At 58.3% G+C, this 115,343-nt stretch carries 101 protein-coding genes and 1 pseudogene (2 of these 102 cut by a window edge); 44 read left to right on the forward strand and 58 right to left on the reverse strand.

Annotated elements, in window-relative coordinates; genetic code table 11:
• A protein-coding gene (locus tag WNZ14_RS00235) for a pyridoxal phosphate-dependent aminotransferase (RefSeq protein WP_342866611.1) crosses the window boundary here: on the forward strand, positions 1-60 show its end. Its footprint begins 1,119 nt before the window's first position; the window shows 60 of its 1,179 coding nt (coding positions 1,120-1,179); its start codon lies off the left edge, out of view; it ends in the stop codon at positions 58-60.
• A gap of 217 nt (positions 61-277) precedes the next feature.
• Here WNZ14_RS00235 and WNZ14_RS00240 read toward each other — a convergent pair whose 3' ends face one another.
• From WNZ14_RS00240 to WNZ14_RS00275, 8 genes and pseudogenes are all read right to left on the reverse strand, one after another.
• On the reverse strand, positions 278-955 hold the full coding sequence (locus WNZ14_RS00240; RefSeq protein WP_342866612.1) for a LysE family translocator: 678 nt from the start codon (positions 953-955) through the stop codon (positions 278-280).
• A gap of 145 nt (positions 956-1,100) precedes the next feature.
• Complete coding sequence (locus tag WNZ14_RS00245; protein WP_342866613.1) at positions 1,101-2,717, reverse strand: TRAP transporter large permease; 1,617 nt, start codon at positions 2,715-2,717, stop codon at positions 1,101-1,103.
• Positions 2,718-2,723: 6 nt separating this feature from the next.
• Positions 2,724-3,404, reverse strand: a complete 681-nt coding sequence (locus tag WNZ14_RS00250) for a TRAP transporter small permease (protein ID WP_342866614.1) — start codon at positions 3,402-3,404, stop codon at positions 2,724-2,726.
• An 88-nt stretch (positions 3,405-3,492) separates the two neighbouring features.
• Positions 3,493-4,497, reverse strand: a complete 1,005-nt coding sequence (locus WNZ14_RS00255; protein ID WP_342866615.1) for a DctP family TRAP transporter solute-binding subunit — start codon at positions 4,495-4,497, stop codon at positions 3,493-3,495.
• A gap of 288 nt (positions 4,498-4,785) precedes the next feature.
• Positions 4,786-6,147 carry a sigma-54 dependent transcriptional regulator gene (locus WNZ14_RS00260; RefSeq protein ID WP_342866616.1) on the reverse strand — a complete coding sequence of 454 codons (1,362 nt, stop codon included), beginning with the start codon at positions 6,145-6,147 and terminating at the stop codon, positions 4,786-4,788.
• 66 nt (positions 6,148-6,213) lie between these two features.
• Positions 6,214-7,959 carry an ATP-binding protein gene (locus WNZ14_RS00265; protein WP_342866617.1) on the reverse strand — a complete coding sequence of 582 codons (1,746 nt, stop codon included), beginning with the start codon at positions 7,957-7,959 and terminating at the stop codon, positions 6,214-6,216.
• Between the two features lie 66 nt (positions 7,960-8,025).
• Positions 8,026-8,725: pseudogene (locus WNZ14_RS00270) on the reverse strand (tellurite resistance TerB family protein).
• Positions 8,726-8,900: 175 nt separating this feature from the next.
• Positions 8,901-9,539: a 2-dehydro-3-deoxy-phosphogluconate aldolase gene (locus WNZ14_RS00275; protein WP_342866618.1), complete on the reverse strand. Its 639-nt coding sequence runs from the start codon at positions 9,537-9,539 to the stop codon at positions 8,901-8,903.
• A 134-nt stretch (positions 9,540-9,673) separates the two neighbouring features.
• Between WNZ14_RS00275 and WNZ14_RS00280 the strand changes: the two genes are divergently transcribed.
• From WNZ14_RS00280 to WNZ14_RS00290, 3 genes are read left to right on the forward strand one after another with little or no spacing between them, the layout of a single operon-like run.
• Positions 9,674-10,615, forward strand: coding sequence for a rhodanese-related sulfurtransferase (locus WNZ14_RS00280; protein ID WP_342868469.1), 942 nt, complete (start codon positions 9,674-9,676; stop codon positions 10,613-10,615).
• Positions 10,612-11,856 (forward strand): FAD-dependent oxidoreductase, encoded by a 1,245-nt coding sequence (locus WNZ14_RS00285; protein WP_342866619.1) that lies wholly within the window; start codon positions 10,612-10,614, stop codon positions 11,854-11,856. The genes WNZ14_RS00280 and WNZ14_RS00285 overlap by 4 nt, the downstream gene beginning before the upstream one ends.
• Before the next feature lie 21 nt (positions 11,857-11,877).
• A complete protein-coding gene (locus WNZ14_RS00290) occupies positions 11,878-12,882 on the forward strand; it encodes a 4-hydroxyproline epimerase (protein ID WP_342866620.1) in 1,005 nt (334 codons plus the stop codon).
• Positions 12,883-12,908: 26 nt separating this feature from the next.
• On the opposite strand, the gene WNZ14_RS00295 is transcribed toward WNZ14_RS00290, so the two are convergent.
• The 6 genes from WNZ14_RS00295 to WNZ14_RS00320 all read right to left on the reverse strand — a co-directional run bounded on the left by WNZ14_RS00295 (position 12,909) and on the right by WNZ14_RS00320 (position 19,878).
• Positions 12,909-13,622 carry a YetF domain-containing protein gene (locus WNZ14_RS00295; RefSeq protein ID WP_342866621.1) on the reverse strand — a complete coding sequence of 238 codons (714 nt, stop codon included), beginning with the start codon at positions 13,620-13,622 and terminating at the stop codon, positions 12,909-12,911.
• An 83-nt stretch (positions 13,623-13,705) separates the two neighbouring features.
• Positions 13,706-15,067 (reverse strand): GH1 family beta-glucosidase, encoded by a 1,362-nt coding sequence (locus WNZ14_RS00300; protein ID WP_342866622.1) that lies wholly within the window; start codon positions 15,065-15,067, stop codon positions 13,706-13,708.
• 40 nt (positions 15,068-15,107) lie between these two features.
• Positions 15,108-15,905, reverse strand: coding sequence for a 3-oxoadipate enol-lactonase (gene pcaD / locus WNZ14_RS00305; protein ID WP_342866623.1), 798 nt, complete (start codon positions 15,903-15,905; stop codon positions 15,108-15,110).
• Positions 15,906-16,042: 137 nt separating this feature from the next.
• Positions 16,043-17,356, reverse strand: coding sequence for a xylose isomerase (gene xylA / locus WNZ14_RS00310; protein WP_342866624.1), 1,314 nt, complete (start codon positions 17,354-17,356; stop codon positions 16,043-16,045).
• Positions 17,353-18,807 carry a xylulokinase gene (gene xylB / locus WNZ14_RS00315; protein WP_342866625.1) on the reverse strand — a complete coding sequence of 485 codons (1,455 nt, stop codon included), beginning with the start codon at positions 18,805-18,807 and terminating at the stop codon, positions 17,353-17,355. The genes xylA and xylB overlap by 4 nt, the downstream gene beginning before the upstream one ends.
• 48 nt (positions 18,808-18,855) lie before the next feature.
• Positions 18,856-19,878 (reverse strand): LacI family DNA-binding transcriptional regulator, encoded by a 1,023-nt coding sequence (locus WNZ14_RS00320; RefSeq protein ID WP_342866626.1) that lies wholly within the window; start codon positions 19,876-19,878, stop codon positions 18,856-18,858.
• Positions 19,879-20,151: 273 nt separating this feature from the next.
• Here WNZ14_RS00320 and gltX point away from each other — a divergent pair, with 273 nt between their 5' ends.
• Complete coding sequence (gene gltX, locus WNZ14_RS00325; protein WP_342866627.1) at positions 20,152-21,624, forward strand: glutamate--tRNA ligase; 1,473 nt, start codon at positions 20,152-20,154, stop codon at positions 21,622-21,624.
• 4 nt (positions 21,625-21,628) lie between these two features.
• Entirely contained in the window at positions 21,629-23,125 is a 1,497-nt protein-coding gene (gene lysS, locus WNZ14_RS00330; protein WP_342866628.1) for a lysine--tRNA ligase, read from the forward strand.
• A gap of 25 nt (positions 23,126-23,150) precedes the next feature.
• Here lysS and WNZ14_RS00335 read toward each other — a convergent pair whose 3' ends face one another.
• From WNZ14_RS00335 to WNZ14_RS00360, 6 genes are all read right to left on the reverse strand, one after another.
• Positions 23,151-23,663 carry a hypothetical protein gene (locus WNZ14_RS00335; RefSeq protein ID WP_342866629.1) on the reverse strand — a complete coding sequence of 171 codons (513 nt, stop codon included), beginning with the start codon at positions 23,661-23,663 and terminating at the stop codon, positions 23,151-23,153.
• Between the two features lie 244 nt (positions 23,664-23,907).
• On the reverse strand, positions 23,908-25,197 hold the full coding sequence (locus tag WNZ14_RS00340) for an amidohydrolase family protein (protein ID WP_342866630.1): 1,290 nt from the start codon (positions 25,195-25,197) through the stop codon (positions 23,908-23,910).
• Positions 25,194-26,138, reverse strand: a complete 945-nt coding sequence (locus tag WNZ14_RS00345) for an ABC transporter permease (protein ID WP_342866631.1) — start codon at positions 26,136-26,138, stop codon at positions 25,194-25,196. Before WNZ14_RS00345 ends, WNZ14_RS00340 begins: the two co-directional genes overlap by 4 nt.
• Before the next feature lies 1 nt (position 26,139).
• Positions 26,140-27,189, reverse strand: coding sequence for an ABC transporter permease (locus WNZ14_RS00350; RefSeq protein ID WP_342866632.1), 1,050 nt, complete (start codon positions 27,187-27,189; stop codon positions 26,140-26,142).
• The gene (locus tag WNZ14_RS00355; protein ID WP_342866633.1) at positions 27,179-28,729 is read right to left on the reverse strand and encodes an ABC transporter ATP-binding protein; all 1,551 of its coding nucleotides are present in this window, start codon (positions 28,727-28,729) and stop codon (positions 27,179-27,181) included. Before WNZ14_RS00355 ends, WNZ14_RS00350 begins: the two co-directional genes overlap by 11 nt.
• Positions 28,729-29,766: a BMP family protein gene (locus WNZ14_RS00360; RefSeq protein ID WP_342866634.1), complete on the reverse strand. Its 1,038-nt coding sequence runs from the start codon at positions 29,764-29,766 to the stop codon at positions 28,729-28,731. The genes WNZ14_RS00355 and WNZ14_RS00360 overlap by 1 nt, the downstream gene beginning before the upstream one ends.
• Before the next feature lie 275 nt (positions 29,767-30,041).
• Between WNZ14_RS00360 and WNZ14_RS00365 the strand changes: the two genes are divergently transcribed.
• On the forward strand, positions 30,042-31,202 hold the full coding sequence (locus tag WNZ14_RS00365) for an acetate/propionate family kinase (protein ID WP_342866635.1): 1,161 nt from the start codon (positions 30,042-30,044) through the stop codon (positions 31,200-31,202).
• 6 nt (positions 31,203-31,208) lie between these two features.
• Here the strand turns inward: WNZ14_RS00365 and WNZ14_RS00370 are convergent, their stop codons facing one another.
• Genes WNZ14_RS00370 through WNZ14_RS00410 form a run of 9 tightly spaced genes read right to left on the reverse strand, consistent with a single transcriptional unit; the run spans position 31,209 to position 38,085 of the window.
• Entirely contained in the window at positions 31,209-31,607 is a 399-nt protein-coding gene (locus WNZ14_RS00370; RefSeq protein ID WP_342866636.1) for a CBS domain-containing protein, read from the reverse strand.
• A complete protein-coding gene (locus tag WNZ14_RS00375) occupies positions 31,600-31,764 on the reverse strand; it encodes a hypothetical protein (RefSeq protein ID WP_342866637.1) in 165 nt (54 codons plus the stop codon). Before WNZ14_RS00375 ends, WNZ14_RS00370 begins: the two co-directional genes overlap by 8 nt.
• A gap of 12 nt (positions 31,765-31,776) precedes the next feature.
• A complete protein-coding gene (locus WNZ14_RS00380) occupies positions 31,777-32,742 on the reverse strand; it encodes an FAD:protein FMN transferase (protein ID WP_342866638.1) in 966 nt (321 codons plus the stop codon).
• Between the two features lie 4 nt (positions 32,743-32,746).
• Positions 32,747-33,967 carry an NADH:ubiquinone reductase (Na(+)-transporting) subunit F gene (gene nqrF, locus WNZ14_RS00385; protein WP_342866639.1) on the reverse strand — a complete coding sequence of 407 codons (1,221 nt, stop codon included), beginning with the start codon at positions 33,965-33,967 and terminating at the stop codon, positions 32,747-32,749.
• A complete protein-coding gene (nqrE, locus tag WNZ14_RS00390) occupies positions 33,964-34,563 on the reverse strand; it encodes an NADH:ubiquinone reductase (Na(+)-transporting) subunit E (protein ID WP_342866640.1) in 600 nt (199 codons plus the stop codon). Before nqrE ends, nqrF begins: the two co-directional genes overlap by 4 nt.
• Positions 34,560-35,213, reverse strand: coding sequence for an NADH:ubiquinone reductase (Na(+)-transporting) subunit D (locus tag WNZ14_RS00395; protein WP_342866641.1), 654 nt, complete (start codon positions 35,211-35,213; stop codon positions 34,560-34,562). The genes nqrE and WNZ14_RS00395 overlap by 4 nt, the downstream gene beginning before the upstream one ends.
• A gap of 1 nt (position 35,214) precedes the next feature.
• Positions 35,215-36,015 carry an NADH:ubiquinone reductase (Na(+)-transporting) subunit C gene (gene nqrC, locus WNZ14_RS00400; protein ID WP_342866642.1) on the reverse strand — a complete coding sequence of 267 codons (801 nt, stop codon included), beginning with the start codon at positions 36,013-36,015 and terminating at the stop codon, positions 35,215-35,217.
• Positions 36,008-36,826: an RnfABCDGE type electron transport complex subunit D gene (locus WNZ14_RS00405; protein ID WP_342866643.1), complete on the reverse strand. Its 819-nt coding sequence runs from the start codon at positions 36,824-36,826 to the stop codon at positions 36,008-36,010. The genes nqrC and WNZ14_RS00405 overlap by 8 nt, the downstream gene beginning before the upstream one ends.
• Entirely contained in the window at positions 36,823-38,085 is a 1,263-nt protein-coding gene (locus WNZ14_RS00410; protein ID WP_342866644.1) for a hypothetical protein, read from the reverse strand. The genes WNZ14_RS00405 and WNZ14_RS00410 overlap by 4 nt, the downstream gene beginning before the upstream one ends.
• Before the next feature lie 223 nt (positions 38,086-38,308).
• Between WNZ14_RS00410 and WNZ14_RS00415 the strand changes: the two genes are divergently transcribed.
• The 9 genes from WNZ14_RS00415 to WNZ14_RS00455 all read left to right on the forward strand — a co-directional run bounded on the left by WNZ14_RS00415 (position 38,309) and on the right by WNZ14_RS00455 (position 47,803).
• Positions 38,309-39,394: a polyheme membrane-associated cytochrome C gene (locus WNZ14_RS00415; RefSeq protein ID WP_342866645.1), complete on the forward strand. Its 1,086-nt coding sequence runs from the start codon at positions 38,309-38,311 to the stop codon at positions 39,392-39,394.
• Between the two features lie 103 nt (positions 39,395-39,497).
• Entirely contained in the window at positions 39,498-40,658 is a 1,161-nt protein-coding gene (locus WNZ14_RS00420; protein WP_342866646.1) for a cation:proton antiporter, read from the forward strand.
• A gap of 216 nt (positions 40,659-40,874) precedes the next feature.
• Positions 40,875-41,975, forward strand: a complete 1,101-nt coding sequence (locus tag WNZ14_RS00425; RefSeq protein WP_342866647.1) for a TRAP transporter substrate-binding protein — start codon at positions 40,875-40,877, stop codon at positions 41,973-41,975.
• A gap of 68 nt (positions 41,976-42,043) precedes the next feature.
• The gene (locus tag WNZ14_RS00430) at positions 42,044-42,616 is read left to right on the forward strand and encodes a TRAP transporter small permease subunit (RefSeq protein ID WP_342866648.1); all 573 of its coding nucleotides are present in this window, start codon (positions 42,044-42,046) and stop codon (positions 42,614-42,616) included.
• Between the two features lie 27 nt (positions 42,617-42,643).
• On the forward strand, positions 42,644-44,011 hold the full coding sequence (locus WNZ14_RS00435; protein ID WP_342866649.1) for a TRAP transporter large permease subunit: 1,368 nt from the start codon (positions 42,644-42,646) through the stop codon (positions 44,009-44,011).
• Positions 44,008-45,354 (forward strand): amidase, encoded by a 1,347-nt coding sequence (locus WNZ14_RS00440; RefSeq protein WP_342866650.1) that lies wholly within the window; start codon positions 44,008-44,010, stop codon positions 45,352-45,354. The genes WNZ14_RS00435 and WNZ14_RS00440 overlap by 4 nt, the downstream gene beginning before the upstream one ends.
• A gap of 11 nt (positions 45,355-45,365) precedes the next feature.
• A complete protein-coding gene (locus WNZ14_RS00445) occupies positions 45,366-45,566 on the forward strand; it encodes a hypothetical protein (RefSeq protein ID WP_342866651.1) in 201 nt (66 codons plus the stop codon).
• Positions 45,563-46,525, forward strand: coding sequence for a D-glycerate dehydrogenase (locus WNZ14_RS00450; RefSeq protein WP_342866652.1), 963 nt, complete (start codon positions 45,563-45,565; stop codon positions 46,523-46,525). The genes WNZ14_RS00445 and WNZ14_RS00450 overlap by 4 nt, the downstream gene beginning before the upstream one ends.
• Before the next feature lie 102 nt (positions 46,526-46,627).
• Positions 46,628-47,803, forward strand: coding sequence for a carboxylate-amine ligase (locus WNZ14_RS00455; RefSeq protein WP_342866653.1), 1,176 nt, complete (start codon positions 46,628-46,630; stop codon positions 47,801-47,803).
• 19 nt (positions 47,804-47,822) lie between these two features.
• On the opposite strand, the gene WNZ14_RS00460 is transcribed toward WNZ14_RS00455, so the two are convergent.
• Genes WNZ14_RS00460 through WNZ14_RS00470 form a run of 3 tightly spaced genes read right to left on the reverse strand, consistent with a single transcriptional unit; the run spans position 47,823 to position 53,025 of the window.
• Entirely contained in the window at positions 47,823-50,912 is a 3,090-nt protein-coding gene (locus WNZ14_RS00460) for an efflux RND transporter permease subunit (RefSeq protein WP_342866654.1), read from the reverse strand.
• Complete coding sequence (locus WNZ14_RS00465) at positions 50,909-51,967, reverse strand: efflux RND transporter periplasmic adaptor subunit (protein ID WP_342866655.1); 1,059 nt, start codon at positions 51,965-51,967, stop codon at positions 50,909-50,911. The genes WNZ14_RS00460 and WNZ14_RS00465 overlap by 4 nt, the downstream gene beginning before the upstream one ends.
• The gene (locus WNZ14_RS00470) at positions 51,964-53,025 is read right to left on the reverse strand and encodes an efflux RND transporter periplasmic adaptor subunit (RefSeq protein ID WP_342866656.1); all 1,062 of its coding nucleotides are present in this window, start codon (positions 53,023-53,025) and stop codon (positions 51,964-51,966) included. Before WNZ14_RS00470 ends, WNZ14_RS00465 begins: the two co-directional genes overlap by 4 nt.
• Before the next feature lie 344 nt (positions 53,026-53,369).
• Between WNZ14_RS00470 and WNZ14_RS00475 the strand changes: the two genes are divergently transcribed.
• The 6 genes from WNZ14_RS00475 to WNZ14_RS00500 all read left to right on the forward strand — a co-directional run bounded on the left by WNZ14_RS00475 (position 53,370) and on the right by WNZ14_RS00500 (position 60,982).
• Positions 53,370-54,023, forward strand: coding sequence for a DUF1194 domain-containing protein (locus tag WNZ14_RS00475; protein WP_342866657.1), 654 nt, complete (start codon positions 53,370-53,372; stop codon positions 54,021-54,023).
• 404 nt (positions 54,024-54,427) lie between these two features.
• Positions 54,428-55,528, forward strand: coding sequence for an ABC transporter ATP-binding protein (locus tag WNZ14_RS00480; RefSeq protein WP_342866658.1), 1,101 nt, complete (start codon positions 54,428-54,430; stop codon positions 55,526-55,528).
• A 79-nt stretch (positions 55,529-55,607) separates the two neighbouring features.
• A complete protein-coding gene (locus WNZ14_RS00485) occupies positions 55,608-56,717 on the forward strand; it encodes an extracellular solute-binding protein (RefSeq protein WP_342866659.1) in 1,110 nt (369 codons plus the stop codon).
• A 95-nt stretch (positions 56,718-56,812) separates the two neighbouring features.
• Positions 56,813-58,396 (forward strand): ABC transporter permease, encoded by a 1,584-nt coding sequence (locus WNZ14_RS00490; protein ID WP_342866660.1) that lies wholly within the window; start codon positions 56,813-56,815, stop codon positions 58,394-58,396.
• Between the two features lie 400 nt (positions 58,397-58,796).
• Positions 58,797-59,579, forward strand: coding sequence for an ABC transporter permease (locus tag WNZ14_RS00495; protein WP_342868470.1), 783 nt, complete (start codon positions 58,797-58,799; stop codon positions 59,577-59,579).
• A 170-nt stretch (positions 59,580-59,749) separates the two neighbouring features.
• Complete coding sequence (locus tag WNZ14_RS00500) at positions 59,750-60,982, forward strand: M24 family metallopeptidase (RefSeq protein WP_342866661.1); 1,233 nt, start codon at positions 59,750-59,752, stop codon at positions 60,980-60,982.
• Between the two features lie 42 nt (positions 60,983-61,024).
• On the opposite strand, the gene WNZ14_RS00505 is transcribed toward WNZ14_RS00500, so the two are convergent.
• Entirely contained in the window at positions 61,025-61,819 is a 795-nt protein-coding gene (locus WNZ14_RS00505; RefSeq protein ID WP_342866662.1) for a DeoR/GlpR family DNA-binding transcription regulator, read from the reverse strand.
• 240 nt (positions 61,820-62,059) lie between these two features.
• On the opposite strand from WNZ14_RS00505, the gene WNZ14_RS00510 reads away from it, so the two are divergent.
• The 5 genes from WNZ14_RS00510 to WNZ14_RS00530 all read left to right on the forward strand — a co-directional run bounded on the left by WNZ14_RS00510 (position 62,060) and on the right by WNZ14_RS00530 (position 69,585).
• Positions 62,060-63,046, forward strand: coding sequence for an ABC transporter substrate-binding protein (locus WNZ14_RS00510; protein ID WP_342866663.1), 987 nt, complete (start codon positions 62,060-62,062; stop codon positions 63,044-63,046).
• 154 nt (positions 63,047-63,200) lie between these two features.
• The gene (locus WNZ14_RS00515) at positions 63,201-64,220 is read left to right on the forward strand and encodes a betaine/proline/choline family ABC transporter ATP-binding protein (protein ID WP_342866664.1); all 1,020 of its coding nucleotides are present in this window, start codon (positions 63,201-63,203) and stop codon (positions 64,218-64,220) included.
• Between the two features lie 23 nt (positions 64,221-64,243).
• Entirely contained in the window at positions 64,244-66,247 is a 2,004-nt protein-coding gene (locus tag WNZ14_RS00520) for an ABC transporter permease subunit (protein WP_342868471.1), read from the forward strand.
• Positions 66,248-66,250: 3 nt separating this feature from the next.
• Complete coding sequence (locus WNZ14_RS00525) at positions 66,251-67,147, forward strand: choline/ethanolamine kinase family protein (RefSeq protein ID WP_342866665.1); 897 nt, start codon at positions 66,251-66,253, stop codon at positions 67,145-67,147.
• Entirely contained in the window at positions 67,144-69,585 is a 2,442-nt protein-coding gene (locus WNZ14_RS00530; protein ID WP_342866666.1) for an FAD-dependent oxidoreductase, read from the forward strand. Before WNZ14_RS00525 ends, WNZ14_RS00530 begins: the two co-directional genes overlap by 4 nt.
• A 23-nt stretch (positions 69,586-69,608) precedes the next feature.
• Here the strand turns inward: WNZ14_RS00530 and WNZ14_RS00535 are convergent, their stop codons facing one another.
• The gene (locus WNZ14_RS00535) at positions 69,609-70,235 is read right to left on the reverse strand and encodes a class I SAM-dependent methyltransferase (RefSeq protein ID WP_342866667.1); all 627 of its coding nucleotides are present in this window, start codon (positions 70,233-70,235) and stop codon (positions 69,609-69,611) included.
• 108 nt (positions 70,236-70,343) lie between these two features.
• Here WNZ14_RS00535 and WNZ14_RS00540 point away from each other — a divergent pair, with 108 nt between their 5' ends.
• The 3 genes from WNZ14_RS00540 to WNZ14_RS00550 all read left to right on the forward strand — a co-directional run bounded on the left by WNZ14_RS00540 (position 70,344) and on the right by WNZ14_RS00550 (position 72,848).
• Positions 70,344-71,255: a choline/ethanolamine kinase family protein gene (locus tag WNZ14_RS00540; RefSeq protein ID WP_342866668.1), complete on the forward strand. Its 912-nt coding sequence runs from the start codon at positions 70,344-70,346 to the stop codon at positions 71,253-71,255.
• A gap of 69 nt (positions 71,256-71,324) precedes the next feature.
• Entirely contained in the window at positions 71,325-72,029 is a 705-nt protein-coding gene (locus WNZ14_RS00545; protein ID WP_342866669.1) for a type 1 glutamine amidotransferase, read from the forward strand.
• Positions 72,030-72,236: 207 nt separating this feature from the next.
• On the forward strand, positions 72,237-72,848 hold the full coding sequence (locus tag WNZ14_RS00550; protein ID WP_342866670.1) for a hypothetical protein: 612 nt from the start codon (positions 72,237-72,239) through the stop codon (positions 72,846-72,848).
• A 96-nt stretch (positions 72,849-72,944) separates the two neighbouring features.
• Here the strand turns inward: WNZ14_RS00550 and WNZ14_RS00555 are convergent, their stop codons facing one another.
• The 5 genes from WNZ14_RS00555 to WNZ14_RS00575 form a co-directional block, all read right to left on the reverse strand.
• Positions 72,945-74,171 carry an ABC transporter substrate-binding protein gene (locus WNZ14_RS00555; RefSeq protein WP_342868472.1) on the reverse strand — a complete coding sequence of 409 codons (1,227 nt, stop codon included), beginning with the start codon at positions 74,169-74,171 and terminating at the stop codon, positions 72,945-72,947.
• Between the two features lie 70 nt (positions 74,172-74,241).
• Positions 74,242-74,646, reverse strand: coding sequence for a hypothetical protein (locus WNZ14_RS00560; RefSeq protein ID WP_342866671.1), 405 nt, complete (start codon positions 74,644-74,646; stop codon positions 74,242-74,244).
• Between the two features lie 3 nt (positions 74,647-74,649).
• Positions 74,650-75,699: an aldo/keto reductase gene (locus tag WNZ14_RS00565; protein ID WP_342866672.1), complete on the reverse strand. Its 1,050-nt coding sequence runs from the start codon at positions 75,697-75,699 to the stop codon at positions 74,650-74,652.
• Positions 75,686-76,042 carry a TIGR04076 family protein gene (locus tag WNZ14_RS00570; RefSeq protein WP_342866673.1) on the reverse strand — a complete coding sequence of 119 codons (357 nt, stop codon included), beginning with the start codon at positions 76,040-76,042 and terminating at the stop codon, positions 75,686-75,688. Before WNZ14_RS00570 ends, WNZ14_RS00565 begins: the two co-directional genes overlap by 14 nt.
• A complete protein-coding gene (locus tag WNZ14_RS00575) occupies positions 76,039-76,764 on the reverse strand; it encodes a GntR family transcriptional regulator (protein WP_342866674.1) in 726 nt (241 codons plus the stop codon). The genes WNZ14_RS00570 and WNZ14_RS00575 overlap by 4 nt, the downstream gene beginning before the upstream one ends.
• Before the next feature lie 97 nt (positions 76,765-76,861).
• Between WNZ14_RS00575 and WNZ14_RS00580 the strand changes: the two genes are divergently transcribed.
• Genes WNZ14_RS00580 through WNZ14_RS00600 form a run of 5 tightly spaced genes read left to right on the forward strand, consistent with a single transcriptional unit; the run spans position 76,862 to position 81,712 of the window.
• Positions 76,862-77,644, forward strand: a complete 783-nt coding sequence (locus WNZ14_RS00580; protein WP_342866675.1) for an ABC transporter ATP-binding protein — start codon at positions 76,862-76,864, stop codon at positions 77,642-77,644.
• Positions 77,641-78,372 (forward strand): ABC transporter ATP-binding protein, encoded by a 732-nt coding sequence (locus WNZ14_RS00585; RefSeq protein WP_342866676.1) that lies wholly within the window; start codon positions 77,641-77,643, stop codon positions 78,370-78,372. Before WNZ14_RS00580 ends, WNZ14_RS00585 begins: the two co-directional genes overlap by 4 nt.
• Positions 78,369-79,283: a branched-chain amino acid ABC transporter permease gene (locus tag WNZ14_RS00590; RefSeq protein ID WP_342866677.1), complete on the forward strand. Its 915-nt coding sequence runs from the start codon at positions 78,369-78,371 to the stop codon at positions 79,281-79,283. The genes WNZ14_RS00585 and WNZ14_RS00590 overlap by 4 nt, the downstream gene beginning before the upstream one ends.
• Positions 79,284-80,249 (forward strand): branched-chain amino acid ABC transporter permease, encoded by a 966-nt coding sequence (locus WNZ14_RS00595; protein WP_342866678.1) that lies wholly within the window; start codon positions 79,284-79,286, stop codon positions 80,247-80,249. It begins immediately after the preceding gene.
• Positions 80,246-81,712 (forward strand): aldo/keto reductase, encoded by a 1,467-nt coding sequence (locus WNZ14_RS00600; protein WP_342866679.1) that lies wholly within the window; start codon positions 80,246-80,248, stop codon positions 81,710-81,712. Before WNZ14_RS00595 ends, WNZ14_RS00600 begins: the two co-directional genes overlap by 4 nt.
• A gap of 12 nt (positions 81,713-81,724) precedes the next feature.
• On the opposite strand, the gene WNZ14_RS00605 is transcribed toward WNZ14_RS00600, so the two are convergent.
• From WNZ14_RS00605 to WNZ14_RS00635, 7 genes are all read right to left on the reverse strand, one after another.
• Positions 81,725-83,029, reverse strand: a complete 1,305-nt coding sequence (locus WNZ14_RS00605; protein ID WP_342866680.1) for an FAD-binding oxidoreductase — start codon at positions 83,027-83,029, stop codon at positions 81,725-81,727.
• 1 nt (position 83,030) lies between these two features.
• Positions 83,031-84,653 (reverse strand): GMC family oxidoreductase N-terminal domain-containing protein, encoded by a 1,623-nt coding sequence (locus tag WNZ14_RS00610; protein ID WP_342866681.1) that lies wholly within the window; start codon positions 84,651-84,653, stop codon positions 83,031-83,033.
• 29 nt (positions 84,654-84,682) lie between these two features.
• Positions 84,683-85,540: an ABC transporter permease gene (locus WNZ14_RS00615; protein WP_342866682.1), complete on the reverse strand. Its 858-nt coding sequence runs from the start codon at positions 85,538-85,540 to the stop codon at positions 84,683-84,685.
• On the reverse strand, positions 85,540-86,409 hold the full coding sequence (locus tag WNZ14_RS00620) for an ABC transporter permease (protein WP_342866683.1): 870 nt from the start codon (positions 86,407-86,409) through the stop codon (positions 85,540-85,542). The genes WNZ14_RS00615 and WNZ14_RS00620 overlap by 1 nt, the downstream gene beginning before the upstream one ends.
• Before the next feature lie 10 nt (positions 86,410-86,419).
• Positions 86,420-87,532, reverse strand: a complete 1,113-nt coding sequence (locus WNZ14_RS00625) for an ABC transporter ATP-binding protein (RefSeq protein ID WP_342866684.1) — start codon at positions 87,530-87,532, stop codon at positions 86,420-86,422.
• 112 nt (positions 87,533-87,644) lie between these two features.
• Positions 87,645-88,721, reverse strand: coding sequence for an extracellular solute-binding protein (locus WNZ14_RS00630; protein WP_342866685.1), 1,077 nt, complete (start codon positions 88,719-88,721; stop codon positions 87,645-87,647).
• A gap of 214 nt (positions 88,722-88,935) precedes the next feature.
• Complete coding sequence (locus WNZ14_RS00635) at positions 88,936-90,408, reverse strand: PLP-dependent aminotransferase family protein (protein ID WP_342866686.1); 1,473 nt, start codon at positions 90,406-90,408, stop codon at positions 88,936-88,938.
• Between the two features lie 115 nt (positions 90,409-90,523).
• On the opposite strand from WNZ14_RS00635, the gene WNZ14_RS00640 reads away from it, so the two are divergent.
• Positions 90,524-91,630 (forward strand): mandelate racemase/muconate lactonizing enzyme family protein, encoded by a 1,107-nt coding sequence (locus WNZ14_RS00640; RefSeq protein WP_342866687.1) that lies wholly within the window; start codon positions 90,524-90,526, stop codon positions 91,628-91,630.
• A gap of 3 nt (positions 91,631-91,633) precedes the next feature.
• Positions 91,634-93,124, forward strand: coding sequence for an aldehyde dehydrogenase family protein (locus WNZ14_RS00645; RefSeq protein ID WP_342866688.1), 1,491 nt, complete (start codon positions 91,634-91,636; stop codon positions 93,122-93,124).
• A gap of 114 nt (positions 93,125-93,238) precedes the next feature.
• On the opposite strand, the gene doeB is transcribed toward WNZ14_RS00645, so the two are convergent.
• From doeB to WNZ14_RS00695, 10 genes are all read right to left on the reverse strand, one after another.
• Positions 93,239-94,234: a N(2)-acetyl-L-2,4-diaminobutanoate deacetylase DoeB gene (doeB, locus tag WNZ14_RS00650; RefSeq protein WP_342866689.1), complete on the reverse strand. Its 996-nt coding sequence runs from the start codon at positions 94,232-94,234 to the stop codon at positions 93,239-93,241.
• 6 nt (positions 94,235-94,240) lie between these two features.
• Positions 94,241-95,428 (reverse strand): ectoine hydrolase DoeA, encoded by a 1,188-nt coding sequence (doeA, locus tag WNZ14_RS00655; RefSeq protein WP_342866690.1) that lies wholly within the window; start codon positions 95,426-95,428, stop codon positions 94,241-94,243.
• 28 nt (positions 95,429-95,456) lie between these two features.
• A complete protein-coding gene (gene eutC, locus WNZ14_RS00660; protein WP_342866691.1) occupies positions 95,457-96,449 on the reverse strand; it encodes an ectoine utilization protein EutC in 993 nt (330 codons plus the stop codon).
• A 1-nt stretch (position 96,450) separates the two neighbouring features.
• Positions 96,451-97,455 carry a hydroxyectoine utilization dehydratase EutB gene (eutB, locus tag WNZ14_RS00665; RefSeq protein WP_342866692.1) on the reverse strand — a complete coding sequence of 335 codons (1,005 nt, stop codon included), beginning with the start codon at positions 97,453-97,455 and terminating at the stop codon, positions 96,451-96,453.
• The gene (locus WNZ14_RS00670) at positions 97,452-98,249 is read right to left on the reverse strand and encodes an aspartate/glutamate racemase family protein (protein WP_342866693.1); all 798 of its coding nucleotides are present in this window, start codon (positions 98,247-98,249) and stop codon (positions 97,452-97,454) included. Before WNZ14_RS00670 ends, eutB begins: the two co-directional genes overlap by 4 nt.
• Before the next feature lie 55 nt (positions 98,250-98,304).
• On the reverse strand, positions 98,305-98,742 hold the full coding sequence (locus WNZ14_RS00675) for a universal stress protein (protein WP_342866694.1): 438 nt from the start codon (positions 98,740-98,742) through the stop codon (positions 98,305-98,307).
• Positions 98,743-98,754: 12 nt separating this feature from the next.
• The gene (locus tag WNZ14_RS00680; protein ID WP_342866695.1) at positions 98,755-100,038 is read right to left on the reverse strand and encodes a TRAP transporter large permease; all 1,284 of its coding nucleotides are present in this window, start codon (positions 100,036-100,038) and stop codon (positions 98,755-98,757) included.
• Between the two features lie 13 nt (positions 100,039-100,051).
• On the reverse strand, positions 100,052-100,630 hold the full coding sequence (locus WNZ14_RS00685; RefSeq protein WP_342866696.1) for a TRAP transporter small permease: 579 nt from the start codon (positions 100,628-100,630) through the stop codon (positions 100,052-100,054).
• 87 nt (positions 100,631-100,717) lie between these two features.
• Positions 100,718-101,737 carry a TRAP transporter substrate-binding protein DctP gene (gene dctP / locus WNZ14_RS00690; RefSeq protein ID WP_342866697.1) on the reverse strand — a complete coding sequence of 340 codons (1,020 nt, stop codon included), beginning with the start codon at positions 101,735-101,737 and terminating at the stop codon, positions 100,718-100,720.
• A gap of 308 nt (positions 101,738-102,045) precedes the next feature.
• Complete coding sequence (locus WNZ14_RS00695; protein WP_342866698.1) at positions 102,046-103,434, reverse strand: PLP-dependent aminotransferase family protein; 1,389 nt, start codon at positions 103,432-103,434, stop codon at positions 102,046-102,048.
• A gap of 65 nt (positions 103,435-103,499) precedes the next feature.
• On the opposite strand from WNZ14_RS00695, the gene WNZ14_RS00700 reads away from it, so the two are divergent.
• From WNZ14_RS00700 to WNZ14_RS00715, 4 genes are all read left to right on the forward strand, one after another.
• Positions 103,500-104,000: an Lrp/AsnC family transcriptional regulator gene (locus WNZ14_RS00700; RefSeq protein WP_342866699.1), complete on the forward strand. Its 501-nt coding sequence runs from the start codon at positions 103,500-103,502 to the stop codon at positions 103,998-104,000.
• An 89-nt stretch (positions 104,001-104,089) separates the two neighbouring features.
• On the forward strand, positions 104,090-105,601 hold the full coding sequence (locus tag WNZ14_RS00705) for an NAD-dependent succinate-semialdehyde dehydrogenase (protein ID WP_342866700.1): 1,512 nt from the start codon (positions 104,090-104,092) through the stop codon (positions 105,599-105,601).
• Positions 105,602-105,623: 22 nt separating this feature from the next.
• On the forward strand, positions 105,624-106,994 hold the full coding sequence (locus tag WNZ14_RS00710; RefSeq protein ID WP_342866701.1) for an aspartate aminotransferase family protein: 1,371 nt from the start codon (positions 105,624-105,626) through the stop codon (positions 106,992-106,994).
• 192 nt (positions 106,995-107,186) lie between these two features.
• Positions 107,187-108,146: an aldo/keto reductase gene (locus tag WNZ14_RS00715; RefSeq protein WP_342866702.1), complete on the forward strand. Its 960-nt coding sequence runs from the start codon at positions 107,187-107,189 to the stop codon at positions 108,144-108,146.
• A gap of 9 nt (positions 108,147-108,155) precedes the next feature.
• On the opposite strand, the gene WNZ14_RS00720 is transcribed toward WNZ14_RS00715, so the two are convergent.
• Positions 108,156-109,649, reverse strand: a complete 1,494-nt coding sequence (locus tag WNZ14_RS00720; protein ID WP_342866703.1) for an alpha/beta fold hydrolase — start codon at positions 109,647-109,649, stop codon at positions 108,156-108,158.
• Positions 109,650-109,957: 308 nt separating this feature from the next.
• On the opposite strand from WNZ14_RS00720, the gene WNZ14_RS00725 reads away from it, so the two are divergent.
• Genes WNZ14_RS00725 through WNZ14_RS00735 form a run of 3 tightly spaced genes read left to right on the forward strand, consistent with a single transcriptional unit; the run spans position 109,958 to position 113,691 of the window.
• Positions 109,958-111,652, forward strand: coding sequence for a sugar phosphorylase (locus WNZ14_RS00725; protein WP_342866704.1), 1,695 nt, complete (start codon positions 109,958-109,960; stop codon positions 111,650-111,652).
• Positions 111,653-112,459, forward strand: a complete 807-nt coding sequence (locus WNZ14_RS00730; RefSeq protein WP_342866705.1) for an HAD-IIB family hydrolase — start codon at positions 111,653-111,655, stop codon at positions 112,457-112,459.
• 8 nt (positions 112,460-112,467) lie between these two features.
• Positions 112,468-113,691 (forward strand): glycosyl transferase, encoded by a 1,224-nt coding sequence (locus WNZ14_RS00735; RefSeq protein WP_342866706.1) that lies wholly within the window; start codon positions 112,468-112,470, stop codon positions 113,689-113,691.
• Between the two features lie 86 nt (positions 113,692-113,777).
• Here WNZ14_RS00735 and katG read toward each other — a convergent pair whose 3' ends face one another.
• Positions 113,778-115,343, reverse strand: the 3' portion of a protein-coding gene (gene katG, locus WNZ14_RS00740) for a catalase/peroxidase HPI (RefSeq protein ID WP_342866707.1). 639 nt of this gene lie beyond the right edge of the window; the window shows 1,566 of its 2,205 coding nt (coding positions 640-2,205); its start codon lies off the right edge, out of view — the gene reads right to left on this strand; it ends in the stop codon at positions 113,778-113,780.

The following is a 115,343-nucleotide window of genomic DNA, read 5'->3' on the forward strand; positions in this document are numbered from 1 at the left end:
GATAACATCGAAAAAGCAATGTCGAGGGTGGGTGAATTCTTGAAAACCCATAAGGCCTGATCAGACCCGTAGACAGATAAAGGGCGGCTTTCGCCGCCCTCATCCGTCATGCCGTTCTTGGGAGGAGTGAAGTGGCATGTCTGATGATCAGGGTGCGCTCCAAACGTTAACGACATGTAAATACGAAATGGCGTGATTTGACCCGCAAATGCACAACTACCCTTGGGAATCGGGCAGTTTTCATCGCCAGACATGCCAAGGACAGGACGTTTTGCGGTCAGAGCCGCCTGGTCAGAAGCGTTAGCCCGGCAAGACCGAAGGCCAGTGCGAACACCCCCTCGAACCACCGTCTGAGACGAAGATATATGGCAACAACCCGCCCTTTGGAAAAGAGCAAAGCATAGGTCATAAAGACAAAGAGGCTCTGCAACCCGACCACACCAACCACTGATGCAATCTCCAGAGGCGAAGCGGAAACAGGAACGCCGACCGAAAAAAGCGCCCCGAAAAACAGGATGGCTTTCGGGTTGGTCAAATGCATCGCAAGACCCTTGCCATAGGCACCGCGATAGCTTCCTGCCGAAACCGAACGAAGCTTTGCTTCGCCGGGCGAGACGGCGCTGCGAGCGCTTTTGTAAGCGAGGAACAACAAATACCCGGCACCAAAGTACCGCAGGACCTCAAAAACCCATGCATTGGCCTGCATGACCGCGCCAAGACCAAGCGCTGCTGCCACCGACCAGCTCCAGGAGCCGCAGATAATTCCAGCCACCAAAGCGAGAGCCTGACTGCGTCCGTGAGCCATCGCAGTCCCTGCAATCGCAAGCGTCGACGGCCCTGGGCTTGCGGTCGCAAGAAACGCGGCAGTCAGTATCAATGGATAGTTGATATCACTCATCATGGCGACCAGCATGCCATCAGGCAGCGTGGCGCACAACGGAACGACCGATGACATTTTCTGCAGCAAAGCATCACATGAAGTGATCAAAGAGCTGCCAACCTAGGCTGCAAACGCCTTTGGCAAACCATATAAAAAACGGGGCGTTTGCGCGCCCCGTTCAGTTTGAATTTGGGTTTAGTGTTCTAAGGCACCCAAATACCTATCTGGTGACGATTTCCGGCCCCATCAGGCTGTAGGGTAACCAGGTCGACAAGGCAGGCACATAGGTCACGAGGATCAGGAACAGGAACAGCACCGCAACAAACGGCATCGCCGCGCGCACCACCTGGACCAGGCTCATCCCCGTAATCCCGGAAGTGACGAACAGATTGAGCCCGATTGGCGGGGTGATCATGCCGATCTCCATGTTGACCACCATGATGATGCCCAGATGAACAGGATCGACGCCAAGCTCCATGGCGATCGGGAACACCACCGGTGCCACGATCAAGAGGAGACCCGAGGGTTCCATGAACTGACCGCCGATCAGCAGCAGGATGTTGACCGCAATCAGGAAGGTGAACCATGTGAAACCGTAGCCCAGCATCAGCTCGGTGATTGCGTCGGGGATCCGCTCGGACGTCAGCACATGGGCAAACAGCAACGCGTTGACGATGATGAACATCAGCATGATGGTCGTCTTCGACGCATCCACCATCACCTTGCGGGTATCTTCGTTGAAAAACGCCCTACCGAAGTTGCGGCCCATCAGCGAGAGATTTCGACCCCAGACCGGTAGCCCTGCCAGCAGCGCACCTGGCACGCCGGTAAGCCCCTTGTCACCACGCCAGGCAGTGTAAGCCACCAGGATGACAAGCGAGATGACGAGACCAAGATTTGACCGGCCGGCAAAGGTGATCGTTTCTGAATCGTTCGTGGCGAAGAAAGACAGAATCATCCAGACGAAATAGAAAGCAACCGCATAGACCACGCCTGAAAACCCGGCGCGGGCGCTGCGGGAATCCGTGTCGTTTATCCAGGCGATACCCGCCATCGGCCCCATATCGCGATAGATGAAGATTGCGATGAAGAAGGAATAGATCGCGGCAACGGCAGCAGCTTCGGTCGGCGTGAAGACCCCGCCATAGATGCCACCGATGATGATGATGATCAGGAACAGGCCCCAGCCGGCATCCTTGCCGCCGGCGACGATCTCGCCAAATCCGCGCCAGGGTTCAGACGGAAGCCCCTTGACCCGCGCGACGATGTAAATCGCGATCATCAGCATGAGGCCGGCGACTATCCCGGGGATCACGCCCGCCAGGAACATCCGGCCGACGGAGACGTCGGTTGCCGCCGCATAGACCACCATGACGATGGAGGGGGGAATGAGAATGCCCAGCGTGCCGGCGTTGGCGATGATGCCGGCTGCGAACTCCTTGGAGTAGCCCACCTGTCGCATACCGGCGATGGCGATGGTACCAATGGCGACCACAGTGGCGGGCGATGAGCCCGACAAGGCCGCAAACAGCATGCAGGCGAGAACACTCGCCATGGCAAGACCGCCGCGGAAATGGCCCACCGTTGCAATGGCAAAGCGAATGATGCGCTTGGCGACGCCGCCGGTCGACATGAAGGCGGACGCCAGCACAAAGAACGGGATCGCCAGCAATGTGTAGTTCTGCGCAGCCGTGAACAGCTGGATGGCGACTGACGACATCGAATCTGTCGAGAAGAACGCGATCAGGATGATCGACGAAAGCCCGAGCGACACTGCCACCGGCACGCCTACAAACAACAGCCCGAGAACGAGCACAAACAGGATTGCGGTTTCCATGACGGATCAGTCCTTCAACACGTTGCGGTTTTCGGCAACGAGGTCTTCCGCCTCATGTCCGGCAATGATCAATTCCCGATCGCCGCACCAGATCGCGACCATCGCCTGCAGCGCACGAAAGCCGAACAGCCCCAGTCCTATGGGGAGGATGAGGTAGGCAATCCAGCGCTGCACGCGTTCCTTCAATCCGAAAGTATCCTGCATCCATTCCGGATAGCGCAGATCATCAAGCCCGATACCGATCTGATACATTTTCGACCAGTAGACCATTGCGCCGCCATTGGTGTCAGCACCGAAGATGCCAAGCCAGGCCGAGTTGATCAGGATCGCCGCATAGAGAAAAGCGCAGAGAGCACCAAAGATTGCGAAGAAGCGAAACACCGGCTTGGGGAAAAGGCGCAAAAGCGCATCAACGCCCAGATGCATGCCCTGCTTGAGACCGTAGCTCATGCCGAAAAGGATCATCCAGGCAAAAAGAATACGCGTGAGCTCCAGCGCACCCGTCCAGCCGCTGTTGAAGCCATAGCGGGCGACAACCTGCGCAAAAGAGACGAGCGTGATCAGCGCCAAAATGACAGCGAGCACATTCTCCTCAAACCGCGTCACCGAGGCCGGGTTGCGGCGCTCCGCAAGCCAGAACAGCGCGATCACCGCGCCCATGATGAGATAAGGCAAGTAAGTGTTCATGGCGTCCCCCGATTGCCTGCTGCCCGCCAGCAATTAAATGCATGGGTCCGGGAGATACCCCCCGGACCCACTTTGCAAAACAAACGGCTTAGCTTGCGCTGTTTGAAGCAACCGCAGCTTCGATCAGATCAGTACCGATATCGCCTTCAAACTTGGACCAGACCGGCTTCATGGCGTCGACCCATGCCTGGCGCTGTTCAGGAGTAAGTTCGCGGATTGTACCACCGGCATCGAGAATGTTCTGGCGGTTCTTGGCTTCCGTTGCAGCGACCGAAGCGTTGGCTTCGATTGTCACTTCATCAACGATCTTGATGAACTGGTCGCGGAACTCGGGCTCAAGGCTGTTGAGCCATTCCGTTGATGTGACCAGCAGGTAGGCCAGCAGCTGATGGTTGGTTTCAGTGACGCCATCCTGCACTTCGAAGAACTTCTGGGTGTAGGTGTTCGACCAAGAGTTTTCCTGACCGTCAACAACGCCGGTCTGAAGCGCGCCATAGACTTCCTTGAACGCAAGCTTCTGAGCCGAACCGCCCATTGCTTCGATCATCGCAACGGCAACGTCCGAAGTCTGAACCCGGAACTTCAGGCCATTGGCGTCAGTTGGCAGCAGAAGCGGCTTGTTGGCCGAAAACTGCTTGAGGCCCGACGACCAGTACCCGAGCCCGGTGTAACCGACATCTTCCATCACGGTCAGCAGGCCTTTGCCGGAATCCGACTGCACGAAGCTGTCAACGGCCTTGAGGCTCGCAAAAAGGAACGGCAGATCGAACAGACGATACTTCAGCGTGTAGGCTTCAAACTTCGAAAGCGAAGGTGCAGCAAGCTGAACGTCGCCGAGAAGCAGGGCTTCAAGAACCTTGTCGTCATCGAACAGGGTCGAGTTGGCAAACACTTCCATGCAGGCCTTGCCGTTCATTTCCGAGTTGACCCTTTCGGCCAACATCGTTGCGGCGTCACCCTTGGGGTGACCGGTCGCAGCCACCACATGGCTGAACTTGATGACCATCTCGCCATCGTCGCAATTGGCCGAAGCAGCATTTGCGGTGAAAAGAAGAGCGGCGGCGGAAACGGCGCCGAGAAGAAGCTTTTTCATGAGGTATCCTCCACTGGGGCAATATGCCCGGAACTTGTCAATCGAAGCGGAGACCGGAGGACACTTAGAAAGGCCGGGCCAATAACCCGGCATCCTCCCTGCGATGTCCTCCCGTCCATCGCGTTCGACTGAAAAGCTTTGCAATCCCCGTGCCAACTTGGCAAAGGCGGAGCAAAATGGCGAAATCGGCTGAAAAACTCTCGAGAACGAGGGTGCGAGAAAAAACTGAGGCTGATTAGGCAACAAGGCGGGCATCAAATGACCCATCAGACCGCGCCGATGGGCAATCTACGACCCAGACTCATCCTCGTTGGAGGAAACCCCCAGTCTTCGCATCTTTTCATACAATCCCTTGCGCGAGACGCCGAGCCGCTCATAGGTCGGTTTCAGCGCGCCACCATTGCGCTTGATCTCCGCCACTATCACTGCCCGTTCAAAGGCGTCCACCCGCTCCGACAGATTGCCTGTCTCTAGCCCGACGTCCGATTCCGATCCGAAGCCCGCCCACATGCCCAGCACAAATCGGTCGGCGACGTTTCGCAATTCGCGCACATTGCCCGGCCAGTCGTGCGCCAGTAGCCCTGCTTCGATCTGTGGCGTCACGTCAGGAATCTCTCGGCGATAGCGTGCACGAGCTTCACGCGCCAGATGAAAGAACAGCAGCGGAATATCGTCCCTGCGCGCCCTGAGGGCCGGGATTTCCAAAGTGATCACATTGAGACGATAATACAGGTCCGTTCGGACCGCTGGATTGTTGTTCAAATCAGCCTTGGTCGCCGCCACGAAGCGCACGTCAAGCGCCACCTGCCTGTTCGATCCAAGCCGCTCTATCGAACGCTCCTCGATGGCACGCAGCAGCTTGGCCTGCAGATCGAGCGGCATAGATTCAATCTCGTCAAGGAACACGGTGCCACCATTGGCGTGTTCCAGTTTGCCGATCCGTAGTTTCTGCGCCCCAGTGAAAGCGCCAGCTTCATGACCGAAAAGCTCGGATTCGAAAATATCAGCCGGCAAGGCCGCACAATTGATGGCAACAAAATTGCCTTTGCTCCGCGGTCCGAAATCATGAAGTGCCCTGGCAACAACTTCCTTGCCCGTTCCCGTTTCACCGGTGATCAGAACGTCCGCATCCGTGTCGGCAACGGCGGAGATCTGGGCACGTAAACGCTGAATTCCTGGGTTGCGGCCAACAAGCCGCGACGAGAGGTCGTCACTGCCTTCCAGCGCGGTTCGCAAAGACCTGTTTTCCAGCACAAGCCGGCGCTTCTCAAGCGCGCGCTCGACCACTGAGAACAAGCGGTTGGCGGCAAATGGTTTCTCGATGAAATCGTAAGCGCCAGCCCGCATCGCCTCCACCGCCATCTGCACGTCGCCGTGCCCGGTGATAAGCACCACGGGCATGGTTGGATCGATCCCCAGAATCTGGCGCATGAGCGCGAAACCATCCATACCCGGCATCCGGATGTCGGACACAACAACACCATAGAGACTGCGAAGCGGCAAATCACCGACATCTTCCGCGCTGCTGTGGCAAGTCACACTCAGCCCTTCAAGCTCCAGCGATTGTTTGAGCGCGTGCCGCAGATCGGCGTCATCATCAACCAGATGAACGATCCTGTCCTGTGGCTTCAGCACGGAACTGTCTTCCAAAAGCAGGCTCCTCTCTTTGGCTTCGATGAAAAGCCTGAAATCATGAAGCCCCCATCTTGTCCAGCATCATACGACTGCACGACTGGAAGTCAGGATCGATTCACCATCGGCCACACCATTCTCGGGATCAGCAGCCCGCAAATTGATCGTAAAGCAAGCGCCGCCCTCCGGCCTGTTTGTGACCATGATGGTGCCGCCAAAATCGCGAATGATATTGTCAACGATGGAGAGACCAATGCCGATCCCTTCACCGACCTCCTTGGTGGTGAAAAACGGCTCGAACACTTTTGGCAGTTGGTCGGGCTCTATCCCCGGACCATTGTCGATGACGGTGACGACAATGCGCTCGCCTTCCCGCCTCGCATCGATTTCAACCACTGCATCGCTCTGTCCGGACAATGCATCGATAGCATTGTTGATCAGGTTGACAAATACCTGCCCCAGCCTGATCCGGCCACCCACGACATACAGGCCAGACACCCCCTCGCCCACCGCAATAGTGGCAACACCCGCGGCACGCGCCCGAGGCCGCGCCAACAGCAGCGCCTCGTCGACAATCGTGCCAAGCGGCACCGGCCCGATAGTGGCCCCGGGTTTGCGCGAGAACGACAGCAAGGTCCTCGACAGCTCTGCCATCCGTTCAACCAACCCGTTTATGCGCGACAGATTCCCCGATACTTCGGGTATTGCGCCCCGTTCGAGGAACCGAAGTGCATTGTCCGCATAAGACCGGATCGCCGCCAACGGTTGATTATACTCGTGGCTTAACGCGGTCGACATCTGCCCAAGCGCGGCAAGCTTGGCGGTTTGAACCAATTCGTCCTGCGTCTTGCGCAACCGCTCTTCGGCTTCGCGGCGAACCTCGACTTCCTGGCTGAGTGACTGGTTGGTGATCGACAGCGCCCGCGTCCGGTCCCTCACAACCCGTTCGAGGCGGAGTGCTATGGCCCGGTCGGTGCGGGCCTTGATGATTGCCTCTTCGTTGCGGCGGAGCACGACCAGAGCAATCATGCCCACAAGCAGGCCAACAAGCGTTGCAATCGATGCAGCACTGAGCCGCGCCGCAGCAACCGGAGCCGGATCAGCCAGCACATGCAGATCCCATTCAAGCACAGGCAAGCGCCGTACAAGGTCGAGCCTGTCTTCGAAGCGACCATCGATCAGATAACGGCCCACCCCGCCGGTCTGACGCAATTGGGAGATTGGCTTAAGTCGCCAGTCCGCATCGTTGGCGAGAAACACGGTACCAGCTTGATCGGTCACGAATATGCGGCGCGCCGACAACGCCCAGGCAGCCTCGACACGGTAGAAATCAACATAAACGATGACGACCCCAACGAATTTACCTTCACGGCGTACCCCGGACGAAAAGGCATAGGTCCGCTCGCCCCGGCTGTTTGACAATGCTGCCCGCCCAAGCCGCCCTTGCTCGGCGACCCTGATCAGCTCCGGCAATCCTTCGTCGCGCTCGACGAAAGACTCCCGTGCGTTTGCCAGAATCTCCCCGTCTGGAAAGACAAACGCCACATCTCTGGCCGCCGACATGCCGCTTATTGCCTCTGCCGCACGGCGTGCATCAATGGTCTGTGCATTTCCCTCGGCATCACGCACGAAGAGCGCCCGGATGGATGACTGTTGTGACAAGAGCGGGGGTAGCAAGCGGTATTTATCGAGAACCCCGGACAGGATCTCCGTCTGCACCGACAGCGTTTCGCCGGCTTTCTGCATGACATCGGAAAGCGCACGCTGTTTGGCGGAGCTGACTGACCACGCAACGGCAATCGCCGTCAGGATCGCCCATACAACAAACAAACCAACTCTGGTCAGGCGAAATTGTTTCTCGATGGCGGCGCGCGATTGCATCGCCAGACTTTAGGTTCAGACCTTCGCAGCCGCAACTGTTGCTTCGATGTGGTCAACCAAAGGATCTGGAAGCCCGAGGCGTCCCGCAAGCAGATCAAGAAAACCACGCTCGGCGCGGCTATCGGGTTCGATGGCAAGGCGGGCTGCAGTGAACATTTCGACTTTTTGCGCCTCACTTGAGGCAGTCGCAATGATCCCGTCCATATCGACCGGTTTGGACAGTTCTTCGTCAAGGAAGGTGATGGCTTCCTTACCCAGACCCGACAAGGCCAGCTTGTCGTGGATGCGCGCACGCTCTGCATCATCCACATGACCGTCAGCGCGTGCGGCGGCAATCATGATCCTGATGAGTGACAGCGCGAAATCGCCGTTTACCGCTGCAGGTGCAGCCGAGAAATCAGAATCCGAAGGAGGCGCCAGCATATCAGGCTGCGGGGCGGGCTCGCCGTCGCCCGGGGCCTTGCCTGCCTGATAGTTCTTCCAGGCCTGGTAGCCAAGGCCTGCAATGGCCGCCATTCCACCCAGTTTCAACGCCGATCCACCGATCGCACGTCCTGTGCCTGTTCCCAGAAGCACCGCGACAATGGCACCCGTCGCAAGCGGATTTTGCTTGGCAAGCTGCGTGGCCTGATTTGGCCTTGTCCCGCACGGTACCTTCAGTGCCCGGCACGTTGGAGCCGAGAAACTGGTCAAGCAGGGCTTTGGGATCGAACATCGCGATGGGTCCTTGTCTTTCTGAATGTGGCGGCACCGTCCGGCCGCCTCCAATCTCAGATAGGAATGCAAGCACCCGCTTTCAAACGGTTTCCACACCAGATGCCTGCGACCAAATGATCAAGCTCAACAGCTCGAACACCAACGGCCCAACAACAGCTGTAAGAGAACGCAAACTAGGCTGACAACCATGAAGCCTCTGTGGCCAGACGTGTGATCCCGTCCCAATCTCCCGCTTCGACCAGAGCGTTGGGCGCAACCCACGAACCGCCGACACAAACCACATTTGGCAGGGACAGGTAGTCGCGCGCATTGTCCGGCGTAATACCGCCGGTCGGGCAAAACAGCATTCCGGCCAGTGGTGACGACAGCGACTTTAGGTAGGCAGCACCTCCCGCCTGTTCGGCAGGGAAGAACTTGAGCACCTCGTAGCCCTCTTCCCTCAGCGCCATCACTTCGCTCGGCGTTGCAGCACCGGGCAGCATCGGCACCGGCGATTTGCGCGCAACATCCAGAAGCTCAAGCGTGGTGCCGGGCGAAACGATAAACTGCGATCCCGCCTCGACCGCCTGGTGATACTGCTTTGCGTTCAGGACGGTACCGGCGCCCGGAACAGCACCCTCGACCTCATCAGCCACGGCGCGAATGGCCTGCAGCGCGACCGGCGTCCTCATCGTGATTTCGATTGCCTTCAGACCGCCCGCGACCAATGCCCGTGCCAGTGGCACTGCGTGGGCCAGATCCTTGATGACAAGCACGGGCACAACCGGCTGCAATTTCAGAATTGAAATGAGGGCTTGGGTTTTATCGCCCATGGCGCTTGTCCTTTCGCGTCATCAAGTTGAGCGAACCGGAATAGCCTTTCGTCCGGGGATTGTCCATGCTGCCGGCCCATGCGGGCACCACAGACCGATTGCCTGAAGTGCACGAACGCGCTATTCCCGCTGATATGAAGACACCTGCAAAAACACCTGTTCCGAACCAGCCGGTGGTTGTCGCCGCGCTCTACCATTTTGCACGCCTTGCCGAGCATGAAGCGCTGCAGCCGCCTCTGGCTGAACTGTGCACGGAACAGGGCGTCAAAGGCACATTGTTGCTGGCGCGCGAAGGCGTCAACGGGACCATTGCCGGCTCGCGGTCCGCAATAGATGCGGTGCTGGCCCATCTACGCGCTATTCCAGGTCTTGAAGCGCTGGAACACAAGGAAAGCGGCGCACACAAAATGCCGTTCCGGCGCATGAAAGTGCGCTTGAAAAATGAGATCGTCACCATGGGCGTTCCCGACATTGATCCGCTTGAGGGCGTTGGCGCCTATGTCGATCCGAAAGATTGGAACAAGCTGATTTCAGATCCAGACACGATCGTGATCGATACACGCAACGATTATGAAGTGGGAATCGGCACCTTCAAGGGTGCGATAAATCCGGAGACCAGCACGTTCCGGCAATTCCCGGGCTGGGTCGAAAAGGCCGGGCTGGAAGACAAGACCAAGCCTGTCGCAATGTTCTGCACAGGCGGCATTCGCTGCGAAAAGGCAACCGCCTTCATGCGCGCCCAGGGCTATGAGAATGTCTACCATCTCAAGGGTGGCATTCTGAAATACCTGGAGAATGTTCCTGAAGAGGAAAGCCTTTGGCAGGGCTCCTGCTTTGTCTTCGATGAACGCGTCGCCGTTACCCACGGCCTGCGCGAAAGCGATGAAATCCTCTGCCGCGCCTGCCGCAATCCTGTCACCCCGGAGGAGCAGGCGTCGCCGCTTTATGAAGACGGCGTCTCCTGTCCGCATTGCTATGAAAGCCGCAGCGAGGGGGACCGGGCTCGGTTCCGGATGCGTCAGCAGCAAATGCTGGCCGAACGCGCGGCTGCGCTCGGCGACGCTGAAGACGCATGAGCACTCACAAGATCATCATTGTTGGCGGCGGGATCGTCGGCATTGCGACGGCAGCACTGCTTGCAGAAGCCGGTCATGCGGTCACCGTGATCGACCGCTCTGGCCTGGCGCAGGAAACCAGCAAGGGAAATGCCGCAGCGCTGGCATTCTCCGACATCATGCCGCTCGCCTCGCCCAAGATACTACTCAAGGCGCCTAAATGGCTGCTTGACCCGCTCGGCCCGTTGTCGATCCGCCCCTCCTATCTGCCAAAGCTGGCGCCCTGGCTCTGGCAGTTCTGGAAAGCCAGCCTGCCTGCGCGCCACCAGTCTTCCATCGGCACCCAGACAGCACTCATGCGGCTTGCCGAAACCGAGATGATGGCGCTGGTCGACCGTGCCGGAATTTCCGGCATGGTGCGCCATGACGGATCGCTGGAGCTTTACGAAAGCGACGCCGAATTCAACGCTACCGCCGGCGGATGGCAGCAACGCGAGCAGGCAGGCATCACCTTCGAGCATGTGCGCGGCGCCCGACTGGCCGAGCTCCAACCCGGTCTTTCGCCACGCTTTGTCGCCGGCACCTTTGTACCCGGCTGGAAAACCGTGTCCGAGCCGCAGCATTTCGCACTGGCGCTCTGGGCTCACGCGGAACGCAGCGGTGCCATTTTCAAGAAGGCCGAAATTGTCGACCTTGAACGCTCTGAAAATGGCCCCTCTGTGCGGCTTGAGGATGGAACAACACGAGAAGCCGACCGCGTTGTCGTTTGCGCCGGCGCCTGGTCAACGCGGCTTATAAATCGGGTTACCCGGCTGCGCATTCCGCTTGAAACCGAACGTGGCTACAACACGACGCTTCCCGTCGGCGCGTTTGATCTCAAGCGGCAGCTGATCTTTGGCAATCATGGATTTGTCATAACGCCGCTTTCGACCGGAGTGCGGGTTGGTGGCGCGGTCGAACTCGGCGGGCTCGATCTTTCACCGAATTATGCCCGCTCGAAATCCATGCTCGAGAAAGCGGCGACCTTCCTCCCCGGACTGAAAACCACCGGCGGTGTCGAGTGGATGGGATTCCGGCCATCGTTGCCCGACAGCCTGCCGGTGATCGGCGCCCTCCCCGAGGACCCGTCGATTCTGCTCGGCTTCGGCAATGGCCATCTGGGATTGACCCAATCGGCAGCCATGGGACGGCTGATCGCCGACCTGGTCAGCAACAAGACTCCGAGTATTGACATCGCGGCCTGCCGGCCGGACCGTTTCTGAAAACCCAACAAAGAGCAAGCCATGGCGCGCAATCGTTTTTTCTGTATCGACGGCCACACCTGCGGCAATCCTGTCCGCGTCGTCACCGGCGGAGGTCCGCAGCTTGATGGCGCAACCATGCTCGAACGCCGCGCCCATTTTCTTGCCGAGTATGACTGGATCCGCACCGGCCTGATGTTCGAACCGCGGGGCCACGACATGATGTCGGGAACCATTCTCTATCCACCGACACGGGACGATTGCGACATCGCCTTCCTGTTCATCGAGACGTCGGGATGCCTGCCAATGTGCGGTCACGGCACCATCGGCACTGTGACAATGGCTATCGAAAACGGGCTGGTCAGCCCGCGCGAACCCGGTGTTCTGGCAATCGACACCCCTGCCGGACGTATCGTCGCCCGCTATCAGCAGACCGGCCGCAAGGTCACCGAAGTGCGGCTGACAAACGTGCCGGCCTTCCTGCATTCAACCGGAATCAAGACCTGGTGCGAGGGCCTGGGCGACATCACGGTCGACGTCGCCTATGGTGGCAATTTCTACGCCATCGTCGATGCTCAGGAAAACTTCGCCGACATGGCGAACTTCACCGCAGCCGATCTGGTCCGTATGAGCCCGGCCCTGCGGGAACGCATCAACAGCGAGCACGAATTCATCCATCCGGAAAAACCAGATATCCGCGGATTGAGCCACATCCTCTGGACCGGTGCGCCGACCAGACCCGAAGCTCACGCGCGCAATGCCGTTTTCTATGGCGACAAGGCCATCGACCGCTCACCCTGCGGCACAGGAACATCGGCGCGCATGGCGCAATGGGCCGCCAAGGGCAAGCTCAAGCCAGGCGATGATTTTGTCCATGAAAGCATCATCGGCTCGCTGTTTCATGGGCGGGTCGAGGCCTCTGCCGAAGTGGCCGGCAAACCCGCTATCATTCCGTCAGTCGCTGGCTGGGCTGTAGAAACAGGTCTCAACACTATAACCATAGACGATGAGGAAGATCCCTTCGCCCATGGATTTGTTGTCCGCTGAATGGGCGTCGGTTTCTGGCGTGGAGATCAGTCCGAACCTGTGTTTGAGGTTTTGGCCGGCGTCCAAAACTTGCCCTCGCAATGTCGGCAAATGGTCTCTTGATAGATACGTAGAGTACCGCAGGCGAAGCAGCACAGGCTCGACGAGCCTTCCGTAGCCCCAGAAGACAGATCGAGTTGCGGCACTGGGCAAATCTCATGAGGCGGCACGATCGGCATTCCCGCTATCGGGGTTTTGGCGCGGAACACGCTGAGATCGCCATTGGCTTCCAGGAAAGCGTTCTCCACTTCTCCCAGATTGGCTATTCCTTCTAGCCTGAGCAGCGCCAGCACTTCTGATTTGCCCATGCCCCGGTCTGATGTTTGATCAATATTGAGCCTGCCTTCCCGCACGATCCAGTTCGGAACTCCGTCGATCACTGTTTGCGCCTTGTCCGAACGCAGGATCAGGAAATCGAGTCCCTTGTTGATCAGAACGATAACGGTGATCACCAGCATGGCATGCAGCAGCGGCACATCGGGGTAGAAAAGCGAATCCCCGACCGCCGAGCCGAGCGCGATCACCAGCAGGAACTCCACCATCGAGAGCTGCGAGATGCTACGTCCACCGATCCAGCGGATCAGGCCAAATGTGTAGATATAGATCACCACCGTACGAAACAGGATTTCGAGAAGAAACGACGGTGGCGGGTCGCCAAGCAGCATGCGCGCCCAGTCAAAAGGAATAACGGTCTGGTCCATGGCGACGGCTCCGGCTGGTTGTCAGCCTCACAACGTCGTGCAGCAACCCTGGTTCCGTTGCTGCCTGACCGAAATCCTGTTCGTCAGACGCCGCTATGCGCTGCAATCAGATCGCGGTACCAGTGTCCCGATTGCTTGATCGTGCGCTTTTGCGTGGCGTAATCGACATGCACGATGCCAAACCGCTGCGAATAGCCTTCGGCCCATTCGAAATTATCCATCAGGCTCCAGGCGAAATAACCCTTTAACGGATAGTTCGCGGCAACCAGATCGGCAGCGACCGAAAGATGGGTTGCAAGATAATCAAGCCGCATCGTGTCGCTGACGGCTCCGTTCTCGACTTCCGTGTTGTCAGCAGCGCCATTCTCGGTGATGTAAAAGTCCGGGAGTGTGTATCGGCCATAGAGATCCTTGACCACATGCGACAGGCCCCGGGGCTCTATCTCCCAGCCGATATCGGTCTTCTCCGGATTGACCGCCGGCGCTGTGGCCACATGCGGAAATGCCGTTGACGCATCATCGCTGACACGCATCGGCGTGTAGTAGTTCAGCCCCCAGAAATCGAGCGGCTGATTGATCACTTCCAGATCGCCAGCTTTGATATTTCTCGCCAGATCCGGACATCCCTCGAGTACGGAGTGCGGATAAGCGCCTTCAAACAGCGGGCCGAAAAAGACCCCGTTGTGGAAATCATTAGCACGCTCTGCCGCCTTGCGGTCTGCATCGCCATCAGAAGCCGCCATGATGCTCATCGCATTGAGCACAATGCCGACAGGGATCTCGGGCCGTTCAGCCCTTATCGCCTGCACGCCCAGACCATGCGCCAGATTGGTTACGTGAGCAGCCGCCATGGCAGCTTCCATCGACCGCTCACCGGGCGCATGAACACCCATGAGGTGACCCATATAGACCGAGCACCAAGGCTCGTTGAACGTGACGATCGTGTCGAGGCGATCGCCAAGCCGCTTTGTTACAATCCCAGCATAGTTGGCGAAAGTATCCGCAGCCGCGCGATCCGTCCATCCGCCCCGGCCCATCAACGCCAATGGCAGATCCCAATGGTAAAGCGTTGCAAACGCCTTGATGCCGCGGGCTTTCAGGCCGTCGATCAAGCGATCATAGAAATCGAAGCCCTTTTCATTGATCGCACCGGTTCCATCGGGGAGAATTCGCGGCCAAGCGATGGAGAACCGGTATGCCTCTGCCCCCAGTTCAGCCATAAGGTCGAGATCGGCCTCAAGCCTGTTGTAATGATCGCAGGCGTCATCGCCGGTGTCGCCGCCCTTGACCCGCCCTGGCATGTGAGAAAACGCGTCCCAGATCGATGGCTTCCGTCCGTCGGCAGTGGCAGCCCCCTCAATCTGATAGGATGCGGTGGCGACACCGAAGAGAAACTCTTCAGGGAAGCGGCGCGCCAGGTTCTGAGGTGAAGATGTAGAGGTCATTGCAGGTCCCTTTGGATTTGGGCTGTATCAAGGCCAGGGTTCAATTCGTCGGAAGCCGCTCGATAAACGCCTTGATTATTTCGCTCAGTTCGATCGGCTTTTCGATGCACGGCAGATGCGCGGCACCCGGGATTTCCTGATACATCGCGCCGGGTATGAGCCGCGCCAGTTCGCCCACCAGCGCGGGCGGTGTCGAACCGTCTTCGGTTCCAACCACACAGATCACCGGCACTTTCAGCTCGGAAGTTGGTGTGGTGAAATCGCTGTCACGGATCGCAGCGCAGGTTCCCACATAGCCTTCCACCGGCGTCCGCTCGAGCATCATCCGGTAGCCGGTGAACTCGGCATTGTCGGCACTGCGGTAGTCCTTGGTGAACCAGCGCTCCAGGATCGCGTCGGAAAGTCCGGCGATCCCAAGCTCGGTGATGGCGGATATCCGTGCATTCCACATTTCCGGCGTGCCTATCTTGTGACCGGTGTCACACAGGATCAACGCCCGCACCAGGTCAGGCCGTTTGGCGGCAAGTCCTTGCGCGATCATGCCGCCGACCGACAGGCCGCAAACAATGACGTTTTTGGCTTCGAAATGCTCGATCAGGGCCGCCAGATCATTGATATGATCATCCATGGTGATGTCGCCGCTACCCGACTCAGACAGCCCATGCCCGCGCTTGTCATAGGCAATGATGCTGAAATCCCCGACCATCCGGACAATCACGTCGCGCCAGATCCGGTAATCGGTGCCGAGTGAATTGGCAAAGACGATGGTCGGCTTGTCAGGCGCAGCGCCGATCACCTGGTGATGGATAACGACACCGTTCAGGCGGGCAAATTGCATGACGAGACTTCCTTTCGGGATGATCTTTCAGATTGGAAGCATGATCTACGCGACCGAGCGCCGGCACGCAAACAAAACACTGTTCACAAAAATGCGGCGGTTCATCCCGATGAACCGCCGCACTTGACAGTCAGTGGTCACACATAGCGGTTGACGACGTTCTCAAGATATTCCTGGCGACCGGATCGCGGCTGCGGATTGATGTCGCTCTTGGTGACATAGTCGGTGATGTCGGAAAGCGAAAGGGAGCCATCGAGCATCTTCTTCGCTTCCGCACCATTCCATCCCGCATAACGCTCCTCGACGAAACTCGTCAGCACGCCGTCCTCGACCATCTTCGCCGCGGCTTTCAGCGCCCGGGCGCAGGTGTCCATGCCGCCGATATGGGCGCTTAGCAGGTCTTCCGCATCCAGCGACTGGCGACGCAGCTTTGCATCGAAATTGGTGCCGCCAGTGGAGAACCCGCCGCCCTTCAGAATGGCGTAGTAAGCCATCGCCATTTCGGGAACGTTGTTGGGGAACTGGTCGGTGTCCCAGCCGGACTGATAGTCGTTACGGTTCATGTCGATGGAACCGAAGATGCCAAGAGCCTGGGCAAGTTCCAGCTCATGCTCGAAGGAATGGCCGGCAAGAATGGCATGGCCCTGCTCGATATTGACCTTCACCTCATTTTCGAGGCCGTGCCGCTTCAGGAAGCCGTATACCGTGGCGACGTCATAGTCGTACTGGTGCTTGGTCGGCTCCTGCGGCTTCGGTTCGATCAGGATCGCGCCCTTGAAGCCGATCTTGTGCTTATATTCGACCACCAGATTGAGGAACCTGCCGAGCTGGTTGTCCTCGCGCTTCAGGTCGGTGTTGAGCAGGGTCTCGTAGCCTTCGCGGCCACCCCACAAAACGTAGTTCGCGCCACCAAGCTTGTGGGTGGCGTCGATACAGGTCTTCACCGTGGCAGCGGCAAAGGCAAACACGTCCGGATCGGGGTTGGTGGCAGCACCCGACATGAAGCGCCGGTTGGAGAAAAGGTTGGCCGTGCCCCACAACAGCTTGACGCCAGTCTCTTCCTGCTTGCCGCCGAAATAGTCGACGATCTCTTCCAGGTTCTTGGTGTTCTCGGCGAAGTTCGCGCCTTCCGGGCGCACGTCCGCATCGTGGAAGCAGTAGAACGGCGAACCGAGCGCGGAGAACATTTCGAAGGCCACATCTGCCTTCAACTTGGCAAGCTTCATGCTGTCGGCAGGAAACCAGGGGCGATCGAAGGTCCGGCCGCCGAACGGGTCGCCGCCCTCCCAGGCAAAGGAATGCCAGTATGCGACCGCGAAGCGCAGATGGTCTTCCATGCGCTTACCCATGACCATTTCGTCAGCATTGTAGTGGCGGAAGGCAAGCGGATTAGTACTCTCCGGACCTTCATACTTGACCTTGGTGACGTCTCCGAAAAATCCAGTGCTCATGACATGGCTCCTTTGATTGCAGGATAGAGGGCACGATACCTCAGGTATGCCTCGTCAAAGGCGGCAGAGAGATCGCGATTGGGGTGAATGGTTTGTTCCGTTGCCGGCGGCGTGCAGATGGAAAAGGGATCAGCGTTTTCCGCAGCTATCAGCCCGAGCCGGGCCGCACCGAACGCAGCGCCAAAATCACCACCTTCGGGAATGTCCACCGGCAGGCCAAGCACGGTCGCCAGCGCTTCAATCCAGTAGCTCGATTTTGATCCGCCGCCGATTGCCGTAACGCGCGACAGCGATGTGCCCGCCTGTGCCAACGCAGCCAGACTGTCCCGGAAGGCGAAGCACACGCCTTCAAGCACTGCACGCGTCAGGGCCGTGCGGTCGGCTTCATGACCGAGCCCGGCGAAGGAGCCGCGAATGGCCGCGTCATTGTGCGGCGTCCGTTCGCCGGAAAGATAGGGCAGGAAAACCACCGAACCGGGTGCAAGCACGTTTTGGCCGAGTTCAGAGGTGAGTTTCGAAGGGTCGGTGGAGGTGATACCCGAGAGCCAGTTCAGCGAATCCGTTGCCGACAGGATCACGCCCATCTGGTGCCAGGTCCCTGGCAAGGCGTGGCAAAATGCATGTACTGCACTGTCCGGATTTGGCAGATATCTGTTGTTGGCAGCAAACAGCACGCCGGACGTTCCAAGCGAGGCAAAGGCCTGGCCATCGGCCACCGTTCCCATGCCGCAGGCCGAAGCCGAATTGTCGCCAGCGCCGCCCGCAATCGGAATGCCTGAAGGTAAACCCAGCTCAGCGGCCACCTCCGCGCGCAATGCTCCCCCCCGTTCCGTCCCTTCGACCAGCGCAGGCATCTGGCTGCGGTCAAGGCCGGTGGCCGAGAGCAGCCCGCCGTCCCAATCGCGCTTGCCCACGTCAAGCCAGGACGTTCCGGCGGAATCCGACATTTCCGAAATGGCGTCGCCTGTCAGCCAAAGGCGCAGGTAATCCTTCGGCAACAGCACCTTGGCGATGCGGGAAAAGGCTTCAGGTTCGTTGGCCGCCATCCATTTCAGTTTCGGCGCGGTGAACCCGGGGAACACGATGTTGCCGGTCAGAAGCCGGAACTGCGCGTTGGCATCAAGCGCTGCCGCTTCCTTGTAACTCCGCGTGTCGTTCCACAGGATGCAGGGACGGATCACCTTGCCGTTGCCGTCGATCGTCGTTGCGCCATGCATGTGACCCGACAGTCCGATGCCGCGCACCCTGCCCAGTTCGGCGGCATGGGTTTGGCCAAGTTCCGCCAGGGCCACCCGCGTCGCCATAATCCAGCTGTCAGGATCCTGCTCTGACCATCCGGGATGCGGACGCTCGACGGTAAGTGGCGCGCTTGCGGATCCAAGAATCCGCTGATCGCTATCGATCAGCAGCGCCTTGAGCGAAGAGGTTCCGAGATCAAGTCCGAGATACATGGCGGCAGATCCTTTCAGAAATTTGGTGGATGGGTTCAGGACTTCCGCTCACGGCAGATTGTCCTTGAGAAAAATATCGATGCGGATGCGCTCCTGTGCGCTCAGCGGGATCAATCCGTCCGCGCGCGCTTTCAGCACGCGGATCGCACTGCGCACCTCATGCCCGCAATCCTGATTGATCACCGCATCGAACAGGCCGTCCGCCAGCGCCTGACGCGAATGCTCAGTCACTTCATGGGCAACGACTGCCAGCTTTCGCAGCTCCAGTCCCGTCAGCGCCTCGATCAGTCCGCGCGTGCCCGCGCCGAGATTATAGATGGCGATGATTTCCGGATCAGCCTGAAGTGCAGCCGCAACCGACTTCATCACCTTGTCTGCATCGTCATTGGTCTCAACCGGCCCAACGATGTCCAGCCCCGGAAACTCCGAGGTCAGCACAGCTGCAAAGCCTGACGCACGGTCCATATGGTCCGACAGCTTCATCGAGCCCGCTACGACCAGAACCTTGCCAGTCCGCCCGCCGCAGAACCGCCCGATCAGGCCGCCCGCAGTGCGCCCCGCAGCCAGATTGTCGATGCCGCAATAATGAATGCGCCGAGAACCGGGCAGATCGGACACCAGTGTCGCTACGTGAACCCCCTTGTCCGTGAGGCGGTCAACTGCAGCCGAAACCTCTGCAGTATCGGTTGCAACCAGAGCCACTCCGTTCAGCTCCGCCGGATCAACAGCATCGAGAATTCTGACGATGGCTTTCGCATCGAATGGCGGGACAGTTTCGATCCTGATTGATGTGCGCTCGGCCGGCGAGCGTTGCTTGGCGGCGCGGATCTCGGCTTCAAGTCCGCGCATGAAACTGTTGGGTCCCTCGGGAATGACGAACATCAGAGGATAAACGCGCCCCTTGGCCAGATTGGCAGCCGACACGTCGCGCACATAGCCAAGCCGCTCCACCGCAGCAGCAACCTTGTCGACGGTCTGTTGCCGCACACCCGGGCGGGCGTTGAGCACCCGATCAACGGTGGCCAGACTGACCCCGGCTTCAGCCGCTATGTCATGTACGGTCGGTCGCATTTTCTCCTCCTGCGCGCCTTCTAGATCAATTTTTGAGGTACGTAAATCAAAAATCTGGAAGAAGCTGACACCAATTTTCAGCAAACCGGCTATTCTCCGACGGATGAGCCAGCAGCCGTCATACTTGACGCAACCGGCACAATATGGCCTAAGGCAGCGCCTGCCGGTCTCCGCCGCGCCATGCCTGGCTGCAGCGTTACCGGACAGCGATAGCAGCCGGCACAAGCCGCCGCGCGCATCATTCAACCGGACCTGAAAGCGGGCGAACACAAAATGGCCAACACTGCAACGCGGGTGCGCATCGCACCGTCTCCGACTGGCGAACCGCATGTCGGAACCGCCTATATCGCGCTGTTCAACTATCTGTTTGCGAAAAAGAACGGCGGCGAGTTCATTCTGCGCATCGAAGACACCGATGCAGCTCGATCCACACCAGAGTTTGAACAGAAGGTTCTCGATGCGCTGAAGTGGTGCGGCCTGTCTTGGTCTGAAGGCCCAGATATCGGCGGCCCCTACGGTCCTTACCGCCAAAGCGAGCGCAAGGACATCTATCGCCCCTACGTCGACCAGATCGTCGAAAACGGTCACGGCTTCCGCTGCTTCTGCACACCCGAACGGCTTGACGAAATGCGCGCAGCCCAGCGCGCAGCCGGCAAGCCACCCAAATATGACGGCCATTGCCTCTCGCTGAAAGCCGAGGAAGTGACCACTCGCATGGCAGCCGGTGAGCCGTCAGTCGTGCGGATGAAAATCCCGTCGGAAGGCTCCTGCAAATTTGTCGATGGCGTCTATGGCGAGGTCGATATTCCTTGGGAAGCCGTCGACATGCAGGTTCTGCTCAAGGCAGATGGCATGCCTACCTATCACATGGCCAATGTGGTCGATGACCATCTTATGAAGATCACGCATGTGGCGCGCGGCGAGGAATGGCTGTCCTCGGTGCCCAAGCACATTCTGATCTATCAGTATCTCGGGCTCGAGCCCCCGGTGTTCATGCATCTGTCGCTGATGCGCAATGCTGACAAATCGAAGCTGTCGAAGCGCAAGAACCCGACTTCGATTTCCTACTACGCAGCGCTCGGTTATCTTCCCGAAGCACTGATGAACTTCCTTGGCCTGTTTTTCATCCAGATCGGCGAAGGCGAGGAGTTGTTGACCATTGATCAACTGGTCGCCAATTTTGATCCGGAGAACCTCTCCAAGGCTGGCGCGATCTTCGATCTTCAGAAGCTCGATTGGCTCAATGGCCGCTGGCTGCGCGAAGCGATTTCGGAGGAAGACTTCGTCACCCGCGTTCTGAATTGGGCGCAGGAAAACGCCCGCTTCAGCGAAGGCATGAAACTCTCCCAGTCCCGCATCACCAAGCTTTCGGACCTACCGGACCTCGCAGGCTTTCTGCTCAAGGGCGATCTCCGTCTGACCGCAGCAGACTTTGCCAATATCAAGAAAGTCCCGCTTGAAGACGTTCTAACGGTCCTGCAAACGGTTCAGCCGGATCTCGAAACCATCCTAGAATGGACTGTCGAGAACATCGAGTCGGAACTGCGCGCCATTTCCGAGCGCAGCGACATAAAGCTGCGCAACATGCTGGCGCCGCTCTTCATTGCGGTCTCCGGTTCTTCGCGGTCCTTGCCGCTTTTTGATTCCATGGCCATTCTCGGACGGTCTGTCGTGCGCCAGCGCCTGAAGCAGGCAGAAACAGCGGTCAAGGCCGGCGTCGAAGCAGCCAAAGCAAACAACGGGTAGAACAATGAACGACAAGACACCTGAGCCCGGCCTATCCTCCGACGTCACCGAAGTACGCGCCCAAAAGCTTGCGAAACTGCGCGAGACTGTTGCCGAGGTATATCCCGCGCATTTTCATCGCACGATGACCAATGACGAACTCGCGGAGAAATACGCGGACATTGAACCTGATACGCTGACCGGCGACATCATAACTGTTGCCGGACGGGTCTATTCGTCACGCAATTCAGGCATGTTCATGGATATCCATGACGCGTCCGGCAAGGTGCAGATCTTCAGCCACAAGGACACCACTCCCGAAGAGGCCCGCGCGCTTCTGCCGTTGATCGACATGGGCGACATCATTGGGGTGACCGGCGAAGTGCGCCGCACCAAACGCGGCGAACTCACGGTCAATGCGCACGAAATCACCATGCTGACCAAATCGCTTTTGCCGATGCCGGAAAAGTGGCACGGAGTCTCGGACATCGAATTGCGCTACCGCAAGCGCCACCTCGATATTCTGACCAACGAGGATTCAAAGCTTCGCTTCCAGCAGCGCTCGAAGATCGTCTCCGGCATCCGTCGCTTCATGGAAGACGAGGGTTTCATGGAAATCGAAACTCCGATGCTGCATTCGGTTTATGGCGGCGCTACGGCTGAGCCCTTCAAGACCCACCACAACACGCTCAAGCTCGACATGTACCTGCGCATCGCGCCGGAATTGTATCTCAAGCGCGCACTGGTCTCGGGACTGACCGACAAGGTGTTCGAGGTGAACCGCAACTTCCGCAATGAAGGCGTGTCGACCCGGCACAATCCCGAATTCACCATGCTGGAATGCTATTGGGCCTATGCCGACTATGAGGACATCATGGGTCTGGTGGAACGGCTGTTTGAAAAGCTGGCCATGGCGATCCATGGCGCGACCGAGATTACCTACGGTGACAAGGAGCTTTCCTTCAAGGGCCCGTTCAAGCGGATCCCGATGCCAGACGCGGTCAAGGATGCAACCGGCATCGACTTCCGCGCCATCGATACGGATGAGGAAGCCCGCGCTGCCGCAAAGGCAGCTGGTTTCGAAATTGAGGATGACTGGACTTGGGGGGAATGCCTGGCCTTCATCTTTGAAGAAAAGGTGGAAGCCACACTTATCCAGCCATCGCATGTCACTCACTTCCCCAAGGACATTTCGCCCTTCGCCAAGGAAGTTCCCGGCGAGCCGCGTCTGGTGGAGCGGTTCGAGACCTATTGCAACGCCTGGGAACTGGGCAATGCGTTTTCCGAGCTCAATGACCCGGAAGAACAGCGCAAGCGCATGGTCGAGCAGCTGGAGCAGGCCCACGCGCGCGGTGAAACAGAGAAGCAGCTTGATGAAGAGTTTCTCGATGCCATCGATCAGGGCATGCCGCCGGCTGGTGGTCTTGGCATAGGTGTTGACCGCCTGATCATGCTTCTGACCAATGCGCCATCAATCCGTGACGTGATCCTGTTTCCGGCCCGTAAAACCCGCAACGAGTAGGACGAAGTCCTTCAGGCGGGGCCTGTCAATGGCCAGCCGGTTTCGCCGGCTCGCTATGACCGGCTGCGGCAACGGTCTCGGCTTCTGCTTCGACCATATCGCCGTCACAGCCGGAAACCTTCTCGATTTCGTGAGCAAGGGCTTCGATTTCTGTCTGCGGCATGTCGACACGATCACCGAAATAGTAGCCGCTGCTGGCCGCTACAGTATTGACGTAACGCACCTCCCACGGCTGCGACACTGCGAGAGACTTGGTCGGAACAGGGGCGTAGACAATTTCAGCGCCAATCGCGGAACCACGAAGCTTGGCCCTCGTTGAGGGGCCGCGATGGTCGGCAACCTGAACTATGACAAGATCAGGATTGAGGGTTTCGGAGAGATGGCGCGCAATCCGGATGCCTGTTTTCACCCGCTGGTTGGGCTCAATGTCGTCACCTGAGATGACAGCGATCAGGCGCTTCTCTTTGCCCCGCCTGAACTCGGACTGGTAAACCGTTTTGCAATGGCCACCGACCTCTTCCTGGTAACCCGGGATCATGCTTGCCGGTGCAAAAACCAGTGCGGCGGTCCCAGAGGCCCCGAGAACAAACAAAAATCCGCCTGAAAGCAACGCGAGCTTACGAGAGACACGAAAAACCTGGGATAATTTACGCTTGGCAACGGCCATAACTGGATACCCTTGACGCAGAACAACTCCACGCAGTGTATCCCAACGCACTTACGTAAGTATTAACCGTGTTTTTTAACAAGTGGTACAGTTTGGATCAGCTTGGACTTTAGGGTCAGCGTGGCTCCGGAACCTTGAAGCGGCGGTCGATGTCCGCTTCCCTGCCAGGAATGGCAAGCCTCATCGGTGAACGCTTGCGCCTGGCAATTACCCTTCCCCTCGCCATCACCAAAAGCCGTGTCGCCCGCAAGCGGATCGCTTCAATGGGATTGCCGGCATCAAGCACCACCAAATCAGCGCGTTTGCCAACTTCGAGACCATAGTCTTCAAGCCCCATGATCGCCGCACTCTGGGTGGTGACCATCTCGTAGCAGCGGCGCATGTCATCGGGGCTGGTCATCTGCGCCACATGCAGGCCCATGAATGCAACGTCAAGCATGTCAGCGGTGCCCAGAGAGTACCACGGATCAAGCACGCAATCCTGACCGAAGCCAACCCGGATGCCATGCTTGAGCATTTCCGGCACCCGCGTCATGCCGCGCCGCTTCGGATAGGTATCATGACGCCCCTGCAGGGTGATGTTGATCAGCGGGTTGGGGATTGCCGCAACCTCTGCCTCGGCGATCAACGGCAGCAGCTTGGAGACGTAGTAATTGTCCATTGAGTGCATCGAAGTCAGATGCGATCCCGCCACCCTGCCCTGAAGACCAAGACGCTGCGTCTCATAGGCCAGTTGCTCGATATGCCGCGACAACGGGTCGTCCGTTTCGTCGCAATGCATGTCGACCATCAAGCCACGATCAGCCGCGATCTCGCAAAGCTCGGTGACCGAAGCCCGGCCATCAGCCATGGTGCGCTCGAAATGCGGGATACCACCAACCACGTCGACCCCGAGATCGAGCGCCCGGATGGTGTTTTTCCGCGCGGTCGGCGAGCGATAGAGCCCGTCCTGCGGAAATGCCACCAGCTGCAGATCGATATAGTGGGCGATCCCCTTCTTGACCTCGAGCAGCGCCTCGACCGCCAGAAGCCGGTCATCGCACACATCCACATGGGTGCGGATCGCAAGCAGCCCCATGGAAGCCGCCCAGTCGCAATATGCAAGCGCACGCTCCTTGACTGCTTCATGGGTCAGGAGAGGTTTGAGCTCGCCCCAAAGGCCAATCCCTTCAAGCAACGTTCCCGAAGCATTGATCCGTGGCTGGCCATAGGACAGCGTCGCATCCATGTGAAAATGCGGATCCACGAACGGAGGCGAAACCAGGTTGCCGGCGATGTCGATAACCTCGCCTGCCTCGGCTTCAATGCCAGCAGCAATAGCCGCAATCCGCCCATCCTTTATGGCTATGTCTGCAGTCGTCCCGTCGGGCAGCACGCCACCCTTGAGCAAAGTGTCAAAGCTCATCTCTCGCCTTTCTGATAAGGGACCATCAGCGCCTTCGGATAGGTCGCACGACGGGCGACGATGACCAGCGCCACGATCGACAGCACAAACGGCATCATCAGGAAGATCTGGTAGGGAATGACGCCGCCGGTGATCTGCTGCAGCCGGACCTGATAGGCATCAAAGGCCGCAAACAGGATCGCCCCGATGAGGGCCTTGCCAGGCCGCCAGGATCCGAACACGACCAGCGCGATGGCGATCCAGCCACGGCCATTGATCATTTCGAAAAAGAACGAGTTGAACGCCGACATGGTGAGAAACGCCCCGCCGATCGCCATCAGCGCCGATCCCACCATCACCGCACCAATCCGAACTGCGGTTACCGATATGCCTTGCGCTTCAACTGCCGCAGGATTTTCGCCCACGGCCCGGACGGCCACGCCCACCGGGGTGCGGTAGAAAACGAACGCCACGGCAGCGACGGTGAAATAGGCGAGATAGGTCAGCGGCGTCTGGTTGAACAAGGCGGGCCCAAGCACCGGGATGTCCGACAAGACCGGAACAGCGAAAGGCTGAAACGGCTCGATCTTCGGTGGCGAAGTGACTTCTGGTAACAGGATCCGGTAGGTGAAGTAGGTGAGGCTCGAGGCAAGCAGCGTGATCCCGATGCCGGTTACATGCTGCGAAAGCCCCAGAGGAACCGTGAGAAACCCGTGCAAGAGCCCGAACATCGCGCCGGTCAGCGCGGCAACCAGCACGCCGGTCCACAGATCCCCACCCATATAGACAGTGAACCAGCCCGAAAATGCGCCGGCCACCATGATGCCTTCAATCCCGAGATTGAGCACGCCGGCCCGCTCGCAGATCAATTCCCCCATGGTGGCGAAGATCAGCGGCGAGGCGATGCGGATGGCAGCGACCCAGAAGCTGGCAGTGAACAGAATTTCCAAAGCCTCGTTCATGTCACCTCCAGCGCACGCGGTAGCGCATCAGCATGATTGCCGCGACCATGGTCAGGAGCGAGGTCGCGACCATCACCTGGGCGATGTAACTCGGCACATTGGCGCTGCGGCTCATCGCATCGGCGCCAACAAAGATCCCGGCCACGAAGATCGCGGCTGCGATCACACCCAGCGGGTTGAGCATGGCCAGCATGGCAACAACAATCCCGGTGTAGCCATAGCCCGGCGAAAGATCGAGCGTCAGATTGCCCTTAAGTCCGGCAACTTCCGAGAACCCCGCCAGGGCAGCAAGTCCGCCCGACAGAAGCGCTGTCTTGACGATCACTCGATTGACCGGAATGCCAGCGAACCTCGCGGCTTCCGCATTGTGCCCGACAGCGCGCATCTCATATCCAAGCGTGGTTTTCTTCATGATCACCCAGACCACGACAGCCGAGGCTATCGCCAGGATGAAACCATAATGCAGCCGCTTGCCCTTGATCAGCCGTGGCAGTTGCGCCTCGGCAATCACCCGCTTCGACTGCGGCCAGCCAAGGCCGGTCGGATCTTTAAGGGGCCCTTCGAGCAGCATCGAGACAAACAGGAGCACGATGAAATTCAGCAGCAGCGTCGTCACCACCTCATCAACGCCGAACTTTGTTTTCAGCACCGCCGGACCGAGAAGCGCCAGCGCTCCGGTCAACATCGCCGCAATCATGATCAGCGGAATGAGGCCTGCAGACGGCAGCGTCACGGCACCGGTGCCCAGAACCACAGTCATAACTGCGCCCAGATAAAGCTGCGCTTCAGCGCCAATGTTCCAGAGCTTGGCCCGGAAGGCGACCGCCACGGCGAGCCCGGTGAAAATCAACGGTGTCGCCCGGGTCAGGGTCTCCAGTAGCGCAAACTGCGATCCGGCGGCTCCCTTGAACACCAGCCAGAACACCGTCAGCGGCGAGGCGCCTGCAATCATCACCAGCACCGAGGAAAACAAAATCGTGGCCAGAATTGCACCAGCGGGCCAGAGGATGGTGGCAGCCACCGATGAGGCGGGCCTCGGTTCAAGCCGCATGGCTAGCCCCATCTTCCTGTCCGTGCCCAGCCATCAGTTCACCCAGCTCCATGATACTGAGTTCGCCGCGCAAAGATGGTTTGGACAGCTGTCCGCGATGGATGACAAGAATTCTGTCGGACAGGGTCTGGATTTCATCGAGATCCTCGGAGATCAGCAGCACCGCAGCACCCCGGTCACGTGCCTCGATCAGCCGCGCGTGGACATAGGCCACCGCGCCAACATCAAGCCCGCGCGTCGGCTGGCTGGCCAGGATAATATCAGGATCACCGTCGAGCGCCCGGCCGAGGATCAACTTTTGCATGTTGCCGCCCGAAAGCAGCCGCACGCGGGCTTCTGGCGACGGGCACTTGACGTCATAGGCCTTGATAATGTCGCTCGCAAAAGCCGCAGCAGCCTTCCAGTCCAGAAAGCCCAAGCGCGAAAACCGCGGACTGCGATAGGCTTCGGAAATTACGTTCTCTGCCACACTCATGTCCCCGATCATGCCAGTAGCATGCCTGTCTTCGGGAATGCGCCCCAATCCATGGTCGAGCGCCACGCGGGGCGACCATTGGTGGAGCGTCTCGCCGTGCACAACAATATCACCCTCGCGGGCTTCGAGCGTGCCGGCGATCAACGCCGCAAGCGCCGCCTGGCCATTGCCGGAAATCCCGGCAAGTCCCGTGATCTCGCCGCCCCGCAGCTGCATCGAAATTTGCTTGAGCGCCGCCCCACCCAAGCTTCGTGTGGATACGCCCTTGAGTTTGAAGAGGCACGCCCCAGGTGTGGACGGGCCGATCTCGTTGACCGGCAGTTGCCCGCCGACCATCAGCTCAGCCAGTTCCCGCCGTGTCGCGTCAGATGTCTTGCGTTCCCCGGCAAGCTTGCCGCCGCGCAAAACCACGACACGATCAGAGACCGACTGCACTTCTCCGAGCTTGTGGGAGATGAAAATGACCGACAGCCCCGCGTCCACCAGCTTCTTGAGCGTGGCAAAAAGCGCCTCTGTCTCCATCGGTGTCAGCACTGCGGTCGGCTCGTCAAGAATGAGAATGCGGGCTTCGCGATAGAGCGCCTTGAGGATCTCGACCCGCTGCCTTTCGCCCACCGAGAGCTCCGTGATCATCCGGTCCGGATCGACCTCAAGTCCGTAGTCCGACGCCAGACGCCGGATCTTTTCCCGCGCCGCGGATCTGCCCAGATTGAAGGACCACAGCGGACGCGTACCGAGCACGATGTTTTCAAGCACCGTCATCTGATCGGCAAGCGTGAAGTGCTGATGCACCATGCCAATGCCCGCTGCCAGCGCCGCGTTCGGATCTCCGGGCGGCAAAGCCGAGCCAAACGCTTCGATCTTCCCCTCATCGGCCGTGTAATGGCCGAAAAGGATGTTCATCAACGTTGTCTTGCCAGCCCCGTTTTCGCCAAGCAGCGCCAACACCTCGCCGCGTTTAAGCGACAGCGAGATGGAATCATTGGCGACAAGCGGGCCAAATCTCTTGGTAATGCCCGAGAGGCGGAGAACGGTCTCCGCCTCCGGGCTATGAGCAGCGTCCATCAGTTGGACTTGGGTTCTTCGTCGTTGATCTCGACCACGAAGGAGCCGTCCTTGATCGCCGCTTCACGCTCCATCACCAGCTCCATCACCTCTTCAGGCACCTTGCCCTCGAACGTGCCGAGCGGTGCGAGCGAAGAACCGCCTTCCTTCATGAAGGAGTAGACTCCGTAATTCTCAGCCTTGAAGGTTCCTGCCTTGACCATCTCGATTGCGTGATCAAGCGTCGGCTCAAAATGCCAAAGCGCAGAAGCCACCACTGTTTCGGGGTAGTCTGCCTGGGTGTCGATCACATTGCCGATTGCCAGAACGCCCTTTTCCTTGGCCGCATCCGATACGCCAAAGCGTTCCGCGTAAAGGACATCTGCGCCGCCATCGATCTGGGCGAAGGCTGTTTCTTTTGCCTTTGGCGGATCGAACCACGAACCGATGAAGGCCACCTGGAACTTCGTTTCAGGAGCGGTCTCTTTGACGCCCGCCATGAAGGCATGCATCAGACGATTGACCTCAGGGATCGGGAAGCCGCCGACCATACCGATATTCTTCGACTTGGTCATCGCACCGGCAATGATGCCTGAGAGATAGGACGCATCCTGGATGTAGTTATCGAACACTGCAAAATTCGGCGCATCATCCTTGGGCAGGAAGCTTGATCCCATCAGATAGGCTGTTTCCGGGTAATCCGCGGCAACCTGCCGGGCAGCATCCTCGACCCCGAAAACTTCGCCAACGATCAGATCATGGCCGGCTTCCGAGTACTCACGCATGACGCGCTCATAGTCATTGTTAGAGGTGTTTTCGGAAAACACGTACTCGATGTCGCCCCGCTCCACCGCCGCGTTTGCGGCCTTGTGGATGCGGCTCACCCATTGCTGCTCGACCGGCACGGTGTAGATAGCTGCGACCTTGAGCGGCCCGTCGGCACGCGCTCTGCCCATGAAACCTGGCAGAGCCAGTACGGCAGCGCCGGCAGCTGCGCCAGCGAGGACCTGACGGCGTGTAAGAAGACTTGCAAGGCTAGACGTAGTCAATTTGGTCATGGCTGACGCTCCTGTTTGACACTGATTTAGGCTGTTCCCGTCATTATTTTTGACCAAAAGATAAAACGAGCGCCGCGCCTTGGCAACAGCCGATTACGTGCTGTGCACAGCCTCCAAAACAACCTACTTGGAGCCCTGCGATCAGACCAAAACCGGCGCGCACATCAGACCAGCTCAGCTTTTCGGTTGCGCATCATGTCCAATCCGGCACAACGGTAGGACCTGCCCATCATCCGGCCTCCTGGCCAATGCAGACAAGAAAGGATGCGATCCAGATGACCGAAAGCACACACTCAAGTCTGCTGGCGCTCAATTGCGGCTCATCCTCCATCAAATTTGCACTTTTCACGCCGGACTTCGAGCGCAGCTTCTCCGGACTGGTTGAGGCAATCGGGCACGGTCAGACGCCGAGACTGAAGACATCGACCGGTGAAACAATGGAATTCGGCGGCCCCGATCAAGGCCACGCCGAGGTGCTGCCGCGGCTGATCAATGATATCATCCTGCCACGGGCGGGGGAGATTTCCGGGGTCGGCCACCGTATTGTCCATGGCGGCGAGCGGTTCAACGCCCCGGTCAGGGTCACGCCGGAAATCCGCGCCGGTATCGCCGAATTGACGCCGCTGGCGCCGGGCCACCAACCACACAATCTCGCGGGAATTGACGCTGCTGCGAAGGCCTTGCCCGGCGTGCCGCAGATTGCATGTTTCGACACCGCCTTCCATTCAGGTATTGCCCCAGTTCGCCGCGAAATGCCCCTGCCGCGGAACTATGCTAGGGATGGTCTCATTCGCTATGGCTTTCACGGCCTGTCCTATGAGCATGTTGCCGCCAAGCTACCGGGCCTCGGAGTGCCCGAAGGTCGGGTGATCGCCTGCCATCTCGGCAACGGCTGCTCGATCTGCGGGATCGTCGACGGCGTCAGCCGCTGGACGTCGATGGGCTTCACACCGCTTGATGGATTGATGATGGGCCAGCGCCCAGGACGGCTTGATCCTGGCGCAGTACTTTGGCTTGTCGAACAGCATGGCGGCGACACAGCGGCCGTCAGCAAGCTGTTCTATCATCAGAGCGGCCTCTCGGGTGTATCCGGCCTGTCGGGAGACATGCGCACGCTTATGGCCAGCGACCAGCCCGATGCTGCCTTTGCCATAGAAATGTTTGTTGACCGGCTTGTCCAGGAAATCGGCGCGGCAGCCACGAGCATCGGCGGTATCGATGCGCTGATCTTTTCCGGCGGCATCGGCGAAAACGCGGCACCCATCCGCACCATGGTTCTGGAAAAGCTTGAATGGCTCGGCTTCAGGCTCGATCGGACGGCCAATGACGCCAAATCAGAACGTCTGACCGCTGCAGACAGCGTGAAACAGGCCTTTATCGTTGAGGCGGATGAAGAGCGTATGATCGCCCGGGCGGTTGCGGGCCTTTTGGACTGAACATCTCTATTGCCAGTTGCCAGCCAGCGCCCGCAGCAGGTCCGACCGACTGATTTGCCCCACCAGCCGGCCTTCGGACATCACCGGAAAGCGCCTGAAAGTGCTTGCCAGAAAAGCTTCCGCAGCTTCGACAAGGTCGAGCTCGGCATCAAGTGACACAGGCTTGTCAGACATGTAGTCCGCAACAGTGTCGCCCCACTCACGGTAATAGCTCGCATGCAACGCCGCCTTGAGGCAGTCTTTCTGCGACAGCATGCCGATGAGGTTTCCTTTCGCGTCCAGCACCGGTGCGCCAGATATCTTGTTGTCGAGCAGAAGGTTCATCGCCCGGTTGATTTCCACATCGGGCGTCAGCGTCACCAGTTCGCAGCTCATATAGGTCTTGATCCGGGGACGCTCACTCATGAGCCCCACCCTTGCGGCAACCACTACACGACAGCCCGGTGGCGCAGGACAAACCTCCGCAAGAGCCCTTGAGCGGCGCGCGTCCGAAGATCACCCCCAGCGCCAGCCCGAGCAGAGAAAGCAGAACCAGTCCAAATGCGAGCAGAAATGTCTCCATCGTCTCTACCTCCTATGCGGTCACGTAGGCTTCAAAGCCACCGGTCATGATCTGGTGGCTGCCGTCGTTGTCGAGCCTGACAAACAACGCCGGAATGGAATGGGTCTCCGCGAACGCGGCCCCTCGCTCCATTCCCATCACCATCAGCGCGGTCGCCAGACCGTCGGCGCGCATGGCGGTATCGGCCAGCACCGAGACCGATGCCGGTACGGCGTCAACCGGGCGGCCGGAGCGCGGGTCGATCAGGTGGCTGACACCGCCGTACCCCAGTGTGATGTTTTGCCGACTGGTTCCCGACGTCGCCAGTGCCATCGGGCCGGGTGCAACAATGTGCGCCATGGCGCCCGGCTCGGCATCCGGTTGCTCAATACCCACCTGCCACGAGCGCCCGTCCGGATGGCGTCCAAGCGCACGAACCTCTCCACCAAGCTCGAACAGCGCCGTTTCCACCCCGACAGACGGCAAGGCATCAACGATCCGGTCGAGCGCATATCCCTTGGCGATCCCGCACAGATCAAGCGTCAGGCCAAGCGTCGCCTTGCGCAATCCGTTTGCCGAAACCGACAAATCATCCGGGCGCGCCCGCTCTCCATGAATGGGGCCGAAACCGAAACGATTGACCAGCGGACCGATGGTCGGATCAAACGTACCGCCAGTAAACCGTGACATTGCCAGCGCTTGCTCGGCGACGAAGGCAATCGGCGCGGAACAGCCCTGCCAATCCAGCGTGTCTGCGCAATTGAAGACAGAGAGTTCCGACTGCCCCAGATATGGGGACATTGCCAGATTGATTTCAGCGACCACAGAAGCGACCAGCTGCCGCACCACTTCGGATTTGGTTCCATCGGGAAGAGCCGCCCGCCAGGTGCTGCCAAACGCCGGACCGCCGATGCCAATCGTCCCGGCGGCTGCCTGGCGCACTCTCCAAGCCATGGCGCCGGCAGTTGAGACAAGAAAATTGCGTCGTGTCATCCGCATGGCATCAGACTCCGAAATCATCTGTGAAGATATGGGATTTGTCGACGCCGGCATCATCGAGCATCGCCAGCACCGCACGGATCATCAACGGCGGACCACATAGGTAGTACTCGCAGGCCTCCGGCGCCGAATGATCCTTGAGATAATTCTCCCAGGCCACCATGTGCACGAACCCGACGCTTCCCTGCCACTCGTCTTCAGGGCGCGGATCTGAGAGGGCGACAGTCCAGTTGAAATTCGGGTGTTTTTCTGCAAGCGTGTCAAACTCGTTCTGATAGAGCAGATCTGCCTTGTTGCGTGCGCCATACCAGTAGCTGATACGCCGCTTGGCGCCGATCCGCTCCAGCTGATCAAAAATGATCGCGCGCAACGGCGCCATGCCAACGCCACCGCCAATGAAAATCATCTCGGCCTCGCCGGGCTTGGCGCGGAAGCTGCCGAACGGTCCGGATGTATCGACCCGATCGCCGGGCTTGAGTGAAAATAGCCAAGATGAAACCACGCCCGCCATCGCGTCGGGAACCGACGGCGGTGGCAGCGCCAGCCGGATGTTGAGAACGATCCGTCCCGTCTCTGTGTCCTTTGGTCGGTTGGAGACCGAGTAAGCCCGCGTCACCGGCGCGGGACTTGAAACCTTGAGCGCGCGGAGATTTTGCCAGACGCTCGTATGAGCCTCGGGCACATCGATATCCGCATAGTTTTGCTCGAACGGGGGAGCTGTGATCTGCACAAAGGAACCCGCCTCGATGTCTGCTTTCATCCCGTCTGGCTGGCTGAGCACGATTTCACGGATCAGCGGTGTTAGCGCCCGCATGCTTTCAACCGTGCAAACGAAACTCTCAGCTGACATCAGATCAGTGTCGACCTCGACTTCCATGTCCCCGCGGATCACCACCTGGCAGGCGAGGTGGACGTGATCCTGAAGATCAGCCTTTGTCAGCCGTGCGGCTTCTGTCGGCAGTGGCGCAGCCCCACCCTCCACGATCTTGACGCGGCAGAGTCCACAGGTGCCTGCACCGGCACAGGCCGATGGCACCAGAATGCCGTTATCGTTCAGCGCAGCCAGCAGTTTGAGCCCGGTGCTCGTATCGAACCTGGTCGACCCGTTCAGCGTCAACACAGCCGGCCTTGAAGGCGACAGGATCGATCGTACGAACATGACCGTAATCGCGAGCAAAAGGACAATTACCGTCAGAAGAACGATGCCCAGAACGATCTCTGTCATGGCGTCACCAGGGAAAAGGCCGAGAAGCCGAGCGACATCAACCCGGTGACGATGAAGGCGCTGGCAAGTCCCTCGACACCCTTCGGCATGTCGCTGTATTTGAGCCTCTCGCGAATGGCTGCGAAAGTAACGATCGCCAGCGCCCACCCCACACCGCTGCCGATCCCGTAAACCACCGACTGCTCGAAATCATAGTGACGCTCGACCATGAACAGGCTGCCACCCAGAATGGCGCAATTGACCGTGATCAGCGGCAGGAAGATGCCCAGCGCCCGGTAGAGCCGCGGCACGAACCGGTCCAGCGTCATCTCCAGAATCTGCACCATGGCGGCGATGACGCCGATGAAGCTCACAAGTTTGAGAAAAGTCAGGTCGACATCCGGCAACCCGGCCCAGGCCCATGCGCCCTCGATCAGCAGCAGGTTGAAGATCAGATAGTTCACCGGAACAGTGATCGCCTGAACCACGATCACCGCCAGCCCCAGACCAACCGCGGTGTCGACCCTTTTGGACACTGCCAGAAAAGTGCAAATGCCGAGGAAGAACGACAGCGCCAGGTTTTCCTGGAATATGGATTTGATCAAAAGCTCGCTCATGGCCGGCGGTCCTCTGTCGTTCCAAGCCGAAACTCGGGCCGCTCCAGCTGTTCAGGACGCAGCACCCGCACCAGCCAGACCAGAAGGCCGAGAATGAAGAACGCGCTTGGCGCCAGTTGCATCAACCCGAGCGGCTGAAACCAGCCGCCATCCGCCACGGTGATGACCAGCGGCACCCCCATCAGGGCGCCGGTTCCGAGAAACTCGCGCAACGTGCCGACAATCAAAAGGATCAGGCTGTAGCCGAGGCCGTTTCCAAGTCCGTCGACCACGCTCGGCAGCACCGGATTGCGCATCGCGAAGGCCTCCGCCCGGCCCAGAACCAGGCAATTGGTGACGATCAGCCCGACAAAAATCGACAGACGCTTGCTCATTTCGAACATGAACGCCTGCATGAACTGATCAATCACGATGACGATCGAGGCCACGATGGTGATCTGAATGATCAGTCGGATCGACGGCGGAATATGATGCCGCATCAGGCTGATCACACCGCCGGACAGGCACAGCACCACTGTGAGCGCCACCGACATGGTGATCGCTGTCGACAGCGTGGTCGTCACCGCTAGCGCAGAACAGATACCCAGTATCTGCAGCGTGATCGGATTATTGCCGATCAGAGGGGCGGTGAGATGATGTTTGAGCGACATCCTAGAGCCCTTCCTGCCTGAGCCTGGTCAGAAACGGGCCAAACCCATTGTCCCCGAGCCAGAAATGCAAAATGTTGGTGAGCCTGGTGCTGGTGCGCGTGGCGCCAGATATCCCGTCAACTTCGTAGGGCGTAGAAGCCCCGCCGCGAACCAGCTCGATTCGGATACTGCCGGTGTCGTCGGCGATCTTCTTGCCGGGCCAGAGCGCCAACCATTCCGGCTCCTCGATCCGCGCGCCAAAGCCCGGAGTATCGCCCTGCTCGATGATCGCCAACGCCGCGATGGTCACCAGATCAGCCTCGATTGCCAGGGCGGCACGAACCGTTGACTGATATCCGGCGCCATAGACCGGCAGGACGATCAGCTTGAGGTCGCCGTCCTTCTGCAACAGGTAGACAGGCGATTGGTTCGCTCGCCGCTTGATCCCGGCGATATCCGCTTCAGGCTCAAGCGCAATGCTTGCACCCGGATCCTGAAGTGCCGCCTCCAGATCAAATCCGGCAGGATCAGGGCTGCTTGCAAAACTGCCGTCGTCCAAATTGACCAGCCGTGTTTCCAGCGTGTCGACGCCCGATTCCATCATCAGGTCACGCATGCCGGGCAGCGTATCGAGCATTGCGTCGATCCGCGCCTGCCGTTCAACTGCGCGGTTTGCCTCCTGATAGGGCCTGAGCATAACCGCTGTCACCGACACGGCCGCAGATGAAACCAGGGCAACGAGCACAGCCATACCCATGATCTTGACCAGATCATCGTTGGATCGAGCAAAGAACTTTCGGATGGGCGAAAAGAGCTCAGCCATGCCGCCGCCTCCGTAGCCTTATGACCATCGCAACAGCCATATGATCGATCAGCGGCGCAAAAATGCTGGCGAGAAGGGAGGCAAAGACGATGGCTGCTGTCGCAATGGCGGGACCGGCAACCGTGTCAAACAGCACAATCAGCACCCCCGCCAAGGCGCCGAACACCCAGCGACCCAGATTTGTCGATGCTCCCGCAACCGGATCGCCGATCAGGAAAACAAGGCCAAAAGCGACGCTGGCGGCCACCGTCGGCAACCCGCCCGCACCCGTTTGCGCAAAGCCGGAAGCAGCCAACACGACAGCGGCAGAAACCAGAACGCCCCAGGAAACCAATCCTCCCCGCAACAGCAGCAACGCACCTGGAAGCGTCGCGAGCGCCAGGGCCTCATTGCTCAGGGAGAGCGTGGTTCCGATGAAAGAAAACACCAGGAACCCGGCGCCAGCCGCAGCACCCGACACAATGCCGTAGCCCCTGCCGCCAAAGACCAGCTCGCCAAACACCACGCCAAAGCTTGCGGCCATCGCGATCTGCCAAAGCGGAACCGACGCCGGCACCAGGACTGCGAGGATCAGCGCCACAGTGGCGGTGTGCCAGCTCAAGGATCGTCCACGGATCAGATCAAAGGTGAGTTCCCAGATCAGACAGGTGACGAGAGCGGTCATCAGCACCGCTATCTGCGGCGTTCCGCGCTCGACCAGGGTCACTGCCACGGGCCCCGCAAGCGCAACCAGCTGGGCGAGCGTCACCCGCGCCGGTGTCCATCCGGTGCGCTGTCGCGTGCGTTGCGGATCAAGCAGCCAGCCGGTCATGCGTCCTCCGCAAGTTCATCAAGAACATGACGCAGCATCCGCCCGTAATCAGCACCACTGGTGCAGGCAAGAGAGACTTCGGCGAGATCCTCTTCAACCATTTCAAGGCATCCAAGACGTTTCGCCGTCTCGGCGTCGCCAACACTCAAGGCCCGCAGCAACGGTACGACAGGGATATCAAAAGCCAGCGCCCTCTCGAGCGCGGTAGTGGGAATCAGCGGAGCGAGTTGCGATGAAGTCCGGCGCAACCGCGCCATGACAACACTCTCGGGGAGCTTGCCGTGCGACGACGCGTCATCAAGCAATGATACCTGCTGGTGATATCGGCCAAGCCAGGAGGACTCCCGGCCGCGTGCCGCTGAACCGGAGAACACGCAAAGGGGTGAGCCGTGGCTACCAGGCAGGGCTTCGTGGCGGATCAGGTCCGGCAAGCTGGCGCCTGCAACAGTCCGGATCAACCTCGGTTGCTTGGCACGCGGCCCCGTGAACGCGACAATGCGGCTGAAATCATGAACACCGGTCGCGACCAGCTTTCCGATGGCAGCCACATCCTGATAGCCGATGCTCCAGACGGATCGGCTGGCGTCGACAGGGTGCGAGTGATGAATATGGGTACTGGCAAAGCCAGATGATCGACCCGCAGGAAAGAACGATCCCCGAATTCGCGCGCCAAGCCCCGCCGCGATATCCGCTCCAGGGGATTGGCAGACATGGACTTTTCCACTGGTCAGAAGCGTCATCGCCTTCAGGCCGGCCGTGAACATCTCAAGCTGATCCCCAAGCACGACTCTTGGATCGGGCGCATAAGGATTGTCGGCGGTGACGGTGACAAAGATGGCTTCCGGGACGGCATCGGGCGCCGGGATCCGGCCGAACGGGCGGGTCAGAAAGGCGGGCCAGAACCCCTGGGCAAGCAGCGCCGACCGCATTTCGGCGGGCGTCGACTTGGCTATGACAAGCGGATCCGGATCGTGTTGAGCGTTTTCTGACCGGATGACCAAAGCCGAAAGGCTGCGCCGCGGGCCAAGCGTGATCGACTCGACAACGCCCGAAACCGGTGAAACAAGAACGACATCCGGATGGGCGCGGTCGTGAAACACCACCTGACCTCGTTCAACCCGGTCGCCCTGCCCGCACCGCAACTTTGGCCGCAGGCCGGGCAGATCAGCGCCAAGCAATGCGATCCGCTCAACAGACGGTCCGTCATGGATCGTCTGCTCGGTCAGCCGTGTGCGGTCAATCCTGAACCAGGGCAACACTTTCTACACCACCTTGTTTCTTCACGCCTGACCAGCAAAGGCCTCGACCGTTTCAATGAACACGCCACAAGGACGTTTGGGTGTGAAGTTAACAGGATGAAACGCCTGATCCATTGAGCAAGATCAATGCAACCGCATATTCAGGCGTCATAATTTGCAGACGAAAAAGCATCCAGAATTGCCGGAAACACTCAAATCTGAATGAACCGCTGGAGGTCTGCCCGTGTTTTATGCCCGCACTGTTTTATCACTCGTATCTCTGATGTTTGTCGCCGTTCCGCTCGCTCATGCGCAGGAGACATCTCCGGTCACTGCCATCGTCGAAAGCTGGATGGCGTCACCACATGGCGACAGGAAAGCCGAAGCCTTTGTGCACTGGAACACGGAAGGCGAAGTGCCGGGAGAATGTGCAACCTGCCATTCAGGCCTCGGACTGCTGGATTTTCTCGGCGCTGACGGATCAACGGCAGGAAAGGTCGACGGGCCGGCCCCGATTGGTTCCCCGATTGATTGCGTCGCCTGCCACAACCAGGCAGCCAAGGATCTCCAACAGATTACTTTCCCGTCAGGCGAAGTGATGACTGAAACCAGCGCCTCGGCCGTCTGCATGGTCTGCCACCAGGGACGGGAATCAACCGACAGCGTCAATGCAGCCATTGCCGGCGGTGAAGCCGACACCACCAACGGTGATCTGGGATTTATCAATGTGCACTACGCCGCTTCGGCTGCCACCATGTTTGGCGGCTCTGTTCGCGGTGGCTACCAGTATGAAGGCAAGACCTACTTCCAACGGTTTGCCCACGTGCCCGATTTCAACACCTGCGCCACGTGCCACGATCCCCACACGACCAAGGTTGTCGCCGTTGATAAATGCGTTACCTGCCACAAGGGCGCCGAAACCATCTCCGCCATCCGCATCACCCCGGCTGACATGGATGGCGATGGCGACGTCAAAGAGGGGATCAGCGGAGAAATCAGCACTCTGCATGAGAAGCTTGGCGAGGCCATCCAACTTTACGCAAAAGACGTGACAGGCAAGCCGGTGGCTTACGACACACACGCCTATCCCTATTTCTTCAATGACCTGAATGCAAACGGCGCAGTGGACCCCGAAGAAGCCAAGTTCCCGAACAGCTACAAGAGCTGGACGCCACGTCTGCTTCGAGCGGCCTACAACTACCAGTTCCTGGCCAAGGAACCCGGCGCCTATGCCCACAATCCGAAATACGCCATTCAGCTCGCTTACGACAGCCTTGAAGACCTGGCATCCAAAGCGACGGTAGACATGGGAGCCATGTCACGCCCCTGATGGCAGCGCGTACTTGATGATCAGCAGCCCGGGACATGGCTTCCGGGCTCGCTTTTCCACCCCAAAGCCCTGTTAGACAATTAAGCGTTCGGATCGGTTGCCAATGGCCAATTCTGAAGTCCTCATCGCCGTCGGCATTCTGTTTCTGGCTGGCCTCTTACTCGACAAGATTGGCCGGATAGTCCACGTTCCCCGCGTCACCCTGCTGATCCTGCTGGGAGCCATCATCGGCCCTCCGGTTATGGATCTCCTGCCGCGAAGCTTCAACGAAGCCAACGAATTCTACTCGCCCACAGCCTTGACTATGGTTGCCTTTCTGCTTGGCGGCACCCTGAACCCCGAGACCCTGAAATCCCATGGCCGCGAGATCATGATCATATCGCTGACGCTGGTTGCGGTCTCCGTCGTGGTCGTGGCTACGGGCCTATGGCTGTTAGGGCTGCCAATCGCATTTGCAGTACTTCTGGGCGGACTGTCTGCTGCCACTGACCCGGCCGCCACCCATGATGTCATCACCCAGGCTGGCGCAAAGGGCCGCTTTGCCACCAATCTGCTCGGCATCGTTGCAATCGATGACGCCTGGGGCCTGCTTGCTTTTTCCATGGCGCTCACATTAGCCAGCATCATTGTGGATCAGGACGCCGTGATGGCGATGGTGCATGGTGCCCGCGAGGTCGGTGGGGCAATCGCGCTCGGGCTGGCAATCGGCTTGCCCGCGGCATTTCTCACCGGGCGGATAAAACCTGGCGAACCCACATTGATTGAGGCGGTTGGCCTCGTTTTTCTGTGTGCAGGCCTGGCCCTGCATTTCGGGTTCTCGTTCCTGCTGACAGGCATGGTGTGCGGCGCGACCATCGTCAATCTTGCCCGCCACCATGACCGCCCATTCAACGAGATCGAACGCATTGAGTGGCCATTCATGCTGCTGTTTTTTGTCATGGCCGGGGCATCTCTGGAAACCGGCAACCTTGCTCAAGTGGGATATGTCTGCGTCGCATATTTCATTCTCCGCGCACTGGCACGCCTGCTCGGAGGTTGGGCCGGCGGTCGCCTGGCAAGCCTGCCTCACCGCGAAAGCAGGATGACCGGGCTCGGACTGATGCCGCAAGCAGGTGTTGCAATCGGCATGGCGCTGGTCGCCCGCGAGCGGTTTCCTGATATCGGCGAGGAACTACTCGCCGTCGCCGTCGCCAGCACCATTGCATTCGAGCTGGTAGGCCCGTTCTTGACCCAGATGGCAATTCGACGTGTCAGCAAGAAATAGGATGTGACCAGACCAACACCTAAAGCATTGTTTTGAATGACTTTCAGAAAATCTACACGTGGCATTTGCAATATACTTGTCACGAATGCATTCAAATGTAACTATCAATCCGCTGCCATGTTGTTCCAGTTGGAGGAGACTGCTGGAACAACACGAGGGAAACAAAACTGGCAGCACAGGAGAACTACAAAGCAAAATATTTCCGTGGGAGGAAACATGTCTAACGAACTTAATCGCAGAAGATTTCTGCGCGGCTCAGCTATTGCTGGTGCTGCCGCTCTCGCCACACCGGCTATCGCTCAGAACGCGACAACGACCCTGAAAATGCAGGCTGCATGGGGCGGTGGTATATTCCTGGAAAACGCACAGTCCTTCGCCAACCGCGTCAACGAAATGTCCGGCGGGTCGCTGGTCATTGAAGTGTTGGCGGTGGATTCGGTCGTCAAGACAAGCCAGATGCAGGACGCCGTCCATCGCGGAGTTTTGGACGCAGCGCATTACGTGACAGCCTATTGGTATGGAAAGTCCAAGACCGCTTCTCTGTTTGGCACTGGTCCCTGTTTCGGATGGTCCAGTAACGAAGTGCTGGGCTGGATCTATTCCGGCGGTGGTCAGGAACTGTTCGATGAGCTGATGGCCGAACTTCGGCTGAACGTGGTCTCCTTCTTCAATTCGCCCATGCCTGCACAGCCGCTGGGCTGGTTCAACAAACAGATAACCGATGCAGCACAGATGAAAGGCCTGAAATACCGGACCGTGGGTCTGGCGGCAGACGTTCTGCTGGAAATGGGCATGTCGGTTGTGCAGTTGCCGGGTGGCGAAATCCAGCCCGCGATGAAATCCGGCCTGATTGACGCGGCCGAGTTCAACAACCCGACATCTGACCGCGACTTCGGCATGCAGGACGTGTCCAAGCACTACATGCTGGCTTCGTACCATCAGAGCCAGGAATTCTTTGAAGTCACCATCAACAAGGACAAGTTCAATGCGCTGTCGCCTGAGCACCAGGCGATTATCCGCAATGCGTCCTTTGCTGAGAGTTCGGGCTTCTACTGGGGCAACACAAAGCGCTATTCCGACGACCTGATCAAGCTGCAGGAACAGGATGGCGTCAGCGTCTACCGTACACCGGATTCCGTGATGGCCGATCAGCTGGCCGCTTGGGATGTGGTCGCAAACCGCATCGCGGAAGAGGATCCGTTCTTTGCCAAGGTGATGGCATCGCAGATGGCCTACGCCAAGGATGTCATGGGGTATCTCAACCTCAATCAGCCGAACTATCAACTGGCCTACGATCACTACTTCAAGAAGGCCTGATCACCTTTGGTATGTCCGGGGGTCCCAAGGGGCCCCCGGTTTATGGCTGGTTTAGGGGAGGGGTATAAGTGGTCAAACTTGTTTATGCGATCGAGGGGCTGAGCCTCTGGGTCGGACGCGCCTTTGGGTGGTGCATCCTGATCCTGACACTGTCGGTCTCCTATGAAGTCTTTGTGCGCTATGTGCTCAACAGCCCCACCGTGTGGGCTTTTGACATGATGATCCAGATGTACGGGGCACTGTTCCTGATGTGCGGTGCTTATGCGCTGGCCCAGGACACCCATGTGCGGGCCGACGTGCTCTACCGGTTGTTTCCGGTGCGTGTTCAGGCTTCGCTGGATTTCGTGCTCTACTTTCTCTTCTTTTTCCCCGGTGTTCTGGCGCTGTTCTGGTTCGGTTGGGAAATAGCGTCGGACAGCTGGCGCTACAAGGAAGTCAGCTTCAACAGCCCGGCCAGCATTCAGATCTATTTCTTCAAATCCCTGATTCCAGTGGCGGGAGCTTTGCTGCTGATACAGGGCTTTGCCGAACTCGTCCGCTGCGTAATGGCTATACGCTCGGGACGCTGGCTCGACCGACTAGAGGATGTACGCGAGACCGAGGATATGCTGATGCATGTGACCGAGTTGAAGACTCCTTGACCTGACAGGCGCTTAGGAACCACAAAAATGACAAATCCAGAAATAGCCCTGTTGATGCTGGGCCTGTTTATCGTCCTCGTTATGCTCGGCTTTCCGATCGCCTTCACATTGCTCGCAATGGGCGTTGGCTTCGGTTACTACGCCTACCATCAGGGCCATCCGATCGAGGCCTTCAGCGATATTTTCAACAACAACATCTTCTATCTGGTCAATCAGAACACCTATTCGGTGATGGAGAACGCCACGCTAGTGGCGATTCCGTTGTTCCTGTTCATGGGATATGTCGTTGAGCGGGCCAATATTGTCGACAAGCTGTTCGTCTCGCTCTACATGGCCGCGCGAAACCTGCCCGGGTCACTGGCGATTGCGGCGCTGTTGACCTGCGCCGTCTTCTCGACAGCGTCGGGCATTGTGGGTGCCGTGGTGACGTTGATGGGGCTGTTGGCTTTTCCCGCCATGGCCAACGCAAATTACGACAAGAGCTTTGCCTCCGGCGTGATTTGCGCAGGCGGCACGCTGGGCATTCTGATCCCTCCCTCGATCATGCTGATCGTCTACGCGGCGATAGCGGACCTGTCGCCCCTGCGACTTTACGCAGCCGCGATGTTCCCCGGTCTGCTGCTGGCCGGGCTCTACATCGTCTATGTCATCGTTCGGGTCTGGATCACGCCGTCGCTGGCGCCCAAACCCGATATGAAGGACATTCCGCCGCGGCGAGAGATCTACTGGAACCTGCTTGTCTCGTTTGTGCCGTTGACGGTGCTGATCATGCTGGTTCTCGGCTCAATCCTCGGTGGACTGGCGACACCGCCAGAAGCTGCAGCCATGGGTGCGCTCGGCGGACTTGTTCTTGCCGCGCTTTACCGCTCGCTATCATGGCAAAAAGTCAAGGAAAGCGTATTCCTGACTGCCAAGTCGACCGCCATGGTGTGCTGGCTTTTTGTCGGATCCTGGACTTTCGCCTCCGTCTTTTCCTATCTTGGGGGGCATGACCTGATCGCCCAATGGGTGACCAGCTTTGACCTGCAGCCATGGCAGTTCCTGATCCTGGCGCAGTTGATCATCTTCCTGCTTGGCTGGCCGCTGGAATGGTCGGAGATTCTGATCATCTTTGTTCCGATCTTCCTGCCGATGCTCGACACCTTCGGCGTGAACCCCTACTTCTTTGCCATGCTTGTGGCCCTTAATCTGCAGACCTCGTTCCTCACGCCGCCAATGGCGATGTCAGCCTACTATCTCAAGGGGGTGTTGAAGAAACAGATCGAGCTGATGGAGATTTTCCGCGGGATCATGCCCTATCTGGGCATCGTGATCCTGACCATGGTGCTTATGTACCAGTTCCCCGGTATCGCCCTGTGGCTGCCTGATTATCTGTTTGGTACATACATTCCATGAAGATTGAGCCCTACAACCTTTCAGCAACAGATGCCCTCGCGGCCATGGCTGCGGGACTATTGACCTCTGTTCAGCTGGTAAAATCCTGTCTCGACCGCATCGCCGAAACTGATGGAGAAATCCGGGCATGGGCGCATCTGGATGTCGACATGGCCTTGGCACAGGCGGCAGAGGCGGACCGGCGGCGCAAGGCTGGTTATGCATTGGGCTCGCTGCATGGGGTGCCGGTGGGGCTCAAGGACATCATCGACACCAGCAATATGCCGACACAGCGCGGAACCCCTATCTTTGCTGATCGCAGGCCAGATGCAGACGCACGCGTCGTGGAACTCCTGCGTGCTGCCGGGGCGGTGATTCTGGGCAAGACGGTCACTACAGAACTGGCCTTCATGAATCCCAGTGAAACCCGGAATCCGCACAATCATGAACACAGCCCCGGAGGCTCCTCAAGCGGCTCCGCGGCAGCAGTTGGTGCGTTGCAGGTGCCGCTCGCAGTCGGAACCCAGACCAACGGATCGGTGATCCGCCCTGCTTCCTTCTGTGGCACGTTCGGGTTCAAACCAACGCGCGGTGTTGTATCGCGCGAGGGCGTATTGCAGACGTCAATTTCGCTCGATCAACTGGGCTGCTTTGCACGCAGCCTTCCCGATGTTGCTTTGCTGACCGATGCAATCTCGGGCTACGACCAGCGCGATCCGGCAAGCCTCTCCTGGCCCACACCGCACATGGCGGCGGGGGCAGCGCAGGATGCACCGGTACCGCCCGATCTCGTCTGGTTCGATCTCCCCTTCAACGACCGGCTCAGCGATGCTGCACGTGAAGGATTTGACACTGTTATCGACGTACTGGGCGAGCGGGTCTTGCGCATGACACCGGCCGATACGCTCTCGAATCTGGTAGCAGTGCAGGCACGGATCCATGAATATGAATTCAGCAAGCATCTGGGAGACACCTTCGACGGCCACTGGGACCAGATCAGCGATACGCTCAAACCTATCATCACGAGAGGCCTCCAGATCTCGAAGACCGAATACGAGGATGCTCTGGCGGTTAAAGTCTCAGCGGAACAATTCTTTGCCGATTTCTTTCTCGAGTTCGATGCCATCCTTGCGCCCGCTGCTGCTGGTGAAGCACCGATGTTTGGTGGAAGCACAGGCGATCCGATATTCTGTACGCTCTGGACACTTGCCGGCCTGCCCTGCGTGACCCTGCCCTTGTTGGTGGGTGAGACCGGATTGCCGATCGGCGTACAGTTGATCGGCGCAGCTGAAAAGGATGACCGGTTGTTACGTACGGCACGCTGGCTGCAGGACACTCTGGCAACAACAGCCGCTGAACACTGAAAGGACATCCCATGTCATACCATGTCAAAGTGATTGCCGGCCTCATCGGCACCGTGCTGTTTCTGATCTTCATCGGTGAGCTGTCCCGCTCGATATCGCACGGCTTTGCCGGCTTCTGGGGCGGACTTCCATTCATGCTGATCGTGATCGTCGTCGGGTTGATGGCCGTTTACGATTACTGGGAAGAATGCGTTCGCAGGCCCAAGAAATGAACGACAAACCCAGAATCTGGATCACCCGACGACTGTCCGATGCCACACTTGAACGCGCCAAGCGCGACTATGACGCCATCATCAATTTCGAAGATGGCTTGAGTTCGGATGAAGATGTGGTGGCCATGAGTGCTGAGGTCGATGCCATTATTCCGTGTCACTCGGAGCGGTTCAGCGCTGACGTCGCAAGAAGGCTCGATCCACGGCTAAAGATCATCGCCAACCATTCGGTCGGCGTGGATCATTGCGATCTGCCTGCGTTGAAGTCGCGCGGCATTGTCGTGACCAACACGCCGGATGTGCTGTCCGATGCGACGGCCGAGATCGCCATGCTGCTCATGCTTGGGGCAGCACGTCACGCCGTAAAGGGTGATCATCTGGTGCGATCCGGAAACTGGGATTTCTGGAGTCCGTCCTTCATGGTCGGCAAGCAGGTCACCGGCGCACGTCTGGGCATTATCGGCATGGGTCGCGTCGGTCAGTCCTTTGCCCGCAAGGCACGCGGTTTCGACATGGAGATCCACTACTACAACCGGACACGCCTGACACCGGACCAGGAACACGGCGCGACCTACCATAGCTCGGTTGAAAGCCTTCTGGCGGTTGCCGACTTCCTGTCATTGCATTGTCCGGCAACGCCTCAGACAACAGGCTTGATGAATGCCGAGCGCCTTTCGATGCTCCCCGCCGGCGCTGTCCTCGTCAACACCGCACGCGGAGCACTTGTCGACGAAGATGCCTTGATTGCTTCGGTAGAAAGCGGTCACGTTGCAGCTGCAGGTCTCGATTGCTTCGTGACAGAGCCCGGCGGCAACCCCGCGTTTTCCAAGCATAAGAACATCTTCATGCTTCCCCATATCGGCAGCGCGACCGTCCGCACCCGCGATGCCATGGGCTTTCGCGCTCTCGACAATCTCGATGCATTTTTCAACGGCAAGACTCCGAAGGACATACTGTAGCGGCAAGGCGTGTAAGTAGGATCGACAGCAAGGTGCATATCGCATCCGATCCAGCCTCCCATACAGCTTGCACCTTCATCGTTTTCGGGTTCAAATCCACCCATGAGCTCTCACAAACCCAGCTTCACTCTTGGCGTCGAAGAAGAGTACCTGCTTGTCGATGACAAGACCATGGATCTTGTGGCAGCACCCGAGTCCTTGATGGCAGAGTGCTCCGCAGAACTGAAGGACCAGGTCAGCCCCGAGTTCCTCCAATGCCAGATCGAGGTGGGCACCCAGGTTTGCAAAACGGTTGCTGAAGCCGGCGCGGATCTGGCGCGGCTTCGGTCGGTCATCGCCAAAATCGCCGGAAACTACGGCATGGCGCCAATCGCTGTCTCTTGCCATCCCTTTGCCGATTGGAACAAGCAACATTTCACCGACAAGCAGCGTTACCGGGAGCTCGAGCGTGACCTCGGGGGTGTGGCGCGGCGCATGCTGATTTGTGGCATGCATGTTCACGTTGGCATTGATGACGACGAAACCCGCATCGACCTGATGGCGCAGTTTCCCTATTTTCTGCCGCACCTTTTGGCTTTGTCGACATCGTCCCCCTATTGGAAAGGTGACGACACCGGACTTGATTCCTACAGGTTGACTGTTTTCGACAACCTGCCCCGAACAGGGCTGCCACCACGTTTTTCGTCCTGGTCCGAATATCAGCGATCTGTCCAGATCATTATCGACAGCGGCCTGATCGAGGATTCGAGCAAGATCTGGTGGGACCTTCGCCCATCCGATCGCTTCCCCACCCTGGAATCACGGATTTGCGACGTCTCCCCACGGCTAAACGAGACGCTTGCCATTGTCGCATTGACGCAATCGATCATGCACATGCTCTGGCGGCTGCAGAGCAAGAACCAGAGATGGCGAATATATGAACGGTTTCTCGTGGACGAAAACCGCTGGCGGGCGCAACGCTACGGCGTGTCCGACGGATTGATCGACTTCGCCAAGGGATCCGTCGTTGCCTTCTCTGAACTGCTTGAGGAACTCATCGAGGTGGTCCGTGAGGATGCTATGGCGCTGGGGTGCTGGGTTGAAGTTCAATCAGCTCGCCAGATTGTGGAAAATGGGACAAGCGCCGATCGTCAGCGCGCAGTCCATGCCAAGGCAATCGCAGACGGCGCAAGCGAAACGGAAGCCCAGAAAGAGATCGTCAGGTCGCTGATCGGGGAATTCACCGAGGGGCTTGAATACCACCGAAAATCCGAGGTTGTTCCCGGGCACTCAGCCTGACAGTCAGATCAGGCTTACATCATCCGGCTGAAGCGCCTTCAATGGAACCCGTTTTAGACCCTTCGGCGTCCGAGCTTTCCCGCTTGACCCGGAACACAGCCAGATAAAGCGCTGGCGCAAAGAACAGGGTGATGACCGTTCCCGCAATAATTCCGCCCATCATCGCATAGGCCATCGGCCCCCAGAAAATCTGCCGCGAAATCGGGATCAGTGCCAGACTTGCTGCCGCTGCCGTAAGCAGGATCGGGCGCGACCTCGCATCAGACGCATTGAACACCGCATCCCATGCGGTTTGCCCCCTGGCACGCAGCACCTCGATCTCGTCAATCAGGATGATCGAGTTGCGGATTAGGATGCCGATGAGCGCCAGAACGCCCAAGATCGCAACGAACCCGAGCGGAGCGCCAGAGGGAACCAGAGCGGCAACAACGCCGATAAGCCCAAGCGGCGCAACACACAGGACCACGAAAGCCAGCCTGAAGCTCTGCACCTGGATCATGATCAAGGTCAGCATGATCAGGATCATCAACGGCACGACTGCGGCAATCGGCGCCTGGCTTTTCTCACTTTCGGCGACTGCCCCTCCGACTTCGACCTGATAGCCCAGCGGAAGGCCGGCATTGAACTCGGCAATTTGTTTTTCCAGAGCCGTCACAATGGTTGCCGGCTGGTCCTTGGTTGAAATGGCCGCCTTGACGGTGATGGTCGGTGTCCGGCCGCGCTGATTGATCACCGGTTGCTCAGTCTCGTAGCTGAAACTCGCAACCGCGCGCAGAGGTATCGTCACCGAACCTGTACCGGACAGCTGAAGTTCAGCCAGTGCCTCGACCGATTGGCGCGAGGCCGCGTCACCACGCGCGACAATATCGACCAGATAGGCCGCATCACGCAGTTGCGTCACCGACACGCCATCGTAGATCGCGTTCAGCGCCGAGGCTATATCACGCTGAGTGATCCCGAGCTGTCGGGCTTTGTCCTGCAGAATGTCCACGCGCACCACGCGGGCGGGTTCATTCCAGTCCATGATCACGCCCTCAAGCCGCTCATCGGATGCAACAACAGCCGTCAGATCGCGAGCGCGATCTCGCAAGATCTCGATATCAGGCCCGGAAATGCGGTACTGCACCGGTCGTCCGACCGGAGGCCCGATTTCGAGCAACTTGACGAACACATCAACTCCAGGGAAATCGTTTGTGGCAACCTCCTTGAGTTCGGCTCTCAATACATCGCGAGCCTCCACGGATGGGGTCTGAATCACGATCTGCCCGACATTCGGGGCAGGAGTTGTGACATCATAGGAGAGAAGGAAGCGCGGCGCTCCCTGCCCGACATAAGTAGACCAGAACAGGACGTTTTCATTGCCTTCCAGCCGCGCTTCCATTCGCGCCATCTCTGCAGATGTCTGGGAAATCGAAGCATTCTGCGGCAGGGTAAAATCGAGGATGAGTTCCGATCGGTCAGAGCTCGGAAAGAACTGCTGTTCCACGAAACGCATGCTGAAAACCGAAAAGGCAAAAACGGCGAGCGTGAGCCCGATGGTAATCCATCGATGGCTCATGCTGGCTTTGAGCATCACATGGAAGGCGCGGCCTATGCGGCCCGGTTCACCACTATGGTTTTTCAGTTTGGCCGGCAGGAAGGTAACACCCAGCAGCGGCGCGAAAAGAACGGCGACAACCCACGACACGGTCAGTGAAACCGCGATAACCACGAAAAGGGAGAAGGTGAACTCACCAGCAGCCGATGTGTTGAGACCAATGGGAATGAACCCCGCTACAGTCACAAGCGTTCCAGAAAGCATCGGAAAGGCGATCGATGTCCAGGCGTAGGAAGCGGAGTTGGTGAGAGATTCCCCCCGCTCAAGCCGCGAGATCATGGTCTCGATTGCAATCATAGCATCATCGACAAGGAGCCCCAGTGCGATGATCAGTGCCCCAAGCGAAATGCGCTGCAGGGTGAATCCGGTATAGTTCATCACCACGAAGGTGATCGCCAGCACCAGCGGGATCGTCATCGCGACGACCAGACCCGCGCGCATGCCAAGGGAAATGAAGCTCACCGCCAGCACGATCAGAACGGCCTCGAGAAGCGCCTGCAGGAAGTGGCCGACGGCCTCCTCAACCACTTTGGGCTGGTCGGCAACCTGGTGAATATCGACGCCGATGGGCAGCGAGGCCTGAGCCTTGGTCATGACTGCGCTCAATTCTTCGCCGAAGTCCACGATATTTGCGCCCTGCTTCATGCCCACCGACAAGCCAACGGCCTCCTTGCCATTGTAGCGGAACAAATCCGAAGGCGGATCCTCGTAAGACCGTCGAATGTCTGCAACATCGGTCAGACGGAAGAACCGGTCGCCGACGCGAAGATTGATATTCTCAAGACTTTCCGTGCCTGAAAACTGGCCTCCGATACGCACCAGTACTCGCTCCGGCCCGGCATCTATCACGCCTGATGGAAGTATAGCATTCTGGGCCGATAGCGTCGCCTGCACGGCTTGCTGGTTCAATCCCAAGGCAGCCAGGCGTTCGGTCGAGAACTCAAGATAGATTACCTCGTCACGCGTGCCAAAAAGTTCAACTTTTCCGGCGTCAGGCAAACCCTGCACCGCACGGCGGACGTTTTCAGCGTAGTCGCGCACCTCCCGTGGTGAGAACCCGTCAGACGTGAAGGCAAAAATGTTTCCATAGACGTCGCCAAAGCTGTCATTGAACCTGAAGCCGGCAAACTCGGCCGGAAAATCTCCACGGATGTCTGACATCATGTTGCGAACACGCTGCCAGATTTCAGGCAGGTCCTTGGCGCGGGTTGTCGGCAACAGCTCGACAAAAACAATGCTTTCCCCAGGCCGGGTGACCGACTTGGTGAAGTCCAGCTCGCTGAGATCCTCAAGTTTTTTCTCGATGCGGTCCGTAACCTGCGTCAGCGTTTCGCGCGTGTCGGCACCCGGCAGGGCGGCAGAGATTATCATCGTCTTGATCGCAAAATTCGGATCTTCCTCACGTCCAATCGACATGTAGGAAATAATCCCTGCAACCAGCGAGACGATCATCAGGAACCAGACCAGCGAACGGTGCTGAAGCGCCCAGTCGGAGAGATTGAAAGTTTTCATTCCGACACACGCGGGCCGACAGCCTGCCCTTCTTCAAGTGAATGGATACCTCTGGTGACAACCTCGTCACCAGCAGAAAGACCAGTGGTCACCACCACAAATTCGCCGACGTCAAGATCGGACACTTTGACCGACCTCAAAGAAACGGTGTTGCTGCTCCGGTCGACAACCCAGACCGCTGGCGGGTCCAGTAATGCAGACTTAGGCAGCACAATGTTTGCATCCTTGCCCACCACAGGAAGGACCCGAACAAGAGAACCCAGGCGGAATGCCGGAGGTACGTCTTCCATGGTCAGGTGAAGCCGGTAGGTGCGTGTCGTGCGTTCGGCGACAGGGTCAACCCTGGTCAGGACCGCATCCGCATCGATGGAATCGCTGGCCAACAGGCGGGCGGTAAATCGGTCGCCAGGTGTGCTGAGCGATGCTTCTGCCTCAGACACGTCTATCACAATTTCCCGCTCGCCGATTGCAGAGAGCTCGAGAAGCGTTTGCCCTGCCGAAAGTGTTGCGCCGGGTTCCGCAAAAGTCCCGGTCACAACGCCGTCATATGGGGCGGTCAAGGTTGCCAGATCCATGATATCCGCCGCACTTGCTTGAGAAGCTTGAGCTTGATCAAGCCGCGCTTGGGCGGAGACCAGAGCCCTTTCGGCATCTTCGAGCCGTGTCGCGCTGCCTACGCCACGTTCGGCAAGCGTCTTGGCCCGCTCTCGTGCATCGGTCGCTGAACGCAACTGCGCCTTTGCAACTGCCACACCGGCATCCGCGGTACGCAGATCGGCATTGAGATCTTGAGTATCGAGGCGTGCCAACACATCGCCCTTCCTCACCAGATCACCAACACTCACCGGCCGGACAGCCACCGTGCCTATCATTGGAAAGCCAAGGGCCGTTTGGGTGCGGGCAACGACCGTTCCGGTATAGCTGAATAAATTTCCGATTTGCGGATCAACCATTACAGAGATAACCGGACGCGGCTGGTCGCCGGTATCGACAGAATTCTCAGCGTGTGCTGGAAGGGCCAGGGCAAGGCTGGCAAGGACGATGTAAAGCTTCATTGATCCGCTCCCACGCGCCGCACGGTGCGCCCCGGATAGAGCAGTTGCGCACCCTTGGTTACGATCCAGTCACCTTCCTCAACACCGCTACCAACCAGGAACCGGCCTGTTTCATAACGATCAACACTGACCGGCAGCAAAGTAACCTGCATGCTTTCCCGATCCACGCGCCATACTGCGGGGCCATCGACTGTGGCGCTCATAGCGGAGAAAGGCAGGCTCACCTGCGGAACGGTCATCCTTGAGGCGGTTCCACGCACGGGTTCGCCATACCCAAGACCGGCTGGCGGGTTCAACACCTCAACCTTTGCCAGGACGGTTCCGGTCCTGTCGTCGATCAATGGCGAAACTTCGCTTGCACGACCGTCAAATTGTTCTTCCGGCCTCGACAACCGCGACAAAGAGATATCGGAGACAGGCGCAGGGTCGATTAGCAAAACCTCGGGAACTTCGAATACCGCTTCAAATCCCTTGTCCAATGCAAGCTCCATCGCCGTTTGAGCTGCCCCAATGATCTGCCCTGGTTCAACATTGCGGCTGATCACGGTCGATGCGGAGGGAGAACGCAACACGGTATCCGCAAGCGCCTTTGTCGCACGGTCCAGGTCTGCATTCGCCTGTTCAAGCACGCCTTCGGCTGCACGCAGCGCATCATAGGTTCCATCGCGTGCAGCGCGCGTTGTTGCCCCACTGGACAACAGCGCCTCGGCGCGATCAAGGTCCTCAACTGCCTGGCGATAATCAGCCTTGGCTGTAGTCAGGCCTGCTTCCGCAGTTCGCACCGCCAGTTCCTGCTGGATTGAATCAAGCCGTGCCAACGGCTGCCCTTCTTCAACCTTGTCGCCCAGTTCGACCAGAACCTCGGTGACACGTCCTCCGATGGGGAAAGAAGCCATCAACGATTCCCTGGCACGAATTTCACCCGTCAGCGAAAAGGTCTGCCGTTCAGCGCTCTTTTGGGCAACAACGATCTCAACCGCAAGCGGCGTTTCCCCATATGCTGGAACGAGACTGAAGACAGCGAGAACGGCTGTCCAGGCGATGGCTAATCGTTTCACGGCGTGATTCCGACATATAGTTGAGCAACTAAGGCCCCTCATAATGCTTCAATCTGTTCCGTGCCAGTTCAAACGCTTCTGGACAGTCAATTCTTTGCGAACTGACTGTGACGGCAGGATCGCGAAGAGTTGAATGGGTTGGAAAGGCGAGGCGAAATTGCGCTCCAGCCTTCGTCACGGTGCTTAGCTGACTTTTGGCCAGATTTGGTTTTTCATGTCGCTTGCGGCATGATCCATGGAGCCGATACGCGCCATCGAGGCAAATGCAGCGTTCAAACACGGAAGGTCAAGATATCCGTTTTACATCTACGCTAGCCCTATTCACCGGAATTCTTCCAGCATTCATGCTACCCATGCAGGGGCAGGCAGTTGCTCAGCCGCTTTGCGGCCTTTCGCTTGTGCTTGCCTTGGATGTGTCTTCGAGCGTGGATGACGACGAGTTCACCTTGCAGACCGGCGGCCTTGCGGGCGCATTGCGCGATCCGGATGTTCGCCGCTCGATTGTTGCTGCGGGCGGGATACAGGCTACGGCACTGGAATGGAGTGGCCGTTACCAGCAGGTGGACATTGCATCCTGGTCGCTGCTGACAGGTGACGCCGATATTTTCAGTTTCGCCGACCGCATCGAGGCACATCAACGTGTCCACCAAGAGTTCCCCACAGCACTGGGCTATGCTCTGGGCCATGCAGCCACCCGTCTGAGCAAGGCGCCACTGGATTGTGCCCGCTCTGTCATCGACGTCTCCGGCGACGGCATCAACAACGAGGGTTTCGAGCCGGCGCTGGCCTACAGGAATTTTGATTTCTCCAACGTCACCGTCAATGGACTGGTCATCCAGGGCGCCGATCCGGATCCCGTTGCCTATTATCGGGCGGAGGTCATTCGAGGGCCTGGCGCCTTCGTTGTGGTCGCCGACGATTTCACTGATTACGAAAATGCCATGAAGCGGAAATTGCTGCGCGAGATCAATGGAGCGAATCTCGCGAGTGCGGATTGACCATTTGATCGCGCGAGTCAGGGCGGTAGCCACGACCGGAGGATCACCATTCGACGTGCGCACCCGCCTACTGCAGCCCTGATCTTGCCTGCCAACATCATCTCGCCTGATTATGAAACCGGCAATTTCATCATAACAACGGCTGAAAATCTTAGCGTAAGCGGAAAATTTGAGCACTACTTCGCAATATAGGCATAACTTCAACTTTAGCGTTATTGCTCATATACATATCGACGATTCAAATTCGTTGGGTGGGTAGACAGCCATGTCGCTATCTGTAACGATAAAGAGCGTCTTTGGCAGGACGCCAAAACAATCGACTAGATGAATTAGGACAATCAATTGTTCAGGTCATCTATGAAGGGGAAGGGCGAAACAGCCCGCAGCAAGTTAGGGAGCGTGTTTTGGTATCAACCAACACGGACGACGGTTTCGTCGTGTTCGACGGTGTGCAGAAGAGCTATGACGGGGAAAATCTCGTCGTAAAGGATCTCAATCTTTCCATAGCGAAAGGTGAGTTCCTGACAATGCTAGGACCCTCGGGATCCGGCAAGACCACCTGCCTGATGATGCTCGCAGGCTTCGAGACCGCCACCAACGGCGCGATCAGGCTGGGCGGAAAGGAGATCAACAACATCCCCCCGCACAAGCGCGGCATCGGCATGGTGTTCCAGAATTACGCCTTGTTCCCGCACATGACTGTGGCTGAGAACCTTTCTTTTCCGCTTGAAGTTCGCAAGATCGGAAAGAGTGAACGCGAGACAAAGGTCCAGCGCGCACTCGACATGGTTCAGATGGGCGACTTCGGCGGCCGACGGCCGGCGCAGTTGTCGGGCGGTCAACAGCAGCGTATCGCCTTGGCACGCGCGCTGGTTTTCGAAGCCGAACTCGTGCTGATGGACGAACCTCTAGGCGCGCTAGACAAGCAATTGCGTGAACATATGCAGTTCGAGATCAAGCATATCGCTGACAATCTCGGCATCACGGTTGTTTATGTCACCCATGACCAGACAGAGGCGCTGACCATGTCGGATCGGGTCGCCGTGTTCGAGGATGGCCGCATTCAGCAGCTGGCGCCCCCGGACGAGCTCTATGAGCAACCGAAAAACAGTTTTGTTGCCCAGTTTATCGGCGAGAACAACACGCTGATGGGCAAGATCGAAAAGATCGACAAAGAGACCGCCGTCGTCCGGCTTGATAATGGCGATCTTATTGATACGGTCCCCGTCAACGTCAGCAATGTCGGCGACCGGACACTTGTGTCCATCCGCCCCGAGCGGGTGGAATTCAACCGTGAGCGACTGCTGCCAGACGCTCACACACTCAAGGCCGAAGTGCTCGAATTCATCTACATGGGTGACATCTACCGCACACGGCTCCGGGTTGCGGGAAAAGACGATTTCATCGTCAAGACCCGTAACGCTCCCGATCAGCGGCGGCTCAAGCCGGGCGAAGTGATCGAAATCGGCTGGCGTCCACAGGACTGTCGTGCGCTGGACGCCTGAGCCTTAGACCATACCCCCCAAGTGAGTGCCCGATCCATGGGGGGAACCATAAACGGGTATCCTAACAAGGAGAACAAATATGAAATTGAAACTCGCAATCCTGATGTGCGGAGCCGCACTGGTAGCTACCGGCACACATGCCCAAGATACCAAGATGGCCGACAGCATGACCATCGTCAGCTGGGGCGGCGCTTACCAGAAGAGCCAGATCAATGCCTATGCCGAGCCCTACAAGGCGATGCATCCTGAGGTCGAGGTCATCTGGGACGAAAGCTCCAACGAGGCCGTTGCAAAGCTGCGCGCCATGAACGAAGCCGGCAACATCACCTGGGATCTGGTGGACGTTGTTGCCGCCGATGCCATTCGTCTTTGCGATGAAGGCCTCGCGATGGAATACGACCCGGATGAGCTGCTGGCCCCTGCGCCCGATGGCACGCCGGCTTCGGAAGACTTTGGCGACCTGATTGTCAGCGACTGCTACATACCGCAGATCGTTTATTCGACCACGTTCGGCTACCGCACGGATATGGTTGGTGACACGCCACCTACCAATATTTGCGACGTGTTTGACCTTGAAAAGTATCCTGGCAAGCGTGCGCTGGAAAAGCGCCCGATCAACAACATGGAATGGGCCCTGCTTTGCGACGGTGTCGCCAAGGCAGACGTCTATGATGTGCTGGAAACCGAAGAAGGTCAGGCCAAGGCTCTTGCCAAGCTCGACACCATCAAGGACCAGGTTGTCTGGTGGTCTGCCGGTGCTGATACACCGCAGCTTCTCGCTGACGGCGAAGTCGTCATGGGTTCGACCTACAATGGTCGTCTGTTCAGCCTGATCGAAGAGCAGAAGCAGCCTGTTGCCATGCTCTGGGACGCTCAGGTGTTCGACCTTGATGGCTGGATCATCCCGGCTGGTCTGCCTGCTGACCGTCTGGCTCGCGTCAAGGACTTCCTGATGTTTGCCACAGACACGCAGCGTCTGGCTGACCAGGCCAAGTACATCTCGTACGGCCCGGCTCGCAAGTCGTCGGCACCGCTGGTGGGTCAGCATGCCGATCTCGGCATCGACATGGCTCCGCATATGCCGACCGATCCGGCAAATGCCAAGAACACCTTCCTGTACAACTACACATGGTGGGCTGATTACCGCGACGACCTGGACGCAAAGTTCCAGGCCTGGCTCGCTCAGTAATCTTTGAACAACTCTGGAAGGGGCCGCCCGGCGGCCCCTTTCAAGCCAAGCATGCCCGATGAATTGACGCAGATAGCAGGACGGAGCCGGCCCCAATGACCGATGCCACGAACAGCCCTTCAACCGGTCCGATGCTGTCTGCTGACGGCACCCCGCTCAAGAAGAGCCTGCAAATTGCGCTTCGCCGGCAGAAATTGCGGGCGCTTATGTTGATAGCGCCTCTACTTTTGTTCGTGCTGATAAGCTTCATTGCACCGATCGCTGACATGCTGTTCCGTTCGGTCGAAAACGACATCGTTTCAGAGACCATTCCGCGCACTGTCATCGCTCTCGAAGATTGGGACTACGACGAAGGTAATGCTGCTGCGCCCAGTGACGATGTCTTTGCGGCACTTTATGTGGATCTGTCCGAGGCTGAAGAACTCAAGACCCATACGCGTCTCGGCTCTCGCCTCAATTATGAGACCACCGGCATGTCGTCGCTCTTCCGCAAGACCGGTCGCGGCATCGGCCGGATGGACACAGACGAATACACCAAGCAATTCGAGACGCTGGATCCGAGATGGGCCGAACCGGCTGTCTGGGTTGAGCTGATGCAGTCGTCCGGCGTGGCCGACGCATTGCCGGAAACAGCTTCGGCATGGAAATCCTGGCAGCGCATTGTCATCGACAAGAATGACGTTCTTGCTGAGGAGCAGCCCGAGGACTTCATCTACACCATGCTCTACCGCGATCTGGTCAGCCAACCGGCGAGCGCCATTTCCGCCTATACCGGAGCCAATTCCGATATGCTCACAGCGGCCGATGCCGCGGTAGACGGATTTGAGGCAATCCCGCTGCAGGAACAGTTCGTCGAAATCGACAAGGATTGGGCCAGCGCGGAAATCTGGGGCACCATCAAGGCCTTCTCCTCGCCCTACACCGCCGGTTACTTTCTGTCCTCTGTCGATTTGCAATTGACGCCCGCAGGCATCGAGAAGCAGCCGGAAAACCAGCAGATCTACATGCTGCTGTTCGGCCGCACGATGTTCATGAGCATGGTGATCATGGGGTCGTGCATCCTGCTCGGCTATCCGATCGCCTATCTGCTTTCGAATCTGCCTATGCGGACCTCCAACCTGCTGCTCATCCTGGTGCTGTTGCCGTTCTGGACGTCGCTTCTGGTGCGAACATCAGCCTGGAAAGTGCTGTTGCAGCAACAGGGGGTGATCAACGATATTCTGGTGTGGCTTGGCCTGGTCAGCGATGGCGATCGGTTGACGATGATCAACAACCAGTTCGGCACCATCGTGGCTATGACCCACATCCTGTTGCCGTTCATGATCCTGCCGCTGTATTCGGTAATGAAGACCATTCCGCAAACCTATGTGCGCGCAGCCAAATCGCTCGGTGCGACGGACTGGACCGCCTTCTGGCGGGTCTATTTCCCGCAATCGGTGCCCGGCATCGGCGCCGGCTCGATTCTCGTCTTCATCCTGTCCATCGGCTACTACATCACGCCTGAACTGGTGGGCGGCACGACGGGCACCTTTATTTCCAACCGGATCGCCTACCACATATCGTCCTCGCTCAACTGGGGCTTAGCTGCCGCGCTGGGGACGATCCTGCTGGCGGTCGTGCTGCTGCTCTACTGGGTCTATGACCGCATCGTGGGCATCGACAATGTGAGCCTGGGATAGACCAATGCGCAAATTCAAAAAGCCTGCAGTCGATCTTGTCCGCTTCGTGTTGCCGCTCATGGCGCTCGCTGGCGCCGGTTTCGGCTTTCTTGTCGGTACTGCCAACGGATCGCCTCTTCTGGGCATTGTCATCGGCACAATCAGCAGCGCGGCTCTGGCCTGGGTGCTGGTCAAATTTGTCCCATCCAAGCGGGGTGGCATGGCCGTAGCGACCGTTCTGTTTGCAATCTGCGGTCTGATGTTGGCCGGGACCGGGGGCGTCATCGGCGGTGTGGTGGTCGGCTTCGTGCTTGGCTGGCTCAGCTACTGGCTCGCATCCGGTGACTATCGCGCAGGCACACCGATCTACGCCACCTCGCGCCAAGTGCTGTGGCACAATACCTTCAAGCTGATCTGTGGGTTGATTTTCTTTTTCCTGATTGCCCCGATCGTCACTGTGATGCCGCTGAGCTTCAATGCCGAGAACTTTTTCACCTTCACACCGGCGATGCTGGCGTTCGATCCCGAAGGTTATTCGCTCAAGCATTATCGTGATTTCTTCACCAATCCCGACTGGCAACAGGCGCTGGTGAATTCGGTGCAGATTGCGCCGGCGGCGACCATCATCTCGGTCACGCTCGGCACGCTCGCAGCCATCGGTCTGTCGCAGCCGCATGTGCCGTTCCGGCGGGCGATCATGGCGATCCTGATTTCGCCTATGATCGTGCCGCTGATCATTTCAGCAGCTGGCATGTATTTCTTCTATTCCCGCATCGGTCTGCAGGGCACCTATATCGGCGTCGTGCTGGCACATGCGGCGCTGGGCATTCCCTTCGTCATCATCACCGTCACGGCAACGCTTGTCGGCTTCGACAAATCGCTGACAAGGGCCGCAGCCAATATGGGCGCCGATCCCGTCACCACCTTCTTCAGGGTGCAGATGCCGCTGATTCTGCCGGGCGTTATCTCCGGCGGCCTGTTTGCGTTCATCACCTCGTTTGATGAAGTTGTGGTGGTGCTGTTCGTTGGTTCGGCGGGTCAGAAGACGCTGCCCTGGCAGATGTTCATCGGCCTGCGTGAACAGATCAGCCCGACCATTCTCGCGGTAGCCACTATCCTGGTGGGAATCTCGATCGTGCTGCTGACCGTAGTGGAAGTCCTGCGCCGACGGTCTGAGCGCCTGCGGGGCATGTCTCCGGGTTGATCACCCTCCTCGCGCCTGACGTCGCGGAACAGCCATACCATGTCAATTCCGGTCGCGATTTCGCGCGCGGAATTGTCTATGCTGACTTAGCCGGTTTCACTTCCCGGCCAGGCCAACGTTCGCGGCAATAGGGTCGCGGGCCATCAGGCCCAATTGAAGCGATCCTCAAAATGACAAATCTCACCAGCACGGACGATATGCTGCATGTCTTCCAATGGAAGAATGGAGAAAAGGAATGGTCACCGTTCTCGGCGGCCGAGATGGACCGGCGCCAGAATGACATGCGCGCTCATCTGGCGGCCAAGAACATCGATGCCGCAGTTTTCACCTCCTACCAGGGCATCTGCTATTATTCAGGTTTCCTCTACTGCTATTTCGGCCGCAAGTTCGGCTTCGTGCTGACGCAGGACACCGCCACCACCGTCTCGGCAGGGATCGATGGAGGTCAGCCATGGCGGCGCAGCCACAGTGACAACATCATCTATTCCGACTGGCGCCGGGAGAATTTCTTCACCGCGCTGAAATCCCTCGTCCCTGCTGGTGCACGCCGCGTCGGCATCGAATTTGATCATGTCTCTCTCGATTTCCGCAAGCTTCTCGGCGACGCCTTTCCGGGCGTCGAGTTGGTTGACGTCGCCGAAGCCTCGATGTGGATGCGCACGATGAAATCAGCTGAAGAGCACGCGCTGATCCGTGAAGGCACGCGGGTCTGCAATGTCGGCGCGCGCGCGGTGATGGAGGCAATTGCCGAAGGCGTACCCGAATACGAAGTGGCACTCGCCTCGACGCAAGCCATGGTTCGCGAAATCGGCAAGAGTTTTCCCTTCGTCGAGCTGATGGACACTTGGACATGGTTTCAGTCAGGCATCATGACCGACGGTGCCCACAACCCCGTCACCAACAAGAAGATCGCGCGCGGCGATATCTTGTCGCTCAACTGCTTCCCGATGATCTTCGGCTACTACACCGCCATCGAACGCACCCTTTTCTGCGAAGAAGCATCTAACGCCCATCTCGATCTGTGGGAGAAGAACTGCGCGGTGATGAAGGCCGGCTCAGACCTGATGGGTCCCGGCAAGAAATGTTCCGATATCGCACTGGCGCTCAACGACATGTACCGCGGCTGGGATTTGCTGAAGTACAGATCCTTCGGTTACGGCCACTCATTCGGGGTCCTCTCGCACTACTACGGCCGTGAAGCCGGCGTGGAGCTGCGTGAGGATGTTGATACCGTGCTCGAGCCCGGCATGGTCGTCTCGATGGAGCCCATGATCATGATCCCGGAAGGCATGCCGGGCGCCGGCGGGTACCGCGAACATGACATATTCATCATCACCGAGACTGGCGCGGAAAACATCACCAATTTCCCCTATGGGCCGGAAGAGATGATCATCCACCGCTAGAGAAAACCACAGAAACACGTGAAGCCGCTGACAGCTGCGGCTTCACGTGTCACTGACATCCTTGCGATTGTCTGACCCGGTTCCGGCAATGATCAGCTGGGTGCCCGCTTGAGCCAATGCATCGGCGATATCTTCTGCCACCAGTTCATCGGTGATCAGATTGCCAATCGCATCAAACCCCGCGACCGAAACAAGCCCACGGCGACCGAACTTGGTGTGATCAGTCACGACGTAGCTTTGTGCTCCCCGCGACAGCATCATCCGCGCGAACTCAGCTTCCTCCAGATCGAAATCCATCACGCCGGATCCAGCATCGATCGCCCCGGCGGAAATGATCGCATGGGCGACCGAGAACTTGGCGATGAACTCGATCGCGGAAACCCCGAACGCCGCGCCGGAATCGCTTCTGAGTTCGCCGCCCGCCATATACACCTTGTTGCCGTTGACCGTTGCCAATGTCCGGGCAATATCAGAGGAATTGGTGACGACGGTGAGCCGCCTGTGACCGAGAAGTTCTCGTGCCACAAAGCTTGTGGTGGTTCCGGTGTCGAGCATCACCGAATCCCCATCATGGATCAGCTGCGCCATCTCGCGAGCTATGCGACGCTTGGCGTCAGCATTCTCGCGCATTCTGCGCTGAAACGGCGCTTCGCCCACCTGCCCTGCCAATCCGACAGCACCATGGATCTTGAGCACAGATCCGTTTTCAGTCAGCGGCCGCACATCGCGCCGAACAGTTTCCAGCGAAACGCCAAGACGGGCCGCAAGACCCGAAATGGTCACAGTGCCTTCATCGGCCAGGATTCGCATGATCTCGGTGTGACGTTTGGACAGCATTGGCGCAAACCCGTTGAGCTGCCTGTTTTCTAGGCGAACAACGCCATCGAATCAATCAAAACAAAATCATCCGGGCATCAAAGCAATAAATTACCACAGAATTGATTGACAAGGATAGGATCGTGGTGTCGGATCAAGAGGTTAACAAGTCACGCACGGGTGCGCTTCCGTTTGCCCTCTTAAGCAAAGCGGGGAATACGCCGGAATGCGGGACACAACAGGGTGAACAGGAGGCTCGACATGCATTCAGCCAATCTCTTTTCAGGCCGTACTTTCAGACAAATGACAGCAGCGCTCATCATTTCGGGCGCTTCCTGCATCGGCCTGTCTGCTCCGGCTATGGCTCAGGAATCGACTGACCCGATCAAACTGACGCTCCATGACTGGACCGGACAGCTGATCACGACCGAAATCATGGGCGAAGTGCTCAAGAAGGCCGGCTATTCCATTGAATACGTCCAGGCCGATTATCTGGCACAGTTTGCCGGGCTTGAAACCGGCGACCTGCATGTCGCCATGGAAATGTGGGAAACCACGGGCCGCGAAGCCATGGACGAAGCCACCGCCACCGGCAAGGTGGAGAACTTCGGCCCGACCGGCATGAAGGCCAAGGAAGAGTGGTGGTACCCCTCCTACATGGCTGAGAAATGCCCGGGCCTGCCCAACTGGGAAGCGCTCAAGGAAGAAGCCTGCGCAGAAGCATTCTCGACTGCGGAAACCGCCCCCAAGGGCCGTTACCTTGGCGGACCTGTCACCTGGGGCGGATTTGACGACGAACGCGTTGAAGCTCTCGACCTGCCGTTCGAAGTGATTCACGCGGGAACAGACGCAGCCCTCTTCGCGGAGCTCGAAAGCGCCTATCAGCGCAAGGCCCCGATCATGCTGTGGATCTATGCCCCGCATTGGGCACCCGCCAAGTATGAAGGTTCCTGGGTCGAATTCCCTGAGTATTCAACCGAGTGCTACAACGACCCTTCAGTGGGCATCAACCCTGATGCAGCTTATGACTGCGGCAAGCCGTTCGGCGAAATCTGGAAGGTCGGCTGGGCCGGCGTGAAGGACAAATGGCCGGGCGCCTATGACGCGATCAAGGCTTTCACCATCGACAATGACGAGATGGGCAAGATGATCACAGAGGTCGATCTTGACGGCAAGTCCGTTTCCGATGTCGTGGCCGAATGGATGGGCGCCAATGAGGCTCGCTGGTCCGGCTGGATCAAGAAGTAATCCTTCAAAGGATCGGATGCACTTGCATCCCCTCTGAATTGGCAACCGGGCCTTCCTGGGCCCGGTTGCCAGTCAATCCGTAACGGATCACCGCTGGATTTGCTTCTGCCGGAACTCCGATACAACAACAACTGCGTTTCCGACCGAGTTCCCCATGACCACTCCCGAAGCCAAGCTCGTCTGTCGCAATGTATGGAAACTCTTCGGCACCGACGCCGCAGCTTTTCTTTCAGCGCACGAAGGACATCCCGAGCCCGCTGCAATCGCCGAAGCCGGCCTTGTGGGAGCCGTCAGGCAGGTCGACCTGGATGTCCACGAGGGCGAGATTTTCGTCATCATGGGACTGTCGGGCTCCGGCAAGTCGACGCTGGTCCGATTGATGTCACGACTGATCGAGCCCACCGGTGGCGATGTTCTGTTCAAGGGTGAAAACCTGCTCAAGGTCTCGCAGGCGCGCATGATTGAAATCCGCCGCCACCAGATGGGCATGGTATTTCAGCATTTCGCCCTGTTGCCGCACCTCACCGTCCTCGACAATGTGGCTTTTCCACTCGATATTCAGGGCATGAACAGAACCGCCCGCGAAGCCCGGGCGCGTGAAATGATTGAACTGGTCGGTCTGGCGGGCAAGGAAAGCGCCTTTCCGCGACAGTTGTCCGGTGGCCAACAGCAGCGTGTTGGCATTGCCAGATCACTCGCAGTCGAACCTGAAATCTGGTTTCTTGACGAGCCGTTCTCCGCTCTCGATCCACTGATCCGTCGCGAGATGCAAGACGAGTTCATGCGACTGCAGACCAAGTTGCACAAGACAATCGTGTTCATCACCCATGATTTCGACGAAGCGATCCGTCTCGCCGACAGGATCGCCATCATGAAGGATGGGGAAATTGTGCAGGCAGGCACCCCCGAAGAAATCGTTCTGACACCAGCCACACCCTATGTGGCCGAATTCACCCGGAGCGTGGCCCGCGCAAAGGTCATCCGCACACGCAGCCTCATGGTGCCGTTCGACGGCAATATCGAAGGACCAACCGTCTCCGCCCAGTCCAACATCGCAGACGCGGCGCCTTTGTTTCTGGATGGCATAAGTCATCTCGGTGTGACGGATGGATCCGGCCGGATAATCGGCCGGCTCGACCGTGACGCGATTGTCTCATTGATGTTGCAGGGCTGAGCATGACGACCTCCAGCAGTCAAATGGTGCAAACCGATGCGGCTCAGGATTTGAAGCCGTCCGTTCGGCTGCCGCTTGCATGGCTGCTGGCTGTTAGCGCCTTCGTCGCATTCTGGTTGCTTGCAAAGCCCATCATGCCCGCGGCCTTTGACTATCCGAAAGCCTATGTGGTGAAGCTGGCAAAGTGGATCAGCGCGGCGATGAAGTGGCTGATTGACGAAGCGAGCTTCGGCCTGTTCAGCTTCACTGACCTTACCCGCTTCATCTCCAAAGTGCTGGACGTGCCTTACACGGTGGCCTCAAGCCTGCTCTCCACAGGCTTTCTGGAAGGCAGCGGCTCTTCGGCAATCCAGATCGTGCCTCCCTTGCCTTGGGTCGCCGTTATTGGCCTTGTCATGTTGCTCGGTCACTGGCTCGGAGGCCGCTCGCTGGCTTTGCTTGCAGGAGGCTGTTTCCTGTTCATCGCCGTCTTCGGGCAATGGACCAGCGCCATGATTACACTTGCTTCAATCCTTGTCGCAGCGCCGCTCGGGGTCATGTTCGGTTTGTTGTTCGGCATTGCCGCGTGGCGCTGGCGCTGGGTCGAGCGCATGATCATGCCATTGCTCGATCTCATGCAGACCATTCCCGTATTCGCTTACCTTGTCCCTGTACTGTTCCTGTTCGGCTTTGGCCCGACGGCAGCCGTGATAGCAACCCTGGTTTTCGCCACCCCACCAATGATCCGGATCACCATTCTGGCCCTGCGCGCGGTGCCAGGTGAGATTATCGATCTGGGACATATGGTCGGCTGCACCCAGCGTCAGATGACCTGGCGGGTCATGGTGCCGGCCGCCCGTGAGAGCCTGATGGTCGGCATGAACCAGGTGATCATGCTGTCGCTCAACATGGTCATCATCGCCTCGATGATCGGCGCCGGCGGGTTGGGATTCGATGTTCTGGCTGCCCTCCGCCGGCTTGATTTCGGTGCTGGTCTTGAGGCCGGTTTCGCCATTGTGGCCCTGGCAATTGCCATGGACCGGCTGAGCCAAGCCGCTGCCGAGAAACTGTCTGCGCCATCACCCGAAGTGCAGACTTCCGGCATTCTTTCCCGTCATCCGTATCTGGTGGCCGCAACAGCAATTATTCTGGCCACCACGGCGCTCGGTTATCTGGTACCTGGTATCCACACCTATCCCGAAGCTCTTGAACTATCGACCGGAACCTTCTGGTCGGAAGTCGTCGCCTGGATCAACATCAACTATTTCGACACGCTTGAAGCGATCAAGAATGCAATGCTGCTCAATGTTCTGATCCCGTTCAAACGCTTCCTTGGCGATCTGCCCTGGCTCGGCGTGACGGCATTTCTAGGCTTTGCCGGCTACAGACTTGGCGGTTGGCGGCTGGCTTTGCTTACAACCTGTCTTTCCCTGTTCATAGCGGTCACCGGCCAGTGGGAAAAGGCCATGATCACCGTCTATCTCTGCGGCATCTCGGCCGTGCTTGCAGCGCTTATCGGTCTGCCCATCGGCATCTTTTCCGCCACCCGCGACCGGGTCTGGTCATGGGTCCAGGTCGCAATCGACACCCTGCAGACGCTGCCTAGCTTCGTCTATCTGATGCCGGCGGTGATGCTGTTCCGGGTCGGTGATTTCACCGCCATGATCGCCGTTGTCGCTTTCGCCATTGCCCCTGCCATCCGCTACACCGCACTCGGCATCCGCAAGGTCGATCCAAAACTGATCGAAGCCGGTCGCGCCATGGGCTGCACCGAATGGCAGATCCTCACCCGCATCCGATTGAAGCTGGCGCTTCCCGAGATTCTGCTCGGACTGAACCAGACCATCATGTTTGCCCTGTCCATGCTGGTCATCACAGCGCTGGTCGGAACCCGTGACCTTGGTCAGGAGGTCTACATCGCCTTGACCAAGGCCGACACAGGCCGGGGCCTCGTTGCAGGCTTTTCCATTGCCGCCATTGCCATCATCGCCGACCGGTTGATCTCGGCCGGTGCAATCCATGCCAGACGCCGCCTCGGCCTGGAGTGATCCATGACTGACTCAACCTCCCTTGACCGTATCCACGCCCTGCCCTGCTTTTCTGGCTCGATCGAAATCGAACCGCTGACTGGCGGTCTGAGCAATGAGAGCTGGCTTGTCAGAGATGGGGCGGGGCGGCATGTCGTGCGCCTCGGGCGGGATTTTCCATTTCACCATGTCGATCGAAATCGGGAAGTCATGACCGCTCGCGCTGCCCATGCCGCGGGCTTCGCGCCACGGGTCGAATATTCCGAACCCGGCATCATGGTGTCGGCCTTTCTTGATGCACACACCTTCGATGCCGCCGACGTCCGCGCCAATCCTGAACGTATCGGCCAGCTCATCCGCGAATTCCATACCACCATGCCACGTCACATCGAGGGCCCGGGCTTCATGTTCTGGGTCTTCCACGTCATCCGTGATTACGCCCGCACGCTTGTTGCAGGCAGATCGCGCATGACCGACAGGCTGCCAGCTTGGCTCGAACTCGCCGAAAGCCTCGAAGCCGCTCAACACCCGTTACCTATTGTTTTCGGACACAATGATCTGCTGCCCGCCAATTTCCTCGATGATGGACACAAGCTCTGGCTGATTGATTTTGAGTATGCCGGTTTCTCGACCGCCATGTTCGATATTGCCGGAGCAGCTTCGAATGCTGAAATGAATGAAGCTGAAGCCGCAGCTTTGCTGGAGCTGGCGCTGGGTTCATCGCCCGATCCCGCCCTCACAAGATCCTTTCACGCCATGCAATGTGCGTCGCTGCTGCGCGAAACGCTATGGAGCCTGGTCTCTGAACTCCACCTCGACGCCCCGGGTGCAAACTACGAGGCCTATACCGCCGAAAACCTCGATCGTCTCGACGCCGCTCTTGACCAGTACCATTCGACCTATGGAAAGACATCATCATGACACTCCCTGACCGGGCCCAAATCGTCGTCATCGGCGGCGGCATCATCGGTTGCTCCACTGCTTACCATCTCGCGCGTGACCACAAGGCGGATGTCGTCTTGCTTGAGCAGGGGCAATTGACGTCGGGATCAACCTGGCACGCAGCCGGTCTTGTCGGACAGTTGCGCTCATCAGCCTCAATCACCAAGGTGCTCAAATATTCGGTCGACCTCTACAAGCGGCTCGATCAGGAGACCGGGCTGGAAACCGGCTGGAAGATGTCAGGGTGCCTGCGGCTTGCCACCAATCAGGACCGCTGGACCGAATACCGGCGGCTCGCAACAACGGCGCAGAGCTTCGGCATGGACATGCATCTCTTGTCGCCACAGGAAGCCAAGGCGATGTTCCCGCTGATGCAGGTCGATGATCTGGTTGGTGCCAGCTGGTTGCCCACCGATGGACAGGCAAGCCCCTCAGACATCACCCAATCGCTGGCCAAGGGCGCGCGCATGCATGGCGCAAAAATTGTCGAGAACGTGCGGGTCACCGGCTTCGACATGAAAGACGGCCGCATTCTGGCGGTCAAGACCAACAAGGGCGACATCGCCTGCGAAAAGGTGGTCAATTGCGCGGGCCAGTGGGCTCGCCAGGTCGGCGTCATGGCGGGCATCAATGTGCCGCTGCAGCCGGTTAAGCATCAATATGTCATCACCGACAAGATCGATGGACTTTCAAGTGACGCTCCGACCATCCGTGATCCCGATCGCCGGACCTATTTCAAGGAGGAAGTCGGCGGGCTGTCCTTTGGCGGTTATGAGCCAAACCCCTTGGGCTGGACCATGGACGACGTCCCCAACGATTTCGAGTTCCAGCTTTTCGATGATGATTATGATCATTTCGAGCAGCACATGATGCAGGCGATTGAGCGGGTTCCAGCGCTCAACAATGTCGGCGTCAAGCAGATGATCAACGGCCCAGAAAGCTTCACACCGGATGGCAACTTCATTCTCGGCCCGGCGCCCGAATGCGTGAACATGTTCGTCGGCGCCGGTTTCAATGCCTTCGGCATCGCTTCGGGCGGCGGCGCCGGCTGGGTGCTCGCACAATGGGTGATCGACGGCGAGGCACCGCTCGATCTCTGGGTGGTCGATATCCGGCGTTTTTCCGAGATGCACAAGGACCGGCAGTGGGTCAACAACCGCACTCTCGAAGCCTATGGCAAGCACTATGCCATCGGCTTTCCCCATGTCGAATACGAGTCCGGTCGCCCGCGCATCGTCTCTCCACTCTATGAACGATTGAAGTCGCACCGCGCAGTCTTCGGCTCCAAGCTCGGTTGGGAACGCCCCAACTGGTTCGCGCCCGACGGCATGGAAGCTTCAGACATTCCAACGATGGGCCGCCAGAACTGGTTTGACGCGGTCGGTGACGAACACCGTCATGTCCGCGAGAACGTCGGCATCTTCGACCAATCCTCCTTCGCCAAATACGAGATCACCGGTTCGGATGCGCTCTCGGCCCTCAGCCGTATCTGTGCCAATGACGTCACAAAGCCGACCGGACGGTTGACCTACACACAGTTGCTCAACACCCGAGGCGGCATTGAGGCGGACTTGACGGTGGCTCGCCTGGCTGATGAGAAATTCTACGTGGTGACCGGCACGGGCTTTCGCACCCATGATCTGGCCTGGATCAGGGAGCACGTTCCCGATGGCTCGGATGTCCATATCGAAGACATCACCGAAGCCTATGGAACCCTGTCGCTCATGGGTCCGCACGCCCGTGATGTCTTGGCAAAGGTCACAGCGGCCGACGTATCAAACGCCGCCTTCCCCTTTGGCCATGTACGCGAGATCGATATTGCCGGCCACACGGTCAGGGCCTTGCGGGTCACTTATGTTGGCGAGCTCGGATGGGAACTTCACGTACCGATCGGCGCCACCGGCGAGATATTCGACACACTTATGGATGCAGGCCAGACCTGGAATATCCGTCCCATTGGATACCGGGCACTGGAATCTCTGCGCCTGGAAAAAGGCTATCGCGCATGGGGCTCGGACATCACGCCCAATGACACGCCTTTTGAAGCGGGCCTCGGCTGGGCGGTGCGTCGCAACTCGAACACCGGATTTGTCGGACAGCAAGCTCTGGCTGAAATTGCAGGCAAGCCGCTGACAAAGCGTTTCGCCGGGTTCGTCATCGATGATCCAGATGCTGTTCTGGTTGGTCGCGAAACCATTTTGCGCAACGGCGAACCAGTCGGATATCTCACCTCAGGCGGCTATGGCTACACCATCGGCAAGAGCATCGGCTACGGCTATGTCCGCAATGACGACGGCGTTTCTGACGAGTTCCTGCAGGAGGGCAGCTACGAACTCGTCATCGCGATGGATCGTGTTCCGGCGAAGATCGGCATGAAACCTTTCATCGATCCGGCAAACACAAAGGTGAAAGCCTGAGCCTCGGGATACCGGATGTGCGATCAGGTAACCTTGAGAGCAATGCAGCGACTCGGCGTGGTGCCTGCCTCGCCGGGCATCGATACATAAGGGCCGGTGTCATCGATCTTGGTACAGATGCCCTGTTGCTCAAACTCGGCGATACGCTGACCGAAGCTTGCCTGCCATAGCACGTCCTTGATGGTGAGCACGATGACACCACCTGGTTTGCAAATACGTATCAGATCGTCGAGGCCTTCAATCCCGACATGGCCCGATGTAAAGACACCAGCAGATATGATGGCGGCAAAATGATTGTCTGAAAATGGCAATGTAATGCCGAGAGCGGCTTGGTGCAGCGCCTTGTAGACACCCTTGCGTTCGGCAACCTTGAGCATGCCTTCGGAGATATCCAGCCCCTCGATCTGGTCGTAGCCGGTAATTGCCAGCCACTCCCCGATCAACCCGGTGCCGGCACCTGCATCAAGCAGAGGGGCTGCCCCCTTGGGCACGTATCGCGCCAGAATGGCTAGTGAAATGGCTGGATGACGGTACCCGGCGAGTGACATGTCACTGTCGTAATTCTCTGCCCAGGCGTCATAGACACGGGCAACATCTTCTGCGGTCTCGGCCGTATACACGGCCCCCAGACGGGCTGTCTTGTTTTCCATGTCCATATCCCGTTCGTCTGTTGATGCGTTGCCTGTTACCATAGCCATTTCAACGACTTTGTGGAACTGTACCAAGGCAGATGATTGAGAAAAAGGAGGCCCACCGCCATGTCAGATGAAACAGAAACACAACTGCGTGCGAGCCTCTCCGCGATTCCCTCACTCGCCGGATACAGCGGTCCTGTCGAGCGGTTGGGCGGATTGACCAATCTGGTCTTCCGGGTCCGCGACGCATGTGTCCGCCTGCCGGGGGCAGGTACCGAGGAATACATCAACAGGTCTCACGAGGCCGAAGCCGCAAAGGCCGCCGCCGATGCCGGTGTCAGCCCGGAAGTCATCTACGCAGATCCGGACACAGGCGTAATGGCTACCCGCTTCATCGACGGGGCGGTTACCATGACGCCCGACGCTTTCCGCGCGGATCCCGGTTCAGTCAGGCGAGCCGGTGAAGCCTTTCGCCAGTTGCACACTTCCGGGGCAAAGTTCCCCTTCACGTTCGAGCTGTTTGCCATGATCGACGAGTATCTCGCGATCCTGTCGAGCAAGGATGTGGCGTTGCCTGATGGTTATCATGATGTGGTCAGCGAAGCGCAAACCGTAAGAGCGGCGCTGGCACGAAACCCGGTCCAATTGGTCGCCTGTCATTGTGATCCCCTGTGCGAAAATTTCCTCGACACCGGCGAGCGGATCTTCATTGTCGATTGGGAGTATTCCGGCATGAACGATCCGATGTGGGATCTGGGAGACCTTTCGGTCGAGGGCGAATTCGATGCCAACCAGGATCAGGCACTGCTCGAAGCCTATTCCGGCGGCGAACCCGCACCCGGTGACCGCGCGCGGATGGTCATCTACAAGGCGATGTGCGATCTGCTCTGGACGCTCTGGGGACTGATCCAGCTTGCCAACAACAATCCGGCTGATGATTTCCGCGCCTATGCTGATGGCCGCTTTGCGCGCTGCAGAAAGCTGATGGCGAGCGACGAATTTTCTGACAGTCTCACGATCCTGCAAACGTCCTGAGGCCGGATCGTCCGTGGATACCCAAATACTTCTGCCCGATCTCAGCCGAACTCTCACTTGGTCACTCCCATGCGCATCCTCGTCATACAGCATTCCAGCAAAGAACATGCCGGCGGGTTCAGACCACTGTTCGAACGTGATGGCCACCAGATCGTCACCTGCACGGCCCCGCAGGAGATCGGTGATGTTGACCTGAGCAATGTTGATGGGCTCTGGGTCCTCGGCGGGCCGATGCAGGTGTGGGAGGCCGATGAGCTCCCATGGCTGGCCAAGGAAATCGAAGTGATCCGCGAAGCTGTCGTTGAGCGCAAACTGCCCTATTTTGGCATTTGCCTCGGCCATCAGCTTCTGGCGCACGTGCTGGGCGGCACGGTCGGCGTGGCGGCGCAATCGGAGGTCGGGTTGCTGCATGCCAACAAGATTGGAGCGCCGCCGATGTTGGACGCTGTTCCCGGCAGGTTTCCGTGCTTTCAATGGCACAGCGCCGAGGTCAGCCAACTTCCGGCTGGCGCAACAATCCTGGCAGAGACCGATTACTGCGCGGTCCAGGCCATGGCATGGGGCCGCAGCGTGAGTTCGGTTCAATTTCATGCCGAACTGGATGTGGCCACGCTTTCGGATTGGTATGAAATCGAGGGCTGCGAAGAAGCTCTCAGGCAAGAGATCGGAGATGCTGCGGACCATGTTTTTGATGATCTGGCCGCCTCAGAACCGGCGCTCTCCCGCATGAGGGCCTGCCTCTATCAGCATTGGTTGACAGGTTTCACGGCCTGAAATCTCCGCCGTCTCTCTCCAAACAGCCTCCTCATATCAGAGCTCTGGAACTTTCCTCACCGATCCACGTTGTTCAGCCGCGGGGCTATTGCATTTTGCTGGCCTGATAGGATCGAAGGAGATTTCAAATGAACGGTATCATCTATCTGGTTGGCCTTGTGGTCGTGGTCATGTTTATTCTTTCCATGCTTGGTCTGCGGTAAGAACATGGAATCCACAGGCGTTAAAACTGCACTGGTTCATCCAGATAATCTGCCGCAAGGTCAGTCCTATCTAGAATGGGGTGCAGTATGGGGAGGTAGCGTTATCGCTATTGCCACATCCACTGTCCTTGTACAATTCGGCGGAAGCGCAGGTCTTGCGCTAGGCGATCCTATGCTCGCCAATGGCGAGCCATCCTGGCAGGTTATCGTTGCAAGTCTATGGCTGTTCTTGACTGCCTTGGCGAGTTCGGCCGCTGGCGGATACATCGCCGGTCGCATGCGCAGCCGCTGGGGCGACGCAGCCAAGACAGAAGTCGAGTTTCGCGATGGCGTTCATGGACTTTCGGTCTGGGCTGTAGCGACCCTCACGGTTGCCGCGTTTGCCGCGCTTACAGCAGCACTTGCAGGCATGGGTGTAAACGCAGCCGCTGTTCAGGATGTTCCGGAAAACGTCGCCGAATACACAACGACCTTGACCGTTGTCTATGGCTTTGCAGCCGGTGCTGCGGCAGCCCTCGGCGCAGGCGCAGCATGGTGGTTTGCAAGCCTTGGCGGCAGCCATCGTGATGAAGCAACTGACGTTAACCTGCTCACGCCGCGCTTTCTGCGCCGCTGAGACCCAGTTCTCGAACCTTTATGAATCAAGATGGGCGCCACAACTGTGGCGCCCATCTTTCTTACCTGAGACAAAGTGGCACGCGAGTGCCAACCATTATTTCATCGAAGCCTTTACCTCCGCCACATCGGAAGCTGTCATCTCACCACTGGTAACAACTTCGCCAGCCTTGATCTGCCAAAGGCGGAACGGGCCGGAAATATCACCATACTGGTCAAATGACACGTTGCCGATAACGCCCTGATAGTTGATCGCCTTGCCTTCACTGATCAGGGCCAGCGCCTTCTTGAACTCTTCAGGCCCGGCGTAGATTACCTCACCTGCTGGATCGACCACAGCCCGGATGGCGTCACGAATGGCATCTGATTCAGCCTTCCCGGCCTTGGCCACAGCAAGGCCAACAATCGCGCCGGCATCATAGGACCGGTCTGCCGCAGGCGCCGATGGAGCGATACCGCCGGAGAAAGCTTCGTAATTGGCATAGAAATATTTGGTCGACGCCGTCTCGGTGGTGCCCGATGAGGTGCCGTAGGCGCCTTCAAGGTACTCAGCGCCGACAGCCTCGATGAAATCCGTCGAGTTCATTCCGTCATTGAGAAGGAATTTCTGCGGGCCGCCCTGGCTAACCCAGGCGCGGGCCACAGTCGCTCCGTCGACTGGATAGCTGATCAGATAGAGGGCTTCCGGGCTCCCTTCCATCGCCGCAGTGACTTCTGCGCTGTAGTTGGGCTGATTCTCATTATAGGGGGTTGTCGAGGTAATCTCGCCGCCAAGCGCCTCATAGGAAGCGGTAAATTCCCGCATCATGTTGACGCCGAAATCATTATTCACGTGAACGATCGCAAGCTTCTTCAAACCTGAATCGATGGCGTACTTCGCAGCTGCAATTCCCTGCAACGCGTCAGACGTGATGGTGCGGAAGAAATAGCCGCCGGTCTTGCCGTCACGGCTGAGCTGCGTCAGCGTCGGGCTCGAAGATGCGGGCGACACCTGCACGACACCTGCTGCGGCGGTGACAGATGTGAGGATCGGAATTGACACCGACGAGATGATGCCGCCGATCACAACAGGAACCTGCTTCACGTTGACCAACTGCGTTGCCTGATCAACAGCAACATTGCCCTGGCTCTGGCTGTCGCGGGTATCGGTAACCAGATCGCAGCCCAGCACACCGCCGGCTTCATTGATATCGCGGAATGCCATTTCCACCGATTTCGCCCCAGCCTGTCCGTAGGCGCCTGCCGGGCCGGTCAATTCCATCACCATACCGATGGTAACATCGCACGCCTGCGAGCTGAGCGCGGAGGCACAAAGCATTGCCATTGCAAGGCCGGATTTCTTGATCATGTTCATTCTGGTTCTCCTTGTTATGGGGCCTCTCTCGCCCGTTTTGTTATGTCGTAATCCAGGTTTCCTGAAGCTGCCGCCAGACCACCCCTTCGGGTGCATCCCGGTCAGCACTGAACACAGCAGAAGAGCGGCGGGCAGATTTCTCACCGTCGATCACCTGATGTTCGTCGTAGATCACAAGCGCAATGTCGTCGCCGATCTGCCGCGCTGCAATCAATTCCACTTTGATTTCGAAATCCGCCGGACGTTTGCCGCGGGCGTTCGTGATCATCAACAAAATTTCGTTTGTGCCGATCGTGTTCGCATCCGGCTCGATCATCACCATATCCGGCGCAAAGGCGCGCAGCGATGCCGCGAGCTCTGCCTCACTGGCGCGACCGGTGAACCATTCCACGAAAAAATGGTGGCGGTTGACGACTTCAGCCTTGGCACGCGCTATCAGGTCCACGGATCAGTGCCCCTCTTTGTTCAGATTGTACTTCATCACCGAGCCATGCTTGCCGGTGAGGTCTCGCTCGAGGGTATAAACATCGCCGGGCACAGGATTGGCGCGAGCCAGAACGGCGTTGATCTCGGCAAAATCCTGTTCGCTCAGCTGGAGGCCAGGGATCGCCAGATTGTTGTCGAGATGATTGCGATTGCGCGCACCGACGATCACTGCGGCAACGCCGGGGCGTTCGAGAACCACACGGCTGGCAATCGAGGCAATGTCGCTCTCATGGCGTGCGGCAACGGCCGAAAGCACTTTCAACAGATCCTGAAACAGGTCCCAGCCGCCAAACTCATCGACGATCAGCTTGTACTTGATCAACGACCGGTTTTCGAAAGGCGGTTGAAGTTCCGGCACGCCAAGCATGCGTTCAGAGAACAGTCCGCCACCCACCGATCCGTAACAAAGAAGACTGACCCCTTGTTCCTTGGCCGCCGCAGCCATCAAGCGCGACGGCCGGTCATCGATCAGCGAGTATTGCACCTGCATCGATACCAGCGGCACGCCCGCATTGATGATCCGCAGCATTTGTTCTGTGTTGAAATTTGTGCCGCCAATATTGGCGATCTTGCCTTCCCGCCGGAGCTCGGCGAGCCAGGTGGCCACTTCGACCTGACGGTCGATCTCGTAATTCCACCAATGAAACTGGACCAGATTGAGCTGCTCCATGTTGAGCCGCGACAATGAAGTCTCGATCGCCTTGGCTACATCAGCCTTCGTCAAGCTGGCCAGATTGCCGAGATCAGGCACAAATTTCGTGTGCACCTTGATCCGGCTCAGTGCCTCAGCACCCCGGACCCGCTCGTATTCTTTGCGGAAATCCCCGATCAGCGCTTCCACACCGGTGTAGATGTCGGCGCAATCAAATGTTGTGATGCCCGCATCAGCAAAGGCAATCATGTCCTCTATTCCGGCTTGCCGGTCGATTTCACCGTGCCCGCCGGCAAGCTGCCATCCGCCCTTGATAACGCGCGAAATCCGGTGCCCCCGCGCAAGATCAAAGGTCTGCATCATCATCTCCCAATGTCACCGCTGTGGTATCTGCGTGATTGAAATACCGCAGTTTCGTGCGACTGATCCTCAATCGAGACGGACAATGCGGATCCGGACAGGCAACTTCTGCATCTGTCGACATCCAGTCATTCGGGTGCGTCTGGCGTTGTTTGGCGGCCAGCAACGGCAGCACCGAGGCGAGCGAGTAAATCGAGATGCCCTGCCCGGGAGGCAGATGCAGCATCTCGCCGCGCAATTCGAAATAATCGCCGACATTTGCGCCGCACCAGATCTTGGCACCTTCGGGTGCAACAACTTCCACCCTCAGATCCCAAAGTTCGAAGCCATCTTTGCCGCTCACGAGGCACCTCCATTGTCTTCGCCCCAGAAGGACGGATCAGCTCTTTCCAATATCGCGAATGCCTGGCTGATATCAGCAGTCAACTCGCGCGTGACCAATGCTTTGTCGCCTGACTCGATGGCCGCGAGGATACCGCGGTGGTGCACCGTCGCGGCCATGTCGGTGAGCGGACTGTGCAGCTTTGCGGCAGCACGAACATAGGGCCCTGCCTGCATCCAAAGGCTTTCAACGATGGGCATAAACACCGAAGAACCGGCGGCCTCGTAAAGTTGGAAATGGAAAGCATGATTGAGCGTGGCAACTTCCTGCGCGTCACGGGTTTCCTCGTACTCTGCCGTCAGCGCTTCAAGCCGCTCGATATCGGCGCGGTCGAGGTTTGTAATCGCACGTGCGGCGAGCTCCCCTTCGATCAGCGTCCGGGCCTGGGCGATGTCGCGAGCCCGCTCCAGTGTCAGCAGGGGCACCCGAACCCGACGGTTGGGCATTGCCTCAAGCGCGCGCTCGGACACCAGCCGGGCCAGCGCTTCGCGAACCGGCATCGAACTGACCGACATCCGCTGTGCGACGTCTCCCGCAAGAAAGATCTCGCCCGCATCAAAACGCGCCTGAATGAGAGCATCACGAAGTTGTCGGTAGATCCGGTCCTGAACCGTCTCCCGCCCGACCGGGGCGAGCTGGTCAAGACCAGGTCCGTCAATCTTTGAGGTGGTCTGAAGGTTCATTCCGCCACTGCCCGCCTTCCTCGTAGGATCTTTACTTTAGTCCCAAAACATGATCCTGTAAATGATGAATGATAGTTGATCAACTTTGATTGAGCTAATGACCGGAACCAGTCAGCCCACCATTCTCGAGGCGCGCGGCATCACCAAATCCTTTGGTGGATTCTGCGTAGTCAACGACATCTCGCTCGATCTGAGAGCATCGGAAATCCTGGGCGTAATCGGGCCGAACGGTGCAGGCAAATCTACACTTTTCAACCTGCTGGCAGGAGCCATGCCAATTGATGCAGGTAGCATTCATCTGGCAGGCGATGACCTCTCGAACGCCCGCCCCGAGGCCCGAATTCGATCCGGGCTTGGGCGCACCTTCCAGATCCCGAGACCCTTCCCGCGCATGACGGTTCTGGAAAATGTCATGACCGCAGCCCAGAACCAGCGTGGCGAAGGTCTGCTATCCGCCCTGATCGCGCCGCGCCAGGTGGCCGCGCAGGAGCGGACGAATGCCATTCGCGCCCGCGACATCCTCGATTTCGTTTCGCTCTCCCATCTGGAAGATCAGCCCGCGGCAGTGCTCTCGGGCGGCCAGCGCAAGCTGCTCGAGCTCGCGCGCGTGTTGATGGCCGAACCAAAGGTCATTCTGCTGGATGAGCCGGCTGCAGGGGTCAATCCTGCGCTTCTCGATCTGATCATCGACCGCATCCATGCCATCAACAAACTGGGAATCGCAGTGCTGCTGATCGAACACAATATGGAAATGATTGCCCGGCTTTGCCCCCGCGTCATTGTCATGGCCGCAGGCAAGGCGCTCGCCGAGGGTGCGCCCGCAGAAGTCACCAAACGCGCCGACGTGATCGATGTCTATCTCGAAGGAATGCCGGCATGACCGCGCTGGCCGTTGCAGATCTGCAGGCCGGGTATGATCCGGACCTTCCGATCGTCAAGGGGGTCAGCTTTGGCATCAGCAAAGGCGAGGCGGTCTGCATCCTCGGACCAAACGGCGCCGGAAAATCCACCATGATCAAGGCCATCGCCGGCCTTGTCCCCTGCTTCGGAGGCACAGTGCGGCTCGGGCAGACCGACGTGACCGGGCTTCCGTCCCACGTGCTGGTTCGCAATGGCATGGGGTTCGTGCCCCAGACCGAAAACATCTTCACCCGCCTCACCATCATCGAAAACCTGCAGATCGCATCCCAATTGCTGCCGAAGTCCGAGCGCGCCGACAGGATTGAGGCGATGCTGGAAATGTTCCCCGACCTTGCCGCTCGCCCCAACGAACTGGCTGGAGCCCTATCCGGCGGCCAACGCCAGATGCTTGCCGCCGCCCGCGCACTGTTAACCGAACCGCAGGTGCTGATGCTCGATGAACCTTCCGCCGGCCTCTCGCCCAAACTAGTCGGCCAGGTATTCGACACCTTGCGCCGTATCTCCGAAGCCGGTGTGACGCTTGTACTGGTGGAACAGAATGTCCGCGCAGCACTGGCGCTTACGAAACGAGCCTTGGTGCTGGTTGACGGCAAGCTCGCCCATGATGGCCCCACCGAAACGCTGCATGACGGCAAGCTGCTGGGTGAGTTGTTCCTAGGGCACCGTGCTGCGGAGGCCGCACCATGAACCCGCAAGCCATAATCGACGGCCTGATTTCCGGATCGACAATTGGTCTTGGCGCCATCGGCCTCACCTTGACCTATTCGATACTCCGCTTTGCCAATTTCACCCATGGCGATTTTCTCGCCTGGGGCGCCTACCTCACTCTCACAGTTGCAGGCGTTTTGGGCGGGCTCGCAGCCGGGCTCGGCGCACCGGTCTATCCCTTCAGCTTCGGCTGGGGACTTCCACTCGCCATGTTCGGCGGCGTCTTGCTGACAGTGGCCCTGACGCTCGGGCTTGATCGCATCCTGTTCGGCAAGCTGCGCGCGCGTGGTGCCGACGCTATCATCATAGTCATGGCAAGCTTCGGTGCTTCCATGGCGCTGCGCTCGCTGCTGGAGTTCATCTTCACCGCCAAGCCTGCCTATTTCACCAAGGCTCTGCAGATTGCCAAGCCATTGGGTTTTGGCATGCGCGCCACGCCTGACCAGTTGCTGGTCATCGGCCTGACTGCAGTGCTTGTCGTGATGCTGCACCTGCTTGTCACCCGCAGCGCAACCGGACGCGCCATGCGCGCCGTCTCGGAAAACCCAAGCCTCGCAGGCGTCTACGGCGTCGATGTCGACAAGGTCATTCGGGTCACATGGATCATCGGCGCGGGCATGGCCTGCATTGCCGGCGTCATGGCCGGGCTGCTGGTGCAGATCCGCCCTTACATGGGCTTCGATCTCTTGCTTCCGCTGTTTTCCGCAGCCATTCTGGGCGGCATAGGCTCCATCCCCGGAGCCATGCTGGGCGGGCTGATGATCGGGCTCGCTGAAGCCTTCGCGGTTCAGATTGTAGGTGCTGAGTGGCGCGCCGCCATCTCCTTCGTCATTCTTGTGCTGGTGTTGATGCTGCGCCCGCAAGGCCTCTTTGGCCAGAAGGGGGTTTAAATGGAAATCCTGGCTTACGCCGCCTTCTTCCTCACAATAGCCTTGACCTACGCGATCATCTGCCTGGGCCTGAATGTGCAATGGGGCCAGACCGGCCTGTTCAACGTCGGCATCGCCGGCTTCGTCGGTCTCGGCGCCTACGTCTCTGCCGCGCTGACAACGCCTGATGCAGCCGCGCGGATCGGCGGCTTCGATCTGCCGATTGTGATCGGCTGGCTGGCAGCAATGGTGGCTGGCGGTATTCTGGCGCTTGCGGTGGGACTGCTGACACTGCGGATGCGCTCGGACTATCTGGCGATCACCACATTCGGCATCGCGGTTGCGCTTCAGCTTGTCTTCCAGAACACCGAAAGCCTGACCGGCGGCGCCTTTGGCATGGCCTTCATTCCCCGCCCGTTTGCGGGACTGCAGGGGGAGGCCTTCGCCTTCAACGCGCTTAATCTGGCTCTGACCGCCACTGTCGTTCTGCTCTGCTATCTGCTGCTCGAACATCTCCTGCGCAGCCCTTGGGGCCGTGCACTCAGGGCCGTCCGAGAAGATGAAGTTGCCGCGCAGGCTCTGGGGAAAAATCCCATTCTGCTGCGCATCCAGGCCTTTGCGCTCGGCGGCGCCATCATGGCGCTGGCAGGCGCAGTTCAGGCGCATTTCATCGGTTTTATCGCACCTGGCAATTATCTGCCGATGATGACCTTCCAGGTCTGGGCGATGCTGATCGTTGGCGGATCCGGCAACAATCGCGGCGCGATATTGGGCGCGATTCTTGTCTGGGCCATCTGGGCTCTTTCAGGCGCACTGATCTCGGAGGTGTTCCCGGCCGACCAGCAGGCGCGCGCCGCATCGCTGCAGATCGTCGTTATTGGGGTTATGCTCTGCGTCATTCTTCTCTGGAGGCCGCAGGGCATTTTGCCCGAAGTGCGCTCCGTGTCGCGTCATCTGGGACGCCGCAACAAGGACAATTCAAAATGAAACCCGACCGCAAGGATCTCGCCCCAGGCCTTAACATCAGCCGTATTCTGACCGGCCTGTGGCAGGTCGCAGATCAGGAGAAGGATGGCGCCATCCTCGATCCCGTGGCCGGAGCAAGATCCCTGGCGGACTATGCGAACGACGGTTTTGACACCTTCGACATGGCCGATCATTACGGGACTTCGGAACTGATTACCGGAGAACTGCTGCGCAGCTGGCAAGGCGGCACCCGTCCGAAAGCCTTTACCAAATGGTGCCCGGAACCCGGGCCGATGACCACGGATATCGTCCGCGCAGGTGTTCAGGAGCGCCTTGATCGCCTCGGTGTGGATCGCGTCGACCTGCTGCAGTTCCATTGGTGGACCTTCGAGCATCCAGCCTGGCTCGATGCACTGCATGAGATGAAGCGGCTGAAACAGGAAGGCCTGATCGGTGAGATCGGCGTCACCAATTTCGATGCTGCTCATCTCGACCTCGCGCTCGCCGAAGGCATTCCGCTTGTGTCGAACCAGGTATCCTTCTCGCTGATTGATCGCCGCGCGGCTGGCCACCTGGCCGAGACCTGCAAGAAACACAACGTGCAACTTCTAGCCTACGGCACCTTGTGCGGCGGCTTCCTCTCCGAACGCTGGCTTGGCAAACCTGAACCCGAAGCGGTGAAGGACTGGAGCGGCTCGAAGTATCTGAGATTCATCCATGCCGCAGGCGGCTGGGACGGCTATCAGGGTGTTCTGAAAGCCGCCGATGAGATTGCCCGCAAGCATGGCGTCTCCATTTCCAATGTTGCCACACGCTGGGTCCTCGAGCACTCCCATGTCGCAGGTGTCATCGTCGGCGCAAGGCTCGGAGAAAACCAGCACCGCGCCGACAATCTGCGACTGTTCCAGTTTGAGCTTGATGCCGACGATCATGCACTTCTGGATCAGGCATTCGCGTCTACCAGCATGATCCCCGGCGATTGCGGCGACGAGTATCGCCAGCCACCGTTCCTGACGGCGTCAGGCGATTTGAGCCATCACCTGGCCGAAATGCCGAGCGCCATGCACGCTGTCACTGACCCAGAAAACCCGGACCGGGCGCGGGTCTTTTCCGGCTCACTTTGGGAGCCGATCGCCGGCTATTGCCGCGCGCTTCGCGATGGCGACCGGATTGTTGTCTCCGGCACCACGGCAACCCACGGCGTTGACCGCACGGTAGCACTCGGTGATTCCGGCGCGCAAACAACATATATCCTCGACAAGATCGCGGCCTCGGTGCGCGCTCTGGGCGGCAATCCGAAGGACATTCTGCGCACCCGCATGTACTTGCGCGGAGAGGAAGATGTAGAGGCCGCGGCCCGAGCCCATGGATTGCGCTTCACCACCAATCCACCAGCCAACACCACGTTTCTGGTCGGCAATCTGATCGGTGACTTCCGCGTCGAAATCGAAGCGGAAGCCGTGGTCAGCAGAAAACGCGACTGACCGCCAAAAAGCTCAGATCCCAAGCCTGTCGCGCAGCCGGTACACGGCAACGGACGGGCCAAGGAACCACGGCTTTCCGGTGTAGAACGGCCGCGTCGGGAACGGGATCTGGCTGAAGGCGCCCAGTTCCTTGTCGACGCCTGCAGCAGTCCTGCCGAGCCTTGAGCCAAGATAGCCCGCCATTCCCACGCCCGAGCCGCAATAACCCATGGCGTAGTAGAGGCCCTTGTCTTCACCACAATGCATCAGCGTGTCGAAGGTGAACGCCACGATCCCTGCCCATGAATGGCTGATGCGGGTCTGGCTGAGTTCCGGAAACAGCCGGACGAGCTCCGCCATGAGCTTTGGGCCGCTCTTGCGCGGATCAGTTTCCTGCAGCGATACTCGTCCGCCAAACAGGATCCGCTTCCGGTCCGGAGACGGACGGTAATAATAAACCAGCTTTCTGGTGTCAGACAGGATCCGGTTGGTGGGAAACAGCCGGTCCATGGTTTCCTTGGGAATTTCTTCCGTCGCGATCACGTAGGAGCCGATCGGGATCACCCGCCGCTGCTGCCATGGCGACAGTGGACCGGTATAACCATTGGTCGCGATGATAACCTTATTGGCCCGGATGCGACCCTTGTCGGTCGAGACTTCGAAACCGAGCGGTTTCCGCTCCAGATCGTTGACGCGGCACTGGCTGATGATATTGGCACCCGCAGACCTTGCAACATTCAAGAGCCCCGAATGGTATTTGCCCGGGTCGATGCTCGCATGCCGCGGGAAAACAATACCGCCATAGTAGGCGTCGGTGCCAAGTTCGCTGTGCTGGTTGTCGCGCGACACCATGAAAGCTCCGGTCACGAAACCCGGATGGCGAACCTCGCAATCTTTAGCCAGTTTGTCATACTGGCCCGCGGTATGTGCCCCGTGGAACCGGCCGACTTCGCTGAAATCGCAATCGATGTTTTCTGCGCCGACGAATTGAGCCACGTGATCCAGCGAGGCCTGGCCTTCCTTAAGAAGGGCGGTTGCACGAGCTTCACCATATCTCTTGGACAGTGTCGAAAACGATGGTTTAACGCTGGTGGAGATTTGCCCGCCATTGCGCGTACTGCACCCGAAGCCTGCAGCCTCCGCATCCACTACAACCGTATCAAGCCCGGCCCGAGCTGTCTGAACGGCCGCATGAAGCCCCGTGTAACCGGATCCGATGATCAGGACATCGGCTGTCTCCGGCAGCTTCGCCATATCGCCGGCTTGCCTGGGGCTGGCATCCCACCAGTAGGGTGTAGGCTTGAAATCAGGGCTGAAACAATCGCTTGGCTTTGTCATGTTAGTTTCCCGCGTGGTCGGAAAGGATCATGTCAGCCCCTTTTTCCGCCACCATGATTGTGGGTGCATTGGTGTTTCCCGATGTCACGGTTGGAAACACTGAGGCATCAATCACCCGAAGGTTTGCCAGTCCGTGAATCTGCAGTCGTGCATTCACCACACTGTCCGTTTCACTTTCGCCCATTCGGCAGGTGCTGACAGGGTGAAACACAGTTCCGGCTCGCGCGCGGATATCGGCGATCATTTCATCATCCGTTTCCACCTGCCGTCCAGGCCGGATTTCCTCTTCAAGAATCTCGGCGAACGCGGGCGCCTCGGCGAGCTTGCGCAGGAACCGCGCACCTTCAAGCTGTTCGGCAACATCGTGGTTGGTCGAAAGGTAGTTGGGATGGATTGCCGGTGCATCCAATGGATCGGATGACCGGAGTTCCAGATGACCGCGGCTGGTCGGCCGTGTCGGCTGCGTTCCCATGATCAGGCCGGAAAAGGAATCCGGGCTCATCAACGGACGCTTTCCAGCAGGTGCTTTGGTATAACTGACGGGCGAGAAATAGAGCTGCATATTGGGGCGCTCAAGGTCCGGCCGGGTCCGGATAAAGCCGCCGGCTTGATTGACGCCGAGCGCGAGTGGTCCTCTGCGCCTGAGCACGTAGTTGATGCCGTGACGCAATTTGCCAAAAAGAGGCCTCAGGTCATCATTGAGCGTCCGTACCTTGGTTCTGTATGTGTGATCGATGCACAGATGATCCTGCATATTTTGCCCGACGTTCTGCTGCTGCCGGACGACATCAATGCCATGGCGTTTGAGAGCATCGCTGGGACCGACGCCGGACAGCATCAGCAGTTGCGGTGAGTTCACCGAGCCGCCCGAGACGATGACCTCCCGTCCGGCACGAACCTGTTCCGTGCGACCGTTGCGGATATACTCGACGCCGGTGGCCCGAGTGCCTTCGAACAAAATACGAGTGGCATGAGCGCGAGAGATGACGGTCAGGTTGGACCGTTTGCGTGCCGGCTGCAGATAGGCTCGGGCCGCAGACATGCGAAAGCCGCCCTTGGCCGTGTTCTGATACAACCCGATACCCTCGTTGGTGCCGGCATTGAAATCCGGGTTGTAGGTGAGCCCCGTTTCCTCCCCTGCCCTGATGAAATTCTGGCAGGTCGGGTGAAGGTCCCGTTCCATGGTCGACACATAGAGAGGACCATTCTCGCCCCGCCACTCTGTGCCGCCCTGATCACTGGTTTCGCTCTTCTTGAAATAGGGCAGCACATCGTTCCAACCCCAGCCCCGGTTGCCCATCGACGCCCAGTCATCAAAATCGCCATGGTGACCGCGGATATAGACCATGGCGTTGATCGAGGAAGAGCCACCAATCACCTTGCCGCGCGGCCAGTAACTCACACGATTGTCGGTGCCCGGATCAGGTTCTGATCGGTACATCCAATTGATGCGCTTGTCGTAGAACGCCATGCCATAGCCGATCGGCATCCAGATCTTGAAATTCCTGTCATGGCCGCCAGCTTCGAGCAACAGCACGGAATATTTGCCGTTCTCGGTCAAACGGTTGGCCAGCACACAGCCAGCCGAACCTGCGCCAACGATCACAAAGTCATATGTCTGCACGGGGTGCGCCACTCTTAGGGTTTGGGTGCTCAGGTTTGGGATTTGTCGCGCTGCACCAGTACGGAGACCAGTGCCAGCAGTGCAGAGCCGATCATCAGGAAGAACGAAACAGCATTGAGCACCGGTGTTGAGCCGACCTTGACCATCCGGTCATACATGGTGATCGTCAGCGGAGCCTCCGAGCCTACCAGAAACAGCGTCGTATTGAAATTCTCAAACGACACAAGAAACGCCACGATTCCGGCTGCCGCCATTGCAGGAAACAGGAATGGCAGTGTGATCGTGCGCAACACGCGCACCCGGCTTGCACCAAGATTATATGCTGCCTCCTCCATCGAAGCATCGAACTTCCGCAGGCGTGCAATTATCACCAGCGAGGTGATTGTGGTGATAAAGGAAAACTGCCCAAGCACCACCAGCACGATCCCAGGCCGCAGGAAATCGAGGTCGATGGAAAGAGCCTCCTCGGCGCCGTTGGCTATATTGCTGGCAAGCAGCAGGATCGAGATACCGAGGATCACGCCGGGAATGACAAGCGGCAGGACCATCATGATGTAGAAGAAATCCTTTGCCGGGAACTTGCAGCGCACAAACAGAAACGCGTTGCAGGTACCGACAAACACAGAAAGCAGCGACACAAAGCTTGCTATGACAAAGGAGTAGTAGAGCCCGCGCAGAAGCCTTCGGTCATGAAACATACCGAGTTTTGGCTCGGTATCGTTGAAGAACCAGTCAAGCGTGAAACCCTGCCAAGGCAGCGACGGAAACACGGAATCGTTGAATGCGAACATCCCGGCTGCAATCAGAGGTGCCGCCAGAAAGATGAAGAAGGCAGCCACATAAAGCTGGTAGCTGGTCAGAAAAGCGGTGTTGGGTTTGATAGCCATCAGCTTCTCGCCACCGTGCTGTTGAGTGTCTGACCCGAAAGTTTCAGCCCGGCCCAGACTACGAGCGATGTGAATGCCAGCAGCAGGAAGCCGAATGCAGCGCCGGATTCCCAGTTGTAGCGGGTGATGAACTGGTCATAGATCTGCTCGGTGAACCAGCTCGAATTCTTGCCGCCCAGCAGGATTGGCGTCAGGTAGCTGCCCGCGGTCAGCATGAAGACAACTATGCAGCCTGAAACGATGCCCGGCATGGCATAGGGTATGATGATCCGGCGCAGCACGGTCGGCCCGTTGCCGCCAAGATTGTACCCGGCCTCAATCATCGAATCATCCATGCCATCCAGTGTCGAAACCAGCGGCACGATCATGAACAGGATGACGGTGTAGACGAGCCCCACGATCACGGTCGCGTCATTGTAGAGAAACTCGATAGGCGTGCTGACCAGTCCTGCCCATTGCAGACTGCTGGAGATAATTCCGGTTTCCCTGAGCAGCAGGATCCAGCCAAAAGCCCGGATCAGATCGCTGACCCAAAGTGGAATCAGGCACATAAGGAACAGTGCGCCGCGAGTCCGGTGCCCCGCAATCTTGGCAATGTAATAGGCAATCGGAAACCCCAGCACCAAAGCCAGAGCAGTCACCAGAAGCGACATCGTACCGGTCCGGATCAGCGTGTTCCAGTAGATCGGCTCGATGAAGAAATTGATGTAATTCTCCAGCCCGAACTCATACATCCGCGGCCCGACCTTCTCGCGCAGCGAAATATAGAACATGCCAAGATGCGGCAGGATGATAAGCAGCACGATCCACAGCGCGAACGGCGCAAACAGCAAAATCAGAGACAGACGCTTGATATCACTCTGCATCATCTTGTCGCCCTCAAGCCTTGAAACTCATGGTCTGTTCCGGCGACCATGAAAGCGTGACGTCATCCTTTGGCTTCAAATCCTGGGGGCCACCCGTCAGCACCACGTCAGCCTCAATCAACTCGCCAGCCCGATCCCTGACCAGGACACGGCTGTTGGCGCCATTGAAGAGGATACTGTCAATTTTTCCTTGAATGACGTTCTGGGAGCCGGACGATGCGGTGGCAGAACCGTTGGATTTTTCTGCCGTGATGAACTCCGGACGGACAAACGCGGTCACCACGTCACCGACACCGGGAGTGCCTGCACCACGGATTGATCCGCGCATGGTCAGCCCGGCTTCGGTTTCCACTTCGACCGTGCCGCTCTCGACCCGGGTCACGCGACCAGCCCAGCGGTTGGTATCCCCGACAAATCCGGCCACAAAAGCAGCAGACGGCTTGTGATAGAGTTCCTGCGGCGTGCCGATCTGAACAAACTTGCCCTGGTTCATGATGGCAACATTGTCAGACATCACCAGCGCTTCGGACTGGTCGTGGGTGATATAGACAAAGGTCGTGTCGAACTGGTGCTGCAGCAGCTTCAGCTCTATCTTCATCGCCTCGCGCAATTTCAAATCCAGCGCGCCGAGCGGCTCATCGAGCAGCAGCACGTCGGGGTCAAGAACCATGCAGCGAGCGATGGCAATACGTTGTTTCTGGCCGCCTGACAGTTGAGTAATTTCACGATTGGCAACATCGGGCAGCGAGATACGCTCGAGAACATCATGCACCTTGGTGCGGATCTCGCTTTTGGATGCACCGGCACAGCGCAGGCCGTAGGCAATGTTCTCATAGACATTCATCATCGGGAACAGGGCCAGGTGCTGAAACACCATCTTCACATTGCGCCGGTTTGGCGGCGTACCGATAACGGAATTCCCCTTGATCCGGATATCGCCGGAAGATGGCTGTTCAAACCCGGCGATCATCCGCATCAGGGTTGTCTTGCCACATCCAGACGGCCCGAGGATGGAAAAGAATGAGCCTTTGGGGATCTCGAAAGAGACGTCGTCAACGGCTCGAACAGAGCCAAAATGCTTTTGAATCTGAATGCATTCCAGATCATTCTCGGTGTTTGATTGCATCGAGTGCCCAGTCCAGTGTCGCGGGAGATCCATAAAACTTCAAACTGTGACCGCGCAAACCAGATCGCGCGGCCACACTTTGTCGTACGAGAAAAAAGCGTCAGGCCAGGGCTTATTCGGAGCCGGTGGCAGCCTTGATCTTCTCGAGGGTCTTGCCTTCCATGTCCTCGACGCCTGCCGGGATGTTGGCGAAGAACTTCAGGTTGCTGATGTCTTCGTCGGAAAAGGCAGCGTTGACTGCAGCCTTCTTGTCATCCGGCAACAGGTCCTTGGCGCCTTTGACCGACGCCATGGAGCCGGTGCTGGCAGACATGATCTTCACGTTTTCAGGCTCGAGCACGAAGTTGATCCACTTGTAAGCAGCATCATCAGCTTCACCCTTGCGCGGCAGCGCGAAGGTATCGATCCAGGCCAGTGCGCCGGTCTTTGGCGGCACGAACACGATGTCCTTGTTCTCACCATAGAGCTTGTAGGCGGTCGAGTCCCAGGTCTCCGACGCCACGATCTCGCCCGACATCATCATCGCTGAAAGGTCGTCGCCGCCCTTCCAGTAGGCTTTGAGATTATCCTTGCAGGAAATCAGCTTGTCAGAGACCTTGTCCAGAATGGCCTGATACTTGTCGAGATCGGCGTAAGCTGCGAAGGGATCTTCGCCCATGTCAAAGGCCATCCCAAGAAGGATGGTGCGACGCAGGCGCATAGAGGTCTTGCCCTTGTATTGCGGATCGCAGAGGTCGCCCCAAGCCGCCAAGTCGGGCGCCATGGTCTTGTTTGCCATCAGGCCGGAAGTGCCCCACTGATGCGGCACTGCATAGACTTCGCCGTCAATAGTCGTGTTGGCCTTCACGCCATCGAGCAGCTTGGGCTCCATGACAGACGTATCGATCTTGGACAGATCCATCGGCTTATAAATATTGTATTCCTGCTGCACGGCAAAAATGCGGTCATGGCTTGGCTGGGCCAGATCGAAGCCGGCGCCGCCGGTTGCGCGCAGCTTGGCAACCATTTCCTCGTTATTGGAGAAAGTTACCTCGACAGTGATGTCGGGATACTTCGCTTCGAACTTCTTCACCAACTCTTCAGGAGCGTAGGAGCCCCATGTCAAAAGGCGCAAGGTCTCGGCCTGCGCCGGTACGGCTGCCATGACTGTTGTGGCCAAAAGCCCGGCAATTGCTAGTTTCATGATCATGTTGAACTCCCTTTGAACCCTCTGGATATCAGCGCTTTATTTCTTATAACCCGCGCAGATGCCATAAAGCGTAGCCCCTCATTGGACTGCACCGCATATCCATTATAGATATTTTTCCATACCAATTTCCAGGGTCAGGCTCTCCTCCACCGCTTATTGGATTGGATCAAATTGCTCCAACGCCCCTTAAGCAGTTCAACGCAGAACAGCAGCATCAGACAAACAAGTCAGCCAACACATCCATACCTTGCTTGATCTCGCTTTCGCTGGCAGCACCGTAACCGATCACCACCCCCTTGCAATCGATCGGAGCCAGGCAATAGCGGCCAAGGCCTGACAGCGTGAGCCCTGCCGCGTTCGCCGCCCTGACGAAACCATCCTCATCGCGTCCCGGCTCCCTGAAATATCCCACCGTGTGAAAGCCTGCAGAAGCGCGCTGAATATGCATATACGGTTCCAGCTGAAGGGCATGTTGATGCAGAAACTCGTGGCGTTTCTTGTAGTGCTGCCGCATGGTTCTGATATGGGTCGCAAAATGCCCCTCATCGATGAAATCGGCAACAATGGCTTGCGGCCAGGTTGGAACTCCGCTCAGGGCTGCGGAGAAGATGGTCGACATCACATCTACCATGCTGGCGGGCGCAACCAGAAAGCCGAGCCGAAGCGAGGGAAACAGTGTCTTGGAAAATGTGCCGACATAGATCACACGGCCATGTGTATCGATGCTCTTCAGCGTTGGAAGCGGCTGATCGCCAAAATAGAAGTCGCCATCATAATCATCCTCCACGATAAAGGCGTCTGCGCGGTCGGCAGCATCAAGAAGTGCCAGTCGGCGCGACAAGCTCAAAACTTTGCTCAGAGGCTGTTGGTGCGAGGGGGTGACAAAGGCGAGCCTGAAATCGGGAGCTTTTGCCAGCCCATCTTCGACGACGATGCCTTCATCGTCCACCTTTACAGGAACCAGCTCGGCGCCTCGTGAAATGAACGCGTTTCGCGCTCCGATGGCTCCGGGGTTTTCGAACCAGACCTTCTCGCCCCGGTCCAGCAACAGGTCGCCAATCAAAGAGAAAGCCTGCTGCGCCCCACCAACGACAAAGACCTGCTCCGGATCGCATTGGATGCCCCGGCTGGCGTTGAGATGGGTTGCGATGGCCGCGCGCAGACGGGGTAAGCCATATGGATTGCCATACCCCATGACTGCATCCCGGTCTGATCTGAGATGACGCGCCGACAGCCGCGACCATTGCGCCATGGGGAACGAATGCAGTGCAGGCAGCGCGGTAACAAAGGCTTGCGATTTGTGCGGCAACCGTCGGCGCTCTGCAAACAATTCGCGCGCCCGGATTATTGACGGTGACAGACGCGGCTCCCGTTCCACATCCCCCGTTGCGGCCTTTGGTTTCACTGGTGCCCGCCCGGTCATCGTATGGCTCACGAAAGTGCCCGCGCCAATATGAGATTCCAGCAATCCCTCAGAGATCAGCCGGCTGACGGCATCTAGTGCGGTTGTTCGTGAAACACCCAATTCACCAGCCAGGGTCCGCGTTGCCGGCAATCTTTCACCACCATTCAACCCGCCCGAAAGAATGATATCCCGCAGACCCATATAGAGTTGCACACTGATTTTTCGGTCGAGACTTCTGTCGATCCTGATTGAGGAGAGGATTGCTCCGGCCTTGGTTTTCATGGTTGGAATCTCATCGCGGATAAAATTGGTCTGGAAGCTTTGCGAGATTGGACCTTATCGTAAGTCCAATTGTCCCGCTACGGTTTCCCAAAACGTCGGCACAGGTTTGCAACACATGAAAATCTCTCACATTGAAACGTTCACCAACGAGTTCGTCTGCTTCGTCAAGGTCACGACAGACACCGGCGACATCGGCTGGGGCCAGGTCGCGCCCTACTACGCCGATATCACGGCACAGATCGTGCACCGTCAGGTGGCGCCCTATGCGCTCGGCCAATCAGCGCTCGACATCGATTATCTTATCGATCTGATCCCTGAAAAAGAGCACAAGTTTCCCGGTTCCTACCTCAAGCGCGCACTGGGCGGCCTTGATACCGCGCTTTGGGATCTGCGCGGGCGCCTCGAAGGCAAACCGGTCTGCGAGTTGATCGGCGGCACGCCAGGCACCATCCGCGCTTATGGCTCATCCATGAAGCGCGACATCACGCCCAAGGATGAGGCGGCGCGGTTGAGCGGATTGCGTGACCAGTTCGGTTTTGACGCCTTCAAGTTCCGGATCGGCGCCGAGTGCGGCCGCGGCAAGGATGAATGGCCCGGCAGGACCGAAGAAATCGTGCCCACCATGCGCAAGGCCATGGGTGACAGTGTCGCTTTGCTGGTAGACGCAAATTCCTGCTATTCGCCGGATCAGGCCATCGAAATCGGCAAGTTGCTGCTCGACAATGGCATAAGCCATTTCGAAGAGCCCTGCCCCTACTGGGAATACGCGCAGACCAAACAGGTCACTGAAGCCGTCTCCATTGATGTGACCGGTGGCGAACAGGATTGCGAACTGCCGAACTGGCGCTGGATGATCGACATGAAAGCTGTCGACATCGTCCAGCCCGACATCTGCTATCTCGGTGGTTTGACACGCACACTGCGGGTCGCCGACATGGCGCACAAGTCAGGCCTGCCCTGCACGCCTCATTGCGCCAACTGGTCAATGGTCACGCTGTTCACAATGCACATGCTGCGCGCTATCCCGAATGCCGGCAAGTATCTGGAATTCTCGATCGAGGGCGAGGATTACTATCCGTGGCAGGATGAACTGTTCGTTGAATCGCCTTACGCCATTGTTGATGGCAAGGCGACCGTGACCAATGCACCCGGCTGGGGCGTGGAGATCAGCCCGACCTGGCTCGAGCAGTCAAAGTACCAGATCAGTTCCGTGGGAGCCTGATCCATGCTCACTCAACCCGATAGCCTTTTGAAATACCTCACAGACGCGAAGGATCTTGGGCTTCCTCAAGGTCATTTCATCGACGGCGAATTCAAGGCCGCACGCTCCGGGCGCACCATGCACAGCGAGGATCCTGGACGGGGCGAAGCTTTCGCCAATTTCGCCCGCGGCGATGCAGATGACATCGCAGACGCGGTATCAAGTTCGCGCAAGGCGTTGGCCGTCTGGCGCAAGACACCGCCGGCCGAACGCGGCCGTGTCCTCGCCCGCACGGCAGAGCTGATCCGCCGCAACAGCGAGCGGCTTGCCATTGCAGAATGTCTCGACAGCGGCAAACCGATTGGCGAAGCCCGTGGTGATGTGTCCGGCGCAGCCCGCACTTTCGAATACTACGCCGGCGCCTGCGACAAGCTTGAGGGAAGCACCTTTCCGCTGCCCTCAAATTATGTTGGTTTCAGCCAGTTCGAGCCAGTGGGCGTGACCGCTCATATCATCCCTTGGAACTTCCCGATCTCCACTGCCGCCCGCGGCATGGCGCCGGCGCTTGCTGCCGGATGCACGGTGGTGGCGAAGCCCGCCGAACAGACCCCGTTCACGGCTCTGCTTCTGGCGGAATTGCTCACCGAGGCCGGGCTGCCTGCAGGCGTCTGCAATGTGGTGACCGGCACTGGCGCTGAAGCCGGAGCACCGCTGGTTGCTCACCCCGGGATCGACCATGTCACTTTCACCGGCTCTGTAGCCACCGGCGGACGCGTGCTGCGCGCCTGCGCCGACAACGTCACCCGCTCGGTCATGGAACTTGGCGGCAAATCACCGGTCGTCGTGCTCAACGACTGCAATTTCGACAGCACCATTGCAAATGTGGCAGGCGCCATTTTCGAGCATGCCGGACAAATCTGCTCAGCCGGTTCACGCCTGGTGATCGAAAGCGCCATTCACGACCGCTTTGTCGAGGCGCTGGGCAAGAAGGCAAAAGCGATTTCGCTGGGCCATGGCTTGCGCTCGCCGGACATGGGGCCGGTTAACTCGGCGCTACAGCGCGACAAGATCCTCGGATTTCTTGATCGCGCGCGCGACCGCGGGGCTGAATTCATCAGCGGCGGACGGTCATCGCCAAATACGGAATCAGGCAAGGGCTACTTCATAGAACCAACGATCGTCGCCAACCGGCCGGAGGACGATGAACTGGTCCAGGAAGAGATTTTTGGCCCGGTCCTTACGGTCCAGAAAGCTGATGATGCCGAACATGCACTGCATCTCGCCAACTGCACCCGCTTCGGCCTCGTTGCCGGTGTCTTCACCAGCGACTTCTCCAAAGCGCATCAGCTGGCACGCGATATCGATGCCGGTCAGGTCTACATCAACGAATATTTCGCGGGCGGCATCGAAGTTCCCTTCGGCGGCAACAAGCAATCGGGCTTTGGTCGTGAAAAAGGTCTCGAAGGCCTGAAGAGCTATTGCAAGGTCAAGAGCATCGCTGCCCGCATTGATTGACACGGGACGCCGCTGAAACAGGGCATCTCGACCACGATATCAAAACGCCCCGGCCGGTGAACCGACGGGGCGTTTTGCTTTCAACCTGTAGCTCGCCAGAAGGCCTGACCCGGGTTAGGCCTCGACTTTCACCGCCACGACAACCATGCAGTCGCCGGCCTTGACGAGCCCAGGGAAATGCCGCGACGCCACGATCCCGGAGCGCCGGGCCCGGTACTCGACAGGCATTCTGCCGGTGCGGTCAGTTGGCCAGACGCGGGCAACAATCTCGCCTTCGCTCACCTCGTCACCCAGATCCTTGACCGGTTCGATCATGCCGTCATCCTGGGAGAATACGAAGCAATCACCATCAGGCATGTCGAGCATCAAGGAGGGTGCTGTCTCCAGCTCGCCTTTCATGATGCCTGCATGTTTGAGCACGTTTCGAACGCCCTTCTTGGCAATGCCATTTGAGCGTGCCGTTGAGGTTCCGCCACCACCAAGTTCGGTGGTGACGAAGATCTTGCCCTGATCCTCGACGCTCGTGTCATACATCCCGACATTGTCGATCTCGAGCATGATCATCGAGTAGGGCGCATTGAATGCTTCCACCGCGGCCACACAGGCCGCCTGCTGTTCCTTGTTTTCCAGAACATGGGCAGACGCGAAAGGAATGAAGTCCAGCGTCTTGCCGCCTGAATGGAAGTCGAGCACGATACTCGCCTCCGGCAAGAGAACGGACTGGATATAGTCCGCAATCTTTTCAGTCACCGTACCGCTTGGCGAACCTGGGAACGACCGGTTCATGTTGCCCCGATCGATCGGCGATGTGCGGGTTCCCGCCCGGAATGCCGGATAGTTCATGGCCGGCACGATAATCACACGGCCCTCGATCTCTTCGGGCTTCAACGATACCGCGAGATCCATCAGCGCGACCGGGCCTTCATATTCATCACCATGGTTGGCGCCGGTCAGAAGCGCACACGGCCCGATGCCGTTCTTGATAACGGTGATGGGGATCATCACCGATCCCCAGGCGGAATCATCACGGCTGTAGGGCAGACGGAGAAACCCGTGATGCACGCCGTCTTCGTTAAGCGGGATTGTCGGAACAATCGGATTGGCAGGCATTTCGGGTCAATCCTTCACAAACATCTGGCGCGGGACATTGGCCAGGCACTCGGGCCCGGTTGCGCCAATGGCAATGCTCTCCGTGATTTCAAATCCCCAGTCGTCCATCCAGAGTCCGGTCATGAAGTGAAATGTCATGTTCTCTTCAAGCACGGTTCTGTCGCCCGGTCTGAGCGACATGGTGCGCTCGCCCCAGTCCGGCGGATAGGACAGACCGATTGCGTAACCGGTTCGGTTGTCCTTGATGATCCCGTATTTGCTCAGCACTTTGAAAAACGCGTTTGCGACATCTTCGCAGAGGTTTCCCGCCTTGGCGGCTTCCAGTCCAGCGTCCATACCTTCGAGCACGGCCTTCTCGGCATCGATGAAGGTCTGTGTCGGCTTACCAAGGAAAACGGTTCGCGACAACGGGCAATGGTAGCGCTTGTAGGCGCCGGCAATCTCGAAGAAGGTGCCCTCGCCGCTTTTCATCGGCTGGTCATCCCAGGTCAGGTGGGGTGCGGATGCGTCCGCGCCCGAGGGCAACAACGGCACAATCGCCGGATAGTCGCCGCCAAAACCGAGCCCCTCATCATAGCGCAGACCTGCTTCGTAGATGTCGGCCACAAGATCACACTTGCGATAGCCGACCTCGCATTTGTCGAAGATCGTCTGGTGCATCCGCTCAACCAGCCGGGCCGCATTGCGCATGTAATCAAGCTCCTGGCTCGACTTGACCGCGCGCTGCCAGTTCACCAGCGCCGTGACATCCGAGAACCTGGCATTTGGCAGATGCTTCTGCAGGGATGCGAAGGCCGCCGCCGAGAACCAGTAATTGTCCATCTCGACGCCGATACGCTTGTTGCCCCATCCGCGCTCATCAATCTTTGCCGAGAGGTAATCCATTGGATGACGTTCAGTCGATTGAACATAATTGTCGGCATAGCCAATGATCGTGCTGTCGGAGAGATATGAAGTTCGCCGCGCGCCATTGGCATCCTGGCCGCGCCCGAACCAGACCGGATCACCGTCAGGGCCCACCACCACGCATTGATGCACATAGAAGGACCAGCCGTCATAGCCGGTCAGCCAGGCCATGTTGGAAGGGTCGGATACCACAATGACGTCGACGCCTGCGGCATCCATTGCGGTGCGTGTCTTGGCGAGGCGATGCGCATATTCGTCCCGGCTGAAATTGAGAACTGGCGCGGACATCGGGGAGTTTTCCTTTCTTGGTGGGTACTCAGTTTGAAAAGTCTGTGCCGGCATTCACCGCAAGCGCGCGCTTGCTGGCAAACGTCGCGATAGCGGTATCCTGAATGCCGGTACCGGTCAGGTCGGCAATCGTGATCGCATCGTCGGACGGTCGTCCGCTGGCCTTGCCGGCAACGATCATGCCGAGTTCGGCGAAATCCGCACCGGCTTCCACGACGCCTGCAGCAATGGCACTTCGTAGCTCACCCAGCATGCGCGTTTGCGACAGCCGGTCGGGCACGTAAAGGTCAGCCTTGGAAAAGCAGGCCGGATCGAGCTCGTTCTTGTGATCCTGATCCGAGCCCATGGCGGTAATGTGCTGACCCGGCCGCAACCACTCGGCCTTCAAAATGGGGTGGGCAGCAGGCGTCGTGGTCACGATTACATCCGCAGAAGATACGGCTGTTGCTACATCTGCTGCCGCAGTCACTTCAATTCCAAGATCTGCGGTGAGCTGAACGGCCGTCGTGGCAGCCTTCTCCGGGTCGCGCGCCCAGATGGTCGCTTTCTCGATAGGACGAACCAGACAGAGCGCCTTGAGCTGCATCTGCCCCTGACACCCGGCCCCCAGAATACAGGCAGTCGTTGCATCGGCGCGCGACAGGTAACGCGCGGCAACCGCACCGGCCGCAGCGGTGCGGACATCCGTCAGATACCCATTGTCCAGCAGCAGCGCTTCAAGCATGCCGGTTCTGGCCGAAAACAACACCATCAAACCCGATGTGCTTGGCAGACCGATTTTAGGATTGTCGAAGAAGCCCGGCGAGATCTTGATGGCGAAGCTGTCGATACCGGGGACAAACGCGGTTTTGACATCGACCTCGCCATTGAACGGAGCAATCGCCATAGAGAGGATGGGCGGCATCACCACGTCGCCGCTCGCCAATGCCGCAAAGGCCTGCTCGACACAGTCGATAGCATCAAGATCCAGCTTCACCAGGCCACGCAAATCTGCCTCGGTCAGGATCTTGATATCGGTCATGTCACGCTGCCTCTTGGGTCACATCGACATCTTCGCCTGAAATGATGCGATGATGCTGTTTCATATCGATATTGCCGCCACTCAGGATGGCAGCCACCGGGCCGACGCTCTCTATCCTGCGCGAAAGCAGAGCCGCCACGCCAACGGCGCCCGATCCCTCGACAATCTGTCGTTCCTGCCAATAGATGTGCCTGATGGCGCGAGCGATTTCCGCCTCGCTGACAAGAATGACATCGTCGACCAGGTCGCGCGTCATGGCGAAGGTCAGCTGATTGTCCAGGCCGATGCCGCCGCCAAGGGAATCGGCAAGCGTGGCAAGTTCCTCGACCAGAACTGGCTTGCCTGCCTTCAGGCATGCTTGCATCGCCGCACCTCGCTCCATCGAAATCCCGACGATACGGACTTGAGGCTGCCTGGCCTTGAGTGCTGCGGCAACCCCGGAGATCAGCCCACCACCGGACAAAGGAATCAGGACTGTGGCCATATCCGGCACCTGATCAAGAAGTTCGAGACCAAGAGTGCCTTGCCCAGCGATAATCCGGCGATGGTCGAAAGGCGGAATCATGGTCATCCCCTCCTCGTTGACCAGCCGGTCGACTTCCACCTGTGCCTCGTCCTGGGAGTTTCCGATGATGCGGACCTCGGCGCCTTGCGCCATGATCCCATCAATCTTCGCCTGAGGAACCAGCCGCGACATGCAAATGATGCACCTGACACCAGCCGCCTTGGCCGCATAGGCCAGCCCGCGCCCGTGATTCCCGGTTGAGACGCCAACCACTCCGAGCTGCTTTTCCTCATCCGTGAGAGAAGCAACGGCGTTGGTCGCACCGCGCAGTTTGAAACTGCCGGTCAACTGCGTGTGCTCCAGTTTCAGATAAACCGGAACGCCTGAAAGGTCACTCAGTGATGGCGACACATTGACTTGCGTGGTTCGCACAGTTTGCGCAATCGCTTCACATGCACGCTCGATTTCGCCGATATCAACAAAGGGCTGGGAGATACTCATGCAGCCTCGCCGAATGCAAGGTCGGGCAGAGCACACTCAAACAGCTTGCCGAATTCTGCAGGACGGTGATCGTGAAGACCGCCAAGCCGGGACATCGCCCAGGCACTCGCCTGGTTGGAGCTGATCACCGGCTTGCCGATGCGTCGCTCGATTTCGGTTATTACGTTGATTGCCGGCAACCCGGTGCAGGACAGAAAAAGAGCTTCCGCGTCGGACCTGTCAATTGCGATTGCGGCCTTGATGATAGTCTCATCACTCACCCTTGCCATGTCCCGGTCATCCTCAAGGCCCAGACATTCAACGTGGCACAGCTCCATCCCGTGCTTGGTGAAATAGGCAGCCATCGGTTCGGTCGTCGGAACTGTGTAGGGCGTCAGAATTGAGATGCGCCGGAGCCCGAGGGCAGCGAAGGCCAACCGGGCGGCGCCTGATGGCGTCACCACTGGCACGCCTCCGACTCCTGCGTGGATCGACGTTCTGACAGCATCATCGCCGATTGCAACAGACGCGGCTGTGCAGCTGTAACAGATCGCCTTGAGGGGCTGCAGCGGTTGCAGCAACATCGCCGCTTCAGTCAGCCGGGGCGCCATCTTTTGAAGGTTCTCGGGCGTCGTCGGGTTCTCGAAACCTATCCGGGTGACATGGATGGCAACATTGTCCCGTGGTAGTTGACGATAGAGGTCACGCTCGCTTGTCATATCAGTGGCAAGCACAATGAGACCGAAGCGTGCGGTCGCGCTGGCATCGTTGAACCGGACGATCTCATCCGAGCGCATAACACTGGTGGCATTCATACGTTCATTTCCTCGCTCGCCTTGGGGCACAATCCACAGCCCTATTGGAAACCCGTCAGACCACCATAACCGGTATGGACGCCAAGCTGGTGACCTTGTGTGAAACGCTGCCAAGAAGAAAGCCCTGCATATCGCCAAGCCCCCGGCTGCCGACGATGATCAGATCAGCCTCATGCTCTTCGGCAAATTTGACGATCGTCCGTGCCGGTTGCCCGGCTTTGACAAATGCGCGCACATTCCCGGCACCCGCTTCTGCGGCGATGGCCTTGGCATCCTCGGCAACTTCCTTGGCGTAGTTGCGCATGGAATCATCCAGGCTTTCCGGCTCATCCGGTCGAACCATCGACATCGACGCCTCCAGCAGCGAATGATGTCGAAACACGGTCAGAACCATCAGGTTGCCACCACAGGTTTGCTGCAGCTTTGATGCCAGCCGAAGAGCCTTCTTGGATCCCTCCGATCCGTCGACCGCGATCAAGATTCGTTCAAACATTGATCAACCCCCTTACCTGAATGCGAGATCGCGCAGAAACAACGCGATTTGCGGGAAATAAATAAGGGCAACAGAGACGCAAAGCAGGATCACCGTGAACGGGAAAATGCCACGAATGACCTCGATATAGGGCCTCTTGAAAATGGCGATTGCAGTAAAGATGTCGCATCCAAACGGCGGCGTCGCCGATCCTATCGCCACCTGAAGCGTGATGATTGTACCGACCAGCACCGGATCAAGACCAACGGCATCGACCACCGGCGCGAAGATCGGAACCAGGATCAGGATGACCACGATCGGATCGACAAACATGCAGCCGATGAAGAACGCGATCGAGATTACCGCCAGCACCCCCTTGGGGCCCATGTCGGCAATGCCGACGGCCGCGAGGATAGCTTGCGGGACCTGTGCAAACGAGATCACCCAGGAAAACGCGGCACCGGCCGCAACCAGAATGAACACCACGGCAGTGATCAGGCCCGTCGACTTGGCAATCCGGTAGATGTCAGGGACGCTCAGGGACCTGAAGACAACGAACTCCAGGATCATCGCATAAAGCACACAGGCGGCTGCGGCTTCGGTCGGGCTGAAAATACCGCCATAAATGCCGCCCACGATGATGACCGGAAAGCCGAGCGGCCAAAGCGCCTTCTTGACGGCCTCACCCCGTTCGGCCCAACTGGCTTTCGGCTCGGTGGGCACCTTGTTGATGATCGCATAGGCCATGCTGTAGGCCGAGAAAAGAACCAGCAGCAAAAGCCCCGGCCCGATACCGGCGATGAAAAGCTCGGAAATCGAAGTGCTTGAAATAACGCCATAGATGATCATCCCGATCGAAGGCGGAATCAGAAAGGCGATATCAGACGCATTGATGATCAGCGCCAAGACGAAGGAATCCTTGTAGCCCGCCTTGAGCATGCGCGGGCGCAATGGCGAGCCGACGGCGACAACTGTTGCCTGGGTCGAACCGGAGACCGCGCCAAACAGCGTACATGCCGCAGCCGTGCTGACTGCAAGGCCGCCTTTGATGTGACCGACGAATTTCATCACCATGTCGATCAGCCGATTGGCGGACTGGCCCCTCGTCATGATGTCGGCTGCGAGAATGAACATTGGCACGGCGATCAGCGATGCAGGCCTTATCCCGGCCATCATCTGCTGGACCATGAAGTCCATCTTGCCGATATCGCCAAACATGAAAACAAAGCCGACAAACGTGGCGACAAGCAGCGGAATCATCATCGGGAAGCCGAGCAGCAGCAAAACGATCATGATCAGGAAAATGGTCAGTGCCATGGATCGTCTTCCCTCAAATCTCGAGTTCGTCTTGGTCATAACCCTCAAGCACGCGGGTCGAGAGGTAGATGTCTTCTCCGGTCAGGTTCTTGACCGCAGTCAGCGCGTACTGGAGGCCGGTCATGAAGAAGCCGATCGGGACCCAAAGGAAGATCCAGTAAACTGGCAGCTGCAGCGACGGCAGCACACGGCCAGAGACCGCCACCTTGGTGATGTAACCAATCGAGAAATAGCAAAGCGCAAACATCGTCAGCGCGGTGACAGCCGCGATCAACACCATGAAGCCTTTGCGCGCCGGTGGCGGCAATGCGTCATAAATCGCCGACATGCGGATATGCCGGCCCTGCCGGGCAGCATAACTGATGCCCGCAAACGTGATCAGGATAATCAGGATGCGGTTGAGTTCTTCGGAAAAGAACAGGCTGTATTGAAAAACGAAGCGGCCGATGACGTTGGCAATGGTGTTGAACGCCATCAGCAGAACGCCCGCTGCCAGCAGCACTGACTCCACCCGACTGATTGTTGAATCGATGGTACCCAACAAACCGGGCAGCGAGGATTCGTGCGGATTTTTTTCCTTTAAGTCGTCCAAGATAGCCTCCCGGCTTGCTGGCTGGCCAAACCGAAGGCCATCGCTAGAGGGCCTTCGGAAGTCTCAGAGCCTGTCACCAGACAGGGATCAGTTCTTGGTGGCTTCCAGATCAGCCTTCATCTGGTCGAGAATGGCCTTGCCGCTGTCACCGGTCATCTCGATGAACTTGGCTTCCACGCCAACCGCAGCCTCCTTGAAGCAGGAGCGTTCTTCTTCGGAGAGCACCGTCACGGTCATTTCGGGCTTGGCTTCCATGATCTTCTTGAGTTCACTGTCTGCCAGGCCCTTCTGGTACTCGACAATGTAGTCAAAGGCCGACGCAGATGCGTCCTCGATGACTTTCTTGTCGGCATCGCTCAGGCCATCAAAGAAGTCCTTGTTGGCCATCACCGCCGTGGTGAAATTGTTGTGCCCGGTATAGGTGATGTAATCCGTCACCTCGTACAGACCTGTCGAGTACAGGAAGAATGTCGGATTTTCCTGACCCTGAATGATGTTGGTCTGCAGGCCGCCATAGACTTCGCCCCATGGAAGCGGGGTCGGAGTGGCGCCGAAGGCCTTGTAGGATTCAACCAGCAGCGGGTTGGTCATGACGCGGAACTTGACCTCGTTGAGGTCGGCGCAGGTCTTGACCGGCTCCTTGGTGGTCATTGCCACTTCGCCTTCGGGGAACATGGTCAGAAGCTCAAGGCCCTGCTTTGCATAGAGGCCCTGGAAGTCCTCGTTGATGGCCTTGCTCTCCTTGAAAAAGCGCGCCAAATGCGCTTGGTCGGTCGGCAGCAGATAGGGCACGAAGAAGACCTGTGCTTCCGGGATCAAGGCGCCGGTAAAGCCGGGCGACTGGTCAACGAACTGCAGGATGCCGGCTTGAGCCTGCTCCATGATATCGGCAGATTCGCCGAGCGTTCCGTAGGGGAACAGCTGGATCGTATGGTCAGAATTGGCTTCGATCGCTTCCTTGAATTTGGTGGCGTAGACGCCCTGAACCTCGGTCAGCGATTCCTCGAATGCATATTTCCAGCTGTCAGCCTGCGCGGTCATCGTGCCTGCGGCGAGAACAGCAGCTGCAGCTACGCCACCAAGAAAAGTACGGATTGTGGATTTCATGCTTGGTTCCTCTCTTTTTGATTGTCTGTTCACTTTGGTATCCGGCGATCAAGCCGAGTGAAAATGATGAGGAGCTTCTAAAAAGATCCCCTGCACATCACGGGTACCCGGCCTCGGACGCGAGCAACCAGTCTTGATGTGAATTCGGCGTCCCCAATAATTGTTATGATTGCCTAAAGGTTAAACAAGGACAATAAATAGTCAATGCTGTTATTATATCATGACAATTTAGACAAACAGCACAATGCGGCTCTGCGCAAGTGGCACGGTCCTGGCTTCGGTGGAACGAGGTGGGCTTGCGCTAACGCCTAGAGTGTCAGCAGTGCCGGTTCCGGATTGCTGCGGGCAAGCCGTGAAATGATTGTCAGCCCACGCTCGAGCGTCTGGACGGTTTCAGCACCAAGGCAGATGCGGACGCCCTGGTTGCGAGCGGTCTCCGACATCGCGAACGCGGAACCGGGCGCGATGGCAACGCCGTTGAGCCGGGCATAGGCCACGAAAGCCTCTTCAGTCCAGGTCCCAGGTGCGGGAAGCCAGATGTGCATGCCGTTCTCGCTGGACAGGAAAGGAATATCCGCCAGAATATCAGCGGCCAGAGCATTGCGCTTGCCAAGTGCTTTCATCTGCCAGTTCAACAACTGCTCTGCGGTTCCATCCTCAATCCAGCGGCAGCCGATTTCCGCCATAAGGGGAGTGGCCATCCAGTTCGTCACCAGGTGACGGTTGGAGGCAGCGGATTCAAACGCCTCGGGCATGGAGAGAAACCCCAAGCGGAGACCGGGCATGATGCACTTCGTCAGGCTGGTAAAATAGAAGGTCCGCTCCGGCGCTATCGCAGCTATCGGGTCTGGCCTGCCAGTTTGCAGCGGCCCCCACGCGTCGTTTTCTATGATCATCACATCATGGCGCCGCGCCACCTCGACCAAATCTGCCCGCCTTTTGGCAGACATCATGGCCGCACGCGGATTCAAACCGCTCGGCATCAAATAAATGCCCTTGACCTGTGATTTTACGCAAATCGCTGCAAAGGCAGCGGGGACAATTCCTTCCTGGTCAGTCTCAAGCCCCTGAATCCGCAATCCCAGATACCTCGAAAGCGCCTTCAGCGTGTGGTGTCCAAGCTCCTCGGTAACGATCAGGTCGCCGGAACTGGCCACCGTCATGAGCGCAATGGTCATCGCCGAGGTATTGCCATTTGTCAGCAGCAAACCCTGAGTGGAAGGGCCCAAACCGCATCGTGCAAGCCATTTGGAAGCGGCGGGCGTATACTTCTTGAGCGCAGTGGAAGGCCGAAAAGCCGAAACTGTCGAGCTTGGCAAATCGGTTGCAAGCCGCCCCAAGGCACGCTGCATTTCCGTGATGTGCATTGTCTCGAAGACAGGCATGAGAATCGAGAAATCAATGAACTTCTCGTTCTGGCTGTCCGGCACGAAGGGCGTTTTCGTGTCACTGCGGCCAGTACGGACAAATGTGCCGCGACCAACTTCGCCCGCGATTACACCACGGCGTATAAGTTCGTCGTAGGCTCTGCTAACTGTCTGCACGCTCAAGCCGAGTTCGTAAGCTAGATTGCGATGGGTCGGTAGCCGTTCACCGTTGCGCAGTTCGCCTGCGTCAACAGCACGAACCAGGGCATCGGCAAGTGATTTATAGGCAGGTCGGCGAAGATCTTCGGATTTCGGAGGCCAAATTGTCATGATTTATTGATGGCCTCAATCACATTAATTGACAACCCCTCAATGCTGGCTCAAAAGTCACACTCATGGCCTCAATCAAACTCGATGACCGCGATATAAAGATTCTTGCAACCCTCTCGCGGGAAGGCCGAATTTCGAAATCAGAGCTGGCCAAACGGGTCAATCTAAGCCCGACGCCTTGCTGGGAACGTTTGAGCCGACTGGAAAAGGCCGGGATCATTTCCGGCTATCATGCCGAAATCGAACTGCGGCATGTTGGTCCTCAGGTCTCGGTCTTTGTGATGATCGAGCTTGAGAACCATCGCTCGGCCACGTTCCAGACCTTCGAGCAAGCCATCTCCGGATATGATGAAATCATGTCTTGCTGGGCGCTGGGCGGCGGTTTTGACTATCTGCTGCATGTGATTACCCGCGATATCGACAGCTATCAGCGGCTGATCGATGATCTTCTGGCCCGCCGCGCCGGGCTTTCACGCTATTTCAGCTACATCGTCACCAAACCGGTCAAGCACTCGACGATCCCGCCATTCGACATCCTGACAACGCCGGGACCGGAGATGGATTAGCCTCCGTGATACGCAAAAAACAGAAGAAACCTCTGGCAGACGCGGACGCATAAGAGAATTCATCTGCCGCCAAACGGTTACTTTCGGGCATGGCAAACCAACCCAAAAGCACAGCGGTGTCCACCGACAGATCCAAATTCATCACCACGTCACTGGCTCTTTCAGACCCGGCCCTGTTTCGCGGGTTCTCTTATATTGGAGGCCGCTGGACAGCTGGCGCTGCAGCCAGGATGCTTCCGGTCTCCAATCCAGCTGATGGAAGTCACCTTGGTGATGTTGCAAGCCTTTCGGCTTCAGACAGCGCAGGTGCAATCGACGCAGCACAGCATGCCTTTGGCCCATGGTCCTCCACGCTGCCGCAACAACGCTCGACGATCCTAAGGCGCTGGTTTGAGCTGATGCTCGAACACAAGGAAGATCTGGCGCGGATCATGACGCTGGAGCAGGGCAAGCCGATCTCGGAAGCGCGTGGCGAGATCGAGTACGCGGCGTCCTTTGTCGAATTCTTCGCCGAGGAGGCCAAGCGACCGAACATTGAAAGCGTGACGTCGCACCTGCCTGACGCCGAGGTCGAGATCTGGCGCGAGCCTGTCGGCGTCGCAGCCCTGATCACGCCGTGGAATTTCCCATCCGCCATGCTGACCCGCAAGGCGAGTGCAGCACTGGCCGCAGGATGCACAGTTGTCGCTCATCCCTCGGCTGAAACACCTTTTTCGGCGCTGGCGCTGGCAGAGCTTGCCGAACGCGCCGGGTTCCCGGCAGGTGCATTCAATGTCATCACCGGCGTCGCGCCGGTGATTGTGGAGCCGTTGATGAAGGACAAGCGCGTACGCGCTGTTTCGTTCACCGGCTCTACCGAGATCGGCAAGCTTCTCTACAGGCAGAGCGCCGACACCGTGAAGCGGCTGGTGCTTGAGCTCGGTGGTCACGCACCCTTCATCCTCTTCGCAGATGCCGATCTGGAACAGGCTGTCGATGAGGCTATCAAGGCGAAATTCGCAACATCCGGGCAGGACTGCCTGGGCGCCAACCGCTTCTTCGTCGAGCGCACGGTCTACGATGCATTCTGCGCGAAGTTCTCCGAAGCCGCATCGCGACTGTCTGTTGGCGTCGGCATGGACGATCCAGATCTTGGTCCGCTGATGAACGAGAAAGCGGTCGCCAAGCAGGAAGAGCATGTCGCCGATGCAGTTGCCAAGGGCGCACGCCTTCTCACCGGTGGCAACCGTCACAAGGCCGGCGTATTGTTCTACGAACCAACCGTGCTGGTTGATGTTCCAGCTGACGCCTTGATCATGCATGAGGAAACCTTCGGACCAGTCGCAGCCATTGCCGCTTTCGACACCGAAGACGAAGCTCTACAACGAGCCAATGATACCGAGTATGGTCTGGTAGCCTATCTTCACACCCAGGATCCGCGCCGGATTTACCGCGCCAGCCGCGCCCTCCAGTTCGGCATGGTTGCTGTCAATCGCACCAAGGTGACCGGCGCTCCGATCCCCTTTGGCGGCATGAAGCAATCAGGCCTGGAACGCGAGGGCTCACGCCTTGGCATGGAAGCTTTCACAGAAGTCAAATATGTCTGCCGCGACTGGGCATGACGCAATCAAGAAGGAAATGACAATGTTGCGCAACGATCAGCTTGATCAATGGGATCACGATCACTTTTTCCATCCCTCCACCCACCTTGCCCAATTCGCCCGCGGCGAATTGAAGAACCGCATCATCACCGGCGGTGAAGGGGTCTACATCACCGACCGTGACGGCAATCGCATGCTCGATGCCTTCGCCGGGCTCTACTGCGTCAACATCGGCTATGGCCGCCAGGAAGTTGCAGAAGCCATCGCCGCCCAGGCCAAGGAACTGGCCTATTATCATTCTTATGTCGGCCACGGCACGGAAGCCTCTGTAACGCTCGCCAAGATGGTCATCGACCGCGCACCCGACAATATGAGCCGGGTCTATTTCGGCCTGTCCGGGTCTGACGCTAACGAGACCAACGTCAAGCTGATCTGGTACTACAACAACATTCTGGGTCGCCCCGAGAAGAAGAAGATCATCTCGCGCTGGCGCGGCTATCACGGCTCGGGCCTGATGACCGGCTCGCTGACCGGCCTCGAGCTGTTTCACAAGAAATTCGACCTGCCGCTCTCTCAGGTGATGCACACCGAGGCGCCCTATTATTATCGCCGCGCTGACCTGTCCATGTCGGAAGCCGATTTCGTCGCCCATTGCGCAAATGAACTTGAAGCCATGATCGAGCGTGAAGGCGCTCACACCATTGCCGCCTTCATCGGCGAACCGGTGCTCGGCACCGGCGGCCTAGTACCCCCACCGGCGGGCTATTGGGCTGCAATTCAGGCTGTCCTGAAAAAGCACGACATTCTGCTCGTGGCCGATGAAGTTGTGACCGGCTTCGGACGTCTGGGCACGATGATGGGATCCACTCATTACGGCATCGAACCTGACATCATCACCATCGCCAAGGGCCTGACCTCCGCCTATGCGCCGCTTTCGGGGTCCATCATTTCCAAGAAGGTCTGGAAAGTGCTGGAACAGGGAACCGACGAGTACGGCGCCATCGGCCATGGCTGGACCTACTCCGCCCACCCGATCGGCGCAGCAGCTGGCGTCGCCAACCTCAAGCTTATTGACAGCCTGGGCCTCGTCGCCAATGCCGGTGACACGGGTGCCTATTTCAAGAAGGCCATGACCGAAGCGCTTGGCAGTCACAAGAATGTCGGCGACATCCGGGGCGAAGGCATGCTCTGCGCCGTCGAACTCGTTGACGACAAGGACAATCGCATCTTCTTCGATCCGGCAAAGAAGATCGGACCGTCCATTGCTGCGGCTCTGCTCAAGCACGGCGTCATTGCCCGTGCCATGCCGCAGGGCGACATCCTCGGCTTTGCTCCACCATTGTGCCTCACACGCGAAGAAGCCGACACGGTCGTTTCGGCTGCTGCTGATGCCGTGAAGGAAGTGTGCGGCTAAGCTTGAAAATCACTGATGCAGTGAAGAAAAATTCAGGACCGGCTCCCCTTGGGGCCGGTCCTTTTGATTTGCATCGGAAGCCGCCCGCCAAGCCCTTTCTGGAGGATTATGATGCCGGGACGAATTGTCCGAAACGCTGTTTGCTTATAGAAGTACCGAATGGAACAACGTCAATTGGGAAGATCCGGCCCAATGGTTTCCGCCATAGGGCTCGGATGCTGGAATTTTGCAGGGCCATATGGGCCAACCACCGAGCAGGAGAGCCATGAAACACTGGCGGCTGCAAAGGATCTCGGCATAAATCTGATCGACACTGCAAACGTCTACGGCATGGGCGTCTCGGAGACAGTGATCGGGAACTACCTCAAGAGGCACCCAGGCTATTTCCGGATTGCGACCAAGGCAGGCATCTGCCGAGACCCGTCTACCGGTGAACGCAGTTTCGACAATTCGCCTGAGCATCTCAGAACAGAATTGGAAAACTCACTTCAAAGGCTCGGCGTCGATCATGTCGATCTGTTCTATGTCCATCGCCGCGAGGCTGACCGCGCGATCGAGGACGTTGCCGGGACGCTTCAGCGGTTCGTGCAGGAAGGCAAGATCGGCGGGTTCGGCTTTTCTGAAATTGCACCGGCCTCACTCAGGCTGGCGCATACGGTCGCTCCGGTGATGGCAGTCCAAAGCGAGTATTCGCTCTGGACCAGGCAGCCCGACTTGGGAATGGTTCAAGCCTGCAACGACCTTGGCGTTGCCTTTGTCGCCTTCTGCCCGGTCGGGCGCGGCATATTTGCAGCTCAGACGCCAGATCCGGCAAACTTCGGAAAGGCCGATTTCCGCAAGGCCAATCCGAGGTTCCTCGAACCCGATCTGAGCCGCAACATCAACGCGGTTGCTCCTTTCAAGGACTATGCCCGCGACATCGGCACAACGCCGCCTGCCCTTGCAATCGCCTGGCTCTTGAGCCGCGGGGACCATGTTATCCCCATTCCGGGAACACGCTCAGCGACACATCTGGCAGACTGCGCCAATGGCGCATCGCTGAAACTTGATCCAACGCAGCTCGCCGAGATCGAGCGCATTCTTCCCCCAGGCTTTGCCCATGGCGAACGTTATTCACGCGAACAGGCAATCGGCGTTGAAGGCTATTGCTGAATTTTGAAATCAGCCGGCGCTGAACAGGGGAAAGCTCACACCAAGCGCCCAGGCAAGGCATAGTCCAAGGCCCACCCCCGCTGACAGGGCTCCGCTTTGTTGCGCCACCCATCGACCCATCAGACCGTGGACAAAGTAGAAGAGCACAAGCACCGGCAGAATGATGAAGAGAAACATCAACTGTTCCGGATCAAGCGCCGCTGCCATCCCCAGCGAGACCAGAACTGCAAGACGCGCAGCAATGCGTCGCCAGACCGCCCCTCTTCCACTGCCTGTCGCATAGCTATCCGCCACCATGAAGGGCACCGTCCCGACAGCAAGAACGGCGATCAGCAGCATCCGCTCAGCATTTGGCATGAAGCTCGCGACATAACGGTCCATGGCGAAGCCGAAGACGACCACGCCCCAAACTATCAGGACAAGAACCGCCACAATCGACAGGCCCGAGCCACGTAGTGTCATCCCACCTCGCAAGATGAGCAATTGCAGCACTCCATATAGAGCCAGGTGGATCATCAGATAATCCGCGACCAGCACCGGCAGGAACGGCACATAGAGCGGCGTTGCTACCAGCGGCACCAGCACTCCCGGCAGCAGGATCGACACCCAGAACCGCCGAGCGGATACCGCAACAGTTTCATTCGCGGATCGGGGCAACAGGCTGACAAGCGGCCGCCACAGCAGCACGATCCCGGTCATCAGCAGCAGGATCCACCAGCCCGGCTTAACCACGTCACCCGTACTCTCTCTGCCAAATGCCTTGTCGAGCCAGTCCCTGGACTCCCGCAAAGCTGTTGGGCTGAACAGCACGCCGACATGCTCGACATGCGGGGCAACCACGGCCCGGCGCGAAACATCTCCCACCTCAGCAGTCTCGCCTTCCTCTGCATCCGGTTGAACCAGTCTGAGATTGGCAAGCGCTTCCTCACGCAGCCTTCCCTCCCATTGCCCACTGATTGCCAGAAGCCGGGACGGCTGCTCAGCCGTTACGGCCTGGGAAAACATTGATATCGCGACAACCGCATCGACAGGCGTGCCTTGCTCGCCTTCTGCGATCGCGGCCCGAACCAGAATATCTGTCGCCATCGAGTGGCCCAGTAGCGCCAACCCTTTTTCGGCGCCTGGCAACTCGCGTCCAAAGGCGATCACCCAACGCGTCTGCGCGACCAGAAGCGCTGTCGTGCCATCGACCGAGGTTACATCGCCGGACATCGGAACGGGATTACGACCGTGGCCCTCAGAGTCAAAGGCCAGCACCGTGTAGCCCGACTGCGCAAGCGTCAGCGAATAGGCCTGCATGAGTTGTCTGGAGCCGGCAAAGCCATGGGCAACAACCACAACCGGACCTTTGTCATCCGGCTTTTGGTAGAGTGTGACTGGCGTCGTGCCGACATTCAGTCCCGTTATTTCCAGCCCCGACCGGCCATGCTCCAGGCTGAGCAAAGACAGAAAGATCGCAATCAGCGCAACGATCCCGAGCACCCAATTTCTACTCAATTGCATGAATTACCGGTCATGGTTGTGACATGCTCCGGGGTCAATCTTGTTCGGCGCAGTGTCAGTTCATCCCGATTAAGTGAGCATTTTCCACTGACAATGACAATCTATGCCAGCGCCAATGACCAAGGCCTCGCACCCATCTGCGGAACTTTTCTGTCGCCAACATGAAATCCATCCCAACCGGCTTGCCAGCAATCCAAATAAATGCATAAAATTTGGACATGGAAGTTTTTTATGCAGATGCGTCGGAAAAACCGGCAACGCTCCCTAAACCAATTCCGCGAAGGTTGCGCGACGGGCTGCGAATGCTCATGCAATCAATCTACCCTGATCATGACCAATCAGCATTGCTGGACCAGACCATTGCCGCTTTCTGGCCACAGGACGAACGACCAAAACGGCGCGGCCGGGCGGCCGCCAATACACTGTGGTCCGAAAAAGACAGCTACATCATCACCTACGGCAACACATTCATAAATGGCGAGCACAAGCCGCTTGATCTGCTGTTCGATTTTCTGGAAAGCCGTTTGAAGACCACCGCGACCGGCGTGCATATCCTGCCCTATTTCCCCTACACATCGGATGACGGTTTCGCCATCACCGATTATTATGCGGTCGACAGTGGACTTGGCGCCTGGGAGGATATCGGCCGCATTGCCGAGGATTTCCGTCTGATGTCGGATCTGGTGATCAATCACTGTTCCAGCCAAAGCACATTCTTCAACGAGTATCTTCTCGGGCACGAGCCTTACGACAAGTTCTTTTTCGAAGCCTCTCCAGACGATGATCTCACGATGGTGGTCAGGCCCCGGGCTCACCCGCTGCTCAGGGAAGTCGAGACCGCCAACGGGATCAGACATGTCTGGTGCACCTTCAGCCATGACCAGGTGGATTTCGACTTCTCCAACCCGGAGGTGTTGTTCGAATTCCTGCGGATCTTGCGTTTTCACATTTCCAAGGGTGTGAGAACCTTGCGGCTCGACGCGATCGCGTTTCTTTGGAAAGAGGTCGGCTCACCCTCAATCCACCTGCGCCAGACCCACGAGGTCGTGCGCCTGATCCGGTTGCTCGCAGACTACACCACAGAACCACTCGTCCTGCTGACTGAAACCAACGTGCCCAACACGGAGAACCTGAGCTACTTCGGCAATCGGAACGAAGCCCATCTGGTCTACAACTTCTCGCTGCCACCATTGCTGCTCCATGCCCTGCTTCACGGCACATCCAAACACCTCAATGCCTGGCAGATGTCGATGCCGCCGGCGCAGCTCGGATGCACCTATTTCAATTTCACCGCCTCCCATGACGGCATCGGCATGCGGCCGGCCGAAGGCCTGTTGAGCGAAGAAGACATTCAGCGCGTGATAGAGACCGCGGTCAAATTTGGCGGACTGCTCTCCATGCGGAAGATGCCTGATGGCGGCACGCGGCCCTATGAGATCAACATCGCGCTGTTTGATGCCTTGAAGGGAACAATCGACGGTGAGGATGAATGGAACGTCGAACGTTTCCTCTGCAGCCAGATCATTGCAATGGGTCTCGAAGGAATTCCCGGGTTTTACATCCACTCGTTGCTGGCAACCGGAAACGATTACGACGGCGTTGAGAAGACTGGACACAACAGGGCGATCAACCGGCATCGCTGGCACTATCCCGATTTGCTTGAACAGCTTGATAATCCCGAGACCACCCATGCACGGGTCTTCACCGCGCTGACCGCAATCCTCAAGAAACGGACCCAGCAAGCCGCCTTTCATCCCAATGCCACTCAATTCACGCTTCAACTGGGCGAGCAGTTCTTCGGTTTCTGGAGGCAGAGCATCGACCGCGCGCAGAGCATCTTTGCAATCCACAACGTCACCAACCAGCCGGCCTCGATTCCCGTCATGTCGCTCAACCTGATCGGCGGAGAGACCTGGAGCGACCTGATTTCCGGAGATGATATCAGCGAGTATGGCGGCGAGCTTGAATTCGCGCCCTATCAATGCAGATGGATCACCAACTGAATGGTGAGCGCACCCAATATCGAGAACATGATCGTCTTCAGTGATCTCGATGGCACGCTACTGGATCACCAGACCTATTCTCATGCTGCGGCCAACACAGCGCTCGACCAATTGCACCAGCTGAACATTCCCCTGATCCTGGCATCAAGCAAGACAGCTGCAGAGATCATACCCTTGCGTGCAGAACTGGGCTTCGCCCATTGCGAAGCGATCGTCGAAAACGGATCAGGCATTCTCGAAGGTCTGGACGGTACCGGAGACAGTGAAGACAAGTACCAGTTGATCCGTCAGGCGCTGGATGAGCTGCCACCAAGATTGCGCTGTAAGTATCAGGCGTTTGGCGACTGGACCCCAGAAGAGCTCTCCGAGCGAACCGGGCTCTCGCTCTTTGATGCCGAGAATGCAAAGACACGTCGGTTTTCCGAACCCGGCCTGTGGCTTGGAAACGAAGAGGACAAAGGCGACTTTGTCGTGGCGCTCAGCGAAAGCGGGCTGACAGCGCAGCAGGGTGGCCGGTTCATGACACTGTCATTCGGCGGCAACAAGGCCGAGCGCATGCTGGAGATCGCCAGCCGATATGCCAAAGGCGGCGAGAATCCGTTCATCGTGGCGCTCGGTGACGCTAGCAATGATCTGGCAATGATTGAACAGGCTGACCTTGGCGTCATCATTCCCAATCCCGCCCATCGCGGCCTGCCGCGATGTCCCGGTGAAGCCACAGGTCAGATCATCCGGGCAAAATCTTTCGGCCCCAAGGGATGGAATGAAATCATCATGTCGCTGCTCAACACAGCAGCGAAGAAATAGGATCCCCAATGGCCGACTTTCACCAGAATGGCAGCGTGGCAACTCTCCACAACCTCACCCGCATGCCGCTGGAGATGATGGAAGGCCAGTTGCGCCAGTTTTCCGCCACTCGAAAAATTACCCTTATCCTGCCGTCACTGATGTCGGAGCTTGGCCGGGATGCCCTGTCCAACATTCTCGATGAATTGAGTGGCGCCAGCTACATCAACCACATCATCATCGGACTTGATCAGGCCAATGCGGAAGATTATCGGTTTGCCCGGCAGTATTTTTCACGCCTGCCGCAGAAGCACTCAATCCTCTGGAATGACGGTCCACGGCTCAAGGCGATCCACCAGAAGCTGGAAGATGCGGGTCTTGCGCCAAATGAGCCCGGCAAGGGGCGCAATGTCTGGTACTGCATCGGCTACGCCTTGGCCTCACAGAACGCGGATGTTGTGGCCCTGCATGATTGCGACATCACCACCTATTCCCGCGAGATGCTGGCACGTCTGGTCTACCCGGTCGCCAATCCGGCTTTTCCCTATCAGTTCTGCAAGGGCTACTATCCACGTATCGCAGATGGAAAACTGAATGGACGGGTATCAAGGCTTCTGGTTTCACCGCTGCTTCTGTCGATCCAGAAGGTCTGCGGCCACCTCGACTACATCGAATACCTCAAGGGGTTCCGCTATCCGCTCGCCGGCGAATTCGCGATGCGGGCCAGCATGCTGCCCGACATGCGCATTCCATCGGACTGGGGATTGGAGATTGGCGTTCTGTCAGAGGTCTGGCGCAACCTGTCGAACCGATCCGTGTGCCAGGTGGATATTTCGGATGCTTACGACCACAAGCACCAGGAACTGTCCAAGGCCGACGCGACGCAAGGGCTGTCGCGTATGTCGGTCGACATTTCCAAGGCCCTGTTCCGCAAACTGGCAACGGACGGCGTAGTCTTCAATCAGGAAACCTTCCGGACCATCAAGGCAACCTACTATCGCACCGCGCTCGATCTGATCGAGATGTATCACAATGATGCTCTGATGAACGGTCTCTACACCGACCGGCACCAGGAAGAGGAAGCTGTGGAGTTGTTCGCAGCCAATATTGTCGCCGCCGGCCATATCTTCCTCGAAAATCCGATGGAAACGCCCTTCATCCCAAACTGGAGCCGTATCCAGTCGGCGGACCCTGACCTGCTGCGCAACATGCATGAAGCGGTCGCGGCTGACAGCGCCGACACTGCGACATAGCTAGACGATCAAAAAACAGACCCAGCGTTTGGCCTCAGACGCAAACCGGGCGCGAACAGAATCCTGTTCGCGCCCAGCTTTCTTGATTAGGCTACCGCGAGATCGAAGCGGTCTGCATTCATCACCTTGGTCCAGGCTGCCACGAAATCCCGGACAAACTTGTCCTTGGCATCGCTCTGGGCATAAACCTCGGCGATGGCGCGCAACTGGGAGTTCGAACCGAACACCAGATCAACGCGCGTGGCTGTCCATTTCAATTCGCCGGTCGCACGATCACGACCTTCGAACTCTTCTTCGTCCTCATCGACAGCCGTCCATTTGGTGTCCATACTCATCAGGTTGACGAAGAAATCGTTGGTCAGCGTACCAGGGTTTTCAGTCAGAACGCCGTGCTTGGATTCGCCATGATTGACACCAAGAACACGCAAGCCACCAAGAAGAGCCGTCATCTCAGGTGCAGTCAGCGTCAGCAGCTGAGCCTTGTCAATCAGCAGCTCCTCGGCCGCACTCGTGTATCTGGTCTTGAGGTAATTCCGGAACCCGTCAGCTGCTGGCGCGAGAACATCATAGGATTCAACATCAGTCTGGTCCTGCGATGCATCCATGCGTCCTGGAGCGAACGGAACCTCGACTGTCCGGCCCACGGCCTTCGCAGCCTGTTCGATACCGACGGATCCCGCCAGAACGATCAGGTCGGCCATCGAAATCTTCTTGCCGTCTGAACGGCCGTCGTTGAAGGCCATCTGGACCTCTTCGAGAGCGCCCAGTGCCTTGGCAAGCTTCGCAGGCTCGTTGGAATCCCAGTTCTTCGCCGGCTCAAGACGGACACGAGCGCCGTTTGCACCGCCGCGCTTGTCGGATCCGCGGAAGCTCGAAGCCGAAGACCATGCCGTGGATACCAGCTGAGCAACCGACAGACCAGATGCGGCAATCTTGGCCTTCAGGTCAGCAATGTCATTGGCATCGACCAGCGGATGGTCAACCGCAGGGATCGGATCCTGCCACAACAGGTCTTCTGCAGGCACTTCCGGGCCGAAATAGCAGGTCTTGGGACCCATATCGCGGTGCGTGAGCTTGAACCAGGCTCGGGCAAACGCATCGGCAAATTCGGCAGGGTTCTCATGGAACCGCTTCGAAATCGGTGCGTAGATCGGGTCGAACCTGAGCGCCAGGTCTGATGTGAGCATCGACGGCGCGATGCGCTTGGAAGCATCATGCGCAGACGGAACAGTGCCAGCACCGGCACCATCCTTCGGCTGCCACTGCCATGCGCCCGCTGGGCTCTTGGTCAGCTCCCAGTCAAAACCGAAAAGGTTGTCGAAGAAATGGTTGCTCCACTCGGTCGGCGTCTGCGTCCAGGTCACTTCCAGACCACTCCCGATCGCGTCAGCGCCAAATCCGGTTCCGTGTTTGCTGGTCCAGCCCAGGCCCTGCTCTGCAATGCCTGCAGCCTCGGGATCAGCTCCGACCAGTCCGGCGTCACCGGCGCCGTGGGTCTTGCCGAATGTATGACCACCGGCGATCAGCGCGACGGTTTCCTCGTCGTTCATCGCCATGCGGCCAAAGGTGTCGCGAATATCCCGCGCCGACGCCAGCGGATCCGGCTGGCCACCGGGACCTTCAGGGTTCACATAAATGAGGCCCATCTGAAC

This window comes from Hoeflea sp. AS60, assembly GCF_038900115.1.
Classification (GTDB): Bacteria; Pseudomonadota; Alphaproteobacteria; order Rhizobiales; family Rhizobiaceae; genus Hoeflea.

What these genes read in the sequence shown, in the direction of transcription:
- WNZ14_RS00670 (WP_342866693.1), bottom strand. Translation starts at nt 98,249, where the DNA reads ATGAATGCCACCAGTGTTATGCGCTCGGATGAGATCGTCCGGTTCAAC.
- pcaD (WP_342866623.1), bottom strand. Translation starts at nt 15,905, where the DNA reads ATGCAATTTGCCCGCCTGAACGGTGTCGTTATCCATCACCAGGTGATC.
- WNZ14_RS00460 (WP_342866654.1), bottom strand. Translation starts at nt 50,912, where the DNA reads ATGAAAACTTTCAATCTCTCCGACTGGGCGCTTCAGCACCGTTCGCTG.
- WNZ14_RS00575 (WP_342866674.1), bottom strand. Translation starts at nt 76,764, where the DNA reads ATGAACCTTCAGACCACCTCAAAGATTGACGGACCTGGTCTTGACCAG.
- WNZ14_RS00435 (WP_342866649.1), top strand. Translation starts at nt 42,644, where the DNA reads ATGACAAATCCAGAAATAGCCCTGTTGATGCTGGGCCTGTTTATCGTC.
- WNZ14_RS00580 (WP_342866675.1), top strand. Translation starts at nt 76,862, where the DNA reads ATGACCGGAACCAGTCAGCCCACCATTCTCGAGGCGCGCGGCATCACC.
- WNZ14_RS00510 (WP_342866663.1), top strand. Translation starts at nt 62,060, where the DNA reads ATGCATTCAGCCAATCTCTTTTCAGGCCGTACTTTCAGACAAATGACA.
- WNZ14_RS00240 (WP_342866612.1), bottom strand. Translation starts at nt 955, where the DNA reads ATGTCATCGGTCGTTCCGTTGTGCGCCACGCTGCCTGATGGCATGCTG.
- WNZ14_RS00590 (WP_342866677.1), top strand. Translation starts at nt 78,369, where the DNA reads ATGAACCCGCAAGCCATAATCGACGGCCTGATTTCCGGATCGACAATT.
- WNZ14_RS00540 (WP_342866668.1), top strand. Translation starts at nt 70,344, where the DNA reads ATGTCAGATGAAACAGAAACACAACTGCGTGCGAGCCTCTCCGCGATT.
- WNZ14_RS00490 (WP_342866660.1), top strand. Translation starts at nt 56,813, where the DNA reads ATGACCGATGCCACGAACAGCCCTTCAACCGGTCCGATGCTGTCTGCT.
- eutB (WP_342866692.1), bottom strand. Translation starts at nt 97,455, where the DNA reads ATGAGTATCTCCCAGCCCTTTGTTGATATCGGCGAAATCGAGCGTGCA.
- WNZ14_RS00620 (WP_342866683.1), bottom strand. Translation starts at nt 86,409, where the DNA reads ATGATGCAGAGTGATATCAAGCGTCTGTCTCTGATTTTGCTGTTTGCG.
- WNZ14_RS00465 (WP_342866655.1), bottom strand. Translation starts at nt 51,967, where the DNA reads ATGAAGCTTTACATCGTCCTTGCCAGCCTTGCCCTGGCCCTTCCAGCA.
- WNZ14_RS00475 (WP_342866657.1), top strand. Translation starts at nt 53,370, where the DNA reads ATGCTACCCATGCAGGGGCAGGCAGTTGCTCAGCCGCTTTGCGGCCTT.
- WNZ14_RS00520 (WP_342868471.1), top strand. Translation starts at nt 64,244, where the DNA reads ATGGTGCAAACCGATGCGGCTCAGGATTTGAAGCCGTCCGTTCGGCTG.
- WNZ14_RS00525 (WP_342866665.1), top strand. Translation starts at nt 66,251, where the DNA reads ATGACTGACTCAACCTCCCTTGACCGTATCCACGCCCTGCCCTGCTTT.
- WNZ14_RS00345 (WP_342866631.1), bottom strand. Translation starts at nt 26,138, where the DNA reads ATGAACGAGGCTTTGGAAATTCTGTTCACTGCCAGCTTCTGGGTCGCT.
- xylB (WP_342866625.1), bottom strand. Translation starts at nt 18,807, where the DNA reads ATGTATCTCGGACTTGATCTCGGAACCTCTTCGCTCAAGGCGCTGCTG.
- WNZ14_RS00550 (WP_342866670.1), top strand. Translation starts at nt 72,237, where the DNA reads ATGGAATCCACAGGCGTTAAAACTGCACTGGTTCATCCAGATAATCTG.
- WNZ14_RS00545 (WP_342866669.1), top strand. Translation starts at nt 71,325, where the DNA reads ATGCGCATCCTCGTCATACAGCATTCCAGCAAAGAACATGCCGGCGGG.
- WNZ14_RS00695 (WP_342866698.1), bottom strand. Translation starts at nt 103,434, where the DNA reads ATGACAATTTGGCCTCCGAAATCCGAAGATCTTCGCCGACCTGCCTAT.
- WNZ14_RS00535 (WP_342866667.1), bottom strand. Translation starts at nt 70,235, where the DNA reads ATGGAAAACAAGACAGCCCGTCTGGGGGCCGTGTATACGGCCGAGACC.
- WNZ14_RS00355 (WP_342866633.1), bottom strand. Translation starts at nt 28,729, where the DNA reads ATGGACGCTGCTCATAGCCCGGAGGCGGAGACCGTTCTCCGCCTCTCG.
- WNZ14_RS00675 (WP_342866694.1), bottom strand. Translation starts at nt 98,742, where the DNA reads ATGTTTGAACGAATCTTGATCGCGGTCGACGGATCGGAGGGATCCAAG.
- nqrE (WP_342866640.1), bottom strand. Translation starts at nt 34,563, where the DNA reads ATGAGCGAGCTTTTGATCAAATCCATATTCCAGGAAAACCTGGCGCTG.
- WNZ14_RS00280 (WP_342868469.1), top strand. Translation starts at nt 9,674, where the DNA reads ATGAAGACACCTGCAAAAACACCTGTTCCGAACCAGCCGGTGGTTGTC.
- xylA (WP_342866624.1), bottom strand. Translation starts at nt 17,356, where the DNA reads ATGAGCACTGGATTTTTCGGAGACGTCACCAAGGTCAAGTATGAAGGT.
- WNZ14_RS00625 (WP_342866684.1), bottom strand. Translation starts at nt 87,532, where the DNA reads ATGCAATCAAACACCGAGAATGATCTGGAATGCATTCAGATTCAAAAG.
- WNZ14_RS00715 (WP_342866702.1), top strand. Translation starts at nt 107,187, where the DNA reads ATGGTTTCCGCCATAGGGCTCGGATGCTGGAATTTTGCAGGGCCATAT.
- WNZ14_RS00600 (WP_342866679.1), top strand. Translation starts at nt 80,246, where the DNA reads ATGAAACCCGACCGCAAGGATCTCGCCCCAGGCCTTAACATCAGCCGT.
- WNZ14_RS00290 (WP_342866620.1), top strand. Translation starts at nt 11,878, where the DNA reads ATGGCGCGCAATCGTTTTTTCTGTATCGACGGCCACACCTGCGGCAAT.
- WNZ14_RS00725 (WP_342866704.1), top strand. Translation starts at nt 109,958, where the DNA reads ATGCAATCAATCTACCCTGATCATGACCAATCAGCATTGCTGGACCAG.
- WNZ14_RS00360 (WP_342866634.1), bottom strand. Translation starts at nt 29,766, where the DNA reads ATGACCAAATTGACTACGTCTAGCCTTGCAAGTCTTCTTACACGCCGT.
- WNZ14_RS00250 (WP_342866614.1), bottom strand. Translation starts at nt 3,404, where the DNA reads ATGAACACTTACTTGCCTTATCTCATCATGGGCGCGGTGATCGCGCTG.
- nqrF (WP_342866639.1), bottom strand. Translation starts at nt 33,967, where the DNA reads ATGACAGAGATCGTTCTGGGCATCGTTCTTCTGACGGTAATTGTCCTT.
- WNZ14_RS00425 (WP_342866647.1), top strand. Translation starts at nt 40,875, where the DNA reads ATGTCTAACGAACTTAATCGCAGAAGATTTCTGCGCGGCTCAGCTATT.
- lysS (WP_342866628.1), top strand. Translation starts at nt 21,629, where the DNA reads ATGAACGACAAGACACCTGAGCCCGGCCTATCCTCCGACGTCACCGAA.
- WNZ14_RS00405 (WP_342866643.1), bottom strand. Translation starts at nt 36,826, where the DNA reads ATGACCGGCTGGCTGCTTGATCCGCAACGCACGCGACAGCGCACCGGA.
- WNZ14_RS00595 (WP_342866678.1), top strand. Translation starts at nt 79,284, where the DNA reads ATGGAAATCCTGGCTTACGCCGCCTTCTTCCTCACAATAGCCTTGACC.
- WNZ14_RS00370 (WP_342866636.1), bottom strand. Translation starts at nt 31,607, where the DNA reads ATGAGTGAGCGTCCCCGGATCAAGACCTATATGAGCTGCGAACTGGTG.
- WNZ14_RS00505 (WP_342866662.1), bottom strand. Translation starts at nt 61,819, where the DNA reads ATGCTGTCCAAACGTCACACCGAGATCATGCGAATCCTGGCCGATGAA.
- WNZ14_RS00530 (WP_342866666.1), top strand. Translation starts at nt 67,144, where the DNA reads ATGACACTCCCTGACCGGGCCCAAATCGTCGTCATCGGCGGCGGCATC.
- WNZ14_RS00515 (WP_342866664.1), top strand. Translation starts at nt 63,201, where the DNA reads ATGACCACTCCCGAAGCCAAGCTCGTCTGTCGCAATGTATGGAAACTC.
- WNZ14_RS00710 (WP_342866701.1), top strand. Translation starts at nt 105,624, where the DNA reads ATGTTGCGCAACGATCAGCTTGATCAATGGGATCACGATCACTTTTTC.
- WNZ14_RS00700 (WP_342866699.1), top strand. Translation starts at nt 103,500, where the DNA reads ATGGCCTCAATCAAACTCGATGACCGCGATATAAAGATTCTTGCAACC.
- WNZ14_RS00445 (WP_342866651.1), top strand. Translation starts at nt 45,366, where the DNA reads ATGTCATACCATGTCAAAGTGATTGCCGGCCTCATCGGCACCGTGCTG.
- WNZ14_RS00735 (WP_342866706.1), top strand. Translation starts at nt 112,468, where the DNA reads ATGGCCGACTTTCACCAGAATGGCAGCGTGGCAACTCTCCACAACCTC.
- WNZ14_RS00645 (WP_342866688.1), top strand. Translation starts at nt 91,634, where the DNA reads ATGCTCACTCAACCCGATAGCCTTTTGAAATACCTCACAGACGCGAAG.
- WNZ14_RS00340 (WP_342866630.1), bottom strand. Translation starts at nt 25,197, where the DNA reads ATGAGCTTTGACACTTTGCTCAAGGGTGGCGTGCTGCCCGACGGGACG.
- doeB (WP_342866689.1), bottom strand. Translation starts at nt 94,234, where the DNA reads ATGCCTGCCAATCCGATTGTTCCGACAATCCCGCTTAACGAAGACGGC.
- WNZ14_RS00300 (WP_342866622.1), bottom strand. Translation starts at nt 15,067, where the DNA reads ATGACCTCTACATCTTCACCTCAGAACCTGGCGCGCCGCTTCCCTGAA.
- WNZ14_RS00245 (WP_342866613.1), bottom strand. Translation starts at nt 2,717, where the DNA reads ATGGAAACCGCAATCCTGTTTGTGCTCGTTCTCGGGCTGTTGTTTGTA.
- WNZ14_RS00395 (WP_342866641.1), bottom strand. Translation starts at nt 35,213, where the DNA reads ATGTCGCTCAAACATCATCTCACCGCCCCTCTGATCGGCAATAATCCG.
- WNZ14_RS00720 (WP_342866703.1), bottom strand. Translation starts at nt 109,649, where the DNA reads ATGCAATTGAGTAGAAATTGGGTGCTCGGGATCGTTGCGCTGATTGCG.
- WNZ14_RS00455 (WP_342866653.1), top strand. Translation starts at nt 46,628, where the DNA reads ATGAGCTCTCACAAACCCAGCTTCACTCTTGGCGTCGAAGAAGAGTAC.
- WNZ14_RS00630 (WP_342866685.1), bottom strand. Translation starts at nt 88,721, where the DNA reads ATGATCATGAAACTAGCAATTGCCGGGCTTTTGGCCACAACAGTCATG.
- WNZ14_RS00335 (WP_342866629.1), bottom strand. Translation starts at nt 23,663, where the DNA reads ATGATCCCGGGTTACCAGGAAGAGGTCGGTGGCCATTGCAAAACGGTT.
- WNZ14_RS00585 (WP_342866676.1), top strand. Translation starts at nt 77,641, where the DNA reads ATGACCGCGCTGGCCGTTGCAGATCTGCAGGCCGGGTATGATCCGGAC.
- WNZ14_RS00255 (WP_342866615.1), bottom strand. Translation starts at nt 4,497, where the DNA reads ATGAAAAAGCTTCTTCTCGGCGCCGTTTCCGCCGCCGCTCTTCTTTTC.
- WNZ14_RS00285 (WP_342866619.1), top strand. Translation starts at nt 10,612, where the DNA reads ATGAGCACTCACAAGATCATCATTGTTGGCGGCGGGATCGTCGGCATT.
- WNZ14_RS00680 (WP_342866695.1), bottom strand. Translation starts at nt 100,038, where the DNA reads ATGGCACTGACCATTTTCCTGATCATGATCGTTTTGCTGCTGCTCGGC.
- WNZ14_RS00615 (WP_342866682.1), bottom strand. Translation starts at nt 85,540, where the DNA reads ATGGCTATCAAACCCAACACCGCTTTTCTGACCAGCTACCAGCTTTAT.
- dctP (WP_342866697.1), bottom strand. Translation starts at nt 101,737, where the DNA reads ATGAAATCCACAATCCGTACTTTTCTTGGTGGCGTAGCTGCAGCTGCT.
- gltX (WP_342866627.1), top strand. Translation starts at nt 20,152, where the DNA reads ATGGCCAACACTGCAACGCGGGTGCGCATCGCACCGTCTCCGACTGGC.
- nqrC (WP_342866642.1), bottom strand. Translation starts at nt 36,015, where the DNA reads ATGGCTGAGCTCTTTTCGCCCATCCGAAAGTTCTTTGCTCGATCCAAC.
- WNZ14_RS00565 (WP_342866672.1), bottom strand. Translation starts at nt 75,699, where the DNA reads ATGCAGACCTTTGATCTTGCGCGGGGGCACCGGATTTCGCGCGTTATC.
- WNZ14_RS00375 (WP_342866637.1), bottom strand. Translation starts at nt 31,764, where the DNA reads ATGGAGACATTTCTGCTCGCATTTGGACTGGTTCTGCTTTCTCTGCTC.
- WNZ14_RS00555 (WP_342868472.1), bottom strand. Translation starts at nt 74,171, where the DNA reads ATGGCAATGCTTTGTGCCTCCGCGCTCAGCTCGCAGGCGTGCGATGTT.
- WNZ14_RS00485 (WP_342866659.1), top strand. Translation starts at nt 55,608, where the DNA reads ATGAAATTGAAACTCGCAATCCTGATGTGCGGAGCCGCACTGGTAGCT.
- WNZ14_RS00705 (WP_342866700.1), top strand. Translation starts at nt 104,090, where the DNA reads ATGGCAAACCAACCCAAAAGCACAGCGGTGTCCACCGACAGATCCAAA.
- WNZ14_RS00295 (WP_342866621.1), bottom strand. Translation starts at nt 13,622, where the DNA reads ATGGACCAGACCGTTATTCCTTTTGACTGGGCGCGCATGCTGCTTGGC.
- WNZ14_RS00440 (WP_342866650.1), top strand. Translation starts at nt 44,008, where the DNA reads ATGAAGATTGAGCCCTACAACCTTTCAGCAACAGATGCCCTCGCGGCC.
- WNZ14_RS00730 (WP_342866705.1), top strand. Translation starts at nt 111,653, where the DNA reads ATGGTGAGCGCACCCAATATCGAGAACATGATCGTCTTCAGTGATCTC.
- WNZ14_RS00640 (WP_342866687.1), top strand. Translation starts at nt 90,524, where the DNA reads ATGAAAATCTCTCACATTGAAACGTTCACCAACGAGTTCGTCTGCTTC.
- WNZ14_RS00450 (WP_342866652.1), top strand. Translation starts at nt 45,563, where the DNA reads ATGAACGACAAACCCAGAATCTGGATCACCCGACGACTGTCCGATGCC.
- doeA (WP_342866690.1), bottom strand. Translation starts at nt 95,428, where the DNA reads ATGTCCGCGCCAGTTCTCAATTTCAGCCGGGACGAATATGCGCATCGC.
- eutC (WP_342866691.1), bottom strand. Translation starts at nt 96,449, where the DNA reads ATGACCGATATCAAGATCCTGACCGAGGCAGATTTGCGTGGCCTGGTG.
- WNZ14_RS00605 (WP_342866680.1), bottom strand. Translation starts at nt 83,029, where the DNA reads ATGACAAAGCCAAGCGATTGTTTCAGCCCTGATTTCAAGCCTACACCC.
- WNZ14_RS00365 (WP_342866635.1), top strand. Translation starts at nt 30,042, where the DNA reads ATGACCGAAAGCACACACTCAAGTCTGCTGGCGCTCAATTGCGGCTCA.
- WNZ14_RS00380 (WP_342866638.1), bottom strand. Translation starts at nt 32,742, where the DNA reads ATGCGGATGACACGACGCAATTTTCTTGTCTCAACTGCCGGCGCCATG.
- WNZ14_RS00500 (WP_342866661.1), top strand. Translation starts at nt 59,750, where the DNA reads ATGACAAATCTCACCAGCACGGACGATATGCTGCATGTCTTCCAATGG.
- WNZ14_RS00420 (WP_342866646.1), top strand. Translation starts at nt 39,498, where the DNA reads ATGGCCAATTCTGAAGTCCTCATCGCCGTCGGCATTCTGTTTCTGGCT.
- WNZ14_RS00350 (WP_342866632.1), bottom strand. Translation starts at nt 27,189, where the DNA reads ATGCGGCTTGAACCGAGGCCCGCCTCATCGGTGGCTGCCACCATCCTC.
- WNZ14_RS00635 (WP_342866686.1), bottom strand. Translation starts at nt 90,408, where the DNA reads ATGAAAACCAAGGCCGGAGCAATCCTCTCCTCAATCAGGATCGACAGA.
- WNZ14_RS00275 (WP_342866618.1), bottom strand. Translation starts at nt 9,539, where the DNA reads ATGGGCGATAAAACCCAAGCCCTCATTTCAATTCTGAAATTGCAGCCG.
- WNZ14_RS00320 (WP_342866626.1), bottom strand. Translation starts at nt 19,878, where the DNA reads ATGCGACCGACCGTACATGACATAGCGGCTGAAGCCGGGGTCAGTCTG.